This is a genomic window from Pseudomonas thivervalensis, assembly GCF_001269655.1.
GTDB classification, from domain to species: domain Bacteria; phylum Pseudomonadota; class Gammaproteobacteria; order Pseudomonadales; family Pseudomonadaceae; genus Aquipseudomonas; species Aquipseudomonas thivervalensis.
Genome location: NZ_LHVE01000002.1, coordinates 173015 through 288357, shown reverse-complemented (window position 1 = coordinate 288357; position 115343 = coordinate 173015). Strand labels below are relative to the sequence as shown.

94 protein-coding genes, 1 pseudogene and 1 riboswitch (2 of these 96 running past the window's edge) are annotated in these 115343 nt (G+C 61.3%); of the genes and pseudogenes, 43 read left to right on the top strand and 52 right to left on the bottom strand.

All coding sequences use genetic code 11. The features are described from left to right. The 4 genes from AD659_RS03915 to AD659_RS03900 all read right to left on the bottom strand — a co-directional run. Nucleotides 1-739, bottom strand: the 5' portion of a protein-coding gene (locus AD659_RS03915) for an ABC transporter substrate-binding protein (RefSeq protein WP_053118541.1). The gene continues 884 nt to the left of window position 1, outside the view; only the first 739 of its 1623 coding nucleotides appear in the window; its start codon is at nucleotides 737-739; the stop codon falls past the left edge of the window. 71 nt (nucleotides 740-810) lie between these two features. Then, nucleotides 811-1965, bottom strand: a complete 1155-nt coding sequence (locus tag AD659_RS03910) for a mandelate racemase family protein (RefSeq protein ID WP_053118539.1) — start codon at nucleotides 1963-1965, stop codon at nucleotides 811-813. A 594-nt stretch (nucleotides 1966-2559) separates the two neighbouring features. Further along, nucleotides 2560-2787 carry a hypothetical protein gene (locus AD659_RS03905; RefSeq protein WP_053118537.1) on the bottom strand — a complete coding sequence of 76 codons (228 nt, stop codon included), beginning with the start codon at nucleotides 2785-2787 and terminating at the stop codon, nucleotides 2560-2562. Next, nucleotides 2784-3296: a type VI secretion system amidase effector protein Tae4 gene (locus AD659_RS03900; protein WP_053118535.1), complete on the bottom strand. Its 513-nt coding sequence runs from the start codon at nucleotides 3294-3296 to the stop codon at nucleotides 2784-2786. Before AD659_RS03900 ends, AD659_RS03905 begins: the two co-directional genes overlap by 4 nt. Before the next feature lie 358 nt (nucleotides 3297-3654). Here AD659_RS03900 and dctP point away from each other — a divergent pair, with 358 nt between their 5' ends. From dctP to AD659_RS03875, 5 genes are all read left to right on the top strand, one after another. Beyond that, a complete protein-coding gene (dctP, locus tag AD659_RS03895) occupies nucleotides 3655-4650 on the top strand; it encodes a C4-dicarboxylate TRAP substrate-binding protein DctP (protein ID WP_053118533.1) in 996 nt (331 codons plus the stop codon). A 66-nt stretch (nucleotides 4651-4716) separates the two neighbouring features. Next, complete coding sequence (locus AD659_RS03890; RefSeq protein WP_053118531.1) at nucleotides 4717-5349, top strand: TRAP transporter small permease; 633 nt, start codon at nucleotides 4717-4719, stop codon at nucleotides 5347-5349. Further along, a complete protein-coding gene (gene dctM, locus AD659_RS03885) occupies nucleotides 5346-6629 on the top strand; it encodes a C4-dicarboxylate TRAP transporter large permease protein DctM (RefSeq protein ID WP_053118529.1) in 1284 nt (427 codons plus the stop codon). Before AD659_RS03890 ends, dctM begins: the two co-directional genes overlap by 4 nt. Before the next feature lie 108 nt (nucleotides 6630-6737). Beyond that, nucleotides 6738-7733, top strand: a complete 996-nt coding sequence (locus AD659_RS03880; protein ID WP_053118527.1) for a TRAP transporter substrate-binding protein — start codon at nucleotides 6738-6740, stop codon at nucleotides 7731-7733. Between the two features lie 261 nt (nucleotides 7734-7994). Further along, nucleotides 7995-9902 (top strand): alkaline phosphatase D family protein, encoded by a 1908-nt coding sequence (locus AD659_RS03875; protein WP_053118525.1) that lies wholly within the window; start codon nucleotides 7995-7997, stop codon nucleotides 9900-9902. Nucleotides 9903-10068: 166 nt separating this feature from the next. On the opposite strand, the gene AD659_RS03870 is transcribed toward AD659_RS03875, so the two are convergent. The 6 genes from AD659_RS03870 to AD659_RS03845 all read right to left on the bottom strand — a co-directional run bounded on the left by AD659_RS03870 (nucleotide 10069) and on the right by AD659_RS03845 (nucleotide 20091). Further along, complete coding sequence (locus tag AD659_RS03870) at nucleotides 10069-10569, bottom strand: methylated-DNA--[protein]-cysteine S-methyltransferase (protein ID WP_053118522.1); 501 nt, start codon at nucleotides 10567-10569, stop codon at nucleotides 10069-10071. A 219-nt stretch (nucleotides 10570-10788) separates the two neighbouring features. After that, nucleotides 10789-13524, bottom strand: coding sequence for a winged helix-turn-helix domain-containing protein (locus tag AD659_RS03865; protein ID WP_053118521.1), 2736 nt, complete (start codon nucleotides 13522-13524; stop codon nucleotides 10789-10791). A 393-nt stretch (nucleotides 13525-13917) separates the two neighbouring features. Beyond that, a complete protein-coding gene (locus AD659_RS03860) occupies nucleotides 13918-15282 on the bottom strand; it encodes a DUF1329 domain-containing protein (RefSeq protein ID WP_053118519.1) in 1365 nt (454 codons plus the stop codon). 25 nt (nucleotides 15283-15307) lie between these two features. Further along, nucleotides 15308-17173, bottom strand: a complete 1866-nt coding sequence (locus AD659_RS03855; protein ID WP_053118516.1) for a DUF1302 domain-containing protein — start codon at nucleotides 17171-17173, stop codon at nucleotides 15308-15310. 331 nt (nucleotides 17174-17504) lie between these two features. Then, nucleotides 17505-19187, bottom strand: a complete 1683-nt coding sequence (locus AD659_RS03850) for a fatty acid--CoA ligase (RefSeq protein WP_053118515.1) — start codon at nucleotides 19185-19187, stop codon at nucleotides 17505-17507. Nucleotides 19188-19461: 274 nt separating this feature from the next. Continuing rightward, a complete protein-coding gene (locus AD659_RS03845; RefSeq protein ID WP_053118513.1) occupies nucleotides 19462-20091 on the bottom strand; it encodes a LysE family translocator in 630 nt (209 codons plus the stop codon). A gap of 317 nt (nucleotides 20092-20408) precedes the next feature. Between AD659_RS03845 and AD659_RS03840 the strand changes: the two genes are divergently transcribed. The 3 genes from AD659_RS03840 (at nucleotide 20409) to AD659_RS03830 (ending at nucleotide 23252) form a co-directional block, all read left to right on the top strand. Then, a complete protein-coding gene (locus AD659_RS03840; protein WP_053118512.1) occupies nucleotides 20409-21374 on the top strand; it encodes a 2-hydroxyacid dehydrogenase in 966 nt (321 codons plus the stop codon). 33 nt (nucleotides 21375-21407) lie between these two features. Beyond that, nucleotides 21408-22406, top strand: coding sequence for a methyltransferase (locus AD659_RS03835; RefSeq protein ID WP_053118511.1), 999 nt, complete (start codon nucleotides 21408-21410; stop codon nucleotides 22404-22406). A 49-nt stretch (nucleotides 22407-22455) separates the two neighbouring features. Further along, nucleotides 22456-22578, top strand: a riboswitch (yybP-ykoY riboswitch). Nucleotides 22579-22667: 89 nt separating this feature from the next. Next, nucleotides 22668-23252: a TMEM165/GDT1 family protein gene (locus tag AD659_RS03830; RefSeq protein WP_053118510.1), complete on the top strand. Its 585-nt coding sequence runs from the start codon at nucleotides 22668-22670 to the stop codon at nucleotides 23250-23252. Nucleotides 23253-23379: 127 nt separating this feature from the next. Here AD659_RS03830 and AD659_RS03825 read toward each other — a convergent pair whose 3' ends face one another. Further along, entirely contained in the window at nucleotides 23380-24195 is an 816-nt protein-coding gene (locus AD659_RS03825) for a M48 family metallopeptidase (protein WP_053118508.1), read from the bottom strand. Nucleotides 24196-24414: 219 nt separating this feature from the next. Here AD659_RS03825 and AD659_RS30455 point away from each other — a divergent pair. Together AD659_RS30455 and AD659_RS30450 are read left to right on the top strand one after the other, a co-directional pair. Beyond that, nucleotides 24415-25695: pseudogene (locus tag AD659_RS30455) on the top strand (methyl-accepting chemotaxis protein); the annotation flags it as partial. 15 nt (nucleotides 25696-25710) lie between these two features. Further along, nucleotides 25711-26553, top strand: a complete 843-nt coding sequence (locus tag AD659_RS30450) for a methyl-accepting chemotaxis protein (protein WP_370873798.1) — start codon at nucleotides 25711-25713, stop codon at nucleotides 26551-26553. A 198-nt stretch (nucleotides 26554-26751) separates the two neighbouring features. Here the strand turns inward: AD659_RS30450 and hisC are convergent, their stop codons facing one another. From hisC to AD659_RS03770, 10 genes are all read right to left on the bottom strand, one after another. Continuing rightward, on the bottom strand, nucleotides 26752-27804 hold the full coding sequence (gene hisC / locus AD659_RS03815) for a histidinol-phosphate transaminase (protein ID WP_053118504.1): 1053 nt from the start codon (nucleotides 27802-27804) through the stop codon (nucleotides 26752-26754). A 1-nt stretch (nucleotide 27805) separates the two neighbouring features. Then, nucleotides 27806-29143, bottom strand: a complete 1338-nt coding sequence (gene hisD, locus AD659_RS03810; RefSeq protein WP_053118503.1) for a histidinol dehydrogenase — start codon at nucleotides 29141-29143, stop codon at nucleotides 27806-27808. Nucleotides 29144-29265: 122 nt separating this feature from the next. Further along, entirely contained in the window at nucleotides 29266-29901 is a 636-nt protein-coding gene (gene hisG / locus AD659_RS03805; protein ID WP_053118502.1) for an ATP phosphoribosyltransferase, read from the bottom strand. Nucleotides 29902-30031: 130 nt separating this feature from the next. Beyond that, nucleotides 30032-31297 carry a UDP-N-acetylglucosamine 1-carboxyvinyltransferase gene (gene murA / locus AD659_RS03800; RefSeq protein ID WP_003197868.1) on the bottom strand — a complete coding sequence of 422 codons (1266 nt, stop codon included), beginning with the start codon at nucleotides 31295-31297 and terminating at the stop codon, nucleotides 30032-30034. A gap of 22 nt (nucleotides 31298-31319) precedes the next feature. After that, entirely contained in the window at nucleotides 31320-31559 is a 240-nt protein-coding gene (locus AD659_RS03795) for a BolA family protein (protein WP_053118501.1), read from the bottom strand. A gap of 114 nt (nucleotides 31560-31673) precedes the next feature. Continuing rightward, nucleotides 31674-31979: an STAS domain-containing protein gene (locus AD659_RS03790; protein WP_053118765.1), complete on the bottom strand. Its 306-nt coding sequence runs from the start codon at nucleotides 31977-31979 to the stop codon at nucleotides 31674-31676. An 8-nt stretch (nucleotides 31980-31987) separates the two neighbouring features. Then, a complete protein-coding gene (locus tag AD659_RS03785; RefSeq protein WP_053118500.1) occupies nucleotides 31988-32641 on the bottom strand; it encodes an MlaC/ttg2D family ABC transporter substrate-binding protein in 654 nt (217 codons plus the stop codon). 11 nt (nucleotides 32642-32652) lie between these two features. Beyond that, the gene (gene mlaD, locus AD659_RS03780) at nucleotides 32653-33120 is read right to left on the bottom strand and encodes an outer membrane lipid asymmetry maintenance protein MlaD (RefSeq protein WP_053118499.1); all 468 of its coding nucleotides are present in this window, start codon (nucleotides 33118-33120) and stop codon (nucleotides 32653-32655) included. Further along, nucleotides 33120-33917 carry a lipid asymmetry maintenance ABC transporter permease subunit MlaE gene (gene mlaE / locus AD659_RS03775; RefSeq protein WP_053118497.1) on the bottom strand — a complete coding sequence of 266 codons (798 nt, stop codon included), beginning with the start codon at nucleotides 33915-33917 and terminating at the stop codon, nucleotides 33120-33122. Before mlaE ends, mlaD begins: the two co-directional genes overlap by 1 nt. Further along, nucleotides 33917-34726 (bottom strand): ATP-binding cassette domain-containing protein, encoded by an 810-nt coding sequence (locus AD659_RS03770; RefSeq protein WP_053118495.1) that lies wholly within the window; start codon nucleotides 34724-34726, stop codon nucleotides 33917-33919. The genes mlaE and AD659_RS03770 overlap by 1 nt, the downstream gene beginning before the upstream one ends. 273 nt (nucleotides 34727-34999) lie before the next feature. On the opposite strand from AD659_RS03770, the gene AD659_RS03765 reads away from it, so the two are divergent. From AD659_RS03765 to AD659_RS03720, 10 genes are all read left to right on the top strand, one after another. Further along, nucleotides 35000-35974, top strand: coding sequence for a KpsF/GutQ family sugar-phosphate isomerase (locus AD659_RS03765; RefSeq protein WP_053118493.1), 975 nt, complete (start codon nucleotides 35000-35002; stop codon nucleotides 35972-35974). Further along, complete coding sequence (locus tag AD659_RS03760; RefSeq protein ID WP_053118491.1) at nucleotides 35975-36499, top strand: KdsC family phosphatase; 525 nt, start codon at nucleotides 35975-35977, stop codon at nucleotides 36497-36499. A gap of 7 nt (nucleotides 36500-36506) precedes the next feature. Further along, nucleotides 36507-37076 carry an LPS export ABC transporter periplasmic protein LptC gene (gene lptC, locus AD659_RS03755; protein ID WP_053118489.1) on the top strand — a complete coding sequence of 190 codons (570 nt, stop codon included), beginning with the start codon at nucleotides 36507-36509 and terminating at the stop codon, nucleotides 37074-37076. Next, entirely contained in the window at nucleotides 37063-37611 is a 549-nt protein-coding gene (gene lptA / locus AD659_RS03750) for a lipopolysaccharide transport periplasmic protein LptA (protein WP_053118488.1), read from the top strand. The genes lptC and lptA overlap by 14 nt, the downstream gene beginning before the upstream one ends. Further along, nucleotides 37611-38336, top strand: coding sequence for an LPS export ABC transporter ATP-binding protein (lptB, locus tag AD659_RS03745; RefSeq protein ID WP_053118485.1), 726 nt, complete (start codon nucleotides 37611-37613; stop codon nucleotides 38334-38336). The genes lptA and lptB overlap by 1 nt, the downstream gene beginning before the upstream one ends. Nucleotides 38337-38500: 164 nt before the next feature. Beyond that, nucleotides 38501-39994 (top strand): RNA polymerase factor sigma-54, encoded by a 1494-nt coding sequence (locus tag AD659_RS03740; RefSeq protein WP_053118484.1) that lies wholly within the window; start codon nucleotides 38501-38503, stop codon nucleotides 39992-39994. 76 nt (nucleotides 39995-40070) lie between these two features. Beyond that, the gene (gene hpf / locus AD659_RS03735; RefSeq protein ID WP_053118482.1) at nucleotides 40071-40379 is read left to right on the top strand and encodes a ribosome hibernation-promoting factor, HPF/YfiA family; all 309 of its coding nucleotides are present in this window, start codon (nucleotides 40071-40073) and stop codon (nucleotides 40377-40379) included. 12 nt (nucleotides 40380-40391) lie between these two features. After that, a complete protein-coding gene (gene ptsN / locus AD659_RS03730; protein WP_053118480.1) occupies nucleotides 40392-40856 on the top strand; it encodes a PTS IIA-like nitrogen regulatory protein PtsN in 465 nt (154 codons plus the stop codon). A gap of 3 nt (nucleotides 40857-40859) precedes the next feature. Next, the gene (gene rapZ, locus AD659_RS03725; RefSeq protein WP_003197845.1) at nucleotides 40860-41717 is read left to right on the top strand and encodes an RNase adapter RapZ; all 858 of its coding nucleotides are present in this window, start codon (nucleotides 40860-40862) and stop codon (nucleotides 41715-41717) included. Between the two features lie 15 nt (nucleotides 41718-41732). Then, the gene (locus AD659_RS03720; RefSeq protein ID WP_053118478.1) at nucleotides 41733-42008 is read left to right on the top strand and encodes an HPr family phosphocarrier protein; all 276 of its coding nucleotides are present in this window, start codon (nucleotides 41733-41735) and stop codon (nucleotides 42006-42008) included. A 229-nt stretch (nucleotides 42009-42237) separates the two neighbouring features. On the opposite strand, the gene AD659_RS03715 is transcribed toward AD659_RS03720, so the two are convergent. The 6 genes from AD659_RS03715 to pmbA form a co-directional block, all read right to left on the bottom strand. Then, entirely contained in the window at nucleotides 42238-43128 is an 891-nt protein-coding gene (locus AD659_RS03715; protein WP_053118476.1) for a ZIP family metal transporter, read from the bottom strand. Between the two features lie 19 nt (nucleotides 43129-43147). Further along, on the bottom strand, nucleotides 43148-43771 hold the full coding sequence (locus AD659_RS03710) for a superoxide dismutase (RefSeq protein WP_053118474.1): 624 nt from the start codon (nucleotides 43769-43771) through the stop codon (nucleotides 43148-43150). Nucleotides 43772-43773: 2 nt separating this feature from the next. Further along, nucleotides 43774-44214: a DUF2753 family protein gene (locus AD659_RS03705; protein WP_053118472.1), complete on the bottom strand. Its 441-nt coding sequence runs from the start codon at nucleotides 44212-44214 to the stop codon at nucleotides 43774-43776. 29 nt (nucleotides 44215-44243) lie between these two features. Next, nucleotides 44244-45620, bottom strand: coding sequence for a class II fumarate hydratase (locus AD659_RS03700; RefSeq protein ID WP_053118470.1), 1377 nt, complete (start codon nucleotides 45618-45620; stop codon nucleotides 44244-44246). Next, the gene (locus tag AD659_RS03695; RefSeq protein WP_053118468.1) at nucleotides 45613-46008 is read right to left on the bottom strand and encodes a hypothetical protein; all 396 of its coding nucleotides are present in this window, start codon (nucleotides 46006-46008) and stop codon (nucleotides 45613-45615) included. The genes AD659_RS03700 and AD659_RS03695 overlap by 8 nt, the downstream gene beginning before the upstream one ends. A gap of 334 nt (nucleotides 46009-46342) precedes the next feature. Next, nucleotides 46343-47689, bottom strand: coding sequence for a metalloprotease PmbA (gene pmbA, locus AD659_RS03690; protein ID WP_053118467.1), 1347 nt, complete (start codon nucleotides 47687-47689; stop codon nucleotides 46343-46345). 108 nt (nucleotides 47690-47797) lie between these two features. Here pmbA and yjgA point away from each other — a divergent pair, with 108 nt between their 5' ends. Next, nucleotides 47798-48322, top strand: a complete 525-nt coding sequence (gene yjgA / locus AD659_RS03685; protein ID WP_014336624.1) for a ribosome biogenesis factor YjgA — start codon at nucleotides 47798-47800, stop codon at nucleotides 48320-48322. Between the two features lie 153 nt (nucleotides 48323-48475). Here the strand turns inward: yjgA and tldD are convergent, their stop codons facing one another. The 8 genes from tldD to mreB form a co-directional block, all read right to left on the bottom strand. Beyond that, entirely contained in the window at nucleotides 48476-49918 is a 1443-nt protein-coding gene (gene tldD / locus AD659_RS03680; RefSeq protein ID WP_053118465.1) for a metalloprotease TldD, read from the bottom strand. A 5-nt stretch (nucleotides 49919-49923) separates the two neighbouring features. Next, nucleotides 49924-50787, bottom strand: coding sequence for a carbon-nitrogen hydrolase family protein (locus AD659_RS03675; protein ID WP_053118464.1), 864 nt, complete (start codon nucleotides 50785-50787; stop codon nucleotides 49924-49926). Between the two features lie 134 nt (nucleotides 50788-50921). After that, nucleotides 50922-54725, bottom strand: a complete 3804-nt coding sequence (locus AD659_RS03670; protein WP_053118463.1) for a YhdP family protein — start codon at nucleotides 54723-54725, stop codon at nucleotides 50922-50924. Between the two features lie 60 nt (nucleotides 54726-54785). Next, on the bottom strand, nucleotides 54786-56243 hold the full coding sequence (gene rng / locus AD659_RS03665) for a ribonuclease G (RefSeq protein WP_053118461.1): 1458 nt from the start codon (nucleotides 56241-56243) through the stop codon (nucleotides 54786-54788). A 56-nt stretch (nucleotides 56244-56299) separates the two neighbouring features. After that, nucleotides 56300-56896: a Maf family protein gene (locus tag AD659_RS03660; RefSeq protein WP_053118460.1), complete on the bottom strand. Its 597-nt coding sequence runs from the start codon at nucleotides 56894-56896 to the stop codon at nucleotides 56300-56302. Between the two features lie 237 nt (nucleotides 56897-57133). Beyond that, the gene (gene mreD / locus AD659_RS03655) at nucleotides 57134-57622 is read right to left on the bottom strand and encodes a rod shape-determining protein MreD (protein ID WP_003197820.1); all 489 of its coding nucleotides are present in this window, start codon (nucleotides 57620-57622) and stop codon (nucleotides 57134-57136) included. After that, nucleotides 57619-58755, bottom strand: a complete 1137-nt coding sequence (gene mreC, locus AD659_RS03650; RefSeq protein WP_082343509.1) for a rod shape-determining protein MreC — start codon at nucleotides 58753-58755, stop codon at nucleotides 57619-57621. The genes mreD and mreC overlap by 4 nt, the downstream gene beginning before the upstream one ends. A 141-nt stretch (nucleotides 58756-58896) precedes the next feature. After that, entirely contained in the window at nucleotides 58897-59934 is a 1038-nt protein-coding gene (gene mreB, locus AD659_RS03645) for a rod shape-determining protein MreB (RefSeq protein WP_002555108.1), read from the bottom strand. Nucleotides 59935-60148: 214 nt separating this feature from the next. On the opposite strand from mreB, the gene gatC reads away from it, so the two are divergent. The 6 genes from gatC to AD659_RS03615 all read left to right on the top strand — a co-directional run bounded on the left by gatC (nucleotide 60149) and on the right by AD659_RS03615 (nucleotide 65411). Next, the gene (gatC, locus tag AD659_RS03640; RefSeq protein ID WP_020297123.1) at nucleotides 60149-60436 is read left to right on the top strand and encodes an Asp-tRNA(Asn)/Glu-tRNA(Gln) amidotransferase subunit GatC; all 288 of its coding nucleotides are present in this window, start codon (nucleotides 60149-60151) and stop codon (nucleotides 60434-60436) included. A 16-nt stretch (nucleotides 60437-60452) separates the two neighbouring features. Beyond that, nucleotides 60453-61904 (top strand): Asp-tRNA(Asn)/Glu-tRNA(Gln) amidotransferase subunit GatA, encoded by a 1452-nt coding sequence (gene gatA, locus AD659_RS03635; RefSeq protein ID WP_053118458.1) that lies wholly within the window; start codon nucleotides 60453-60455, stop codon nucleotides 61902-61904. Between the two features lie 10 nt (nucleotides 61905-61914). Then, on the top strand, nucleotides 61915-63360 hold the full coding sequence (gatB, locus tag AD659_RS03630) for an Asp-tRNA(Asn)/Glu-tRNA(Gln) amidotransferase subunit GatB (protein ID WP_053118456.1): 1446 nt from the start codon (nucleotides 61915-61917) through the stop codon (nucleotides 63358-63360). 185 nt (nucleotides 63361-63545) lie between these two features. Then, nucleotides 63546-63923, top strand: a complete 378-nt coding sequence (locus AD659_RS03625) for a septal ring lytic transglycosylase RlpA family protein (protein WP_039592255.1) — start codon at nucleotides 63546-63548, stop codon at nucleotides 63921-63923. A 49-nt stretch (nucleotides 63924-63972) separates the two neighbouring features. Further along, the gene (locus AD659_RS03620) at nucleotides 63973-65034 is read left to right on the top strand and encodes a calcium/sodium antiporter (RefSeq protein ID WP_053118454.1); all 1062 of its coding nucleotides are present in this window, start codon (nucleotides 63973-63975) and stop codon (nucleotides 65032-65034) included. Beyond that, nucleotides 65031-65411: a carboxymuconolactone decarboxylase family protein gene (locus tag AD659_RS03615; RefSeq protein WP_053118452.1), complete on the top strand. Its 381-nt coding sequence runs from the start codon at nucleotides 65031-65033 to the stop codon at nucleotides 65409-65411. Before AD659_RS03620 ends, AD659_RS03615 begins: the two co-directional genes overlap by 4 nt. Before the next feature lie 134 nt (nucleotides 65412-65545). Here the strand turns inward: AD659_RS03615 and AD659_RS03610 are convergent, their stop codons facing one another. The 5 genes from AD659_RS03610 to kdgD all read right to left on the bottom strand — a co-directional run bounded on the left by AD659_RS03610 (nucleotide 65546) and on the right by kdgD (nucleotide 72301). After that, nucleotides 65546-66487, bottom strand: coding sequence for an AEC family transporter (locus tag AD659_RS03610; protein ID WP_053118450.1), 942 nt, complete (start codon nucleotides 66485-66487; stop codon nucleotides 65546-65548). A 313-nt stretch (nucleotides 66488-66800) separates the two neighbouring features. After that, on the bottom strand, nucleotides 66801-68354 hold the full coding sequence (gene garD / locus AD659_RS03605; protein ID WP_053118448.1) for a galactarate dehydratase: 1554 nt from the start codon (nucleotides 68352-68354) through the stop codon (nucleotides 66801-66803). Between the two features lie 12 nt (nucleotides 68355-68366). After that, nucleotides 68367-69731: an MFS transporter gene (locus tag AD659_RS03600; protein WP_053118446.1), complete on the bottom strand. Its 1365-nt coding sequence runs from the start codon at nucleotides 69729-69731 to the stop codon at nucleotides 68367-68369. Nucleotides 69732-69815: 84 nt separating this feature from the next. Continuing rightward, complete coding sequence (locus AD659_RS03595) at nucleotides 69816-71261, bottom strand: aldehyde dehydrogenase family protein (protein WP_053118444.1); 1446 nt, start codon at nucleotides 71259-71261, stop codon at nucleotides 69816-69818. A gap of 128 nt (nucleotides 71262-71389) precedes the next feature. Further along, nucleotides 71390-72301, bottom strand: a complete 912-nt coding sequence (gene kdgD / locus AD659_RS03590; protein ID WP_053118441.1) for a 5-dehydro-4-deoxyglucarate dehydratase — start codon at nucleotides 72299-72301, stop codon at nucleotides 71390-71392. A gap of 380 nt (nucleotides 72302-72681) precedes the next feature. Here kdgD and AD659_RS03585 point away from each other — a divergent pair, with 380 nt between their 5' ends. Then, nucleotides 72682-73074: a hypothetical protein gene (locus AD659_RS03585; RefSeq protein WP_053118439.1), complete on the top strand. Its 393-nt coding sequence runs from the start codon at nucleotides 72682-72684 to the stop codon at nucleotides 73072-73074. A gap of 207 nt (nucleotides 73075-73281) precedes the next feature. Here AD659_RS03585 and AD659_RS03580 read toward each other — a convergent pair whose 3' ends face one another. The 4 genes from AD659_RS03580 to AD659_RS03565 all read right to left on the bottom strand — a co-directional run bounded on the left by AD659_RS03580 (nucleotide 73282) and on the right by AD659_RS03565 (nucleotide 77922). Continuing rightward, entirely contained in the window at nucleotides 73282-74028 is a 747-nt protein-coding gene (locus AD659_RS03580; RefSeq protein WP_053118437.1) for a FadR/GntR family transcriptional regulator, read from the bottom strand. A gap of 259 nt (nucleotides 74029-74287) precedes the next feature. Further along, nucleotides 74288-76015 carry an ABC transporter ATP-binding protein/permease gene (locus AD659_RS03575; RefSeq protein ID WP_053118436.1) on the bottom strand — a complete coding sequence of 576 codons (1728 nt, stop codon included), beginning with the start codon at nucleotides 76013-76015 and terminating at the stop codon, nucleotides 74288-74290. Between the two features lie 91 nt (nucleotides 76016-76106). Then, nucleotides 76107-76667 (bottom strand): response regulator transcription factor, encoded by a 561-nt coding sequence (locus tag AD659_RS03570; protein WP_003177957.1) that lies wholly within the window; start codon nucleotides 76665-76667, stop codon nucleotides 76107-76109. Then, entirely contained in the window at nucleotides 76660-77922 is a 1263-nt protein-coding gene (locus AD659_RS03565; RefSeq protein WP_053118434.1) for an ATP-binding protein, read from the bottom strand. The genes AD659_RS03570 and AD659_RS03565 overlap by 8 nt, the downstream gene beginning before the upstream one ends. A 399-nt stretch (nucleotides 77923-78321) precedes the next feature. Here AD659_RS03565 and AD659_RS03560 point away from each other — a divergent pair, with 399 nt between their 5' ends. Next, nucleotides 78322-79038 (top strand): SIMPL domain-containing protein, encoded by a 717-nt coding sequence (locus AD659_RS03560; protein WP_053118432.1) that lies wholly within the window; start codon nucleotides 78322-78324, stop codon nucleotides 79036-79038. A 189-nt stretch (nucleotides 79039-79227) separates the two neighbouring features. On the opposite strand, the gene AD659_RS03555 is transcribed toward AD659_RS03560, so the two are convergent. From AD659_RS03555 to AD659_RS03540, 4 genes are all read right to left on the bottom strand, one after another. Beyond that, on the bottom strand, nucleotides 79228-79611 hold the full coding sequence (locus AD659_RS03555) for a DUF6124 family protein (protein WP_053118430.1): 384 nt from the start codon (nucleotides 79609-79611) through the stop codon (nucleotides 79228-79230). 474 nt (nucleotides 79612-80085) lie between these two features. Further along, nucleotides 80086-80640, bottom strand: a complete 555-nt coding sequence (locus AD659_RS03550) for a hypothetical protein (RefSeq protein ID WP_053118428.1) — start codon at nucleotides 80638-80640, stop codon at nucleotides 80086-80088. A 219-nt stretch (nucleotides 80641-80859) separates the two neighbouring features. Further along, nucleotides 80860-81240, bottom strand: a complete 381-nt coding sequence (locus tag AD659_RS03545; RefSeq protein WP_152668450.1) for a hypothetical protein — start codon at nucleotides 81238-81240, stop codon at nucleotides 80860-80862. 11 nt (nucleotides 81241-81251) lie between these two features. After that, nucleotides 81252-91841: a two-partner secretion domain-containing protein gene (locus AD659_RS03540; protein WP_053118426.1), complete on the bottom strand. Its 10590-nt coding sequence runs from the start codon at nucleotides 91839-91841 to the stop codon at nucleotides 81252-81254. A gap of 297 nt (nucleotides 91842-92138) precedes the next feature. On the opposite strand from AD659_RS03540, the gene AD659_RS03535 reads away from it, so the two are divergent. The 9 genes from AD659_RS03535 to AD659_RS03495 all read left to right on the top strand — a co-directional run bounded on the left by AD659_RS03535 (nucleotide 92139) and on the right by AD659_RS03495 (nucleotide 104745). Beyond that, nucleotides 92139-93740, top strand: coding sequence for an ABC transporter substrate-binding protein (locus AD659_RS03535; protein WP_053118424.1), 1602 nt, complete (start codon nucleotides 92139-92141; stop codon nucleotides 93738-93740). 255 nt (nucleotides 93741-93995) lie between these two features. Beyond that, nucleotides 93996-95621 carry an ABC transporter substrate-binding protein gene (locus AD659_RS03530; protein WP_053118422.1) on the top strand — a complete coding sequence of 542 codons (1626 nt, stop codon included), beginning with the start codon at nucleotides 93996-93998 and terminating at the stop codon, nucleotides 95619-95621. Nucleotides 95622-95919: 298 nt separating this feature from the next. Next, nucleotides 95920-97521 (top strand): ABC transporter substrate-binding protein, encoded by a 1602-nt coding sequence (locus tag AD659_RS03525; protein WP_053118420.1) that lies wholly within the window; start codon nucleotides 95920-95922, stop codon nucleotides 97519-97521. Nucleotides 97522-97689: 168 nt separating this feature from the next. Then, complete coding sequence (locus AD659_RS03520; protein ID WP_038856860.1) at nucleotides 97690-99108, top strand: OprD family porin; 1419 nt, start codon at nucleotides 97690-97692, stop codon at nucleotides 99106-99108. A gap of 75 nt (nucleotides 99109-99183) precedes the next feature. Continuing rightward, a complete protein-coding gene (locus tag AD659_RS03515) occupies nucleotides 99184-100779 on the top strand; it encodes an ABC transporter substrate-binding protein (protein ID WP_053118418.1) in 1596 nt (531 codons plus the stop codon). Between the two features lie 74 nt (nucleotides 100780-100853). Further along, entirely contained in the window at nucleotides 100854-101864 is a 1011-nt protein-coding gene (locus AD659_RS03510) for an ABC transporter permease subunit (protein ID WP_053118417.1), read from the top strand. A gap of 10 nt (nucleotides 101865-101874) precedes the next feature. Continuing rightward, nucleotides 101875-102786 (top strand): ABC transporter permease subunit, encoded by a 912-nt coding sequence (locus AD659_RS03505; RefSeq protein ID WP_053118415.1) that lies wholly within the window; start codon nucleotides 101875-101877, stop codon nucleotides 102784-102786. 10 nt (nucleotides 102787-102796) lie between these two features. After that, complete coding sequence (locus AD659_RS03500; RefSeq protein WP_053118412.1) at nucleotides 102797-103765, top strand: ABC transporter ATP-binding protein; 969 nt, start codon at nucleotides 102797-102799, stop codon at nucleotides 103763-103765. Beyond that, on the top strand, nucleotides 103765-104745 hold the full coding sequence (locus AD659_RS03495; protein WP_053118410.1) for a peptide ABC transporter ATP-binding protein: 981 nt from the start codon (nucleotides 103765-103767) through the stop codon (nucleotides 104743-104745). The genes AD659_RS03500 and AD659_RS03495 overlap by 1 nt, the downstream gene beginning before the upstream one ends. 231 nt (nucleotides 104746-104976) lie before the next feature. On the opposite strand, the gene AD659_RS03490 is transcribed toward AD659_RS03495, so the two are convergent. Together AD659_RS03490 and AD659_RS03485 are read right to left on the bottom strand one after the other, a co-directional pair. Next, on the bottom strand, nucleotides 104977-105228 hold the full coding sequence (locus AD659_RS03490) for a hypothetical protein (protein WP_053118408.1): 252 nt from the start codon (nucleotides 105226-105228) through the stop codon (nucleotides 104977-104979). Nucleotides 105229-105511: 283 nt separating this feature from the next. Next, nucleotides 105512-107095: a peptide chain release factor 3 gene (locus tag AD659_RS03485; protein WP_053118406.1), complete on the bottom strand. Its 1584-nt coding sequence runs from the start codon at nucleotides 107093-107095 to the stop codon at nucleotides 105512-105514. A gap of 448 nt (nucleotides 107096-107543) precedes the next feature. Here AD659_RS03485 and AD659_RS03480 point away from each other — a divergent pair, with 448 nt between their 5' ends. From AD659_RS03480 to AD659_RS03460, 5 genes are all read left to right on the top strand, one after another. Next, entirely contained in the window at nucleotides 107544-108233 is a 690-nt protein-coding gene (locus tag AD659_RS03480; protein WP_173667207.1) for an ABC transporter permease, read from the top strand. A gap of 24 nt (nucleotides 108234-108257) precedes the next feature. Beyond that, the gene (locus tag AD659_RS03475; RefSeq protein ID WP_053118402.1) at nucleotides 108258-109160 is read left to right on the top strand and encodes a glycine betaine ABC transporter substrate-binding protein; all 903 of its coding nucleotides are present in this window, start codon (nucleotides 108258-108260) and stop codon (nucleotides 109158-109160) included. A gap of 15 nt (nucleotides 109161-109175) precedes the next feature. Then, a complete protein-coding gene (locus tag AD659_RS03470) occupies nucleotides 109176-109829 on the top strand; it encodes an ABC transporter permease (protein WP_030139812.1) in 654 nt (217 codons plus the stop codon). Further along, complete coding sequence (locus tag AD659_RS03465; protein ID WP_053118400.1) at nucleotides 109826-110983, top strand: osmoprotectant ABC transporter ATP-binding protein OsmV; 1158 nt, start codon at nucleotides 109826-109828, stop codon at nucleotides 110981-110983. The genes AD659_RS03470 and AD659_RS03465 overlap by 4 nt, the downstream gene beginning before the upstream one ends. Before the next feature lie 498 nt (nucleotides 110984-111481). Beyond that, complete coding sequence (locus AD659_RS03460; RefSeq protein WP_053118399.1) at nucleotides 111482-112645, top strand: type III PLP-dependent enzyme; 1164 nt, start codon at nucleotides 111482-111484, stop codon at nucleotides 112643-112645. Between the two features lie 48 nt (nucleotides 112646-112693). On the opposite strand, the gene AD659_RS03455 is transcribed toward AD659_RS03460, so the two are convergent. Together AD659_RS03455 and AD659_RS03450 are read right to left on the bottom strand one after the other, a co-directional pair. Continuing rightward, the gene (locus AD659_RS03455; RefSeq protein WP_053118397.1) at nucleotides 112694-113602 is read right to left on the bottom strand and encodes a hypothetical protein; all 909 of its coding nucleotides are present in this window, start codon (nucleotides 113600-113602) and stop codon (nucleotides 112694-112696) included. Nucleotides 113603-113713: 111 nt separating this feature from the next. Further along, nucleotides 113714-115343 carry the 3' portion of an alpha-xenorhabdolysin family binary toxin subunit A gene (locus AD659_RS03450; RefSeq protein WP_053118394.1) on the bottom strand. 632 nt of this gene lie beyond the right edge of the window, so 1630 of the gene's 2262 nt are visible here — the last part of the coding sequence; its start codon lies off the right edge, out of view — the gene reads right to left on this strand; its stop codon occupies nucleotides 113714-113716.

Here is a 115343-nt window from a genome sequence, read left to right as displayed (position 1 = left end):
TGCGCATGATTACCCGGCGCAACTTCGCCGCGCCGCGCCAATAGTCGTCATTGCGACTCATCAGGATCACGTCATTGGCGCGCCAGATGTCGAGCTTGAACGCGCCGGACCCAGCCGTATGCGTCGCCAGCCACGCCGCGCCCTGATCGTCACTGACCTGATGCTGCAAGGCGACGCTGCGATCGATGATGAAGGCACTGGGTGAAGTCGCCAGCGTGTTGAGCACCAGCATCGGGTCAGTGACGCGTGGCAACTCCATGACAAAGGTGTGCGGCCCTTCGGCGCGCATCAGTTTGACGACGTTGTCGGCGGTGAAACCGTAGGCTTTCCAGGTGGAGGCCAGGGCGCGGTTGAGGGTGACCACACGCTGCAACGACCAGGCGACGTCTTGGGCGGTCAGTGGCGCACCGGAGTGAAAACGTACGTCGTCGCGCAGCTGGAAGGTCAGGCGCATGCGGTCGGGGCTGACGTCCCAGGTTTTCGCCAGAGCCGGAATCAGCGTGTCCGGCTGCGCCGCATCTTGCTCCAGGAGCATGTCGTAGACGTTGGCGTTGACCTCGGCGACCTCCAGCCCCGTCGCCGCGGCGGGGTCCAGGGACAGCAGGTTGATCATGCTCATACCCACCACCAATTGGTCGGGGGGCGTTTCGCCTTGGGCCAGGCTGACGGGCACCTGCACTGTACACAGGGCCACGGTGACACACAGCAGCCTGGTCAGGCGCTTGGGCCAGAGATTCATGGTTCAGTCCTTTCTTATATTTATTAAGACTTGTCGCCCGGGCAGCCATCAGCCTCAGGCGTGGAACAGGATCAATGTCGGGACAAGGTATTGGCCTCGATATACGCGAAGTTGATGTCTTCGCCCAACCCCGGCCGGTCGGACAGGTGCACAAAACCGTCGGCGTCCATGGGGTCGACGATGCTGTTGAGGTGCGCCGGGACCTCTTCATAGTCGAGGAACGGGTGCAGCAGGCCGCGTTCGTACCAACGGCAATTGCTGATGGCCCCGACCACCGCCAGGTTCGCCGCGCCGTTGCCGTGGACCTCGCAATCCATGCCGAACGACTCGGCCAGGTGCGCCACCTTCAGGCACGGCCCGATCCCCCCGACCCCGGCCACGCCGGCGCGCAGGATGTCACAGGACTTCTGGGTCACCCAACTGGCGCGGCTATGGAACTTGCCGGCGATGCTTTCCGGGCCCAGCACCGGGATGTCCAGGTTGGCCGCCAGCCAGGCATAGGACTCTGCGGAGTCTTCCATCATCGGTTCTTCGAACCAGGCGAAATTCAGCTTTTGCAGCGCCTTGCCAATGGTCAGCGCGTCCATGCGGCTGTACCAGTGATAACCATCGAGCATCAGCGCGATGTCCGGCCCCACCGCCTCACGCACGGCGGCGCAGGCCTGGATGTCCATGTGCGGATTCGGCGCGAAGGAAATCGGCGGCATCCAGGTGTGCAACTTGATGGCCTTGTAGCCGCGCTGCACCAGCTTCTCGGCGAACTGACCGTACTCGTCCGGCGTCGACAGACCACCCGGCAGGTCATCGCCGCACATCGTCGAGCCGTACGCCGGGACCTTGTCGCGATAACCCCCAATCAACTTGTGCACCGGCAACTTGAGCGTGCGCCCGGCCAGGTCCCACAACGCTTGCTCCACCAGCGCCAGCGCCCGGTCGGTGAACTGCCCGGCGCTGCCGCGCTGCCAGTGCGCCAGGTCTTGCCAGATGCTTTCACGGTCCATCGGGTTGCGACCGATCAGCACTTTGCGCACGAAGGATTCGATGATGTGCGGACGAATCAACTCAGGCGGGCCAAAGGCATAACCCTCGGAGCCATCGTCGCAGCCGATTCGCAGCAAGGCCATCTTGATCATGACCTCATCGCCCGGGTGGGCGTGACCGGCGCTGTCCTGGGCACGGCGCGAAGGTGTGGAAAAGACTTCGACGTGAACGCCTGTGATTCTCATAGAAGGGAGCACCCTGTTGTTATTGTTTATTTGTATGTCGTCATACAACGTATCGGATTATTCTGACGTTTCGCGTGGACTGTCAACCCACAAAATCAATAAAAATTGGGATGCCCTGGGGTTAGCTAGAGAAAAGAGGCTATTTTTCCTGAGAGGAACTCAGAATGTCGTCATACCACAAAGCAAAAACGATACGACTTGCCGCGGGAGGGCCCCGATGACGGAGGACTGGAAATCGAAGCGGAAGAGTAAAACCTGTGGGAGCGAGCTAGCTCGCGAAAGCAGTCTGCCTGAGGCGGTGATGTTGACTGTGCCGCCGCCATCGCGAGCAAGCTCGCTCCCACAGGGGATCTCTGGCAGACGCCGAATTTGTGAACAGCCGCAATCAAAAACTGTGGGAGCGAGCCTGCTCGCGAATGCGGTTTATCTGAGGCGGTGATGTTGGATGTGCCGCCGTCTTCGCGAGCAGGCTCGCTCCCACAGGGGATCTCTGGCGGACGCCGAATTTGTGAACAGCCGCAATCAAAAACTGTGGGAGGCGGTGGCTGCTGAGGGTGAACTCCCTGTCACAGGTTTTGTGCAGACTTTGGCTGGCTAGATCCGAGGTTTGCGCCGTCGACTCCAGACAATGCCCACCGCCGCAGCCACAACCACCACCCCGACATTGCCAAACAACCAGATCGCAAAGTTGCGGCTCTGGTCTGCTTCGCTCTCGTAGAACGGCCCGAAATAACTGCCAACGGCCATGAACGCCAAATTGAATGTGCCGACCGCCAACACGATGATCAGGAGGACGAACAAGGTTCCCTTGATGACGTTCATATGACTTTCCAGAACCAGATGTCCTTGGAATCGTGAAAGTCCGAGAACGTGCCTTCAATCGAAAAACCCATTTGTATACGTGGGTAGCTCAGCCAATCCGTCAGGCGACGGCCATCCCACAGATCGATGTGATCGCCGCTGCGGTTGGCCGTGGTTTCGTTTGCCCGACGCCAGAAGTCCTTGAAGAAAATAACGCCCTGCTGTCCGCTCAGGGTCTCTTCGAATTCCTCGCTTTTAATGGTTTTCATGGCTTGCAAGCCAGGAATCCTGGCGCGGCTCAAGGCCTTGGCGAGTTCTTCGGCGGCCAATATGTGCCCGTCGCTGTTGGGGTGTTGCCAGCAATGTCGCACGCTTTTGAGCTGACTCATGTCTGCACCAGCGCGACGCAGGGCCACGCCGAGGTTGATCGCGCATTGGTCACTGAAGTTCTTGGCGCCATTGGTTCTGCAAGGCGCGGCATCACCAAATATCTGCGGATGGCTGTTCCACAACGTGTCGAATGTAAACATTCTGCCCTCTCCATGAGTTTTTTATCCTGGACGAATAGCCTAGCAGACCCACTCGCCCCCTGGATTCGATAAGCGCTGGCGTGAGATTGAAAGCCAGTAGCTATCACCGCCCCTTTATGGATTCCTGCCCCAGGCACGGGTATCGACTGAAACCTTTCGAAATGACCCGTTTGTGATGTTTCAGCCCGACGCAAGGAGGGTTCGAGGCAACCTGTCGAGACGTACAGCCAAAGGACGGTTTTTCCCGTTAACCGTCCCCCGCAAGTTGTTTTTCTGCCTAGACTCATCATTGTTCCGCCGTGCGCTGTGTTTTGAATGAGCCCGCACGAAAATACTAAAAACAAGAGGAAAGCCCCTAATGTTCAAACCTCTCTGGAAGGCGCTCGCTTGCACATTGGCCCTCGGTGCGATGAGCACGGCCATGGCGGCAGATCCGGTGGTCATCAAGTTCTCCCATGTGGTCGCCGAACAAACACCAAAAGGCCAAGGCGCACTGCTGTTCAAGAAGTTGGTGGAAGAACGGCTGCCCGGCAAAGTGAAGGTCGAGGTCTACCCCAACTCTTCGTTGTTCGGCGACGGCAAGGAGATGGAAGCCTTGTTGTTGGGCGACGTGCAGATGATTGCGCCATCGCTGGCCAAGTTCGAGCAGTACACCAAGACGGTGCAGTTGTTCGACTTGCCGTTTCTGTTCGATGACATTTCCGCTGTGGATCGCTTCCAGTTGAGCCCTGAGGGCCAGAAACTGCTCAAGTCCATGGAAAGCAAGAACATTACCGGCCTGGCCTATTGGCACAACGGTATGAAGCAGTTGTCGGCAAACAAGCCGTTGCGTGAACCCAAGGATGCCCGGGGCCTGAAGTTCCGGGTACAGGCATCGGCAGTGCTGGAAGAACAATTCAAGGCGGTGAACGCCAACCCGCGAAAGATGAGTTTCGCCGAGGTGTACCAAGGCTTGCAGACCGGTGTGGTCAACGGTGCGGAAAACCCCTACTCGAACATCTACAGCCAGAAAATGCATGAAGTGCAAAAGTACATCACCGAGTCCAACCACGGTTTGCTCGACTACATGCTGATTACCAATACCAAGTTCTGGAATGGCCTGCCGCCGGACATCCGCACGGAACTGGACAAGATCCTGGTGGACGTCACGGCCCATGTGAACAAAGAGGCGGCGCAACTCAACGAGCACGACAAACAACGCATCCTCGACGCCAAGACCACCGAGATCATCACCCTGACGCCAGAAGAACGCGGCGAGTGGCGCGACAAGATGAAACCGGTGTGGAAGAAGTTCGAGGGCGATATCGGCGCTGACCTGATCAAAGCCGCCGAAGCCTCCAACAAGGCCCAGTGATTGGTTGGCCGATGCCGTCACCCTGGCGGTATCAGCCTGTCGTCCCCCCTACAGGAGATGTCATCCATGAACGCCCTCCGGCGCATCTGGGAACACTTCGAGGAAGGTTTCATTGCCTTTCTCCTGGCCGCCATGACGCTCGTCACGTTCGTCTACGTGGTACTCAACAACCTCTACGCGGTTTTCTACAGCCTCGGCGACCATTGGCCCGCCGCCAGCGAGCCGATGTTCGCCATCGGCGACAACATCATGGGCATGGCCCAGGCAATGACCTGGAGTAGTTCGCTGACCAAGGCGCTGTTTGGCTGGCTGATTTTCTTTGGCCTGTCGTACGGCGTGCGCACGGCCGGGCATATCGGCGTCGATGCGCTGGTGAAGCTGGCGAGCAAACCGGTGCAGCGCTTGATCGGTGTCATCGCCTGCCTGTGCTGCCTCGCCTACGCCGGGCTGCTGGCGGTGGCGAGTTTCGAATGGATCAACACCTTGATGATTGCCGAGATCGGCGCCGAGGACCTTGGCCATTTCGGCATCATGCAATGGCATATCGGGCTGATCGTGCCGGTGGGGTTCGCACTGGTGTTCATTCGTTTCGCGGAAATTCTCGTGCGCATCCTGATGAATCGCCAGACCGGCCTGGGCCTGGCCGATGAAGCGGCCGAAGCCATCAAATTGACCGAACACGAGGAAGACAAGCCATGACCATTGCCTTCCTGTTCATCGCACTGTTCGTACTGATGTTCATCGGCGTGCCCATTGCCATTTCGTTGGGGCTGGCTGGATCACTGACCATCATTTTCTTCAGTCCCGACTCGGTCCGTTCCCTGGCGATCAAGCTGTTCGAAACCTCCGAGCACTACACGCTGCTGGCGATTCCGTTCTTCCTGCTGGCCGGTGCGTTCATGACCACCGGCGGCGTGGCGCGACGGTTGATCGATTTTGCCAATGCCTGCGTCGGGCATATCCGTGGCGGCCTGGCGATTGCGGCGGTGCTGGCCTGTATGCTGTTTGCGGCGTTGTCGGGTTCAAGTCCCGCGACAGTGGCGGCGGTCGGCTCCATTGCCATTGCCGGGATGGTGCGTTCGGGTTATCCACAGGCGTTTGGCGCCGGCATCGTCTGCAACGCCGGGACCCTGGGCATCCTGATTCCGCCCTCGATCGTGATGGTGGTGTATGCCGCGGCGACCGAAACCTCGGTGGGCAAGTTGTTCATGGCCGGTGTGATTCCCGGTTTGCTGTTGGGTTTTTTCCTGATGGTGGCGATCTACATCGTCGCCGTGAAGAAAAACCTGCCGGCAATGCCACGGGCGACGCTGCGGGAATGGTTGAGCACGGCACGCCAGGCGATCTGGGGCCTGTTGCTGATGTTCATCATCCTCGGCGGGATTTATTCCGGGATGTTCACCCCCACCGAAGCGGCCGCGGTGGCAGCGGTGTATTCGGCGTTCATTGCCTTGTTCGTCTACAAGGACCTCACGTTCCGTGAAACGCCCAAGGTGCTGCTGGAGTCGGCCAAGCTGAGCATCATGCTGATGTTCATCATCGCCAACGCCATGCTCTTCGCCCATGTGCTGACCACCGAACAACTGCCGCAGCAAATCACCGCATGGGTGATCGATGCCGGGTTGACGCCGGTGACCTTCCTGCTGGTGGTGAACATCGTGCTGCTGATTGCCGGCGCGTTCATGGAGCCTTCGGCGATCATCCTGATCCTGGCACCGATCCTGTTCCCCATCGCCATGAAGCTGGGCATCGACCCGATTCACTTGGGCATCATCATGGTGGTCAACCTGGAGATTGGCCTGATCACGCCACCGGTGGGGCTGAACCTGTTCGTCACCTCGGCGGTGACCGGCATGTCCCTGCCCGCCACGATTCGTGCGGCGATGCCGTGGTTGATGATCCTGTTGGCGTTCCTGGTGCTGATTACCTATGTGCCATGGATTTCGCTGGTGCTGCCTAACTGGTTGGGGATGAGTTAAACCCTACAAACACACACCGTGGCGGGCGCAGGACAACTTGCCCGTCACAGAGGTATGGGGCCGACCTGTCGGCCCTGTGCCCTCGGACACTAAAAGGGACACCTTGCAATGCTAAAACCTGTATGCAAAGCACTCGCCTGCACCCTGGCTTTCGGCGCGTGGGGCATGGTCATGGCGGCTGAGCCGATCGTCATCAAGTTCTCCCACGTGGTAGGCGAACAAACGCCCAAGGGCCAGGGTGCGTTGATGTTCAAGAAGCTCGCGGAGGAGCGGTTGCCGGGCAAAGTGAAGGTCGAGGTATACCCCAACTCCACGCTGTACGGCGATGACAAGGAGATGGAAGCGTTGCTCCTGGGGGAGGTGCAGATCATTGCGCGATCACTGGCCAAGTTCGATCAGTACACCAAGACCGTGCAGCTGTTCGATTTACCCTTTCTATTCGACGACATCGCCGCAGTGGACCGTTTTCAGCAAAGCCCCGAGGGCCAGAAGCTGCTCAAGTCCATGGAAAGCAAGAACGTCACCGGCCTGGCCTATTGGCACAACGGCATGAAACAGCTGTCGGCCGACAGGCCATTGCGCACCCCTGAGGATGCCCGTGGCCTGACGTTCCGGATACAGACCTCTGCGGTACTGGAGGAGCAGTTCAAGGCGGTGGATGCCAAAGCCAAACCGATGATTTTCTCGGTGGTGTACCAGGGGCTGCGCACCGGCCTGGTCCACGGCACGGAAAACACCTATTCGAACTTCTACAACCAGAAGCTCAATGAGGTGCAGAAATACGTCACCGAGTCCAACCACGGCATACTCGACTACATGTTGATCACCACGTCGGACTTCTGGAACGGCCTGCCGCCGGATATCCGCAGCGAACTGGACAAGATCGTGGTCGAATCCTCCGCCCATGCCAACCGGGAAGCGGAACGATTCAACCAGCTGGACAAGCAGCACGTGCTGGACGCCAAGACCACCGAGATCATTGCCCTCACGCCGCAAGAACGCAGCGCTTGGCGTGACAAGATGAGACCGGTGTGGGCCAAGTTCGAAAAGGACATTGGAGCGGATCTGATCAAGGCAGCCCAGGCTTCCAACAAGGCCCAATGATGTAACAAGGCTGGGGATCACTTGATGCCCCTGGCTGAACACGCTCTGTGGCGAGGGAGCTTGCTCCCGCTGGGCTGCGCAGCAGCCCCCAGATATTTGCCTGACACACCGCGGTATCAGGTCTTGGGGGCGCTGCGCGCCCCAGCGGGAGCAAGCTCCCTCGCCACAAAAGCAGGCTTGGCACAATGCCTCCCCATCCCCAGCAACCCGGCACATTGCGCTATGATCCCCGCCTCTCCCTGAACAGAGTTTTTTTCGCTAATGCTGTCGTCCACCCCAGACATCACCCCTACCCTGCCCCCTGTTCTGGTCGGCCCGCTGTTACGGCGGCTGGAGCCTGCGCGCCTGGTTATGTGGCTGGTAGGCACGCGGGCGTTGGCGTTGACGCTGCGCATTGACGGTGTCGGCGATCTCGCGCTGGATGCGTCGCGCTGCACCGTGGTGCCGGTGGGGCAGCGGGCGTTTGTACACCTGATCGATGTGCGGCTCGACAAGCCCCTGCCCCAGGACGTGGCGATTGACTACGACCTACTGGTGGACGACGCGCCCATCGCCGAATGGGCGCCGCACCTGTTGTATGACGGGGCCCAGTGCCCGAACTTCATGCTGCATTCGCGCATCGAGCAATTGGTCCACGGTTCCTGCCGAAAACCCCACTACCCGACCAACGACGGCCTGCTCTGTGTCGACCGATTGTTGGCGCAAGACCCGGCGCAACGCCCGGCGCTGTTGATGATGAGCGGCGACCAGGTCTATGCCGACGACGTCGCCGGCCCCATGCTGCGGGCGATTCATGCACTGATCGAGCGCTTGGGGCTGTTCGAGGAATGCCTGGACGGCGCCGTGGTGGAAGACAGCGCCAAGCTCTACCAACACCCGGCCAGCTATTACCATCGCGCCGATTTGCTACCGGCGCTGGAGAGCAACGAAACCCTGCGCGAACGCTTTTTCGGCGGGGCGCGCAAGCCGATCTTCACCAGCAGCAGCGCCGATAATCACCTGGTGACCTTCGCCGAGGTCATGGCGATGTACTTGCTGGTGTGGTCGCCGGTGCCTTGGACACTGATCATTGTGCAGCCGCCCGAACTGACCGTCGAACGGCGCCAGCGCTACGACCTGGAACAGCAACGCATCGATGCGTTCAAGACTGGGCTGGGCGGCGTGGCACGGGTGTTTGCGCACTTGTCGTGCCTGATGATTTTCGACGACCACGACATTACCGATGACTGGAACCTGTCCGCGCAGTGGGAGGAAACGGCCTACGGTCACCCGTTCTCCAAGCGCATCATCGGCAACGCCTTGATCGCCTACATGCTTTGCCAGGGCTGGGGCAACAACCCGGATGCCTTTGCTGATGTGCTCCCGCAAACCCTGGCATTGAGCGACACCGCCCGGGACCGTTACCTCGACAGCGCGCCCCAGGACCAACTGATCGATACCCTGCTGGGTTTCCAACGCTGGCATTACGTGCTGCCAAGTACCCCGGCCTTGGTGGTGCTCGACACCCGCACCCGCCGCTGGCGCAGCGAGAACAACCTCAAGCAGCCTTCCGGCCTGCTGGATTGGGAAGCCCTGAGCGAGTTGCAGCAGGAGCTGTTGGATCACCCCTCGGCGATCATCGTCTCACCGGCGCCAATCTTTGGCGTGAAGCTGATCGAGACCGTGCAGCGGGTGTTCAGTTGGTGCGGTTTTCCGCTGCTGGTGGATGCGGAAAACTGGATGGCCCATCGCGGCGCGGCCCAAGTGATCCTGAACATTTTCCGACACTCGCGTACACCCGGTAATTACGTGGTGCTGTCGGGGGATGTGCATTATTCCTTCGTCTACGAGGTGCTGATCCCACACCGAAAGGGTGGCCCGCGCATTTGGCAGATCACCAGCAGCGGCATCAAGAATGAATTTCCACCGGTGTTGCTGGAATGGTTCGATCGTCTGAACCGCTGGCTCTACTCGCCGCGCTCGCCCCTGAACTGGTTCACCAAGCGCCGCAGCATGCGCATCGTCCCCCACACCCCGGAACACGCCGAAGCCGGAGAACGGTTGTGGAACAGCGCCGGCATTGGCCAGGTGTTCTTCAATGAGCAGGGCCAGCCCGCGCAGATCTACCAGCACAACGCCAACGGTCAACCACCGACACGCATGCGGCCGCCAAAATCGTCACCGGCCTGAAAACAGTGTGGGAGTGGGGATGGATGCAAAATTTACAGTCACAACAAAACAATTGTGGGAGCGCGCTTGCTCGCGATGACGGCGCCACAGCCTGCACCATCGGCAACTGACCCACCGCTATCGCGAGCAAGCTCGCTCCCACAGGGTTCCTTCGGTGTCAGGCAGGTCAGAACGCCAATTGCAGGCTCTGCTGACCTTCGAGGCTGAGCAGGAATTGTTTGGCTGCCAGGCCGCCAGCGAAGCCGGTGAGGCTGCCGGAGCTGCCGATGACGCGGTGGCACGGGGCGATGATCGAAATCGGGTTGCGGCCATTGGCGGCACCGACGGCCCGGACCGCCGTGGGTTGGCCGATCTGGAGGGCGATGTCGCGGTAGCTACGGGTTTCACCGAAGGGGATGGTCAGCAGTGCGTGCCAGACCCGGACCTGGAAATCAGTACCCGCAAAGTCCAGCTCCAGCTCGAAATGGCGGCGCTGACCGGCGAAGTATTCCAGTAACTGACGTTCGGTTTCCTTGAGGAGCGGATGTTGGGTGTCCTCTTCCAAAGACCCCAGGCGCACCCGATTGAGCCGCTCGTTTTCCCACAGGATAGCGGCCAGCCTTGTCTCTCGGGCGACGAGGATCAGTTGGCCGACGGGGGATGGGATGGTTTTGTACAGGGGCAACATCGAGGATTCCTTGTCAAAGCCTTTGTGGCGAGGGAGCTTGCTCCCGCTGGGTTGCGCCGTAGGAGCTGCCGAGTGCAACGAGGCTGCGATCTTGCCACAGACAATTGAGTCGTAAGCGAAAGAACAAGATCAAAAGATCGCAGGCTTCGCCAGCTCCTACAGAGCCCAGCGGGAGCAAGCTCCCTCGCCACAGGGCCCTCACCCGCTTCCGAGTTTCGCTCAACCCAACAACCCCAACGCCTTCGCCCGCGCCACCGCCTGGGTGCGGCGCTCCACGCCGAGCTTGCTGTTGATGTGGCTGGCGTGGGTCTTGACGGTGTGCAGCGAGATAAACAATTGCTCGCTGATCTCCTGGTTCGAACAGCCTTGGGCAATCAACTGTAATACCGCCCGCTCACGACCGCTGAGGGTTTCGACAGGTGCGGCGGGGTCGACCGGCTGGGCCACCGTCGAGGGCAGGCGTTCGAGCAGATGCTCGCGAAAAGTACTGGGTGGCGCGTGCAGCAACTGTTCGCGCAACCACTCACAATGTTTGCCCAGCAACCACTCGAACGGCTGCAACACTCCGCCGCTGGCGGCTTCGAAAGCCTGGGCCAAGGTGCGGCGGGCTTCGGGCTCGCGTCCGACACTCAACAGCAAGGCGACTTTCTGGTTGAGCGCCATCACGCTGAGCATTTGCCGGCCGGTCTGCTGGCCGTGTTCCAGCAAAGCATCGAGCCGCCCTTGCGCAAGCATCGGTTGACCTCGAATGGATTCCAGCACCGCCTGTTGCAGTTCGACATGCAGCGGCAGTTGCGGGTGGAACTCCGGCGGCGCGGCGGCCCGTTCGCCGGTGTAGGTCTGGCCCAGGCGGGCCAGCCAGGCCTCGGCCAGGTCGGTCCGGCCCTGGGCCAGCCAGAGTTCGCATTTGACCAGGGTAATCATCGCCAGGTAGTAGATCGGCGGAACGTCCCAGATGTGCATCAGGCGCTCGGCTTCAGCCAGTTCGGCAAAGGCCCGGGCGAACTCGCCGTTGTGGCCTTCGATACGCGCGATCACGCAGTGACCGATCAGCACGCTGATGTCGCGGCAGGCGCGGGCTTCGGTGAGGCCCGCCTGCAACCGCGCCAGGCCGGCCTGGGGCTGCATGCGCAAGGTCAGCAGGAAACCTTCGTACATGATCAACCGCGCCCGCACCGCATAAAGCCGCTGGGGCGACAGCTTGTGCAAACGTTGCAGGCCCTGGTGCACTTCATCCAGCGCCCGGAGGATCTCTCCCCGCGCTTGCAAGACCCGGGCACGGTCGTAATGGGCCAGGGCCTCGAACAGTGGGTTGCCGACCCGCTGCGCCAGCTCCAGGGAGTCGCGGTTCAGGTTCCGAGCGCGCCACAGGTCGCCGTCGGCAATCGCCAGGTTCGACAACGTGGACAGGCACATCAGTCGCTGGCCGTAGCGTTTCTGCGGCAGACTCTCCAAGGCTTCGCTGCAATAACGCACGGTGGCCTCGCGGTCGCCGCGGCCACGGGCGACGATCCCGCTCAGGGCCAGCCATTGGGCGAGCATGGATTTTTGCGCGGTGGCCGAGGGCGCCGGCAGGAAACGACTCAAGTGTGCAGCCAGCTCTTCAGCGGCGTCCAACTGGCAGGCCAGCCCCAACGCCCAGCTGTAGAGCACGATCAGCCGCGGGGTGCTGATGAGCAGGCTGTCGGGCAGGTCCATTTTCCAGCGCAGCAACATGCCGACGTTCTGCTCGGCCAGTAGTTGTTCCTCCGAGAGGTTCTGCACCAGGTTCGCCGCCACATCCAGGTGGCCGGCCCGCAGCGCCTGTTCCACGGCTTCGTCGATCAGGCCCTGGGCGTTGAACCAGCGGCAGGCCCGCAGGTGCAGGGTCGCGGCCGGGACCATGGCCGGCGCGCTGGGACGACTGCGCAGCAAATCGGAAAACAGATGGTGGTAACGGTACCAATGGCCGTGCTCGTCCAATGGCACCAGGAATACTTGGTGGGACGCCAGGTAACGCAGGATCTCGGCGCTGTCATGGGCTTCGCGCACGGCGTCGCACAGCGCGCTGCAGAAGCGTTCCTGAGGGGCCGTGTCATAGAGGAACGCCTGCACCTCGGCGGGCAGGCAATCGATGACTTCTTCGAGCAGGTAATCGCGAATCAACCCTTCGCCGCCATTCAAGGCCTGGGGCAGCAGGCCTTCAGTGCCGGCTTCAGACGCCGCCAGCAACCAGAACCGCAGTCCCGCCACCCAACCTTCGCTGCGCTGGATCAGGTTTTCCAACGCCTCACCGCGCAACGAGCTGCTGTGATGCTGAAGCAGGGTCAATGCTTCGTCATGGGTCAGGCGCAGGTCTTGTTCATTGAGTTCAAGCAATTGCCGCGACAGGCGCAGGCGCGCCAGGTGCCAGTCCGGACGCTGGCGGCTGGTGACAAGGACCAGCAGACCGTCGGGCAGGTGATTGAGGAAAAATTGCAGGCAGCGATCCAGCACCGGGCTTTGGGCCAGGTGGTAATCGTCCAGGACCAGCAACAAGGGATTGCGCGGCGACAAGTGCGTGGACAGTTCGTCCAGCAAGCCATCGAGCCATTCTTCGAAGGCAAAGGGCTGGTGGCGCTGGCGCATTTTCAGCAGCCCGAGTGCGCGGCCGCCCAGTTGCGGGAAAAAGGCCTGCAGCCCTTCGAGCAAGCGCTCCAGAAAACGCCCCGGATCGTTGTCCCGGGCACTGAGCCCCAGCCAGAGGCTTTGCCAATAACCCGGCAGGCTCTGGCAGAACTCCACCGCCAGGGAGCTTTTACCGAACCCCGCCGGGGCACTGACCAACAGCAACCGGCCGCCGAGCCCAGCGGCCAGACGCTCGCACAACCGCGGCCGCACGACATGGCCGTCGGGCAAGGGCGGGCGGTAGAAACGCCCGTCCTGTACCGCGATGGCTGCGCGGGCAGAATCCGGAAGTGAAGACAAATCAGTCATGGCCGGCTCTTGTTGGAATGCGGGTGGCGGCGTTGCAGATGTCCGCAGACTAGCGGTAAACGAGGAGGTATTGAAGGGAGTGCTACAAATGGCTACAAAAAGACTACATGCCGCCCGACGTGAAAGATTCAGGCAGCACCGCTCTTGTGGCGAGGGAGCTTGCTCCCGCTGGGTTGCGCCGTAGGAGCTGTCGAGTGCAACGAGGCTGCGATCTTGCCACAGACAATTGAGTCGTAAGCGAAAGAACAAGATCAAAAGATCGCAGGCTTCGCCAGCTCCTACAGAGTCCAGCGGGAGCAAGCTCCCTCGCCACAGGGGTTTTGGGTTGGGAAAAAAAAACGCCCCGAACCAGTCGGGGCGTTGTTTCGAGGATGCGGCCTCGGGTGGAGCGGTTTAGCGGATGCCGTCCTGACGCAGTGCGTTCGGGGTGAAGTCGGCGGTGGTGGCGGTGAAGCCGAAGTCGTAGGCCGATTTCTCTTCGTTCTTCATGCCCAGCGCCAGGTAGCGGCCGGACTGCAGGTCGTAGAGGGTTTCCAGGGCGTACCACGGCACTTGCTTGTCGTAGTAGTTCTCGGCATGGGCCTCGGCCACGCGCCACAGTTGGCCACGACCGTCGTAGTGGTCGATCACCGCGGCTTGCCAGGTGTCTTCGTCGATGTAGAAGTCACGCTTGGCGTAGATGTGACGCTGGCCTTCCTTCAGGGTCGCGGTCACATGCCAGACACGACGCAGCTCGTAGCGAGTCAGGTCCTGGTTGATATGGCCGGCCTTGATGATGTCGGCGTACTTGAGTTGTGGCGAATCGATCTTGTAGCTGTTGGCGGCGATGTACAGCTCTTTCTTGCCTTCCAGCTTCCAGTCGTAGCGATCCGGGGCGCCGTTGTACATGTCCAGGTTGTCGGAAGTACGCAGGCCGTCGGCGGCGGTACCCGGGCCGTCATAGGACACTTGCGGGGCACGACGCACACGGCGCTGGCCAGCGTTGTAGACCCATGCCGAACGCGGCTCCTTCACTTGGTCGAGGGTTTCGTGCACCAGCAGCACGCCACCGGCCAGGCGCGCCGGCGCGGTCACTTGTTGCTTGAAGTAGAACAGGATGTTGCCTGGGTTGGCCGGATCGAAATCCTTCATCTTGTCGCGGAACACGAACTGGTCGCGGAAATACACCAGGCTGTAGGAGCCGTTGGGCTGCGGGGTGGCCTGGGTGACCAGGCGCGTCACGCTGCCGCCGCGATAGCGGGTGATGTGGTTCCAGATCACTTCCACGCCGCTCTGGGGAATCGGGAACGGCACGGCCGTCTCGAAGTTCTCCAGGCCGTTGCCGCCAGACACCAGCTTGGTGTTGACCGCATTCTTCTTGATGGAGGCGAACACCTCGTCCGGCACGGTGGCGCCGCGATGGGTCGGGTAGACCGGCATCTTGAAGGTTTCCGGGTAGCGCTTGAACATCGCGTACTGGCCCGGGGCGAGTTTGGCCTTGTACTGCTCGACGTTCTGCGCGGTGATGGTGAACAGCGGTTTCTCAGTCGGGAACGGGTCGGCAAGGAAGCCCTTGCTGTCCACGGCACCGGCGTTCTTGGCCATGGGCTTCCAGGCCGAGATCGAGCCATCGGCATTGCCGGCCATCTCGGCGCCCATCGGCGTCAGGCTCTTGCCCAGTTTGTCGGCCTCGGCCGCGGGTACCGCCGCCATGACGCTGGCGGCCAGCAGGGATAGCCCCAAAACACCGGCCTGCATCAGATTCTTTGTTATTTTCATAGTGTGTCGTCCTGAAATTCGGTGCTTAGAAGGTCACGCCGACGCTGAGCGCCAGGAAGTCACGATCGTCCACGGTACTGAAGTCGCCACCAAAGAAGTTGGTGTAGGCCAGGCTGGCGTTGTAGGTGTTCTGGTACTCGGCATCCAGCCCGAGGCTGACGGCTTTGCGACCTTCTTCGAAGTTGGCGCCTGGGCCTGGCGAGTAACCCTTGACGTCATGGGACCAGGCCACGTTGGGCTTGAGGTTCACGCCAGCGAATACGTCCGGGTATTCCCAGATGGCGCGAGCGCGGTAGCCCCAGGAGGTGGCGGTGGTGAAACCGTCGTTGTTGCAGTTGCTGTTGACGTCGTTGATGGTCTGGCCGCCACCAGCCGCAGTCGAGGTGTTGAGCAAGCCGCAGAACCCGTTTGGCAATTGGCCCGGGCCGAACACCGGGTCACGGCCGTAGCGCGCGTCGGACTTGCTTTCCAGTCCGCCGACGTGGGTGATGCCGACTTCGCCTACCAGGGTCAGACGACTGGCACCCATGACCTGATCCAAAAAGTGGGTGAATGTGGTCTGGAATTGAGTGATCTCTTTACGGTTATAGCCATGCAGGTCCTGGCCCGGCGAGCCTGGGAGCAACGATGCATTGCCCAGCCCTGGAAGCGGCGTCACACCGGCGAAAAGGATATCCGTGGTGCTCAGTTGCACCGGGGCATTCGGGCGATAGCTCAACTCACCGCTCCACGCCGTACCGGTAGGCAGCGTGGTGGAGAAACTCAAGCCGTAGAGACGGATGTCTTCAGGATATTCGACGAAGTAATTCGAGTTGCCCGCAACCAGCAAAGGTGCCAACCGGGCGAACGCAGGCGGCAAGCCTGCCGCAAGATCATAAATGGACTGTGGCGCGCCGGTGGCACTGAAAATCGGCGCACGGCTGTGGTAGTTCATGAAGTAGGCACCGAACTCGGTGTCCAGCGGCTCGAACATGTACTTGAAGGACACACCCCACTGGCCACTGTCGCGAGCATCGCGATCCGGACCGCGACGCACCAGCACGCCTTCTTCGTTGACGTCGACACCAAGCGCCTCCGCTGGGCCCAATGCAGCGGCCGGGAGCGTCGAACGCTTGTTCAGCACCCGCAGGTTATCGCTACACCCATCGGCAATCACGTCCGGCTGGGAGAAGAACGTGCCGCAGTTATCCACCACGGTCTGGTCCCACTCCAACTGGTAGAACGCTTCGGCCGACAGGTTGTCGGTCAGGCTCTGGGAGACGTAGAACATATTCACCGGGATCAAGCCTTCCTTGACCTCGGCACCTGGGCGACGGAACGCGGACACGTCGACCGGGTTGATGGAGTTGATGCCGCCCTGGATGAAGGTACTTTCACCCCAGCTGACCACTTGTTTGCCCAAGCGGACCGAACCCGGCTGATCGGCAATGGCGTAGTTGTGGTAGACGAATGCATCGAGGATCTGCCCGCCGGAGGACTGGGCGCCTTCCTTGCGGTTGTTGTCGCTGATGTCCTTGTACAGGCGATGTTCGTCCTTGAGCTCGAAGTCGTACCAGTACTTGCCGCGCACGAATACGCCGGTATCGCCGTACTTCAGTTCCAGGTCATGGATGCCCTTGAAGATCTTCGAGAAGGTTTCCCCTCGCTTGAAATTCAGGTGGCCGTCGTCGGAGGTCTGCGACAAACCCTTGCCGCCATTGTTGACGCCGATCAGGTCCTTGTTGGCTTTGGCCGTGGACCAGCTCGCACCGACCGACAGGGACGAGTCGAACTGGCCTTCGATTTCACCGATGTTGAAACTGACGCCGAATGCTGGCCCGGCGAGCGAAGAGGCGAGACTGACCGCCAGAGGCAGTTTTGCCCGGCGCCAGAACGTGGTTGCTGAGGTCATCGACGCTACTCCATGTGCATTATTGTTATGGCAATGGACATTTCAAGAACACCTCGGCGGCAGGGAGCGGCAGCGTCCCGACATCCGTCGAAGTCGCATCGCCCTTTCGTGAGTGCGCCCCGTTCTTGAGAATCCGTGAGCGGACTATAGCCAGCAGGTAGTACGGCTTGATCCCTCTAAAGTGTGATTTGCAGCCCTCAACCACTCTGGAACAGTCCTTTCGCCAGGCCGACAGATGCCGGCACGGCAAGGATGGCTGAAATTTTCGGTTTGACAAGGCAAGCGCTTGCTTGGTGGGGCTGCCGTGCCCTTTTGGGCACGGCAAAAAGGCCTAAAGCGTGGAGAGGAAAGTGCTGTTGTTGCTCTGCCATTCGGTGATGTCGACGCGGATGCGCTTTTTGTCGAGCTTGCCGACGCTGGTCTTGGGAATTTCCGTAACAAGGGCGATCTGACTCGGGATCGCCCACTTGCTCAAGTGCCCCAGCTCGACGAACGGCTTGAGGTGTTCCTTGAGTTCGCGAGCCCCAATCTCATGCCCTTCGCGAACCACCAGCAAGGCAAACGGCCGCTCGCCCCACTGCGGATCGGGAATGCCCACCACTGCTACTTCGCGTACCGCCGCGTGACGACTGATGAGGTCTTCCAGGTCCAGGGAGGAGATCCATTCGCCACCGGTCTTGATCACGTCCTTGATGCGATCGCGGATGTCGATAAAGCCCATGTTGTCGAGCGTGGCGACGTCGCCGGTGTGCAGCCAGCCGCCGGCCCAGAGCTCGGCGCCCTTCTGCGGCTCGTTGAAATAGCCTTCGGTGAGCCACGGCGCCCGTAGCACCAGTTCACCCTGGGTCTCGCCATCGGCCGGCAGGAAGTTGCCCTCGGCGTCGACGATCGCCGCTTCCACCAATGGCCCCGGCACGCCGGCCTTGATCCGGTACGTGGTGCGCTCGTCTTCGCTGCCGGCCATCAGCTCAGCATTGAGGTGGGCGCAGGACACCAGCGGGCCGGTTTCCGACATGCCGTAGGCGGCGGTGAGCTGGATGCCCCGGGACTTGGCCGCTTCGTACAGGCTGCGGTTCAGGGCGCTGCCGCCGATGACGATTTTCCAGCCGCCGAAGTCGGTGTCCTGGGCGCCCTTGGCATTGAGGACCATTTGCAGGATGGTCGGCACGCAATGGGAAAAGGTGACCTTTTCCTTGCGCCACAGCTGGACCAGGAACTCCGGATCGTAGCGCCCCGGGTAGACCTGCTTGAGCCCGAGCATGGTCGCCACGTAGGGCAGGCCCCAGGCGTGGACATGGAACATTGGCGTGATCGGCATGTACACGTCGTTGGTGCCCAGCAGCCGCACGCTGTCGATAGCCCCCATGATGGTCGCCACGCCCATGGTGTGCAGCACCAGTTGCCGATGGGTGAAGTACACACCCTTGGGGTTGCCCGTGGTGCCGGTGGTATAGAACGTGGTGGCGACGGAGTTTTCGTCGAAATCCTGGAAGTCGTAGGTGGGGGCGGCGGCGGCCAGCAGTTGCTCGTATTCACCCACCAGGTTCGGCAGGTCGGCGGTTTTTTCCGGCAGGTCTGTCAAAAGCAGGGTCTTGTCCACCGTGGTCAGGTGCCCGGCAATCGCCTGGTACAAGCCGACGAATTCGCTGTTGACCAGCACGAAGCGGTCCTCGGCGTGATTCATGGTGTAGACGATCTGCTCCGGTGACAGGCGCACGTTGATGGTGTGGATCACCGCGCCGATCATCGGGATCGCGAACATGCATTCCAGGTAACGATGGCTGTCCCAGTCCATCACCGCCACGGTATCGCCGGCCTTGACCCCCGCCTCGGTCAACACGTTGGCCAGCCGCGCGACCCGTTCGATCAGCGTCGGATAGCTGTAGCGCAACTGGTCGCGGTAGATGATCTCGCGGGTTTTCTCGTAACGCGTGCCGGACATCAGCAGCCGCTTGATCAGCAGCGGGTATTGATAGGCGCCTTCGGCGGGAGGAATAACGCGAGTCTGCAACATAAGAGTCCCTTTTCTGACTGCACGGTCTTGGCTGGAAGCAAGCACTCTAGAGCGCTTACGCACGGATCAAATCAGCCAAAGGAATGATTTGATCCGCGCGAAAATACTAGCCATGAGCCATGTCCAGGACTGTAGGAGCTGCGTAGGAGCTGTCGAGTGCAACGAGGCTGCGATCTTTCCCCTGCCAATTGAATCCAGAGCAAAAAAACAAAAGATCAAAAGATCAAAAGATCGCAGCCTTCGGCAGCTCCTACACAAAGCGAGAGTGCGTGGATCAGTGCGACTCGGTAAACGCCAGCTTCACCCCGATGGCAACGAGCACCGCGCCCATGGTCCGGTCGAACCAGTGGCCCATGCGCGCGAAACCGGCGCGCACCCGCTGCTGGCTGAACAACAGCGCCACCAGGCAGAACCAGACGGCCGTCGCCAGCGCCAGGTACACGCCGTAACCGGCCTGGATCGCCAGTGGCGTATGCGGGTTGATCACCACGGTGAACAGCGACAGGAAAAACAGCGTCGCCTTGGGGTTCAGCCCATTGGTGACAAAGCCCGAAATGAACGCGCCACGGGCGGTACGCTCACCGACCTCCTGGTGCAGGTTTTCCTCGGCCGGCTTGGCCGGTTGCGCCCGCAGTGCCTTGAAGCCGATGTACAACAGGTACGCGGCAGCGGCCCACTTCAGCGCATTGAACAACACGATCGATTGCGACACGATCAGGCCAATGCCCAGCAACGAATAGCCTACGTGCAGGAAAATCGCCGTGCCGACACCCAACGCCGTCCACGTCCCGGCGCGCCGGCCATGGGTCACGCTTTCGCGCACCACCACGGCAAAATCCGGCCCGGGACTGGCGACGGCCAGAAGATGGATCAGGGCGACGGTGAGGAATTCGGTGAGGTACATGGTGGGGTTCCTTACGACAATCTTTTGTTGGATGACATCCCGTGGCGAGGGAGCTTGCTCCCGCTCGACTGCGCGTAGGAGCTGTGTAGGAGCTGTGTAGGAGCTGTCGAGTGCAACGAGGCTGCGATCTTTCCCCAGACACTTGAATCTCAAGCGAAAGATCAAAAGATCAAAAGATCAAAAGATCGCAGGCTTCGCCAGCTCCTACAGAGCCCAGCGCTTGCTCCCTCGCCACAGGTATACGCCGCCATGGCAGCATTCCATCTGATAGGCTCGCCACATTACGCCTTCGGTTCTTGACATAAAAGGTACAGCTGATGACGAACACCGCCCGCGCCGTTTTCCTCGACCACCCTTCCCTGGACCTCGGCGACCTGGACCTGGGCCCGTTGCGCAGCTGCTTCGGCGAACTGCAACTGTTCGCCCGGACCACGCCGGACCAAGTGACCGAGCGGCTCAAGGGCGCCACTGTGGCAATCACCAACAAGGCCGTGATCGATGCCCAGGCCATGGCCGCCAGCCCCGACCTGAAGCTGATCCTGATCAGCGCCACCGGCACCAATAACGTCGACCTCGCGGCCGCCCGCAGCCATGGCATCACCGTGTGCAATTGCCAGGGCTACGGGACACCATCGGTGGCCCAACACACCATCATGCTGTTGCTGAACCTGGCGACGCGCCTGGCCGATTATCAAAAAGCGGTGGGCGAAGGCCGCTGGCAGCAGGCTTCGCAGTTCTGCCTGCTGGATTATCCGATTGTCGAACTGGAAGGCAAGGCCCTGGGCCTGCTCGGCCATGGCGAGTTGGGCGGCGCCGTCGGGCGGCTGGCCGAGGCCTTTGGCATGCGCGTGCTGCTGGGGCAGATTCCCGGGCGCCCGGCCCGCCCCGACCGCTTGCCGCTGGAACAACTGTTGCCGCAAATCGACGCCCTGACCCTGCACTGCCCGCTCAACGAGCACACCCGCAACTTCATCGGCGCCCGGGAACTGGCACTGCTCAAGCCCGGTGCGTTTGTGGTCAACACCGCCCGCGGCGGCCTGATCGACGAACAGGCCTTGGCCGAGGCACTGCGCAGCGGTCACTTGGGTGGCGCCGCCACCGACGTGCTCAGTGTGGAGCCGCCGACCCAAGGCAACCCGCTGCTGGCCGGCGACATTCCACGGTTGATCGTCACCCCCCACAACGCTTGGGGCAGCCGCGAGGCACGGCAACGGATCGTCGGCCAAATGCGCGAAAACGCCCAGGGCTTTTTCAGCGGTACAGCGCGGCGTGTCGTCAGTTGATAAACTGCCGCACTTTTTTTCAAGGAGCAGACCATGGATCCGCGCAGTGAAGTACTGCTTCGTCAGGCCGAGTTATTCCAGGGTTCGGTGTTGTTGGCCGGCCTGCCCGCCGACGATCTGCTCGGTCGTTTGCCCGAGGCCCATGGCTGGTGCTGGCACGCTGGAGATCAGGCCGCGCTGGACGCTCGTTTTCCCGAGCGCAGCCACTTTGGCGTGAACGTACCCGAGCAGGGGTTCGACACCGCCGTGGTGTTCCTGCCCAAGGCCAAGGACCTGACCGACTACATCCTCAATGCCGTGGCGGCGCGCCTGGCCGGTCGCGAGGTGTACCTGGTGGGAGAAAAACGCAGCGGCATCGAAGGCGCGTCCAAGCAGCTCAACCCGTTCGGCAAGCCACGCAAGCTCGACAGCGCGCGGCATTGCCAACTGTGGCAGGTCACCGTCGCCAACGCGCCCGAGGCCACGCCTCTGGAAAGCCTGGCCCAGACCTACGTATTGCCCCTGGCCGAAGGCCCGTTGAAGGTCATCAGCCTGCCAGGGGTGTTCAGCCATGGGCGCCTGGACCGCGGCAGTGCGCTGCTGTTGGAACACCTGGATAAACTGCCCAGCGGGCATTTGCTGGACTTCGGCTGCGGTGCCGGGGTGCTGGGGGCGGCAGTCAAGCGGCGCTATCCGCACAACACCGTCACCCTGTTGGACGTGGACGCATTCGCCACCGCCAGCAGTCGCCTGACCCTGGCCGCCAACGGCCTGGAGGCCGAGGTGCTGACCGGTGACGGCATCGACGCCGCGCCGATGGGCTTGAGCGCGATCCTGAGCAACCCACCGTTCCATGTCGGCGTGCACACCGATTACCACGCCACGGAAAACCTGCTGCGAAAAGCAGCCATACATCTGAAAAACGGTGGCGAACTGCGGCTTGTCGCCAATAGCTTCCTCAAGTACCAACCGCTGATCGAGGAGCATTTGGGCGTCTGCGCCATCAAGGCCGAAGGCCAGGGCTTTCGCATCTACCGGGCCAAGCGTGGCTGAAATCTTTTAGGCAACAGCACTTGCTCAATCGGATTTGCCTAGGCAGAATCCGCTCCGTCCTAGGGGAGTAGTCTCCCGCGAGCGCCATGCTCGCCCGGCATACGTCAACATACTTGGTCAGCAGACCATGGCGTATGCGGCCCAAGCGTCCACGCAGATGGTCGCTGGGTTTGACAAGACCTATGACACGCACACCTTACCCGGGGCGGGAAGGCTGTACGTGTCATAGCCGTGTCGACCCGCCCCTTTAGGAAATCCCTGATGCTGGACTCACTCCTGGTACCCACCGCGATCGTTGCGCTGGCCGAAATCGGCGACAAGACGCAATTGCTCGCACTCATCCTGGCCGCTCGCTTTCGCAAACCCTGGCCGATCATCGCCGGCATCGTCGCCGCGACCCTGGCCAACCATGCGGCGGCCGGCGCGGTCGGTGCCTGGGTCAGCGGTTTTTTCTCCGACGCGGTTTTGCACTGGATACTGGCGGCCAGCTTCACGGCTACGGCGTTGTGGACCCTGGTCCCGGACAAACTGGACGATGAAGAAGCCAACACGGCCCGCAAGTTCGGACCGTTCCTGACCACACTGATTGCGTTTTTCCTGGCGGAAATCGGCGACAAGACCCAGATCGCCACGGTGATGCTCGCCGCGCAGTACCCGGAGTTGTGGCTGGTGATCATCGGCACCACCGTGGGCATGTTGATTGCCAACGTGCCGGTGGTCCTGGCGGGCAATTTCGCCGCCGAGAGGCTGCCCCTGACCCTGATCCGCCGCCTGGCCGCTTCGGCGTTCTTCGTCCTGGCGATCGTGGCGGTGTACAAGGCGATGCAGAGCAGTGGGTGGGTTTGAGGCTGTTGTGGCGAGGGAGCTTGCTCCCGCTCGGTTGCGCAGCGACCGCAAGATCTTGGGGCCGCTTCGCAGCCCAGCGGGAGCAAGCTCCCTCGCCACAAAAAACAGTTTCACCGCATGATGAAGCTTACTTCTTGGCCTGCTGATAAAGCGGCATCACCTTCGGAATCGCCGCCTGCAACGAAGCGATACGGCTGCCCGACGACGGGTGGGTGCTCATGAACTCCGGTGGCGCGCCTTCCGAGGCCTTGGCCATCTTGTTCCACAAGGTGATCGCCGCGTTCGGGTCATAACCGGCGCGGGCGGCCAGTTCGAGGCCGATCAGGTCGGCTTCGTTCTCGTTGCCACGGCTGTTGGGCAAGGTCATGCCGTAGTTGGCGACGGTGTCGGCCAACGCCAGGCTGTCCTGGCCGAGGCCGAACAAGGCACCGGCGCCCTGCTTGGCCATCTCGATACCATAGGCCTTGGACATCGCTTCGCGCCCGTGCTCGCGTAGGGCGTGGGCGATTTCGTGGCCCATGATCGCGGCGATTTCAGCGTCGGTCAGCTTCAACTGGTCGATCAGGCCGGTGTAGAACATGATCTTGCCGCCAGGGCCGCAATTGGCGTTCAGTTCATCGCTCTTGATCAGGTTCACTTCCCAGTTCCACTGTGCCGAATCCGGGCGGAACACCGGCGCCTGGGCAATCAAGCGGTCGGCAATGACCTGGATGCGCTTGGCATCGTTGCTGGTCTTGTCCAGCGCACCCTGGGCACTCGCCTCACCCATCGTCTTCTGGTAGGACTGGGCGTACATCTGGTTGACCTGGTCGGTCGACAGCATGCTGAACATGTACTGCTTGCGTTCCACGCCCACGGCTCCGCCGCTGGTGGTGTTGACCGATTGGCAACCGGCGAGCAGCAGAGCCGCGCTCAGAGCGCTCACCATCAATGTCTTGTTCATGTAAAAGAAGCTCCCTGGAAACGTGGACGTATCCTAGGCCTTGATTTGTATCGGCGCCAGATACACATCGGGGGATTACAGATTTTTCGGACAGATCCCACTGCGTCCATTTGCGACACCCACGCAGCTAATACAGTCACCCGACGAACAGCGCCTCATGCCGCGCCACCGAAACGCCGATAAAGATCCCAGACGTCACGTCCGCGTCCGGAGCTTTTTATGAAATTCAGATCGATTCAGTTTTCCGTGGCCGCCCTGGCCGGTGCCATCGTGCTCAGCGTGGTCGGTGCCCTTGTGCTGTACGCACTGTTTGCCGGCGCCCGCACCCAGGAAATGGTGCAGCAGCGAACCAAAACGCAGTTCGAACAACTCATCGAACAACGTCTCAGCGCCCTGGCGCGCACCCAGGCCAGCCTGATCCAGCGGGAACTGGAAGCCCCGCTGTTGCTCGCCCGCGGCCTGGCCACCCCGAATGCCTTGATGGGCATGAACGGCACGGACGGTCATCCGCAACTGAAGGTATCCCGCGAGCAGATGATCAGCCTGTTGCGCGAAACCGTAGTGCGCAACCCGAAGATCCTCGGCGCCTACATCGCCTGGGAGCCGAACGCCATCGACCATGACGACGCCAATTATGTGAACAGTCCGGTATTGGGCATGGAAACCAACGGGCGCTTCCTGCCGTGGTGGTTTCGCAACCAGGACGGCTCCCTGGGCCTGGAAAAACTCGCCGACGTGACCGACCAGAAACTGCTCTCCACTGGCATTCGCGCCAGTGAGTACTACCTGTGCTCCCAGGACAGCAAGAAAGCCTGCGTGATCGACCCGGCGCCCTATCGCGTCGGCAGCACCATGACCATGCTCGCCTCGTTCATCGAACCGATCATGATCGATGGCAAGTTCCAGGGCATCGTCGGTGCCGACCTGTCGGTGAACTTCATCCAGGACATGCTCGTGGCCGCCGACGGCAAGCTGTACGACGGCGCCGGGGAAATGGCGTTGCTCTCGAGCAACAACCGACTGGTGGCCTTCACCAAGGATCCGAGCAAACTCGGGGAAAAGGCCAGCGACTTCCTGGACGCCAAAAAGCTGGATAACTTGAGCAAACTGGGCGTCGGCGAAGTGCGCTACGACATCGACGAAACCCACGGGCATATCGAGGTGTACATGCCGTTCGGCATCGGCGAGACCAACGCCCGCTGGACGCTGATGCTGCAACTGCCGCTGAACGCGGTCATGGCCGACCTGCAAGCGTTGCAGCAAGACCTCGACCATCGGCGCCAGGCCGACATCTTCGGCATGGCGATGGTCGGCCTGGTGATTGCCGGGATCGGTCTACTGGTGATCTGGCTGGTGGGTCACGGCATTGCCCGGCCACTCAAACAAATGGTGGCGATGCTCGATGACATCGCCCAGGGCGAAGGCGACTTGACCCGCCGCCTGGTGAGCGACCGCGCCGATGAACTGGGGGCAATCGCCCGGGGCTTCAATACTTTCCTGAGCAAGTTGCAAGGCATGATCACCCAGGTGGTGACCTCGGTGCAGAGCGTCAGCGATTCATCGGAGCACACCGCCGATATCGCGATCCGCACCAACCAGGGCGTGCACAAACAGATGTCGGAGATCGATCAGGTCGCCACGGCCGTGCACGAAATGACCGCCACCGCCCAGGACGTGGCCCGCAACGCGACCCAGGCAGCCCAGGCGGCCAGTCATGCGGACCAGGCTGCCAGCCAGGGCATGCAGATCGTTCGGGATACCTCCACCTCCATCGGTGCCCTGGCCGTGGAAATCGGCAAGGCGGTGGGTGTGGTACAGACCCTGGCCAAGGACAGCGAGAACATCAACGCCATCCTCACTGCCATCCGTGGCATCGCCGAGCAGACCAACCTGCTGGCCCTCAACGCCGCCATCGAAGCGGCCCGGGCCGGTGAACAAGGTCGTGGCTTCGCGGTGGTCGCCGATGAGGTGCGCAACCTGGCGCAGAAGACGCAACAGGCGACTGAAGAAATCCAGGCGATGATCCAGCAGTTGCAACAAGGCACCCGGGATGTGGTGCGCGTGATGGAAGACAGCCAGCACCGCACCGACGAAAGCGTGCAGCATGCGGCGAAAGCGGCCCAGGCCTTGGAAACGATTACCCAGGCGGTGTCGGTGATCAACGACATGAACACCCAGATTGCCAGCGCTGCCGAGGAACAGAGCGCCGTGGCCGATGACATCAACCGCAACGTGATCAACATCGGGCAAGTGGCGAACGAAGTGGCCAGCGGCGCCGACGAATCCAGCGCAGCCAGCGCCGGGTTGACCAAACTGGCGGAGCAGCAGCGGCGGTTGATCAACCAGTTCAGGGTCTGATCCAACGGCCCCATCGCGAGCAAGCTCGCTCCCACAGGGGATTTGCGGGGGAATGCCGATTTTGTGAACACCACAAAACAACTGTGGGAGCGAGCCTGCTCGCGATGGCGTCCGTCCAGCCAACATTGAAGTGACTGACTCTACGCCTTCGCGAGCAAGCTTTGCTCCCACAGACTTTCACAGATCCAACGCAGGGCTCTAGAGTTCGCCGAGGGCTTCGATCAGGGCCTGGTTCTGCTCCGGTGTGCCGATGCTGATCCGCAGGAACTGGGCAATCCGCTCCTGCTTGAAGTGCCGCACGATCACACCCTGTTCCCGCAGTTTCGCCGCCAACCCTGCCGCATCGTGCCGGGGGTGACGGGCGAAGATGAAGTTGGCCGCCGACGGCAGCACGTCAAAGCCCTTGGCCTCCAATTGGGCCACGACCCATTCACGGTGCTCGATGACCAACCGGCAGGTCCGATCGAAATGCTCGCGATCATCGAACGCCGCCGCGCCGCCGACGTTCGCCAGGCGATCCAGCGGATAGGAGTTGAAGCTGTTCTTGATCCGCTCCAGTGCTTCGATCAGGTCTGGATGCCCCACCGCCAGGCCCACGCGAAGCCCCGCCAGCGAGCGGGACTTGGACAGGGTCTGGGTCACCAGCAGGTTCGGATAACGATCCACCAGGCTGATGGCCGTCTCGCCGCCGAAGTCGATGTAGGCCTCGTCGACCACCACCACCGAATCCGGGCTGGCCTTGAGGATCTGCTCGACCGCTTCCAGCGCCAGCAGGCAGCCGGTCGGCGCGTTCGGGTTGGGGAAAATGATCCCGCCGTTGGGCTTGGCATAGTCCGCCGGGTCGATCCGGAATTGTTCATCCAGCGGCACCGCCTCGAACTGAATGCGGTACAGGCCGCAATACACCGGATAGAAGCTGTAGCTGATGTCCGGGAACAACAGCGGCTGGTCGTGCTGCAACAGGCCGTGAAAAATGTGCGCCAGCACTTCATCCGAGCCGTTCCCCAGGAACACCTGGTTGCTCTGCACGCCGTAATAGCGGGCCACGGCGCCTTTCAACAGGTCGCTATTGGGGTCCGGATAAAGGCGCAGGTTGTCGTTCAGCTCGGTCTGCATCGCCGCGAGGGCCTTGGGCGATGGGCCGTAGGGGTTTTCGTTGGTGTTGAGCTTGACCAACCGGGTCAGCTTCGGCTGTTCGCCCGGCACGTAGGGCACCAGGTTCTTGACGAACGGGCTCCAGAATTTACTCATTTCAGTTCCCCTGATCTTCAATGGAGTTTTCGTCAAGAATGCGGTACTCGGCGCTGCGGGCGTGGGCGCTCAGCGATTCGCCACGGGCCAGCACCGACGCGGTCTTGCCCAGTTCGGAGGCACCCTGCTCGGAGCAGAAGATGATCGACGAACGCTTCTGGAAGTCATACACCCCCAGCGGCGACGAAAAGCGCGCGGTGCCGGATGTCGGCAGCACGTGGTTGGGGCCCGCGCAATAATCGCCCAGGGCCTCACTGGTGTGCCGTCCCATGAAAATCGCACCGGCGTGGCGGATCTGCGGCAACCAGGCCTGGGGGTCGGCGACCGACAACTCCAAGTGTTCCGGCGCGATGCGGTTGGCGACCTCGATGGCCTGCTGCATGTCGTCGACCTTGATCAGCGCCCCACGGCCGTTGATCGAGGTGTTGATGATCTCGGCGCGGTCCATGGTCGGCAGCAGCTTGTCGATGCTGGCGGCAACCTTGTCGAGGAATTCGGCGTCCGGGCTGACCAGGATCGCCTGGGCATCTTCGTCATGCTCGGCCTGGGAAAACAGGTCCATGGCGATCCAGTCCGGATCGGTCTGGCCGTCGCACACCACGAGGATTTCCGAAGGGCCGGCGATCATGTCGATGCCAACCTGGCCAAAAACATGGCGCTTAGCGGTGGCGACATAGATATTGCCCGGCCCGACCACCTTGTCTACCCGTGGCACGCTTTCGGTGCCATAGGCCAGCGCCGCCACGGCCTGGGCACCGCCGATGGTAAACACCCGGTCCACCCCAGCGATGCAGGCGGCGGCCAGCACCAGTTCGTTGATTTCACCCCGCGGCGTCGGGACGACCATGACCACTTCGGTCACGCCGGCAACCTTGGCCGGAATGGCGTTCATCAGCACCGAGGACGGATAGGACGCCTTGCCGCCCGGCACGTACAGGCCGGCGCGGTCCAGCGGCGTGACCTTCTGGCCCAGCACCGTGCCGTCGGCTTCGGTGTAGCTCCAGGAGTCCTGTTTCTGCCTTTCGTGATAGTCGCGTACCCGGGCCGCGGCTTTTTCCAAGGCTTCGCGCTGAGGCACGGTGATCCGGGTCAGGGCCAGTTCCAGGCGTTCGCGGGGCAGGATCAGGTCGGCCATGGACGCCACCTGCAGGCCGTCGAATTTCTGGGTGAATTCCACCAGGGCGGCATCGCCACGCTCGCGCACGGCCTTGATGATGTCCAGCACCCGCTGATTGACCGAGTCGTCAGACACGCTTTCCCAGCTCAGCAGATGATCCAGATGATGTGCGAAATCCGGGTCGGCAGCGTTGAGTCGGCGAATCGAAGTGGGAGCGGTCATAGCGAGGGCCTCATTAATGGCAAATGCTCAGGCGCCCTAAGCTACCAGTCCATTCGCGTGGGCACCTGAGAAATTGGCTATGACACGGATAGACGGGCGCGACTCAAGGTCGCGCAGGTGAATCAGCCGCGGTGTCGCGATTCCACTGCCTTGCGCAGGGTATCGATCAGAGCCTGGATACGGGCGTGCTGCATTTTCATCGACGCCTTGTTGACGACCAGCCGGGAGGTGATGTCAGCGATGAAGTCCTGGGGTTCCAGGCCGTTGGCCCGCAACGTATTACCGGTGTCGACCACGTCGATGATCTTGTCCGCCAGGCCGATCAGCGGCGCCAGCTCCATCGAACCGTACAGCTTGATGATGTCGACCTGACGGCCCTGCTCGGCGTAATAACGCTTGGCAATGTTGACGAACTTGGTCGCCACCCGCAGACGCCCCTTGGGCTCCGGCGCGCCGACTTTGCCGGCGGTCATCAGCTTGCAACGGGCGATCCGCAGGTCCAGGGGCTCGTACAGGCCCTGGCCGCCGTATTCCATCAACACGTCCTTGCCGGCGACGCCCAGGTCGGCGGCGCCATGTTCCACGTAGGTCGGCACGTCGGTGGCACGCACGATCAGCAAGCGCACGTCGGCCTGGGTCGTGGGGATGATCAGCTTGCGGCTCTTGTCCGGATTCTCGGTCGGCACGATGCCCGCTTCAGCCAGAAGCGGCAGGGTGTCGTCAAGGATGCGGCCCTTGGACAGTGCGATGGTCAACATGGGAAACGTCAGTCCTTATCAAGGTACTCATGCCCGGTCGCAAGCGGCGCCGGACACACATCGAGGGTGGCAACCACCCTCGACCTGAAACGAATTCAACGGGCACATCCCTATGCCCATGCAGCCGGAACTAGCCCGGTACGCGGCGGATCTTGGCGCCGAGCATCTGCAGTTTTTCTTCGATGCACTCGTAGCCACGGTCGATGTGGTAGATGCGGTCGATCAGTGTATCGCCTTCGGCAACCAAGGCCGAGATGACCAGGCTGGCCGAGGCCCGCAGGTCGGTGGCCATGACTGGCGCGCCCTTGAGCTTCTCGGTGCCGGTGACGATGGCCGTGTTGCCTTCGACCTGGATCTTGGCGCCCATGCGGTGCAGTTCGTAGACGTGCATGAAACGGTTTTCGAAGATCGTCTCGATCACCGCGCCGGTGCCTTCGGCAATGGCGTTGAGGGAGATGAACTGCGCCTGCATGTCGGTCGGGAACGCTGGGTACGGCGCGGTCCGCACGTTGACGGCCTTGGGCCGCTTGCCGTGCATGTTCACTTCGATCCAGTCTTCGCCGCAGGTGACTTCGGCACCGGCTTCCTTGAGTTTCTCCAGGACGGCTTCGAGGATGGTCGGATCGGTGTCCTTGACCTTGACGCGGCCACCGGTGACGGCGGCGGCCACCAGGTAGGTGCCGGTTTCGATCCGGTCCGGCATCACCTTGTAGGTGGCCGAGTGCAGGCGCTCGACGCCATCGATGGTGATGGTGTCGGTGCCGGCGCCGCTGATCTTCGCGCCCATGGCGATCAGGAAGTTCGCCAGGTCGACCACTTCAGGCTCGCGCGCAGCGTTTTGCAGCACGCTGCGGCCCTTGGCCAGTGCGGCGGCCATCATGATGTTCTCGGTACCGGTCACGCTGACGGTATCGAAGAAGAAGTGCGCACCGCGCAAGCCGCCTTCCGGCGCCTTGGCCTTGATGTAGCCGCCTTCGACGTCGATCACCGCGCCCATGGCTTCCAGGCCGCGGATGTGCAGGTCCACCGGACGCGAGCCGATGGCGCAACCGCCAGGCAAGGCCACTTCGGCTTCACCGAAGCGGGCGACCATCGGGCCCAGTACCAGGATCGACGCACGCATGGTTTTCACCAGCTCGTACGGGGCGACCAGGGTCTTGATGGTGCGCGGGTCGATCTCGACGCTGAGCTTCTCGTCGATCACCGGCTCGATGCCCATGCGGCCGAACAGCTCGATCATCGTGGTGATGTCGTGCAGGTGCGGCAGGTTGGCCACGGTCACGGGACCGTCGCACAGCAGGGTCGCGGCCAGGATTGGCAGGGCGGAGTTCTTTGCCCCGGAAATACGGATTTCGCCATCAAGACGAACGCCGCCGGTAATAATCAGTTTATCCATAAGAATCTCGAGGCCCTTGGGCTCAGGTGCGCTCGGCCCAGGCCGCGCTGCTGAAAAATTTCATCGTGACCGCGTGGATGCTGCCATCGGCGATCCATGGGTTCAAATGGGCATAGATGCTCTGCTGACGCTTCACTGGACTCATCGTCGCCAGTTCATCGCTGATCACATTCAGCTGGAAGTTGCAGCCTTCGCCTTCAACCTCCACCTGCGTACCAGGCAGCTTTCCTTCAAGGAAGCTCTTCACTTCTACAGCCTGCATGCTCAACCTCAATCGGCGCCCTGTGCGCGCGGGTCGCACATCATACAAAAAAGCCCCGCGCCTGCGAACCCCGCTAAGCAGGACTCTGACGGGGGGCTTTTCCAAGGATGTGGGTCAGGGGTGCGCCAACAACTCGGTCAGTTCGCTGACCTGGGCTATTTCGCGCATGTCTTCGGGCATCCCACGGATGCTCCACGTTTTGCCGGCCGCCTTGGCGTCCCGCATGAAACACAGCAGCAGCGACAAGCCGACACTGCTGGACTTCTGCACCGCCGAGCAATCAATGACCACCTCGGCGGCGCCGACGGACTTGATCAGCGCCTGGCCCTGCTTGCGCAAGGCCGGGCCGGTGCGATAGTCCAGCACGCCGCTGAGCAGCAGCTCACCGGCTCCGCCCAGACGAACGGCCGACTCACTCACCGACTCGATCATTGTTCCTGCTTCTCTTTGGCTTCTTCGGTCACTTCCTTGGCCTTGGCGACTTCGCCGGCCCAGCCGTCGATGGTCTTGTCCAGGTCGCTGCCATTGCGCTGCATGGCGTCGGCGAACTGATCACGGAACAGCTTGCCGATGTTGATGCCATTGATGATCACGTTGCGCACCTTCCACTCGCCGTTGATTTTTTCCAGCGTGTAGGACACAGGATAGACCGCGCCGTTGTTGCCCTTGACCTGCATGTCGACGCTGGTGCGGTTGCCACTTTCGTCCTTGGCCGGCGAAACGGTGATGCCCTGGTTGTTGTATTCCAGCAAGGCGTTGCCATAGAACTGCATCAGGCTGCGCTTGAAGTTCTCCTGGAAGCGGGTCATCTGCGCCGGGGTTGCCTTGCGCGAGTACTTGACCGTCATGATGCTCTTGGAGATGCCATCGGCGTCCACCACGGGGCCGACGATACCGTTCAACGCGTCATAGAACGCACTGGGGTCCTGCTTGTACTTTTCTTTATTGGCGGCAAGGTCCGCCAGCAACCGGGTGGTCGTGTCCTGGATAATGTCATGGGCCGAAGGCGCGGCCACGGCGTTGGCCATCAACGGCAGCGCCGCGAGCAGCACCAGCAGGCTACGTCGCAAGATAGAGATCATTCAAAAGCTCCTCATTTGGCGTCTTTGCTAACGGTATTGAGCAGGAATTTACCGATCAGGTCCTCGAGCACCAGGGACGACTGCGTGTCGTGGATGACGCCACCGTCCTTGAGCACGGCGTCTTCACCACCCACGCTGATGCCAATGTACTTCTCGCCCAGCAGCCCAGCCGTGAGGATAGATGCAGTGGAATCAGTCGGCAGGTTGTCCACGCGCTTTTCCAGCTGCAGCGTTACCCGACCGGTGAAATCCTCGCGGTTCAGATCGATTGCCGTGACCTTGCCGATCGTGACACCGGCCATGGTCACCTTGGCTCTGACCGTCAAACCGGCGATATTGTCGAAGTTGGCATAAAGTTTATAGGTATCGGTGCTTGCCGTCGGCGCCAGTCCACTGACCCGCAGGGCCAGCAGCAGCAAAGCCAGGATGCCAGCCAGCAAGAAAAGGCCGACACCGATTTCCAGGGTGCGGTTTTGCATCAGAAATCTCCAAACATCAAGGCGGTCAGAATAAAGTCGAGGCCCAGGACCGCCAGCGAGGCGTACACCACGGTCTTGGTTGTGGCACGGCTGATCCCCTCTGAAGTGGGCTCACAGTCATAGCCTTGAAACACGGCGATCCAGGTCACGACGAACGCGAACACGGCACTTTTGACCACGCCATTGAGGACATCGTCGAGGAAATCGACGCTGTTCTGCATGTTCGACCAGTAGGAACCTTCATAGACCCCCAGCCAGTCGACGGCCACCCACGAGCCGCCCCAGATCCCCACGACACTGAAGATCATCGCCAGCACCGGCAGGGAAATGAAGCCGGCCCACAGGCGCGGGGCAATGATGTACTTGAGCGGGTCGACGCCGATCATTTCCAGGCTGGACAACTGCTCGGTGGACTTCATGTTGCCGATTTCAGCCGTCAGCGCCGAACCGGCCCGCCCGGCGAACAGCAGCGCGGTCACCACGGGGCCGAGCTCGCGCAGCAGCGTCAGGGCCACCATCTGCCCGACCGCCTGCTCCGAACCGTAGCTGGACAAAATGCTGAAGCCTTGCAGGGCCAGCACCATGCCGATGAAGATCCCGGAGACGACGATGATCACCAGGGACATCACGCCCACCGAGTGCAACTGCTTGACCAGCAAGCCAAAGCCGCCACCGGTCGAGTTGCGACCGAGCAAGGCGTGCATCAGGAACAACGAGGAACGCCCCAGCACGGCCAACACGTCGATGCCGGAGCGACCGAACAGGCGAATTCTTTCCAACAGTGTTTTCTTGCGCATCAGCGCTTCCCCAGCAGATCGGTACGGTAATCCGTGGCCGGGAAATGGAACGCCACCGGCCCGTCCGGATCACCTTTCATGAATTGGCGGATGCGCGGGTTATCCGAATCCGCCAGTTCCTGCGGCGTGCCCTGCCCCAGCACCTGGCTATCGCCGACCACATAGATGTAGTCGGCGATGCTCGCGGTTTCGGCCAGGTCGTGGGAAACCACGATACTGGTGATGCCCAGCGCATCGTTGAGCAGGCGGATCAGGCGCACGAGCACGCCCATGGCGATCGGGTCCTGGCCGACGAAGGGTTCGTCGTACATGAGGATCTTCGGATCGAGGGCAATCGCCCGCGCCAGCGCGACACGACGCTTCATGCCGCCGGACAGCTCGTCCGGCATCAGGTCGATGGCGCCGCGCAGCCCGACGGCCTGCAATTTGAGCAGGACGATGTCGCGGATCATCTCTTCCGGCAGGTCGGTGTGGACCCGCAACGGGAACGCCACGTTCTCGAATACATCGAGGTCGGTAAACAATGCGCCGCTCTGGAACAATACGCCCATGTGCTTGCGCGCATCGAACAGGTCGCTACGAGACAATTCGGGAAGATTCTGGCCATTGACCCAGACTTCGCCGGCGCTGGGACGCAACTGTGCCCCCATCAACCGCAGCAACGTGGTCTTGCCACACCCGGAAGGCCCCATGATGCCGGTGACCTTGCCCCGTGGTATGCGAATATCGATGTCATTGAAAATGCTGCGCGTCCCTCGCTTGAAGGACAGCCCCTTCAGCTCGACCGCGTAGGCGTTGTCGGCACTCATCTAAACTCCTTGCGATGCAGCCTCACATTCCAATGCCCTGGGCAGCCGACAAGCGCCGGTACCGCCGGGCATGCGAACCGGCGGCGAACTATATCACTGCAACAGCCAAGCGCCCAAGGCCAACGCCCCGCCCGTTAAGCCTGGCTTAAGGTAAAAAGCCACATTTTATGTCGAACCTTGCGATCCCTTGAACAAAGCATGACGAACTTACGTGAGGGAATTGTTCATTGTCGCTATAATCGCCGCCTTTTCATCGGGCTATACGATTTCGACATGAACCAATCCAGCGACCTGATTCAATCGGCACAACGTACCATCCGCCTCGAGCTTGAAGCCGTGCAAGGCTTGCTGGCCCATATCGACGCTGATTTCGTACGCGCCTGCGAGATGATTCTGGCCAGCAAGGGCCGCGTGGTCGTAGTCGGCATGGGCAAGTCCGGGCACATCGGCAACAAGATCGCCGCCACCCTCGCCAGCACCGGCACCACGGCCTTTTTTGTCCACCCGGCCGAGGCCAGCCACGGTGACATGGGCATGATCACCCGGGACGACGTCATCCTGGCCTTGTCCAACTCCGGTTCCACCAATGAAATCATCACGTTGCTGCCGTTGATCAAACGCCTGGGCATCCAGTTGATCAGCATGACCGGCAACCCGGACTCGCCGCTGGCCAAGGCCGCCGAAGTGAACCTCAATGTCCATGTCGAACACGAAGCCTGCCCATTGAACCTGGCACCGACCTCTTCAACCACCGCAGCCCTGGTCATGGGCGACGCCCTGGCCGTGGCGCTGCTGGAAGCCCGGGGCTTCACCGCGGAAGACTTCGCCTTCTCCCATCCCGGTGGCGCCCTCGGCCGTCGCCTGCTGCTGAAAGTCGAGAACGTGATGCACGCCGGCCAGGAATTGCCACAGGTTGTGCGTGGCACGTTGCTCAAGGACGCGCTCATGGAGATGACCCGCAAGGGACTGGGCATGACCGTAGTGCTGGAGACTGACGGCACGCTCGCCGGGATCTTCACCGACGGCGACCTGCGCCGCACCCTGGACCGCACCATCGATATCCACAGCGCGACCATCGAACAAGTCATGACGCCCCACGGCAAGACCGCCCGCGCCGAGATGCTCGCTGCCGAAGCCTTGAAAATCATGGAAGACCACAAGATCAGCGCCCTGGTGGTCGTCGATGACAACGACCGTCCGGTAGGCGCCTTGAACATGCACGATCTGCTACGTGCGGGAGTCATGTAAATGAACACAGACCTGTTGCAACGGGGCAAAGCCATCAAGCTGGCCGTATTCGATGTGGATGGGGTGCTGACCGACGGTCGCCTGTACTTCCTCGAAGACGGCAGCGAGTTCAAGACCTTCAACACCCTCGACGGCCAGGGCATCAAGATGTTGATGGCCGCCGGCGTGCAGACCGCTATCATCAGTGGCCGCAAGACCCCGGTGGTCGAGCGGCGCGCGAAGAACCTCGGCATCCCGCACCTTTACCAGGGGCGCGAAGACAAACTGGTAGTGCTGGACGAGCTTCTGGGCCAACTCAACCTAAGCTATGAACAGGTGGCCTACCTCGGTGATGACCTGCCGGACCTGCCGGTCATTCGCCGGGTCGGCCTGGGCATGGCGGTCGCCAACGCGGCCAGTTTCGTGCGCGAGCACGCCCACGGCATCACCACGGCGCGAGGCGGCGAAGGCGCCGCCCGCGAATTCTGCGAACTGATCCTGCGCGCCCAGGGCCACCTCGAAGCGGCCAACGCCGCGTACCTGTGAGCCATTTATGCTGAGCAAAAAGATTCGCACCATCGTGGTGTTTGCCTGTATCGCGGCGATTTTCGCCGCGGTGGGCTATTGGAACATCAGCCCCGAACGGTTTCTCGACCAGCCAGCGGCCCAGGTCGAGGATCGGATCGACTGGTACGCGACCAACACCCACACGCTGCAGTACCTGCCTGACGGCAAGGTGCAATATGAGATGACATCCGACAAGGTCGACCACGTAAAGGCCACTGACATTACGCTGGTCACCAAGCCGGACCTGAACATGTTCCGCGGCACCGAGTTCCCGTGGCATGTGCAGAGCGAGCACGCCGAAGTCAATTCCGGCGGCACCGAAGTGGAACTGATCGACTCGGTACGCATCGCCCGAACCGACGAGAAAAACCGCACGACCATCATCACCAGTACACGCATGACCGTGTTCCCACAGCAAGAATATGCGCAGACCGAGCAACCCGTTAGAATCGACGGCGCCGGGGGCGTGTCGACCGGCACGGGAATGAAAGCGTATTTGAAGGAAAGCAGGATACACCTGCTATCGAACGTAAGAGGACAGTATGAAGCTCGCTAAAACCCTCCCTTTTTTGCTCAGTCTGGGCGCAGCACTGGGAAGCGCGAGCGCCTGGGCTCTTCCCACCGACCGCGACCAGCCTATCCGCATCCAGGCCGATGACGCCCAACTCGACGACAAGAATGGCGTCGCCACCTATAAGGGCGATGTGATCATCACCCAGGGTTCGATGAAGGTCACCGGCAACACCGTGACCATCACCCGCACGCCGACCGGCGATATCGACGTGGTGACCTCGGTGGGCAGCCTGGCCTATTTCGAGCAGATGCAAACCGCGGGCGATACCAAGCCGGTACAAGGCTACGGAGTCACCATCCAGTACCACGCCTCCAAGGATCGCGTGGTCCTGATCGACCGTGCCAAGGTCGTCGACAAGGACAACAACGTGACCCAGGGCGAGAAAATCGTCTACGACACGGTCAAGAAACTGGCCAGCGCCGGTCGCGCCACCGGCAGCAAGGTGACCGAGTCGCGTCCGCGCATCGACATGGTGATCCAGCCGAAAAAGAAAACCGACGAGCAGAAGGCCCAGTAATGGCAACTCTGAAAGCTCAGCACCTGGCCAAGAGCTACAAGAGCCGTCAAGTCGTACGTGATGTCAGCCTGTCCATCGACAGCGGCCAGATCGTCGGCCTGCTCGGCCCCAACGGCGCGGGCAAGACCACCTGCTTCTACATGATCGTCGGCCTGGTCCAGGCCGATCAGGGGCGCGTACTGATCGACGACCTGGATGTCAGCCACCAGCCGATGCACGGTCGGGCAAAGGCCGGTATCGGCTATTTGCCGCAAGAAGCATCGATCTTCCGCAAACTATCGGTCGCCGACAACATCATGGCAATCCTCGAGACCCGCAAGGAACTCGACAAGGCCGGCCGTCGCCAGGAGCTGGAAAGCCTGTTGCAGGAATTCCACATCAGCCACATTCGCGACAACCTAGGCATGAGCCTGTCCGGTGGTGAACGGCGCCGCGTGGAAATCGCCCGCGCCCTGGCCACCGCACCGAAGTTCATCCTGCTTGACGAACCGTTCGCCGGCGTGGACCCGATCTCCGTGGGCGACATCAAGCAGATCATCCATCATCTCAAGGCCAAGGGCATCGGTGTGCTGATCACCGACCACAACGTGCGCGAGACCCTGGATATCTGCGAAACCGCCTACATTGTCAATGACGGCCAGTTGATTGCCGAAGGTGACTCCGCAGCGATCCTGGCCAACGAGCTGGTCAAGGAAGTGTATCTGGGCCACGAGTTCCGCCTGTAAGCCAACGTATCTGGCGAATCGCCCGAGCGTCGTTTAATTTTATTATGGCGACGCTCTAGGCAAACACTCCAGTTTCAGGCATATAATTTGCTTAAGTTTGGCGCCTCGGCGCCCTGTAGTGGATGGCGCATGTGCGCCGGCTAATAAGGTGTTAAGCCCCTGCCATGAAACCATCGCTAGTCTTGAGAATGGGCCAGCAGCTGACGATGACACCGCAGCTGCAACAGGCCATCCGCCTGCTCCAATTGTCGACCCTGGACCTGCAACAGGAAATCCAGGAGGCGCTGGAGTCCAATCCGATGCTCGAACGCCAGGAAGAAGGCGACGACTTCGATAACACCGATCCGCTGGCCGACAACGTCGAGCAGAAGACCAACACCGAGATCCCCGAACCGTCCTACCAGGAAGCCGCCCCGACGGTGGATAACCTCGAGGATGGCGAATGGAACGAACGCATTCCCAACGAGCTGCCCGTGGACACGGCCTGGGAAGATGTCTACCAGACCAGCGCCAGCAACCTGCCCAGCAGCGATGACGACGAGTGGGACTTCACCACCCGCACCTCGGCCGGCGAGAGCCTGCAAAGCCACTTGCTGTGGCAACTGAACCTGGCGCCGATGTCCGACACCGATCGCCTGATCGCCGTGACCCTGATCGATTGCATCAACAACCAGGGCTACCTGGACGAGACCCTCGAAGAAATCCTCGAAGCCTTCGACCCCGAGCTCGACATCGAGCTGGACGAGATCGAAGCCGTCCTCCATCGCATCCAGCAGTTCGAACCGGCCGGCATCGGCGCCCGCAACCTGGGCGAGTGCCTGTTGCTGCAACTGCGCCAATTGTCGCCCAAGACGCCTTGGCTGGCCGAAGCCAAGCGATTGGTCACCGATTACATCGACTTGTTGGGCGGCCGCGACTACAGCCAACTGATGCGTCGCATGAAGCTCAAGGAAGATGAGCTGCGCCAGGTCATCGAGCTGGTGCAAAGCCTCAATCCGCGCCCAGGCTCGCAGATCGAATCCACCGAACCCGAATACGTAGTCCCGGACGTGATCGTGCGCAAGCACAATGATCGCTGGCTGGTGGAACTCAACCAGGAGTCGGTACCCAAGCTGCGGGTAAACGCCCAGTACGCCGGTTTCGTCAAGCGCGCCGACACCAGTGCCGACAACACCTTCATGCGCAACCAGTTGCAGGAAGCGCGCTGGTTCATCAAGAGCCTGCAGAGCCGCAACGAAACCCTGATGAAGGTTGCCACCCAGATCGTCGAGCATCAGCGCGGCTTCCTGGAGTACGGCGATGAAGCGATGAAACCGTTGGTCCTGCATGACATTGCCGAGGCGGTGGGCATGCACGAGTCGACGATTTCCCGGGTGACCACTCAGAAATTCATGCATACCCCCCGGGGCATCTATGAATTGAAATACTTTTTCTCCAGTCACGTCAGCACCTCCGAAGGCGGCGAATGCTCGTCCACGGCCATCCGCGCGATCATCAAAAAACTGGTGGCCGCGGAAAATCAGAAAAAGCCGTTGAGTGACAGCAAGATCGCTGGTTTACTGGAGGCACAAGGCATTCAGGTGGCCCGCCGTACCGTCGCCAAATACCGTGAATCCCTCGGGATCGCGCCTTCGAGCGAACGCAAGCGGTTGATGTAACAGGCCACGCCACAGCGTTCCAGTGGCAGGCATTTCTGCCTGCCGCTTTATGCACTGGCAACGAAGGAGAAGCTGTATGCAAGTCAACATCAGTGGACACCAACTGGAAGTGACCGAACCCCTGCGCAACTACATCGGCGAAAAACTCGCCCGATTGGAAAGGCATTTCGACAAGATCACCAACGTGCAGGTCATCCTGAACGTCGAGAAGCTGCTGCAGAAAATCGAAGCCACGCTGCATATCCCCGGCGGAGAAGTGGTTGCCAACGCGGAGCACACAGACATGTATGCCGCGATTGACCTGCTGACCGACAAGCTGGATCGCCAACTCAAAAAGCATAAGGAAAAGACCCAGAGCGTGCTCCAAGGCGCAACCGGTCGTTAACCCCCCCAATCCATGATCCGACTAGAAACCATCCTGACCCCCGGCCGTTCCCAGGTGAACGCGCCGGGTGGCAGTAAAAAGAAAGCCCTCGAACAAATCGCCAACCTGATCCACCGCGAAGTGCCGGATCTGGAAATGCAGGACGTCTTCGAGGCCCTGGTTGCCCGTGAAAAACTGGGTTCCACCGGTTTTGGCAACGGCATCGCCATTCCTCATTGCCGTCTCAAGGGCTGTACCGCGCCGATCAGCGCGCTGCTGCACCTTGAAACCGCTATAGATTTCGACGCCATCGACGGCGCCCCGGTCGACCTGCTGTTTGTATTGCTGGTACCGGAAGCGGCGACCGATGCGCACCTCGAGCTGCTGCGCCAGATCGCCAGCATGCTGGACCGCAAGGAAGTGCGCGAAAAACTGCGCAGCGCACCGAATAACGAAGCGTTGTACCAGGTCGTCCTGGACGAGCAGAACGGTCATTAAAACATGCGCATGATTATCGTCAGTGGCCGCTCCGGCTCCGGTAAAAGCACGGCCCTCAACGTGCTTGAGGACAGCGGCTACTATTGCATCGATAACTTGCCCGCCGGCCTGCTACCGGAACTGGCCGAGCGCGCCCTGATCCACACCGAGCTGGCGCAGCCGCTGGTGGCGGTGTCCATCGACGCGCGTAACCTGCCGAGCCACCTGTCGCGCTTTCCTGAACTGCTCGAGGAAGTGCGCAGCCGCCATATCCAATGCGACGTGCTGTACCTGGATGCCGATGAAGAGACGCTGCTCAAGCGTTTTTCCGAAACCCGTCGGCGTCACCCGCTAAGCAACGCCAACCGCTCCCTGGCCGAAGCCATCGAGGATGAAAGCCAGTTGCTCGGGCCGATTGCCGACTTGGCCGACCTGAAGGTCAACACCACGCACCTGAACCTGTATCAGTTGCGCGACACGATCAAGCTGCGCCTGCTGAACCAGCCGGAACCGGGCACGGCGTTCCTGGTGGAGTCGTTCGGTTTCAAACGTGGCATGCCAGTAGACGCCGACCTGGTGTTCGACGTGCGCTGCCTGCCCAACCCGTATTGGAAGCCGGAATTGCGCGCGCAGTCCGGGCTCGACCAACCGGTGATCGATTACCTGGCCGCACAGCCCGATGTCGAGGAAATGTACCAGGACATCTCCAGCTACCTGCTCAAATGGCTACCCCGCTTTGCCGCGAGTAATCGCGCCTACGTCACGATTGCCATAGGTTGTACCGGCGGCCATCACCGCTCCGTCTACCTGACCGAACGCCTGGGTCAGCTCCTGCAACAATCCCTGAAGAACGTCCAGGTTCGCCACCGCGACCTCAGCTAAAGGATTCACATCGCGATGCCTGCTCGGGAAATTGAAATCATCAACAAGCTGGGTTTGCATGCCCGTGCGTCGGCAAAATTTGTAGGTGTGGCGGGGAAGTTTCCAGATACCACGATCAGGGTCGGGCGTACGCCAGAGTCCACGGTCGATGGTAAAAGCATCATGGCGATGATGATGCTCGCCGCCGGCAAGGGCACCAGGATTCACCTGAGCACTGAAGGGGAGCAGGCGCAAGAAGCGATGGATGCGCTGGTGGCGCTGATTAACAACTACTTCGACGAAGGCGAGTAACTGCCCCAGGACTCAAACCGAGCTCGTTGTGGCGAGGGAGCTTGCTCCCGCTCGGCTGCGTGTAGGAGCTGCCGAAGGCTGCGATCTTTTGATCTTGATCCTTCGCTTTAGATTCAAGTGTCTGGGGAAAGATCGCAGCCTCGTTGCACTCGACAGCTCCTACAGCCGCAGGCCAGCGGGAGCAAGCTCCCCCGCCACAACGGCACAAACGCATAGTCCTTGGATTGCATCAGGCCAACGCCGTATCCAACACCATCATCAGACAAAACCCCACCAACAACCCCAGGCTCGCCAGTTTCTCGTGACCATTGCGGCGGGATTCGGGAATGACCTCGTGGGTCACCACCAGTAGCATCGCCCCCGCCGCCAACGCCAGGCCCAGGGGCAAGAGCATTTCAGCCAGGCTCACCAACCAGGCGCACAGCAGCGCGAACACGGGCTCGACCAACCCTGATGCGGCGCCGATCAGGAACGCCTTGACCCGCGACATGCCCGCTGTCGCCAGCACCAGCGCGATCACCAGCCCTTCGGGAACATCCTGCAAGGCGATGCCCATCGCCAGGCTGTCGGCATCCGGCATGCCGCCGCCCGCCGACACGCCTACCGCCATGCCTTCCGGAATGTTGTGGGCGATGATGGCAAACACGAACAACCAGATCCGCGGCGCAATGATCGGACGTCCTGGCACCACGACCAGCCTTTCGGGGCTGGCCGAGACCTTGCGGTCCACCAGGTACAGCCCGAACGCGCCTGACATAATGCCAAAACAGATAACGCCACTGGCCGCCCAAGGCGTGAGTCCCAGTTGCTCGGCCGCGGCAATGCCCGGCACGATCAGCGAAAACGCCGTGGCGGCAAGCATCACCCCGGCACCGAAGCCCAGCAGCGAATCGCTCACGGCCTGGGGCATGCGCCGGATCACCAGCACCGGCACGGCCCCCAACGCGGTGCCCAAGGCACACAGCCCGCCTCCTTGAAGCGCCCGCAACAACCTGGGCTCCAGGTCCAGCCACGCCAGGCCCTGGGCTGCCAACAACGTCATTCCTGCCAACAGCAACAGCGACCCCAAGGCATAGCGGAACATGCGTCCGCTTCCAATCGCCAGTGTTTGAGTATCCATAGTCAGCCTTGGATTGCGTTCATGAAGGACTCGAAGCCAGCGCCGCCTGATAACGTCGGGCGACTTCAGGCCAATTGATCACGTTGTAGAACGCATTGATGTATTCCGGACGACGGTTCTGGTAGCGCAGGTAATAGGCGTGCTCCCAGACGTCCAGGCCAAGAATCGGCGTATTGCCATTCATCAACGGGCTGTCCTGGTTGCCGCTGCTTTCCACCACCAAGGTCTTTTGCGGGGTCACGCTCAACCAGGCCCAGCCACTGCCGAAACGGGTCAGTGCCGCTTTGGTGAACGCTTCCTTGAAGCGCTCGATACCGCCCAGTTGCGCATCGATCGCCGCCGCCAGGGCGCCCTCGGGCTGGCCGCCGCCTTGGGGCGTCATCACCTCCCAGAACAACGAATGGTTGGCGTGGCCACCGCCCTGGTTGATCACCGCGGCCTTCAGGCTTTGTGGCAACTGCTCCACGCGGGACACCAGTTGTTCGACGGGCCACTCGGCGTATTCGGTGCCGTCCACCGCCGCGTTGAGGTTATTGATGTAGGTCTGGTGGTGCTTGGTGTAGTGGATCTCCATGGTTTGCGCATCGATGTGCGGTTCCAGGGCGTCGTAGGCGTAAGGCAATGCAGGCAAGGTAAAAGCCATGTTCAATGAACTCCATGATGAAGAGGGGCATTGCGCTGCCGGGGCGTGGCGGCATTGCAGTGCAGCAGGCGCTGGGTGCGGGGGTACTCACCGTGCTCGCTGATGAAATTCAGCAGTTCGACATAGGTCTTGTGGCTCTGGCGTTGCGCGGCGGCGCGCAGGGCCGGCGCCAGGCGTTCGTCCTGCATCGTCTGCAATAACCGCTGGTGGATCGCACACAAGTATTCGGCGCTCTCCTCCGGCTGGTTCAGGCGCAGGTGCAGGTCCGCCAGGTTGTGATGGGAGACGACGCAGGCGGCCACGGCTTCGTCGGCATCCGCCCAGCGCTCGAACAACACTTGGGCCAGCGCCAGGGCTTGCAGGTAGGCTTCGCGGGCATCCACCAGCTCGCCTTGCATGAAACAGCGATTGGCCCGTTCGATCGTACGTTTCCAGTGTTCCATGATGAGTCCTCCACACAGGTGTCGGGGGGTTACACGCCGCCGGCGGTGAGCTTCTCCGGGTCCAGCAGGACTTCGAGTTCGCTGCGGGTCAGGTCGGTGTGTTCCAAGGCGACATCGATGACCGGCCGGCCCTGCTGATACGCCTTCTTGGCGATTTCAGCGGCCTTCTGGTAACCGATGATCGGATTCAACGCGGTCACCAGGATCGGGTTGCGCGACAACGCTTCCTTGAGCCTGGCTTCGTTGACCTTGAACGTGGCGATGGCCTTGTCCGCGAGCAAGCGGCTGGCGGTGGACATCAGGGTGATGCTGCTCAGCAGGTTCTGGGCGATGATGGGCAGCATCACGTTCAATTCGAAGTTGCCCGATTGACCGGCGATGGTGATCACCGTGTCGTTGCCGATCACCTGGGCCGCGACCATCGCGGTGGCTTCGGGAATGACCGGGTTGACCTTGCCCGGCATGATCGAGGAACCCGGTTGCAAGCCCTCGAGTTCAATCTCGCCCAGGCCCGCCAACGGCCCGGAATTCATCCAGCGCAGGTCATTGGCGATTTTCATCAGCGACACGGCCGTGGTCTTGAGCTGCCCGGAAACCGCCACGGCGGTGTCCTGGGAGCCGATCAGCGCGAACAGGTTCTTGCCCGGGGTGAATTGCACCTGGGTCAATTGCGTCAGTTGCTGGCTGAACAACTCGGCGAAGCGCGGATGGGCGTTGACTCCGGTCCCCACTGCCGTACCACCCTGGGCCAGGGATTGCAGACTCGGCAGCAGGTCCTGCAAGTGGCCGATATTGGCCTTGAGCTGCTGCGCCCAACCGTCGAGCACCTGACTCAGGCGCACCGGCATGGCGTCCATCAGGTGGGTGCGGCCAGTCTTGATGAACGGGTGGACTTCTTCGCCCTTGCGCTCGATCACCTGCACCAGGTGCAGCAGCGCCGGCAGCAGTTGCTCATGCAAGGCCAACGCGGCGCTGACATGAATGCTGGTGGGGATAATGTCGTTGCTGCTCTGGCCGCAGTTGACGTGGTCGTTCGGGTTGACCGCCTCTCCCAGCAGACCGCTGGCGAGGGTAGCGATCACTTCGTTGGCGTTCATGTTGGAGCTGGTGCCGGAGCCGGTCTGGAAAATATCCACCGGGAAATGATCCATGTAACGGCCTTCGAGCAGCCCCAGGGACGCGTCGACGATGGCCTTGCCCTGGGCCACGCTGATTTGCTCCAGCTCTACGTTGGCCCGGGCGGCTGCGGCCTTGGCCAGGATCAGGGCACGGATGAACGGCGCCGGCATGCGCTGGCCGCTGACCGGGAAGTTATCCACGGCTCGCTGGGTCTGGGCGCCATAGAGGGCGTCCACCGGGACGTGCAACTCGCCCATGCTGTCGCGTTCGATACGGGTATTACTCATCGGGAGATCCTTGCACCAGTTCAATAAGAGGAATCGACGGCGCCAGGGCGCAGGTCGCCAACGCCCAGGCATGGCTCTGCCAGCGCTTGAGGCGGCAGCGGCACAGTGATTGTCGTTCGAGGTCACGCAGGGGACGCCAGGCCTGGTCGAGGCAGAGGCTGCGCCAATGCCAGGGCAGCGCGACATCCGAGGCGGTGTCGAGCAGCAGGCGGAAGGCGGTTTCGGAAATCATCCACGGCGACGTGGCGGTGCAACAGGCCAGGTAGCGGCCCTCGGCCAGGTAGTGCTCGATCAGCCGCGGCTCGTCCGGGTTCATCGCGCAACGGATCTGGCGACTCATCCAGCGCCAGCTTTCAAGGTAGGGTTGTTCGTGCAGGGCAGAACTCATGACCGGGGCTCACTCGGCGAATGAGATTCATTATTAGATGATAATAAGAACCAACACAACCGTGCAGCCGCACAAAATTCACTGTGGCGAGGGAGCTTGCTCCCGCTCGGTTGCGTGTAGGAGCTGCCGAAGGCTGCGATCTTTTGATCTTGATCTTTCGCTTTAGATTCAAGTGTATGGGGAAAGATCGCAGCCTCGTTGCACTCGACAGCTCCTACAGCCGCAGTCCAGCGGGAGCAAGCTCCCTCGCCACAAAAGCGTCCCCGCCGCAGGATTAGCGGGTACAAAAAAGGCGCGTCCCCTAGGGATGACGCGCCTTTTTACTGAACGGGCGTTAGCTACCCGCCACCGTCATCCGCTCGATCAGCACCGAGCCGGTGCGGATGTTGCTGCGCAATTCCAAGTCATTGCCCACAGCCACGATCTGCTTGAACATGTCGCGCATGTTGCCTGCAATGGTCACTTCCTGAACCGGGAACTGAATCTCGCCATTTTCGACCCAGAAACCCGCCGCGCCACGGGAATAATCGCCCGTGACCATGTTCAGGCCATGGCCCATCAGTTCCGTCACCAGCAGGCCCCGGCCCATGCGCCGCAACAAGGCGGCCTGGTCTTCTTCGCCATGGGTGACGAACAGGTTATGCACACCACCGGCATTGGCGGTGCTCGGCATGCCGAGTTTGCGGCCCGAATAAGTGCCAAGGATGTAGGACACCAGCTCGCCCTTTTCCACGAACGGCTTGGCATAGGTGGCCAGGCCGTCGCCGTCGAACGCCGAGCTGCCCATGGCCTGCATCAGGTGCGGGCGTTCGTCGATGGTCATCCATTCCGGGAACAGTTTCTGGCCCAGCGCGCCCTCGAGAAACGACGACTTGCGGTACAGGTTGCCGCCGGACACCGCCGACAGGAAGCTGCCGAACAGACCTCCGGCCAGCTCGGCGGAAAACAGCACCGGCACTTCGCAGGTCGGCACCGGTCGCGCGCCCAGGCGGCTGGCCGCCCGTTGTGCGGCTTTCTGGCCGATGCTTACCGGGTCCGCCAGCAAGGTGCCCTGGCGGCTCACGTCATACCAGTAATCGCGCTGCATCTGGCCGTTGGCTTCGGCGATCATCACGCAACTGAGGCTGTGGCGGGTCGATGCATAACCGCCGATGAAACCGTGGCTGTTGCCGTAGACCCGGCAGCCCTGGTGGGTATTGAGCGTCGTGCCGTCGGCGTTCTTGATCCGGCTGTCGGCCTCGAATGCCGCCGCTTCGCAACGCAGTGCCTGCTCGATGGCCTGCTCGGGGGTGATGTCCCAAGCATGGAACAAGTCAAAGTCCCGCAGTTCCTTGCACATCAGCGCGGCATCGGCCAGGCCCGAGGCTTCGTCTTCGGAGGTGTGCTGGGCAATCGCCAGTGCTGCGGCAACGGTTTCGCGAATGGCGTCCGGGCCGCTGGCCGAGGTGCTGGCCGAACCCTTGCGCTGGCCCACGTACAAGGTGATGCCAAACCCCTGGTCGCGATTGAATTCGACGGTTTCCACCTCGCGCTGGCGCACCGACGTCGACAGGCCCTGCTCCAGCGATACAGCCACTTCACAGGCACTGGCGCCCTGGCGCTTGGCCTCGGCCAGGATCTGCTCGACTTGCTCCTGCAGTGCCGGCAATGCTTGCGGGCCGACGCTTTGAACTGCACTCATGGTGTTCTCCACTCAAATTCTGTTTTCGGTGACGCCCATCGAGCGACCGGGCCGGACAAGCGGCCCCCGACTGGTTATCATGGCGGCGTTTCTTTGCGGACTGCCACCATGGTTGATTCTTACGACGACTCCCTCTACGAGGGTGAAAAAAGCAAATCCCAGGTCAAACGCGAGCTGCATGCTCTGGTTGACCTCGGCGAGCGCCTGACAACACTCAAGCCTGACTTGCTGGCCAAATTGCCCTTGACCGACGCCTTGCGCCGGGCCCTGGCCGATGCGCCCAAGCACACCGCGAATATCGCGCGTAAACGGCACCTGCAATTCATCGGCAAACTGATGCGCGATCAGGACACTGACGCCATCCTGGTGCTGCTCGATCAACTCGATGCCTCCACCCGGCAGTACAACGAACGCTTCCACAACCTGGAACGCTGGCGCGATCGCTTGATCGCAGGCGACGACGGCACCCTGGAAAAATTCGTCATCGACTACCCGGAGGCCGATCGCCAGCAATTGCGCTCCCTGATCCGTCAGGCCCAGCACGAACTGGCGCAGAACAAGCCACCGGCCTCGAGCCGTAAAATCTTCAAGTACATCCGTGAGCTGGACGAGACTCAACGCGGCCTGCGCTGAGTGTCACCCGCTTCACGCCCCTCCAAGGGGCGGCTGTTACCGTGGCGAGGGAGCTTGCTCCCGCTGGGCTACGCAGTAGCCCAGATGCGGTTGCTACGCAACCGAGCGGGAGCAAGCTCCCTCGCCACGGTTCACGCAAGCCCCTCAATATTTTCATGCGCCCGTGCCACCCACGGTAATCGCATCGATCTTCAGGGTCGGCTGGCCGACGCCCACCGGCACCGATTGCCCGTCCTTGCCGCACGTGCCCACTCCACTGTCCAGCGCCAGGTCGTTACCGACCATCGACACCTTGCTCATCGCCTCCGGCCCGTTGCCGATCAGGGTCGCGCCCTTGACCGGTGCGGTGATCTTGCCGTCTTCGATCAGGTAGGCCTCGCTGGTGGAAAACACGAACTTGCCGCTGGTGATGTCCACCTGGCCGCCGCCGAGGTTGGCGCAATAGATGCCTTTTTTCACCGAGGCAATGATTTCCGCCGGATCGCTTTGGCCACCGAGCATGTAGGTGTTGGTCATGCGTGGCATCGGCAGGTGCGCGTAGGATTCACGGCGACCGTTGCCGGTACGGGCCACGCCCATCAATCGGGCGTTGAGCTTGTCCTGCATGTAGCCCTTGAGTACACCGTTTTCGATCAGCGTGGTGCACTCGGTCGGCGTGCCTTCATCGTCAACGCTCAGGGAGCCGCGACGTCCGGCCAGGGTGCCGTCATCGACAATGGTGCAGAGTTTCGAGGCGACCATCTCCCCCATGCGCCCGCTGTAGGCCGAACTGCCCTTGCGGTTGAAATCGCCTTCCAGGCCGTGACCCACTGCTTCGTGCAGCAGCACGCCGGACCAGCCGGACCCAAGCACCACTGGCAATGTGCCCGCAGGCGCCGGGATGGCTTCGAGGTTGACCAATGCCTGGCGCAGCGCTTCACGGGCGTAGCCCATGGCGCGGTCTTCGCTGAGGAAATAACGGTAGTCGGTGCGCCCGCCACCGCCATGGCCGCCGCGCTCACGGCGACCGTTCTGCTCGACGATCACGCTGACGTTGAAGCGCACCAGCGGCCGCACGTCCGCCGCCAGGCCACCGTCGGTGGAAGCCACCAGGATCCGCTCCCAGACCCCGGCCATGCTGACCGACACCTGCTGGATGCGCGGGTCGAGGGCACGGGTGGCGACGTCGATGCGCTTGAGCAGCTCGACTTTTTCGGCGCGGCTCATGACTTCCAGCGGGTTGTCCGGGGCGTAGAGTTGCGCCACGTCCTGGCTGCTGAACGCCTGGACCGTGCCGTTCTGCCCGGCGCGTGAGATCGAGCGGGCCGCACGGGCCGCCGCACCAAGGGCTTCGAGGGTGATGGCGTTGCTGTAGGCAAAACCGGTCTTTTCGCCGGACTGGGCACGCACGCCCACGCCCTGGTCGAGGTTGAAGCTGCCTTCCTTGACGATGCCGTCTTCCAGCGACCAGGACTCGGAAATCTGGCCCTGGAAATACAGGTCGGCGGCATCGATGCCCGGGCCGGCCAGGTCGCCCAGCACGCCTTGCAGGCTGTCGAGGGTCACGCCGCCGGGGGCTAAAAGGTGTTCACTGACTGAGGACAACAACCCGCTCATATGTTTTACGCCTTGAATTCGTCGTCTTGGACAGGCCGCTGTCGAGCGCCCTGCGAGAAAAAGCGCCGATGGCTGGCCACCGGCATGCGCGCCCGGATGGACGCTTGTTCGCTGCTGTCGCGCTCGGCCAACAGCACGGCCTCGCCTTGATCCTGTTGTGCCAGCACGCGGCCCCACGGGTCGACAATGGCCGCATGGCCAAAGGTTTCCCGAGGCCCCGGATGCACGCCGCCCTGGGCGGCCGCCAGCACGTAGCACTGGGTCTCGATGGCCCGGGCGCGGATCAGTACGTCCCAATGGGCCGCGCCGGTCACCGCGGTAAACGCCGACGGCGCCGTGATCAGCTCGGCCCCGGCCGCCCGCAGCTCGCTGTAGAGCTCCGGGAACCGCAAGTCATAACAGACCGTCAGCCCCACCCGGCCGACGGGTGTATCGGCCACCACCACGTTGGCACCGTAAGCATAGTCATCCGACTCGCGATAGCGCCCGCGATTGTCCGCCACGTCCACATCGAACAGGTGCAGCTTGTCGTAGCGCGCCACGATCTGGCCCTGATCGTCGACCAGCAACGAACAGGCGTGGGACCTGGCCTCGGGCTGGTCCACCGGTGGCAACGGCAGCGTGCCGGCCACAATCCATAACTTGAGGTCGCGGGCGGCCTGTTTCAACCAGGGCAGGATCGGTCCCTGACCAAAGGCTTCGGCACGCCCGATATCGGCCACGTCCCGCCGCCCCATCGCCGCGAAATTCTCCGGCAGTACCGCCAGCCTCGCGCCGCCGGCTGCAGCCTGCTCCAGCAGCACCCGGGCGCGGGCCAGGTTGGCGAGCACATCGCTTTGGCTGACCATTTGAATCACGGCGACTGGCATGGTTTCTCCCTAGTGTCGAACCTCCCCTGTGGGAGCGAGCCTGCTCGCGATGGCGGTGGGTCAGTTCACATCTCTTGTACTGATCCTATGCCATCGCGAGCAGGCTCGCTCCCACAGGGACTAGCGTTAACTCGTCAAAACGGTTTGTCGAAGGTGATCTTCGGCTCTTTCCACGGCCCCTTGACGTCGTATCTTACGCTGGCAAAGCGCGCCACGCGGTCACCGATCAGCTTGTCGATCAGAAACAGTGCCCCACCCACCGCCGGCGCGCCAACGATCAGCGCGGCAATCGGCAGGTTGTTGGTCACCGGAAGCGTCACCAGCAGCTTGGCGTCGACCCGGTCGGCCACCATGTCCAGCGTGCCGTTGAGTTCCAGGTTGCTCGACGGCCCGGTCAGGGTAATGGGTTCGCGGGTCACGTACACCCCGTCGCTCGCCACCAGCAGGCCCTTGACCCGGTCGTAGCTCAGGCCCTTGCCGAACAGGTCGGAGAAGTCCAGGCGCAAGCGTCGGCCGATGGAGTTGAAGTTCAGCAAGCCAAATACCCGCAACGCCTGGGCACTGCCTTCGACTTCGACGAACTGGCCCTTGGTCAACGAGGCGTCGAGGCTGCCGGAGAAGCGCTTGGTGGCGACCCACGCCGGCGAACCGGGCCAGCGACCATCGACATCCAGGCGGAATGCCTGGCTGGTCACGCTCGGGGCAAAGCCCCAGCCCTTGAGTACATCGCCCAGGTTTTTGCCGCTGATCCGGCCCTTATACCAACTGCCGGTGGAACCGGGCACGCCTTCCCAGCCGCCGCTGCCGTTCAACACCATGCCCTTGAGGCCCATGTCCAGGTTGTTCAGCGCGATGCCCTTGGCGGTCGGTCGCACTTTCAACGACCACGCGCCGATGAGATCGGGGCCCTGGAACAATTGGTCGATGACGATATCCATGGCCGGGATCTTGCCAGGATCAACCGACGCCAGTGGATCCGGTGCGTTTTCATCCGCCTGGACCGTCGGGTCGGTGGCCGGCAGGCGGACATAATCCAGCCTGATACCAATCGGTGCGGCTTTGGCGTCGGGCAGGCTGACATTGCCCTTGGCCTGCTGACTGTCGAGCCGCAAGGCCCAGGCGTCCGGTTTGCGGTCCAGTTGCACCGACGCCTGGTCCAGGGTCGTACCCATGGCCGTGAGTTTGCCAACGGTCAGATCCACGCTGCTGAGCAGTTGCTTGGCACTGCCGCCCGGGTCCTGGCCGGCGTATTTGCTCACCAAGTCCTGCCAGGGGCTCACGTCCAGTTCCGACAACGTACCCCGCAGTCGCAGCCCCTTGGCGCCGGGCAGTACCGCATCGCCGGCGCCCAGCAACAACTCGCCGCGACCGTCGGCAACTTTCCCGCTCGGCGCGGCGTACGTGAAGCTGGCCAGGTCGCCGTAATCGACCCAATAACGCCGCTCCGGCCCTTGCAGGGTCATGCGAAACACCGTGTCGCGCCCGACATCGGCGGCCATGCCAAAGGGGGCCGGCAGGTCGACGGCCACGCCCTTGAGGCTGGAGCTGACCGACAACTGGCTATCAGCGCCGTCGAGGATCACTTGCAACTGATAGGGCACGACACCGGACACCGGCAGCGGCTGGGTGACATTCAACCAACTGGTGAGCTTCTTGATCTCCACCTGCCCGGACGCCGCGACCCGCGTGTTGAGTGCACCGGCACGGCCCTCGGCGAAAATCTGCGCGGTCACGGGCCGGTCGAATGCCCGGGCACTGATGCCCTTGCCGCTCAGCCCCTTGTTGCTGTCGAAGCGGAAATCGCCCTTGAGCTGGGTCAGTTCCAGCGCCGGTTCGCTGAGTTTGAGCCGGGCCTTGTCGGTGGCGAAATCCACCAGTATTTTTGGTTGCTCGCCCTTGACCAGCGGGATATCGAGCTTCACGCTGCCGTTCAGGTCGCCCTCGCCTTCCCAGCCGGCGAACGTCTCGGCCGTCCCGATCGGCGCGGTCTGGAGAATTTTCAGACCGTCGCCCAGCCCGCCGGCGAACCCGCCGTCCAGCAGCAGATGAGAACTCTGCCCGGTCGGTACGTGGGGAATGGTCACCGAAACATCCTTGACCTGGGTATCGAGCAATTGCCCTTGGCTGGCGAAGATGCGCACGCCGCTGTCTTCGACGAAGACGTCGCCGCTGACCTTGCTGACCGAAGGCCAACCCGGCTGGAACGCCAGTTCGGCGTCATGCACCTTGAAAAACAGGCTGATGCTGCGCGCCGCGTCCCCGGCACCGTGATTGAGCGAGCCTTGATACTGGAAAAAACCCTGGTCCACCGCGCCCTTGACGATTGCCGTGCGCAGCCACTCATCCAGCGCCGGACTGAGGACCGCCGGCAGGTATTTGGCGGTGTAACGTCCATCGCCGTCCACCAGACCGACCCGCAGGTCCATGTAATCTTCCTGGCTGTGGTCCAAATGCAGGCGGATCAGGAAATCGCCGGCAATCCGCCCCTCCTCGCCCAGCACCTTCAGGTACGGCGCGATCAGGGTGAAACTTTGCTTGTCGAGCTTCCAGGTCAGCCGGGCGTTGGCCTGCAGGTACTGCCAGGGCTTGGCGAAGATCGGGTCCAGGTGCAGGGAAAAGTCCTTGCTGTCCATGCGCAGCTCGCCGCCGCCCAGGTCACCGCTCAAACTCCCGGAGACGTTGCGCGCCGCCGGGGCGCCGCGATAGGCATCGAAGCCCACGGTATCGAGGTTGGTGGCGAAGCTGACTTTCTGGTCACCGGTGTTTTGCGGCCGGTAGTCCAGCAGCACGTTGCGCAGGGCACCGGTCACCTTGAGTCGGTCAATGGTCGTGGCCAGGCCTTCGGGCAATGGCGCCAAGGCATTGAGCAACGGTGTGAGCGGGGTCAGGTCGAGGCGGTCGGCCTGCAGATGCCAACGCTCTTCGGCCTGCTCGGTGGCGGCAGTCTGTTGCAGTTGCAGGTGCGATTCCCAGCGGGTCTCGCCCAGGTTCATCGCCAGGGAATCGAAGGTCGCGGTGAACCCTTGGCTGCCGCGCTGGAAATAAGCGTTGAGGGCCAGGTTGTGGATCTGCACCGGCTTGCGTTCGCCATAGGCGCCGTCGAGCTGCGGCGCGTTCAGGCGCATGACCGCACTTTGCACCGTGCCTTCGCCCCAACTGAGCCAGAACTCACCGCCGGCCTGGATCCGGGAGAAATTCCATTGCCGGGTCAGGCGTTTCGGCAGCCATTTGGACCAGTCGCTTTGCGGCAGGCTCAAATAGGCATCGGCCTGGCCATTCTTCCAGTCGCTGGCGCGCAGGCGGGTGCGCAGATTGATTGCCACCGGTTGGCCGTCGGGCAGGGTCAGGCGCGCGTCCAGGCGCTGGCGGGTGGCACCGGTGCGCAGGCTCAAGCCGACGTAGGTCAGGGTCAGTGGCGGTTGCTCGATGGGTTGCAAGGTCACCTGGCTATCGAGCACCGAGAGCTTGGAAACCACCTGCATGTGTTCGAGCAGTTGCTGCGGGTCGAGGGGCTGATCGTCCTTCACCGGCAGGCCTTCCAGGGCCCACTTGCCGTCGGCGCCCTCCTTGAGGCTGATCTTCAGGCCACTGACTTCCAGGTGGGCAATGCGCATTTGTCGTGCCAGCAGGCTGTCCCACAGGTCGGGCACGGCCCGCACCTGATCCAGGTGCAAGGCGTTGGGCCCCTCGCCAACCACCACGTCGCGCGCCGCCAGGATCGGCGCCAGGGCGGCCCAACTGCCGTCGAGGCTGCCGATGTGCACGGGCATGCCCAAGGCGGCACCGGCGCGGGTCTCGACCTCGGCGCGGTATTCGGCCACCAGCGGGACCAACTCGCGGCCGAGGCTGACGTACAACGCCACCAACACCAGCAGCAAGGCGCAAAGCCCCAGCCCCCAACGGGTCAGCGTCGCGATCATGCGTGTCAGACGCTCCATGTCAGTGGGCTCCCCAGGCAAAGACAATCAGATCCGCGGGCCCGCCGCTTCCCAAGCTCTTCAGAGCAACACCACGTCGTATTGTTCCTGGGAGTACATGGTTTCGACCTGGAAGCGAATCGTGCGTCCGATAAACGCTTCCAGCTCCGCGACATTGCCTGACTCCTCGTCAAGCAGGCGGTCCACCACTTTCTGGTTCGCCAACACTCTATAGCCGGTCGCCTGGTAGGCGCGCGCCTCTCGGAGAATTTCCCTGAAGATTTCGTAACACACGGTTTCCGGGGTCTTGAGCTTGCCGCGCCCCTGGCAACTGCTGCACGGCTCGCACAGCACCTGCTCGAGGCTCTCGCGGGTACGCTTGCGGGTCATCTGCACCAGGCCCAACTCGGTGATACCGATGATGTTGGTCTTGGCATGATCGCGTTCGAGTTGTTTTTCCAGGGTCCGCAGCACCTGGCGCTGGTGCTCTTCATCTTCCATGTCGATGAAGTCGATGATGATGATCCCGCCCAGGTTGCGCAGGCGCAGCTGTCGGGCAATCGCCGTGGCGGCTTCCAGGTTGGTCTTGAAGATGGTTTCTTCCAGGTTGCGATGGCCGACGAATGCCCCGGTGTTGACGTCGATGGTGCTCATGGCCTCGGCCGGATCGACCACCAGGTAACCGCCGGACTTGAGCGGCACCTTGCGTTCAAGGGCCTTCTGGATTTCGTCTTCGACGCCATAGAGGTCGAAAATCGGCCGCTCGCCCGGGTAGTGTTCGAGACGGTCAGCAATTTCCGGCATCAGTTCGGCGACGAACTGGGTGGTTTTCTGGAAGGTTTCCCGGGAGTCGATGCGGATCTTCTCGATCTTGGGGCTGACCAGGTCACGCAAGGTCCGCAGCGCCAGGCCCAGGTCTTCGTAGATGACGCTGGGGGTGGCGATGGTCTTGATCTGCGCGGCGATCTGGTCCCAGAGCCTGCGCAGGTAGCGGATGTCCATGAGGATCTCATCGGCCCCGGCCCCTTCGGCGGCGGTGCGCAGGATGAAGCCACCGGTTTCCTTGATGCCCTCTTTTTCCACGCAGTCGCTGACCACCTGCTTTAGGCGCTCGCGCTCGGCTTCGTCTTCGATCTTCAGGGAAATGCCGACGTGGGCGGTACGCGGCATGTACACCAGGTAGCGCGACGGAATCGACAGTTGCGTGGTCAGGCGCGCGCCCTTCGAGCCGATTGGGTCCTTGGTGACCTGCACCACCAGGCTCTGGCCTTCATGCACCAACGCGCTGATGCTCTCCACGGCCGGCCCTTCGCGCATGGAAATTTCCGAGGCGTGGATGAACGCCGCGCGGTCCAGGCCGATGTCGACGAAGGCCGCCTGCATGCCCGGCAGCACCCTTACCACTTTGCCCTTGTAGATATTGCCGACGATGCCACGCTTTTGCGTGCGCTCGACGTGGACCTCTTGCAACACACCGTTTTCAACCACCGCCACGCGCGATTCCATCGGCGTGATGTTGATCAGGATCTCTTCACTCATGGCAGGGTCTCGTTCAGGCATGTTCACGATAATGGCCGCATCAAGTCAGACGGCGCTCAGCGCGCGTTCAAGGTTTGCCAACAGGGTATGCCGAAATGGCCGAGTAGTTCTGCGGTTTCGCACAGCGGCAGGCCGACCACGGCGGAATAACTGCCTTCCAGCCCGGCGACGAACACCGCGCCCAACCCTTGGATACCATAGCTGCCCGCTTTGTCCCGGGGTTCGCCGCTGGCCCAGTAGGCCATCGCTTCCTGTTCCGTGATCGAACGAAAGCGCACCAGGCTGCGCACAACGAGGGATTCACAACGCTGCCCATCCAGTATGGCAATGGCGGTCAATACTTCATGCTCGCGACCGGACAGGCTCAAGAGCATCGTCATGGAATCGGCCTGGTCCAGCGGTTTGCCTAGAATTCGCCCGTCCAGTACCACAGCCGTATCGGCGCCCAACACGCAGCCATCCATGCCGACGTCCAGGGCTCGCCGACCCGCCTCGGCCTTGCCGCACGCCAGGCGCTCGACATAGGCCGATGGGGTTTCGTGGTCCAGGGGCGTTTCATCGATGTCCGCGCCGACGGCGGTAAAGGGCACGCCGATCTGCGTGAGCAGCTCACGCCGACGCGGCGAGCCTGAGGCGAGGTAAAGCGGTTTCATCAAGACATCTCCCTAACGCGACCGGCTTTTGTGGCCAAAGATTGCTCCCGCCGGGCTGCGCCGTAGGAGCTGACGAGCGAAGCGAGGCTGCGATCTTGCCCCAGACAATTGAGTTGCAAGCGAAAGATCAAGATCAAAAGATCGCAGGCTTCGCCAGCTCCTACAAAGCCCAGCGGGATTCAATCTTTCGCCACAGGGATGTAAGTCATCAAAAAAAGTGTAGATATCCCGAGCGAATCAGTTGATTTTGAAACGCAGGCGCAGGCCACGCAAACCGAAGCTGACCCACGGCCAGAGCAAGGCGCTGACCAGGGCCGGCAAGACCAGCGCCAGGGTCGGCTGGCGATTGCCGGTCAGCGCGCTGAGCCACAATTGCACCAGTTGCGCCAGGCCGAAGATCACCAGGATCACCAGGCACTGTTGCCACATGGGGAACATCCGCAGGCGTTGTTGCAGCGACAGCACCAGGAAAGTGATCAGCGTCAGGATCAATGCGTTCTGCCCCAGCAGCGTGCCGTAAAGCACGTCCTCGGCCAGGCCCAGGCACCAGGCGGTGACCATGCCGACCTTGTGAGGCAGGGCCAGCGCCCAGAAGGCCAGCAGCAGGGCCAGCCACAGGGGACGCAGGATTTCCATGAACTGCGGCAGCGGCGAAACGCTGAGCAACAGGCCGATGGCGAAGGTCAGCCAGACCATCCAGCCGTTACCGGATTGGGTACTGCTCATTCTTCTCGTGCTCCCCTGGGCGCCGGTGCAGTGGCGGGTGTCGAGGCCGGTGGTCGGGCCGCGGGCCTCGCAGGCTGGGACGCCGGCGCGTGGGTGGCCGGCCTGGCGGGTGTCGCGGCAGGCGTGGCGGGTGCGGTCGACGGCGTGGTGGCCGGGGCGGTTGCGGCGGGTGTTGTCGCTTGGGGCTTGGGCACCGTGGCCGGTACTGCGGGCGCTGCGGGTGCAGGTGCAGCCGGAGCGGCCGACTCGCCGCCCTGGCGGTCCTGGGCTTCCTGGGCCACGGCGGCGTCGTTGGCACGCTCTTCGGGCGTGCGGTTGTCACTGAAGACCAGCAGCAGGTAGCGGCTGCGATTCAGCGCCGCCGTCGGCACAGCGCGGACAATCGCGAACGGCTGGCCGGAGTCATGGATGACTTCCTTGACCGTCGCCACCGGGTACCCGGCCGGGAAACGCTGGCCGAGGCCGGAGCTGACCAGCAGGTCGCCTTCCTTGATGTCGGCGGTGTCGGCCACGTGCCGCAGTTCCAGGCGCTCCGGGTTGCCGGTGCCGCTGGCGATCGCCCGCAGGCCGTTGCGGTTGACCTGCACCGGAATGCTGTGGGTGGTATCGGTCAGCAACAGTACGCGCGATGTGTAGGGCATCAACTCCACCACCTGGCCCATCAGGCCCCGGGCGTCGAGCACCGGTTGGCCGAGGACCACGCCGTCGCGCTCGCCCTTGTTGATCAGGATGCGGTGGGTGAAGGGGTTGGGGTCCATGCCGATCAACTCGGCCACTTCGACCTTCTCGTTGACCAGTGCGGAGGAGTTGAGCAACTCGCGCAGCCGCACGTTCTGCTCGGTGAGGGCTGCCAGCTTCTGCATGCGCCCCTGCAACAGCAGGTTTTCGGTCTTGAGTTTTTCGTTTTCGGCGACCAGTTCGGTCCGACTGCCAAACTGACTGGCGACACCTTGCCACAAGCGCTGCGGCAAGTCGGTGATCCAATAGGATTCCATCAACACCAGCGACATCTGGCTGCGTACAGGCTTGAGCAGCGTGAAGCGGGCATCGACCACCATCAGCGCGACCGACAGCACGGTCAGCACCAGCAGGCGCACGCCCAATGAGGGGCCTTTGGCGAAAAGCGGTTTAATAGGCCGCTCCTCCCAGGCAAATGTTTTCTTTATTCATACGGCATCAAACCGGCCTGGATACGAATGACAGAAGATAAACGCCAACGGGCAGCACTGCAAAGTGCTGCCCGGGCGCAAACAACATAGACCACTCAGCCAGACTTATTCGCTGGAGAGCAGGTCCATGGTGTGCTTGTCCATCATTTCCAGCGCACGGCCACCGCCGCGGGCAACGCAGGTCAACGGGTCTTCGGCAACGATCACCGGCAGGCCGGTTTCCTGGGCCAGCAGCTTGTCGAGGTCACGCAACAGCGCGCCACCACCGGTCAGCACCAGGCCGCGCTCGGCGATGTCCGAGGCCAGTTCCGGCGGCGACTGCTCCAGGGCGCTCTTGACGGCCTGGACGATGGTCGCCAGCGACTCTTGCAGCGCTTCGAGCACTTCGTTGGAATTGAGGGTGAACGCCCGTGGAACGCCTTCGGCCAGGTTGCGACCGCGTACGTCGACTTCACGCACTTCGCCGCCCGGGTAGGCCGTGCCGATTTCCTGCTTGATGCGCTCGGCGGTGGATTCGCCGATCAGGCTGCCGTAGTTGCGACGCACGTAGGTGATGATCGCTTCGTCGAAACGGTCGCCGCCCACACGTACGGATTCGGCGTAGACCACACCGTTGAGGGAGATCAGCGCGATTTCAGTGGTACCGCCACCGATGTCGACGACCATGGAGCCGCGGGCTTCTTCCACCGGCAGGCCGGCACCGATGGCAGCGGCCATCGGCTCTTCGATCAGGAACACCTCACGGGCACCGGCACCGAGGGCCGATTCACGGATAGCGCGACGCTCTACCTGGGTGGACTTGCATGGCACGCAGATCAGCACACGAGGGCTGGGCTGCAGGAAACTGTTTTCGTGAACCTTGTTGATGAAGTACTGCAGCATCTTTTCGCAGACGCTGAAGTCGGCGATCACGCCGTCCTTCATGGGGCGAATGGCTGCGATGTTGCCCGGTGTACGGCCCAGCATGCGCTTGGCTTCGGTACCGACAGCCACGACACTTTTCTGGTTACCGTGGGTGCGGATGGCCACGACCGAGGGTTCATTCAGGACGATACCGCGCTCGCGCACGTAAATAAGGGTGTTGGCAGTGCCCAGGTCGATGGAAAGATCGCTGGAAAACATGCCACGCAGTTTCTTGAACATGGGAAAGGGACCCTAGGCAACGCGTGGGTAAAAAAGTGCGGCAAACTCTAACAACGACAGGGATTTTGGGCAAGGCGCCAATATGTTAAATTGGCCGCTTTTCTGTGCACCAAACCCCGAAATCGCGGCCGTAGGGCCGTAGAAATGCGGTAGTGTTCCGACAATCTAACACACGGACAGACTGCGTCCGTTTTGTTTTCCACTGGAGAATCCCATGGCGCTTGAACGCTCCGACGTGGAAAAAATCGCTCATCTGGCCTGTCTGGGCCTCAATGAAGCCGATCTTCCACACATCACTTCTGCCCTGAACAGCATTCTGGGGCTGGTCGACGAGATGCAGGCGGTCGATACCGACGGTATCGAACCGCTGGCCCACCCACTGGAAGCCAGCCAGCGCCTGCGCGCCGACGTCGTGACCGAGTCCAATCACCGCGAGGCCTACCAGTCCATCGCACCAGCGGTCGAAAACGGCCTGTACCTGGTTCCGAAAGTCATCGACTAAAGGGAAAGAGCCTCTCATGCATCACATGACCCTGGCCGAGATCGCCCGCGGACTCGCCGATAAAAAGTTTTCCTCCGAAGAGCTGACCCAGGTCCTGCTGGCGCGTATCGCCCAGCTCGACCCACAGCTCAACAGTTTCATCAGCCTCACCCAGGAGCTGGCCCTGAGCCAGGCCAAGGCCGCCGACGCCCGCCGCGCCAACGGTGAGACCGGCGCCCTGCTCGGTGCGCCAATCGCCCACAAGGACTTGTTCTGCACCCAGGGCATCCGCACCAGCTGCGGCTCGAAGATGCTCGACAACTTCAAGGCCCCGTACGATGCCACCGTGGTCGCCAAGCTGGCCGCCGCTGGCACGGTGACCCTGGGCAAGACCAACATGGACGAATTCGCCATGGGCTCGGCCAACGAGTCGAGCTACTACGGCGCGGTGAAGAACCCGTGGAACCTGGAACACGTACCGGGCGGCTCGTCCGGCGGTTCCGCCGCCGCCGTGGCCGCGCGCCTGTTGCCGGCCGCCACCGCCACCGACACCGGCGGCTCGATTCGCCAGCCGGCGGCGTTCACCAACCTCACCGGCCTCAAGCCGACCTACGGTCGCGTTTCGCGCTGGGGCATGATCGCCTACGCCTCCAGCCTCGACCAGGGCGGCCCGCTGGCGCGCACCGCCGAAGACTGCGCGATCCTGCTGCAAGGCATGGCGGGCTTCGACCCGAACGACTCCACCAGCATCGATGAGCCCGTGCCGGACTACAGCGCCAGCCTCAACGGCTCGCTGCAAGGCCTGCGCATCGGCGTGCCAAAGGAGTACTTCAGCGCCGGCCTCGACCCACGCATCGCCGAACTGGTTCATAACAGCGTCAAGGAGCTGGAGAAGCTCGGCGCGGTCATCAAGGAAATCAGCCTGCCGAACATGCAGCACGCCATTCCGGCGTACTACGTGATCGCCCCGGCGGAAGCGTCCTCGAACCTGTCGCGTTTCGACGGCGTGCGCTTCGGCCATCGCTGCGAGAACCCGGAAAACCTGGTCGACCTGTACAAGCGCTCCCGTGGCGAAGGCTTCGGCGCCGAAGTGCAGCGCCGGATCATGGTCGGCGCCTATGCGCTGTCCGCCGGCTACTACGATGCCTACTACCTCAAGGCGCAGAAAATCCGCCGCCTGGTGAAGAACGACTTCATGGCCGCCTTCAACGAGGTCGACATCATCCTCGGCCCGACCACGCCGAACCCGGCCTGGAAGCTCGGCGCCAAGAACAGCGACCCGATCGCCGAGTATCTGGAAGACGTCTACACCATCACCGCCAACCTCGCCGGCTTGCCGGGCCTGTCCATGCCGGCCGGTTTCGTCGATGGCCTGCCGGTGGGCGTGCAGCTGCTCGCGCCGTATTTCCAGGAAGGCCGCCTGCTCAACGTGGCGCACCAGTACCAGCTCAATACTGACTGGCACACCCGCACCCCAACCGGCTTCTGAGGAGAAACACATGCAATGGGAAGTCGTGATCGGGCTGGAGATTCATACCCAGCTCACCACCCGGTCGAAAATCTTTTCCGGTAGCTCGACCACATTCGGTTCCGAGCCCAACACCCAGGCCAGCCTGGTGGACCTGGGCATGCCCGGCGTGCTGCCAGTGCTCAACGCCGAAGCGGTGCGCATGGCGGTGATGTTCGGCCTGGCGATTGACGCCGAGATCGGCCAGCACAACGTGTTCGCCCGCAAGAACTACTTCTACCCGGACCTGCCCAAGGGCTACCAGATCAGCCAGATGGAACTGCCGATCGTCGGCAAGGGCTACTTGGACATCGCCCTGGAAGACGGCACGGTCAAGCGCGTCGGCATCACCCGGGCGCACCTGGAAGAAGATGCCGGCAAGAGCCTGCACGAAGAATTCAACGGCGCCACCGGCATCGACCTGAACCGTGCCGGCACACCGCTGCTGGAAATCGTCTCCGAGCCGGACATGCGCAGCGCCAAGGAAGCCGTGGCCTACGTCAAGGCGATCCACGCGCTGGTGCGCTACCTGGGTATCTGCGACGGCAACATGGCCGAAGGTTCGCTGCGCTGCGACTGCAACGTGTCGATCCGGCCCAAGGGCCAGGTCGAGTTCGGCACCCGCTGCGAGATCAAGAACGTCAACTCGTTCCGTTTCATCGAGAAGGCGATCAACAGCGAGATCCAGCGCCAGATCGAACTGATCGAGGACGGCGGCAAGGTCATCCAGCAGACCCGCCTGTACGACCCGAACAAGGACGAGACCCGTCCGATGCGCAGCAAGGAAGAAGCCAACGACTACCGTTACTTCCCCGACCCGGACCTGCTGCCAGTGGTCATCGAGAATTCGTTCCTCGATGACGTACGTGCCACTCTGCCGGAACTCCCGCCACAGAAGCGCGAGCGTTTCCAGGCGCAGTTCGGCCTGTCGAGCTATGACGCAAACGTCCTGGCCACCAGCCGCGAACAGGCCGATTACTTCGAAAAAGTCGTGAGCATCGGCGGCGACGCCAAGCTGGCGGCCAACTGGGTGATGGTCGAGTTGGGCAGCCTGTTGAACAAGCAGGGCCTGGAAATCGATGAGTCGCCGGTCTCCGCCGAGCAATTGGGCGGCATGCTGGTGCGGATCAAGGACAACACCATTTCCGGCAAGATCGCCAAGATGGTGTTCGAAGCCATGGCCAATGGTGAGGGCAGCGCCGATGAGATCATCGAGAAGCGCGGCTTGAAGCAGGTCACCGACACCGGCGCGATTTCCGCCGTGCTCGATGAAATGCTCGCGGCCAACGCCGAACAGGTCGAACAGTACCGTGCGGCAGACGAAGCCAAGCGCGGCAAGATGTTCGGCTTCTTCGTCGGCCAGGCCATGAAAGCCTCCAAGGGCAAGGCCAACCCGCAACAGGTCAACGAACTGCTCAAAAGCAAGCTCGAAGGCTGATTGCCATGGAGCCAGTCTTCCAATCTGGCTCAACCCCCTGTGGCGAGGGAGCTTGCTCTCGCTGGGTCGCGAAGCGGCCCCCAACAATCTGCTACCAGATTCAGGGGGCTGCTGCGCAGCCCAGCGGGAGCAAGCTCCCTCGCCACATTAATTTTCACAACCACACTGATGTGGGAAACTCCTTGATGAAGCGTCTCCTCGGCGCCTGCGCCCTGCTGTCCCTGCTGGCCGGTTGCGCCAGCCAGAGCGGGACGGTCGATCCACACGGCTACGACCAGACCGGCGTCGCCTCTTATTACGGTGCCAGGCACCATGGCAAGCGCACCGCCAGCGGCGAGCGCTTCGACCAGCATGGCCTGACTGCCGCCCATCGCCAGTTGCCGTTCGGCACCCGGGTGAAAGTCACCAACCTGAAAAACAACGACAGCGTCGTGGTCCGCATCAATGATCGCGGCCCGTATACTCGTGGCCGCTTGATCGACGTGTCCCGCGAAGCCGCCGAGCAACTGGGCATGTTGCGCAGCGGCACCGCCCGGGTACGCGTGCAAGCCCTCGACGATTGATAGACGGAGCCCGGCCATTTCCCTACTCACCGCCCTACCGCTGCTCAGTCTGATCGAATTGTTCGGCGCCCTGCTGTTGCTGATCGGTGGCGCCGAACTGCTGGTGCGCGCCGCCGTGGGCCTGGCGGCACGCTTGCAGGTCAGGCCGCTGATCATCGGCCTGACCGTCGTCGCGTTCGGCAGCAGCGCGCCGCAAATGGCCGTCAGCCTGCAGGCGACCCTGGCGCAGAACGCCGACATCGCCGTGGGCAGCGTGATCGGCAGCAGCATCTTCAATATCCTGGTCACCCTCGGGCTGTCGGCGCTGATCATTCCGTTGCGCGTCTCGCGCCAACTGGTGCGCCTGGACATCCCGTTGATGATTGGCGCCAGCCTGCTGGTGTTCGTGCTGGCATTGAATGAGGAACTGACCCGGTTGGACGGCGTCTGGCTGCTGCTGGCCCTGGCGGTGTACCTCGGGCTGTTGCTGCGTCAGTCGCGGCATTCGGCGCGGCCGCATCCGGTGGGGGGCGACGTGGCCCACCTGTCCTGGTTCAAGAGTGTGTTGATGATTGTATCGGGCCTGGCGATGCTGGTGTTCGCCGGGCACCTGCTGCTGGGTGCGGCGGTGGAAGTGGCGACGGACCTCGGGCTCTCGGAACGCATCATCGGCCTGACCATCGTCGCCGTCAGCACCTCGCTGCCGGAACTCGCCACCTCGTTGATCGCGGCGTTGCGCGGCCAACGGGACATTGCGGTGGGCAACGTGATCGGCAGCAACCTGTTCAACCTGCTGGGCGTGCTCGGGGTGACCGCCCTGGCCGCGCCCACGCCACTGTCGGTCTCGCCGAACGCCCTGGATTTCGACCTGCCGGTGATGCTCGGCGTGGCGGTGCTGTGCCTGCCGGTGTTCTATTCCGGTTATCGCGTCACCCGCGCCGAAGGCTTGCTGTTCCTGGGCTTGTACCTGGCCTACGGGCTGCACGTGGTGTCATTCACCACCGGCATGCCCCTGGCCGGCCAACTGGAACGGCTGATGCTGTTCTATGTACTGCCGGCCCTGCTCGCGTTTTTGCTGTTCACCTCCCTGCGCGCCTGGCGCCGCCAACACCACAAGAGGGATTTGCCATGACCGACACTCCAAAGACCGGCCTGGACATGCGTCGCCAGGTCATGGGCGACGCGTTCGTCGACCGCGCCCTGGGCAACGCCACCGACTTCACCCAGCCGTTGCAGGACTTCGTCAACGAACACGCCTGGGGCAGCGTCTGGAGCCGCGAAGGCCTGCCGCTGAAGACCCGCAGCCTGATCACCCTCGCCGCCCTCACCGCGCTCAAGTGTCCGCAGGAACTCAAGGGCCATGTGCGCGGCGCGCTGAACAATGGCTGCACGGTGGAAGAGATTCGCGAGGCGTTGCTGCATTGCGCGGTGTATGCCGGCGTGCCGGCGGCAATCGATGCGTTTCGGGCGGCGCAGGAAGTGATCGACGCTTACCAGAAACCTGAGTGACTGGGAGATCGCAATCGCGAGCAGGCTCGCTCCCACAGTGGATCTTCGGTGTACATAAAACTCCGGTACACCTGTGATTACCTGTGGGAGCGAGCCTGCTCGCGATCGGGCCTAAGGAACACCACGCTTCGAACCTAGATCCACCCACCCCACTGCAGCACAAAGATCCCCAGGTTGGTGGTGATCGCCGCCATCAACGTGGTAATGACGATGATCGCCGCCGCCAGTTCATGGTTGCCATCGGCCGCCCGGGCCATGACGAAGCTGGCCGCGGCGGTGGGGCTGCCGAAGTACAGGAACAGAATCCCCAGCTCCGCCCCGCGAAAGCCCCAGAGCCATGCCCCGAGGGTGGTCAGCAGCGGCAGGCCGACCATTTTCACCAGGCTCGAACTCAGGGCCATCTTGCCGCTCTTGCGCAGGGCCGCCAATGACAACGTGCCGCCGATGCAGATCAGCGCCAGGGGCAAGGTCATTTGCGACAGGTATTTGGCCGAAGTCTCGAACCAGTTCGGCACGCCGATCTGCCAATAGGCGAACGGCGCGGCGACGATCACGCTGATGATCAGCGGGTTGCTGATCACGCTTTTGCAGATGCTCCACGGATCAGACTTGATCACCGGGCTGTAGACCGCCAGCACGATGGTCGACAAGGTGTTGTAGAACAGGATCACCAGCGCCGCGAGAATCGCCCCCAGGGAAATCCCGTAGTCGCCATACATGCTCGCGGCCAGTGCCAGGCCGATCACACCGTTGTTGCCGCGAAACGCACCCTGGGTGTAGATGCCGCGATCTTCCCGCGGGCAACGCCAGATCGCCCAGCCCCAGGCCAGGACGAAACTTGCCAGGGTGGCGATGGAGAAATAGATCAGCAGGTCGGGCTGCAAGGCCGCGTGCAGGTCGGCGTGCAGGATGCCGAGGAACAACAGCGCCGGCATGGTGACGTTGAACACCAGGGACGAGGCGATGTGGATGAAGTTGTCGTTGATCCAGTCGAGGCGCTTGAGCAGCGTCCCCAGAAACAGCATGGCAAACACCGGCGCGGTGACGTTCAGGGTTTCGAGGAAAATTGCCAGCATGCCGGGGACCTTGAGAGGAGTGTCGTTAGGTGGCTAATGATAAGCCACTCACGGCGTTGGCGTCTGGTGAAGCGCTTTCGCGAGCAGGCTCGCTCCCACATTTATCCTGCGCCGAACACAGAATCCACACTCAACAAATATCCCCTGTGGGAGCGAGCTTGCTCGCGATAACGCCGGGTCAGCTTGCATCGATGCTGAATGTACCGCCGTCTTCGCGAGCAAGTCCGCTCCCACACTGGATATCCAGCGATCAAAAAATCAACATTCACCCCACATCCCTGTGGGAGCGAGCCTGCTCGCGATCAGCGCCGGATCAGGTAATCGGCGCTGGGTTGAACAAGGTGATGTCGTTGTATAGCTTGTGCCGCTCGGCCCAGGTCTGCTTCTTGCCGCTGGCCACGTCCAGGTAGTAGTGAAACAGCTCCCAACCCAACTCTTCGATGGTCGCCCGCCCGGTGGCGATGCGGCCGGCGTCGATGTCGATCAAGTCCGGCCAGCGCTGGGCCAGTTCGGTGCGGGTCGAGACCTTCACCACGGGTGCCATCGCCAGGCCGTACGGCGTGCCGCGGCCGGTGGTAAACACGTGCAGGTTCATCCCCGCCGCCAGTTGCAGCGTGCCGCAGACAAAATCGCTGGCCGGTGTGGCGCAGAAAATCAGGCCCTTTTGCTTGAAGCGCTCGCCCGGGCCAAGCACGCCGTTGATCGCGCTGCTGCCGGACTTGACGATCGAGCCCAGGGATTTCTCGACAATGTTCGACAACCCGCCCTTCTTGTTGCCTGGCGTAGTGTTGGCACTGCGATCAGCCTCGCCCTTGGCCAGGTAACGGTCGTACCAGTCCATTTCCCGCACCAGTTCCTGGGCGACTTCCTGGGTTTGCGCCCGGGAGGTCAACAGGTAGATCGCATCGCGCACTTCGGTGACTTCGGAAAACATCACCGTCGCACCGGCCCGCAGCAACAGGTCCGAGGCATAGCCCAGGGCCGGGTTGGCGGTAATGCCGGAAAACGCATCGCTGCCGCCGCACTGCATGCCCAGGATCAACTCCGAGGCGGGCACGGTTTCGCGACGGCGCTGGTCGAGTTTCTTCAGGCGGGTCTCGGCCAGCTCCATGATCTGCTCGATCATTTCGGTGAAACCGTGACTGGAATCCTGCAAGCGATACAACCATGGCTCGCTGAGGTCCACCGAACTGTCGCCTTCATGCATCACCTGCCCGGCCTGCAATTTCTCGCAGCCCAGGCTGATCACCAGTGCCTCGCCGCCCAGGTTCGGGTTGCGTGCCAGGTTGCGCACGGTGCGGATCGGGATGTAGGCGTCGGTGGCGGTGATCGCCACGCCACAGCCATAGCTGTGGGTCAGCGCCACCACGTCATCGATGTTCGGGTACTTGGGCAGCAGTTCGTCCTTGATGCGCTTGACCGCATGGTCCAGCACGCCGGTGACACACTGCACCGTGGTGGTGATGCCCAGGATATTACGCGTGCCGACGGTCCCGTCGGCGTTGCGATAACCCTCGAAGGTGTAGCCCTCCAGCGGCGCATCGGCCACCGGCACGTCGGTGGACAGCGGCAAGCTGTCCAGCGGTGGCGCAGTGGGCATGCGCAACTGGTCTTCCTTGACCCAACTGCCACAAGGGATCGGTTGCAGCGCATAGCCGATGACCTGGCCATAGCGAATCACCTCGCCGCCCTCGGGAATATCCACCAGGGTGACCTTGTGGCTCTGCGGTACGAAATCGACGGTGACCAGGCCGTCCGGGAACTCGGTCCCGGCCGGTACGCCCTGGTCGTTGACGACGATCACCACGTTGTCCCGCTCATGCAGGCGGATGTAACGGGGCGAATCGGCATGTTCAATCAGATTCATGGACGCCATTCCTCAGGATTTGGCTTCAGACAGACTGGAGAGGTCGGCATCCTTGGCCGTTGGTTCCTTGAGCACCACACGCTTGATCGGGCCCACAATGACCAGGTAGCTGAACACCGCCATCAGCGCGTTGCAACCGACGAACACCAGCGCCCATTTGAACGAGCCGGTGGAGCTGATGATGTAGCCGATAACGATTGGCGTGGTGATCGACGCCAGGTTGCCGAAGGTGTTGAACAGACCGCCACTCAGACCAGCGATCTGTTTTGGCGACGTATCGGACACCACGGCCCAGCCCAGTGCGCCGACGCCTTTGCCGAAGAAGGCCAGGGCCATGAAGCCCACCACCATCCATTCGATGTCGACGTAGTTACACGCCACGATGCTACTGGACACCAGCAGGCCGGCGATGATCGGCGCCTTGCGGGCGAAGGTCAGCGAGTGGCCCTTGCGCAGCAGGTAATCGGAAATCACCCCACCCAGCACGCCACCGATAAACCCGCAGATCGCCGGCAAGGACGCGATGAAACCGGCCTTGAGGATGGTCATGCCGCGTTCCTGCACCAGGTACACCGGGAACCAGGTCAGGAAGAAGTAGGTGATGCCGTTGATGCAGTATTGGCCCAGGTACACGCCGAGCATCATGCGGTTGGTCAGCAGTTGACGGATGTAGTCCCACTTCGGACCGTCGCTTTTCTTGTCTTTGCCCTTGTCCTGGTCCATGTCGACCATCGCGCCGTTGGAAGCGATGTGATTGAACTCGGCCTCGTTGATCATCGGGTGCTGGCGCGGACTGTAGATCACTTTCAGCCAGATCAGCGAAAACACGATGCCGATCACGCCCATCACGATGAACACGTGCTGCCAGCCGAAACGGTAGACGATCCAGCCCATCAGCGGTGCGAACAACACGGTGGCGAAATACTGCGCCGAGTTGAAGATCGCCGAGGCGGTGCCGCGTTCTGCGGTGGGGAACCAGGCGGCGACGATTCGTGCGTTGCCCGGGAACGAAGGCGCTTCGGCCAACCCCACCAGGAAGCGCAGCATGAACAGCGCAACCACGGCCGTGGACATGCCGAATTCACCGACATAGCCCTGCAGTACGGTGAACAGCGACCAGGTGAAAATGCTCAAGGCATAGATTTTTTTCGAGCCGAAACGGTCGAGCAGCCAGCCGCCGGGAATCTGCCCGGCCACGTAGGCCCAGCCGAAGGCGGAGAAGATATAACCGAGGGTGACGGCATCGATGCCGAGGTCTTTTTGCAGGCTGGAGCCTGCGATGGCGATAGTCGCGCGGTCGGCATAGTTGATCGTCGTCACCAGGAACAGCATGAGCAGGATCAAATAGCGGACGCGGGTCGGCTTGGTCTCTTGCATGTAATTTACTTCCACTATTTATTTTTATACGGGAAATCAATTTGTGCGGTTGGCGCCGGTGCCCGGCGCCAACCGGTATTGCGATTACGATCCGATGTAGGAAGTCTTCACCACGGTGTAGAACTCTTGCGCGTAGCGACCTTGCTCACGCGAACCATAGGACGAACCTTTGCGCCCACCGAACGGCACGTGGTAATCCACGCCGGCGGTCGGCAGGTTGACCATCACCATGCCCGCCTGGGAATGACGCTTGAAGTGGTTGGCATACTTCAACGAGGTGGTGGCGATACCGGCGGACAGACCGAACTCGGTGTCGTTGGCCATCGCCAGCGCCGCCTCGTAGTCGGCCACGCGCACGACGTTGGCCACCGGGCCGAAGATCTCTTCGCGGCTGATGCGCATCGAGGCTTCGCTGTCGGCGAACAGGGTCGGCGCCAGGAAGTAACCTTCGGTGTCGCAGGTAACCACGCCGCCACCGCTGACCAGCCGCGCACCTTCGCTCTGGCCGATGTCGATGTACTTCAAGTCCTGGCTGAGCTGGGCTTCGGAAACCACCGGGCCGATGTCAGTGCCAGCTTTCAACGCGTGGCCTACCTTGATCGACTGCATGCGCTCGGCCATGGCCGCGACGAACTTGTCGTGGATGCCGGCGGTGACGATCAGCCGGCTCGACGCCGTGCAACGCTGGCCGGTGGAGTAGAACGCGCTCTGCACCGCCAGTTCGACGGCCTGCTTGAGGTCGGCGTCGTCGAGAATGATCTGCGGGTTCTTGCCACCCATTTCCAACTGCACCTTGGCCTGGCGCGACACGCAGTTGACCGCGATCTGCCGGCCCACGCCCACCGAACCGGTGAAGCTGATGCCGTCGACTTTCGGGCTGTTGACCAGGATGTCACCGACCACACGGCCGCTGCCCATCACCAGGTTGAACGCACCGGCCGGGAAACCGGCGCGGGAAATGATCTCGGCCAGGGCCCAAGCGCAGCCCGGCACCAGCTCAGCGGGCTTGATCACCACGCAGTTGCCGTAGGCCAGGGCCGGGGCGATTTTCCACGCGGGAATGGCGATCGGGAAGTTCCATGGGGTGATCAGGCCGACCACACCGAGGGCTTCACGGGTCACTTCGACGTTGACGCCCGGGCGCACCGACGGCACGTAGTCGCCTGACAGGCGCAGGCATTCACCGGCGAAGAACTTGAAGATGTTGCCGGCGCGGGTCACTTCGCCGATGGCTTCGGGCAGGGTCTTGCCCTCTTCCCGGGCCAGCAGTTGGCCAAGTTCTTCGCGACGGGCGAGAATTTCGGTGCCGACTTTGTCCAGCGCATCGTGACGGGCCTGGATGCCCGAGGTCGACCAGGCCGGGAACGCGGCGCGGGCGGCTTCGATGGCGGCGTTGACTTGCGCTGCGTCAGCCTTGGCGTATTCACCGATGACATCGGACAAGTCAGACGGGTTGATGTTGGTGCAATAGTCGGCACCGGCCACCCACTGACCGTTGATGTAGTTATCGAAACGCTTTGCATCTGCCACGGAGCTACTCCTTCTACAAAAGCTGTCTAGGAACGCGGTGCGTCCCTGGCTGCGTTCCCACGCAGGCGTGGGAACGATCAAGCCTTACGCAAAAAGCCGCTGATTACTCAGCGGCCTCGTCGGGTCTGTTACTGCTTGCCTTGCTTGTCGATCAGCGCAGCCAGGGCTTCGTATTCTTCTGGCAGCAGGTCGGTCAGCGGGGTGCGCACAGGGCCGGCGTCATAACCAACGATCTTCGCGCCGGCCTTGACGATGCTCACCGCGTAACCGGCCTTGCGGTTGCGGATGTCCAGGTAAGGCAGGAAGAAGTCATCGATGATCTTGCCGACAGTTTCGTGATCGTCGCGGGCAATGGCGTGGTAGAAGTCCATCGCGGTTTTCGGGATGAAGTTGAACACCGCCGAGGAGTAGACCGGCACGCCCAGGGCCTTGTAGGCCGCGGCGTAGACTTCAGCGGTCGGCAGGCCGCCCAGGTAGCTGAAACGATCGCCGAGGCGACGACGGATCGACACCATCAGTTCGATATCGCCCAGGCCATCCTTGTAGCCGATCAGGTTCGGGCAGCGCTCGGCCAGTTGCTCCAGCTGAGCGGCGTTCAGACGGCAGACGTTGCGGTTGTACACCACCACGCCGATTTTTACCGATTTGCACACGGCTTCAACGTGGGCGGCAACGCCGTCCTGGCTGGCTTCGGTCAGGTAGTGCGGCAGCAGCAACAGGCCCTTGGCGCCCAGGCGCTCGGCTTCTTGAGCGTACTCGATGGCCTGGCGGGTGGCACCGCCGACGCCGGCGAGGATTGGCACGCTGGTGGCGCAGGTGTCGACAGCGGTCTTGATGACTTGGGAATACTCGCTGGCGGCCAGGGAGAAGAATTCACCGGTGCCGCCCGCTGCGAACAATGCAGAGGCGCCATACGGGGCCAGCCACTCGAGGCGCTTGATGTAGCTGTCGCGATTGAAATCGCCTTGGGCAGTGAAATCGGTGACCGGGAACGACAGCAGGCCAGACGAGAGGATGGACTTCAGTTCTTGTGGATTCATTATTCGAACACCCTGGACGCAAATGATGTGTGTTGTAGGAAACGGTTCAGCTTCATGCTTACGTGAAGTTGTAGGTCATCGTACAACTTAAAATGTGAACGTCAACTGCATTTCGTCTTTTGTCGGGGAGTCGGGACTGAGGGGTTTGGCGCGAAGCCTTGTAAATCGGGGCTTCGGGCGGGATTGAAAGATGGATGAAACTTGCCGGCCGGGCACCAGGGCCGCTCGTCGCCACTGTCAACTCTGCCAGTAGGCACCGTTACGGCATGGGGGCATAACCCAGGCATGGCTGTGCTGTGCACGGCCGAAGTCCTTTTCTCAATCTTTTAAGTGAGTCGCCCGTACGCGCCGATCAGGGCTGCCTCACAGGGAGTGACATTATGGAAATATATGCGAAGCCAACCGTTCAGAACTATCCAGAAGCCCCCTCCACAGGGACAGTCAACATAAGCCTGTCAGCGACGCAAGAAAGTGAACTGACCATTGTAGTTCCGGGAAATCAAAAGACCCCTTTATATGACTATGTCTATTTGGTACTGGGTCCCGATGAGGAAAAACCTGGGAAGGAAATGCCGGGGGTGGAACGTGGATCATTGGTAGATGAGACGGACCCTGAAAATCCTCAGCCAAAGACCGAGAACACATTGATGACTTTGCCCAAGGAGGTAATGAAAAAGTACTTAGGCAAAGAGGTCCGACTACGCTATGAGACATATGGTGAGTCAGAAGTACACAGGTACTCCACACCGATAACGCTGAAGATCCTGCCGTAAGCGCTTGTCTACATACCTGCACGTCAGGTCGACGCACGGCTCCAAAATCAAACAAAGCACCTTTGTGGCGAGGGAGCTTGCTCCCACTCGGTTGCGCAGCAACCGCCATCAACCTGGGGCCGCTTCGCAGCCCAGCGGGAGCAAGCTCCCTCGCCACAACAGCATCCTTGCCCCAACAGCATCTCTGCCAGCAGAGCAGTGAGCGACTCAGCCCTGCGCCTGCGCCTCTTCGTGGGCCTGGCGCAGCCGTTCGCGGCTGTTGGTCAGGTGCAAGCGCATGGCCGCACGGGCCGCGTCGGAGTCCTGGCGGGCGATGGCTTCGTAGATTTCCTCGTGCTCACGGCTCAGGCGATCCATGTAGTGTTGGTGGTCGTCGTGAGCCAGGCGTGCCGAGTTCAGCCGGGTACGCGGGATGATGCTGGTGCCCAGGTGGGTCATGATGTCGGTGAAGTAGCGGTTGCCGGTGGACAGGGCGATTTCCAGGTGGAAGGCGAAGTCCGAGGCCACCGCGTCGCTGGCGTGGGCGGCGCTTTCCTTCAAGGCGTCGAGGGCGGCGTGCATCGTCGCCAGTTGCTCGTCGCTGCGGCGCTGCGCTGCCAGCCCGGCGGATTCCACCTCCAGGCTGATGCGCAATTCCAGGATCGCCAGCACGTCCCGCAAGGTCACCACCGTGGCCGGATCGATGCGAAAACCGCTCGGGCTGGGCGTGTCCAGCACGAAGGTGCCGATGCCATGGCGGGTTTCCACCTGGCCGGCGGCCTGCAAGCGGGAAATCGCCTCGCGCACCACGGTGCGGCTGACGCCATGGGCTTCCATGATCGCCGACTCGGTGGGCAATTTATCGCCACGCTTGAGCAGACCGTCGCGAATCTGCTCGGTCAGCACCGTCACCAGCTCCTGCGCCAGGCTGCGGCGCTTGCGGGGAAGGCGTGGGACGTTGAGCGGGTTTTCCATGGTGTGTCTCTATATTTGGCAAGCGGCTAAGTGTGCATCATAGCGCAACGTGGTTGTACGATCACCGTGCTCACCGGTGGGCCTTGTCAAAGGTTACCGCCATGCATCGTTGTGGCGAGGGGATTTATCCCCGCTGGGCTGCGTAGCAGCCCCCTTGATCTATTGGCAGACTCAATATCGAGGACCGTTGATTTGAAAGGGGCGCTTCGCGCCCAGCGGGGATAAATCCCCTCGCCACAACAGCGTTCGACAATGACAATCAAGCAGTCACCGCCTGCTCCACCAGTTGGCCATTTTCGATACGCACATGTCGCGGATGGAAACGTTTCAAACTGCTTCGGTGACCGACGCTGACAATGCTCAGGCCCGGCAACTGGTCGATCAACGCCTGGTACAGCGTCGCCTCGTCCTCTTCATCCATCGCCGACGTGGCTTCGTCCATGTACAACCATTGCGGTGCATAAAGCAAGGCGCGGGCAAAGGCCAGGCGTTGTTGCTCGCCAGGCGAGAGCATGCGCTGCCAATGGTTGCTCTCATCCAGCCGCGAGATCAGGTGCGGCAGGCGGCAGGTTTCCAGCACCTGTGCATAACGTTCGTTGGGGTAGACGTCGCCGGCCTGTGGATAACTCAACACTTCCCGCAGACTGCCGATGGGTAGATAGGGCTTCTGCGGCAGGAACAAGTAACGCGCCGCCGGAAGCCGGATCGTCCCGTGGCCCGCTGGCCATAAATGGCCCATCGCGCGGAACAGGGTGGATTTGCCGCTGCCGGAACGACCGCTGAGCATGACCCGCTCGCCGGGTTCCACATTCATGTCGGCGTTGTCGAGCAGATGACGCCCGTCAGCCAGGTCCAACCCGAGGTTGTGAACTGCCAACGCGCTGCCCTGGTTCTGCACATCGATGGCCGGCACACGGTCTTCGTTATCGCTCATGGCCTGGCGGAAGCTCAGCAGACGATCACAGGTGGCGCGCCATGCGGCAAGGTCGGCATAGGCGCTGATGAACCAGCTGAAATTCTCCTGCACATTGCCGAAGGCCGAGTTGATCTGCATGAGCTCGCCGAGCTGGATCTTGCCGGCGAAGTAGCGCGGCGCGGCGACGATGAACGGGAAGATGATCGCGATCTGGCCGTAGCCGGAGGTGAAGAACGTCAAGCGCTTGGACACCCGCATGATGTCCCAGAAGTTATGCCAGACCAGCCCGAAACGCCCGCTCAGGCGGCGGTTCTCGTTCGGTTCGCCGTTGTACAGCGCAATGCTCTCAGCGTTTTCGCGCACCCGGACCATGGAGAAACGCAGGTCGGCTTCGAAACGTTGCTGGTTGTTGTTCAGCCCGATCAGGCGTCGGCCGATCAGGTGCGTCAGCCAACTGCCCACCGCTGCATACACCAGCGCAGCCCAGAACATATAGCCAGGGATGGTGTAGCCGAACACTTCGATGCTGCCGGACACGCCCCAAAGGATGATCGAGAACGATACCAGGCTGACCACGGTGCGCAGCAATCCAAGGCCCAGGCCCAGAGTGTTGGTGGTGAAACTGTTGAGGTCTTCGGAAATCCGCTGGTCCGGGTTATCGGTGTAGCCGCCCTGCTCCAGTCGGTAGTAGTTTTTGTCACCCAGCCAGCGGGCGAAGTGCTGTTCGGTGAGCCAGGCCCGCCAACGAATGGTGAGCATCTGCGTAAGGTACAAGCGGTACACCGCGCCGAGGATCGCCACCGCCGCGATGCCGCAGAAATACAGGATCAACCGCCAGAACGCCACGCTGTCCTTCTCTTGCAGGGCATTGTAGAAATCCTTGTACCAACTGTTGATCCACACCGAGATCGCCACGCTGAACAGCGACAGCGCGATCACGGCGATCAACAGCGTCCAGGCCTTGCCCTTCTCCTCACTGCGCCAGTATGGCGTGGTCATCTGCCAGACACGGCGGAAAAACTGGCCGCGCACCGCGTCATTGACCGCGGAATATTCAGCGTTCTGATTCATGGTTAAGGCTCGATAGGAGGAAAACTCGGGCCGATCATAAAGCAACGGCCCGATGTGTCGCGAGGGTGGACAGCATTTGTTCAGCGCAGGTTCAGCGACGCACCGGGCGCTTCTGCAATTTGCGCTGCAAGGTCCGCCGGTGCATGCCCAAGGCGCGGGCCGTTGCGGAGATATTGCCTTCGTGCTCGGTCAGCACTCGCTGGATGTGCTCCCATTGCAGGCGATCCACCGACATGGGGTTTTCCGGCACCAGGGTGTCGAGGTCGGCGTGCTCGGACAACAGCGCCGCCAGCACATCGTCGGCATCGGCCGGTTTGCACAGGTAGTTGCAGGCGCCACGCTTGATGGCCTCGACTGCGGTGGCGATGCTCGAATAACCGGTGAGAATCACCACGCGCATTTCCGGGTCCAGCTCCAGCAGCTTGGGCAACAGCACCAGGCCGGAGTCGCCGTCCATTTTCAGGTCGAGGGCGGCATAGTCCGGCAGGTCGGCCTGGGCGATGGTCAGGCCCTCTTCGGCGGAACCTGCGGTGCTGACGCGAAAACCGCGACGGGACATGGCCCGGGCCATGACGCGGGTAAACGTGGCGTCGTCATCCACCAGCAACAGGTGCGGCAGTTCTTCGCCGTCGACTTGGATCTCGTCACTCATATTCGTCTCCTCGGTCGGCATGGGGCAGGCGCAGCTCGGTGAGCGTGCCGCCTTCCTCATGGGGGTAGAGTTTCACCGAGCCGCCGGCGCGTGTCACGCTGGCTTTGCTCAAGAACAGGCCCAGGCCGAAACCTTTGCCCTTGGTGGTGAAAAACGGTTTGCCGATCTGCTCGGCAATCGCCAGCGGCACACCGGCGCCGTGGTCGCGGATGCAAATCGTCAATTCATAGGCGTCCCAGTCCAGCACCACTTCCAAACCTTCGGGGCAGGCGTCTGCGGCGTTGTTCAACAGATTCAGCAAGGCCTGGGTCAAATCAGGCGGCGGCGCCATGCGCGGCACCGTGCCCTTGCCCAGGCACTGGAAGCGGTAACTGGCCTCCGGGCGCATCAGGTGCCAACGGTTCAGGGCATCGTCGAGCCAGAACGTGACCGCCTGCATATCGATGTCCAGCCGACGGTTAGCCTCGGCCGCGCGCACCAGGTATTGCAGGGTCTCCTTGCAGAGCTTGACCTGGTCCTGCAGCACACTGAGGTCTTCCTGCAACGCCGGGTCTTTATGGTCCTGGCGCATTTCCTTGAGCAGCACGCTCATGGTTGCGAGCGGCGTGCCCAACTCATGGGCGGCGCCAGCGGCCTGGGTCGCCACGGCCAGCAGTTGCTCGTCCCGCAGGCCTTCTTCGCGGCGAATGGCGCGCAGCTCTTCCTGGCGGCGCAACTCTTCAGCCATGCGCGCGGCAAAAAAGGTGATGACCGCCGCGGCCAGGGCGAAACTCAGCCACATGCCGTAGATCTGCAGGTTTTCCCGGGCGATGGGGAAGGTTTCCAGCGGATAGAACCGCGCCAGCAACAAGGTGTACAGCGCCAGGGCGATGCCGGACAGGATCAGCGAAAAACGCCACGGCAGGGTCACGGCGGCGATGGTCAGCGGCACCAGGTAATAGGAGACAAAAGGATTGGTGGAGCCGCCGGAGAAATACAGTAGCGCACTGTGGATAAACAGGTCGCAGGCCAGTTGCACGGCGTATTCAAGCTCGGTCACCGGCCACGAGGTGCGCAGGCGAATCGCCGTCAGCGCGCAGAGCACGCTGGAGCAGACCAGGGTGATCGCCAGTTGCAGCCAGGGCAGCGGCAGCAGGTCGAACCAATAGGCGAGCCCCACGGAACCGGCCTGGGCCGCGAGGACCAGGATGCGGATGAATGTCAGGCGCCAGAGGTTCTGGCGAGAGGCGGAAGTCATTTGCAAAGGGGCGAGCATGAGCTCTCCTGATGAGCGCTCCAGGCGAATCGCACGGAGTATAACCAAGGCGCGGCGTGCAGCGGCAGATATGCGGCAAAGCGCCACAGCCCTGAGCTACCTATACCCCCTGTGGCGAGGGAGCTTGCTCCCGCTGGACTGCGCTGTAGGAGCTGTCGAGTGTAACGAGGCTGCGATCTTGTCCCGGTAAATTGAGTCGTGAGCAAAAGATCAAAAGATCGCAGCCTTCGGCAGCTCCTACAGCGCAGCCGAGCGGGAGCAAGCTCCCTCGCCACAAAAGCCTCTCACCCGCAATCTGTATAGAAGTTGTAACTGTGCGAACCGCACCATAAACGCTAGAGTCTTATCGTTCACGCAGGCCCGGAACCTACCCCTGCGCATCATCCTCAAGGAGCTTTCATGCACACGTTCTGTCGCCCCGCCGCCCTGCTCGCCCTCAGCCTCGGCACCGTCGCCAGCCTGCCGGCCCTGGCCGCCGACGAGCTTCACTACAACCAGGTCTCCCTGCGCGCTGAAGCCAGCCAGGAAGTGGCCCGCGACCTGATGATCGTCACCCTCTACACCGAGGAGCAGAACACCGACCCGGCCAAACTCGCCGCCGCCGTCAGCACCACGCTGAACAAAGCCATCGGCCAGGCCAAGCAGGTCAAGGACATCAATCTGCGCCAAGGCAGCCGCAACAGCTACCCGATCTACGACAACAAGGGCGGGAAAATCACCGGCTGGCGCGAACGCGCCGAACTGCGCCTGGAAAGCGCCGACTTCGCCGCCCTGTCCAAACTCACCGGCGAACTGCTGGGCGACCTGAAAATGGGTGGCATGGACTTCGCCATCGCCACCGCCACCCGCAAGACCAGCGAAGACGCCCTGCTCAAGGACGCCGTCAACGCCTTCAAGGCCCGCGCCCAACTCGCCACCGAAGCCCTGGGCGGCAAGGGTTATAAAATCGTCAACCTGAACTTCAACACCAACGGCTACCCACAACCGTACATGCGCCCGCAAATGATGATGAAAGCGGCGTCCATGGATGCTGAATCGGTGACGCCTGAAGTGGAGCCGGGCACCAGCCAAGTGACGATGACGGCGGATGGGGTGGTTGAGGTGTTGATGCAATAAAATTGGCGGGGGTTTCAGCCAGTTCGTTTACTGGCTGAAACCCGAGGGCCTCTGTGGCGAGGGAGCTTGCTCCCGCTGGGCTGCGAAGCAGACCCAAACCTGACACCTCGGTGGATCAGATGGATGGAGTCGCCGCTGTTAGGGCCGCTTCGCGCCCCAGCGGGAGCAAGCTCCCTCGCCACACGCTGTTCAAGGTGCTGGGCTGGCCGGCGCTTCAAGCTGATCCAACGCCTTGTCCACCAGCAACTGGCACAACTCCACCAACTGATGAATCCCCAGCGCCACGCTGCGCCGCGTGCCCTCCACTTCAAACGCCAGGTCCTCGGCCATGGTTCTGATCGAGGCCAGGGTTTCGGAAGTGCTGGTCAGCAGCGTATCGGTATCTGCCTTGGCGGTAACGGAGAACAGGCTATCGATGCGTGGATCGGAACTGGGCTTTGAAGGCTTCGGATTGAGGTAATGATCGAGGGCCCGTTCGGCGGCGGCTCGGTCTTTTAGCAGGTCTTCGATGGCGTCGAATTCTGCTAGGGGGTTTGTTCTGTTGAAGGGGGGATCGGGGACTGACTTATCCATTGATTTGTACCTATTGAGTGATGTGAGCCATCACCTGCCGTTTCTCACTCGGCAAAGTGGTGGCAGCTGTGTGCAGGGGTGAGAAATCCGAGAATAGGTACTCGGCCAGACCGAAGCCTGCCCGCACACAGCCGCCATAACGCATCTACTACAGGCAGCGGATAAGCTGGCGGCAATTATGCAGGTACAGAGGCTGGATGCCTATTATTCGGGTTTCTCACGCCCGGCCGCTGAATGGCAGCGACAGACAAGAGGTTAGAGACCGCACTTCCGACCGACAACCTTAAAAACATGTCGGATCTTTCGTTTCCCAAGCCAGAACGTTCCTACTCTCTTGAAGGACAACCACACCTTGACGGTCCACACATCCCCCGTGGCGAGGGAGCTTGCTCCCGCTGGGTTGCGCAGCAGCCCCAAACCAGGCACCTCAGTACGACATGACACCATCAAGCCACCCACCCCACTCGCTCCAAGCTAAGGCAAGCTCGCAACCGGAACACGCTCGCGTGGCTGCGTGACATCAAATACATGCTGCTCGCAACGGCTACCCACAAACTGAAACTCCACCAGATAAACCTTGCCCCGCTCCGGCGTAAAAGTGCTTCGGACCGGACCACAGCGGTAACCATTACCGATGCTTTCACCACTGGCGGAACCGGAAACCTCGAACGGTTGATCAACATCAGCCTGCACTTCCAACTGCGGGAAATGCTTCAAGGTTGCGCTGTGCACCGTCTCGTTGACCTTGGCAATCCAGCCGAACACCTTGCCCCGACCGGTATCCACCACGGTTCCTTGTACATCCAAGCGCTGATCAGGATCCGCCGCGCGCCTGATGGAAAACTCCACCGGATAAGTGGCCCCCGACGCTTTCATGACGACCTTGGCGTGCTGTGCATCGACGGCCACTTTGTTTTGCTGGAACTGGATACCGTCGTTGAGCACGGTGGGGGAGGAATCTCTGACGTTGGATTTGCAGCCGGGCAAGGTCAGGATCAGGGTTAAGATCATCAGGGGGAACTTATACATAAACACTCCATGCGCATGATTAGGTGACTCATCGGTGCTTGACGCGCTATTCCAGTTTTTTGAATTTTTACACCACTGAATCGTACAGCTAATGCCTTAGCAGAAAAAACACATCGATCATCCTGGGCTGAGATCACGGAAAATCGACACTGGGAGAGGGTTAAATAAGTGCCATTCAGATCAGTACCCTTTTCTGTGGTTTTCTACCCCCATTTTTTCTTAGATCACCATATTGTTTTTGTACACAACACCATCCCCCTCATTAAACGCATATACACGATCAAACTGAAAAGAAAGGACGAAGCGCGACGAAGAGCATTTGGAAACCTCTTCCATCAGATGCTTGATTTCGCTCCAGTTTTGCTCCAGCTGCTGCATAGGACAATGAAATGCACCCAATACACCCACCTGCCACTCAACGTTCCATCCTTCCGCTGCGACGGCACTCGGAGGCTCAACCTCCTCAAAATAAAAGAAACCGTTCGATGCAGAAAAATACCCCTCAAAGGACCTCTCCTCCATTTCAATATCGTTAGCGATTTCTGCCACGGCCCCCTTAATTATTTCCAATGACACGCCAACCTCTACTTCCATAAACATTGTTATTGTCATTAGTCAATCTCGATAACACGCTTGTTATCACCCTTCATCAGAAACAAGCGCTTCAGATTTTTAATAGGACTTAATTTCAATGCACTCTCTATCGCCTCGATACTTAGGGGCGAGTCAGCGAGGTTTATCACGATATTGTCAGCTTGCTTCTGCACCTTGTAGCCTACCGTTTTCAATACTGAAATAGGGCTCGTTGAGGTCGGGGAATACACATCGGCCAGTTCTCCATTTATCCGAAGATCTGGACGCGATTCGCCTTTTTTCCCTTGGTTCGGCAATTGTTCAACGTCATATCCTGCTTTTGCAAACTCTTTCGCAGCCTCGTTCTGTCGTTGAATGGAACGCACCATATCTGGTGGAGCGTTCGGTGGCGGTATTTCTGCTTCACCTTTCAACGAACCAATCTTAGGCAAGCCACTTACTGCGGCCTCTGAGTCAGTGACCGCGCTGGAAGGGTTGCTGTTCTTGCCCGTAGAAGCTCCCGTACGTACCGCCTTGGCTTCCGTAAATTTATCCAGAGCAGCCTGAACTCTAGGCGAAAGCCCGCCTTCGCCAGCACCACGCGCACCGCCGGAGCCGGGTATGACCAGTGCAGCCAAGCTCGTTGCGTTTTCCCACTGGTCAGTGACCTTCGCCAGGTTCGTCAGGTCGTTTAGTGCACGCTCTGTCAGGGTGTCCTTGTATTGCGTGCAGAGCGTCGTCGTACAGTTAAGATCCTTCAGAGCGGTCAGCCCGCCCTGGATCGAAGTCAGCAAGGATTTGGCAAACGCGCCACTGACAGCCTTCTCCGACCAATCGGTAATTTCGTTACTGATCTTTTCGTACTGCCCCCCTATCCACGTGTTTTTCTGACAAGTCTCATTGTTACCACAGGCATTCATGTCTCCGACAAAGTCACTCATGTCATGGTGGTTGAGGTTGTTGTACTGAGTCGCATTGCCGGCAACAAACGAGCCTGTCTGCAGACTGTTCGCATCACCACCAGCCACGGCGGCAGCGGCTACCACGCCCAGCAGTTGCGAGGACATGAGCATCAGGTGGTCGCGGTATTCCGGATTCATCTGGGCCGAAAGTCTGCGCAACTGGTTGGCAAACGTCTCGTTCACACCCGCCGCCATCGCACCCACAGCGAAATCGCTTCCCGATGCTTCGGCAATCATGCCGCCTACCAATGCATGGAGAGCGATCTTCTCTGGACTGCCCGTCTTAAGCTGGAGGTTTCCCACTTGATCAAAGGAATACGCCGCCAAGGTGCTGTAGATCGTCGATTGGAGGATACCGGCCAACGTAACGTCTCGACCGAAAGCCTTGGCGATCGCAGCGGCGGATGCGTTGTTGATCAGTTGCTGACCGGCGAAATGACTCACGGCTTCGATCGATCCCAAATCGATCACCGTCTTGCCATTGACCTGCTTGGTCATGGTCATGTCGCCAAGATAATTCTCTGCTACCCCGGCAGTAATGGCAGCGATTGCAGCGTTGGTAAGACCGTCTTTGCTGGCTACCGCTTTCAAGCCGGCGCCCAGGTCGCCCTTGTTGTTGATGGTTGCAACCGCTCCAGTGGTAGCCAGGCTGGCCGCGCCTGCAAGCGTTGCACCGCTCAGGCCGGCGCCAGCCGGGCCGAGCAGGACCGTCATCAATATGGCGACGATCATTTGGGCGGCCGGGCCCATGCCCGAGTTCGCGTACTTGAAGCTGGTATGGACCTCCTGCACCTGCCGCCAGTCGATCCCGCCTTGCTCATCCAGCTCCTTGAGCCACGCCAGTTTTGGATCGGCCTTGGCCATTGCGTCGATGGATTCACTTACCGTCTGCTTGTTGATTTGCAGTACGTCTGCATGAATCTTGCCCACCGCGGTGATCACCAGATCGCCCTGGGCAGTCAGTTCGCTCTGGCGAAGGGTTTCGTCAGTGCGGCCTTTACCCTTCATGCTGAACCAGGCTGCGCTGGACTTGCTCTTCTCGTGACTCTCCTGGTGCAGGTCCTTCACGCCCTCAAAAGTGATGTCACCACCGCTGTCCACGATCAGGTCATTACCGCTGGCAAGCTTCGCCACCTGATACCGCTGATCCCCACCGCTGACCAACGTCAAATCGCCGCCTGTAGTGATCGCACTACCGACATGACGCACGTCGGTCACTTCGTCACGCTTGGTCTTCTTTTTCCCCCAACTTCCCTTGCTCTTCTTCTCGTAAAGCGAATAGTCGCTGTCGGTCTCGGCTGTTAATTCGAGCTGGTCGCCGGCATAGAGATACGCCTCGTCACCCGCACTGACGCGACTGGAGATCAATCGAAGATCCTCACCCGCGCTCATGGAAACATCGCCGCCAGCATTCAACTGGGTGCCGACCTGGCGGACATGATCCTCCTGGCGAGTCACTTTCTTGCTCTTGGAGTACGAGTGTTCCTCATTGGCAGCCGAAGCCAGGGTCACATCGCCGACTGCGTCAACGACAATGTTTCGCTTGGCCTCGAAGTTGCTGCCGATCGCGGCGAAATCGCGGCCGGCGCCCATGTCCAGGTCACGACCGGCGGTGATCTGCGAGCCGGACTGTTTGATGGACTCGCTGCGGTTGCGCTTGCCGTTCTGATAGCTGTAGGTCTGTTCGGCAGAACCTATCAGCAGGTCACGCCCAGTGCGGATCTCCACATCACGGCCGGCCTGCATCACCCCGCCAATATTGAGCAGGTCGCGCCCGACCCCGGCGATCAGGTCGTTGGACGCTTCGATGCGAGCGGCGCTGTCCAGTTTGCCTTCAACGACGTAACGGCCTTGCTGCACGGTCTGGGTGCGTTCATTTACAACATCCCCCAGCAGACTGTTCAGGCTGACATCACGTCCGTTGATGATGCCCCCGGCACCGTTGGACAAGGTATTGCCTGCCAGCAAATCGACGCGGCCGCCGGCTTGGATCAAACCACTATTGGCCAGGTCCTGGCCGGCACTGGCCGACAGATTGTTCTTGGCCCGTAGCGTCCCGCTGTTCTCTAGGTTCTGGCCGGCTATCAGTGTCAAATCCTGGCCTTCGATCAGTGCGCCAGTCGGCGCCAGGCGATCATTGGCGTGGGCCAGGTAGAGCACCGGCACGAGTACCTTCTCGCCCATGACCTCCTGCTCTTCAAGCCAGACGATGTCGTGGGTCAAGGCCGCCACTTGAGAGCCGGTCAGGGTAACGCCCACCGACAGGCCCAACTGCTGCTTGCTGGCGATGGCGTTGTCCATCAGATAACGGTAAAGCGCATCGTCAGATGTCTGGCCATCAATGAAGCGCTTGCCGGTACGAGCCGTCACCGCCTGCTGGATCATCTGCTGCTCGAAGTATCCGTCGCCCAAGCGTTTCCAGCTGGCATCCGAGTCATACCCCAACTTGTCCAGAAGATAATCCGAACTCATGAATTGCTTGAGGTCAGCCAGTGCAGGATCGGTCTCGACCAGATATTTATGCGGCTGCGGTCCGCGGTTGTTGGCCGGTAGCCCCTGGACTCGAGCGATGCTCTGCGGATTGACCACGGTGGCGGTGCTGGAGACGCCCTGCGCCGCTGCGGGAAGCACCTGCGGCAGTACCGCTGAAGCGCCAGGCTGGAAGATCGGTCCATTGCCGCCGCTCAGTTGGCTTGGGCCGGTCTGCTCCAAAGGTTGCTGGCGTTGAGCGAGGCCGATGCTGGCGCCTCCCAGGGTCCAATGGGCTGGCGACGGTGCGACGCCAGAGGCATTGGCCTGGCTTGCGGCTAGAGCGCTCAAACGGAACAAACCGCTACCGCCCGTTGGCAGAACGAAGCCTGGCAGATCCAGAGGGTTGACCTGACGCTGGGCCAGATCCGGCGGTAATTGTGCATTGATGCGCGCGGTGTTGGGGTTGACCCGACTGCTGGCCTGCGTGTTTGCCGTGCTCAGGGCTTGGCTGGAATAGCCTATGTTCTGGCGCGTAACGCCGTTGCCCAGCGTCTGGCTGGCCGTGATGTTAACCGCGCCGCCAGCCTGAATGACGGCATTGGCGGCCACGCCTGTGTTGGTTTGCGTCTCGCGTGTATCGATCAGCGTATAGCCCAGGATTTTGCTGGGTACTGCATAGCCCGAGTTAGGCCGGTAGTTCGGGTTGGCTATGCCGGTGTCCTGCCTTCCTCGGTCCACCGGTGTGATGTAACTGCCGTCGGGGTCATACCATTCTTCCTGGTAGACGAACTGGGTCTTTGAGTTGTATTTGGCGTATTCCGCGATCGCCCCGCCCTCACGCGTCAGGCTGTCCCAGACGGAGCTTCGCTCGCTGTCGTTGGGATTGCGGAACTGTCGGGTGCGCAGCACGCTCTCGGTGGACGCCCCTTCGTTGTTGAAGTTATCCGCACTGATGTCGATGGACGACGCGGCGCTGACGGTACTGTGCTTGTTCTCAAAAAGGGATGACTGCACTTTCAGCGCAGCGCCGGCATTGATTGATGCCGCTGCGGAGTCTGCCTGCACGGAACGGACGATCTCTTCAGTCAGGTAGTAGAAGAAGTCGTAGTGCCGTCCCTTACAGTTGAGGCATTGATAGGTGATGGTGCCGGAAACCAACTCTTCACTGACTGAGAACGCATCCTTGCGGTTGCTGACCGTACCGGCGTAGAGCCCCATCGCCCCACCGCTCTGCAAAGTGGCCGATACGTTGTCGATGCGGTTGGCGCGATTGAGCGCTGCATCGCCTGCTACGAGGAGGCCTCCCAGGCTGTACACCGTAGCGAAGCGATTGGTGAAGTCGCCGACCAGCAGGCGCATATCGCCGCCACTGGAAATCAAACTCTGATTACCTGCGTCCGCGCCTTCGTTGCGCAGTACCTGGCTGACCAGGTCAAGCTTGCCGGCACTGCCGATCGTGCCGCTGTTACTCAGATTGGCGGCGCTGAGGGTCAGGTCCCGGGCCGAGGTGATGCGCCCCTGATTGACCAACGTACCACCGGCCCTGACCTGCACATCGCTCGCACCGGCGATGCGTCCAGCACTCGATAGCTGTACACCCACGGCGCTCAGGCCGAAATTGCCGATGCTCGTGGCTTGGCCGCTGCCCGCGTATAGCCCGGTCAGGGCAACATCCAGTGTGCCGTTACTGGCGATCAGACCGTTATTGGTCCAGTTGCCCCCACGCCCCACTAAACTGTCGTTCGCCAGCAGTTGGCCGCTGCCAGTGAGCATCAGTTGACCGACGTCGATGTTCAGCCGCGCGGCCTGGATCACGCTGCTGTTGGTCCAGTTGGCGGCGCTCAGGGTCAGGCCGCCGAGGGTCACGATGTCACCGCCGGCACTGCCCAGGTTGGCCAAGCCGATCTGGAATTCTCCCGTACCGCCATGTAGTAGGCGGCCGCCGGCGTTGAGAAAGCTGCCGGCCTGCAAGGTCAAGTCCTGGTTGGCGACTTCCATCACGCCATTGCGGTTATCCAGCACGCCCGACAGTTGAAGGCGAGTGCTGCCGCTGCTGGCCAAAGTACGCAACTGGCCGCCCTGGTTGTTGAAGCTGGCCGCGCTCAAGCCGATGCGGCTGTCACTTTCGAGGACGCCACCGACGTTGCTCAGGGCCCCTCCCAGGGTAAAATCCAGGGTCCCGCCCGCCAACTGTCCACCCGCACCGTTATCCAGGTCGGCAGCGCTGATGTTGATCAACCCAGTGGCATAGAGCCCACCGCTGCGGTTGTTCAGGTCAGCCGTGTTGATGATGACATCGCCCGCCTGAGCCGCGATCCGCCCGCCGTTGTTGTTCAGCCCGGCCAAGGCGCGGAGGTTGAGGCGCTGGGCCTGGATCACGCCGCCCTTGTTGTTCACATCGAAGCCGTTACGCAACACGCCCACGGTACGCGCTTCCAGGGCGCCCTTGATTGCGGCGAGGGTGCCGCCGCGGTTGTCGATGTTGGCCGCCGTGACGCTGACGTCGCCGGTCTGGGCGATGAGTTTGCCGCCCTGGTTATCGAGATCTCCGCTTAACTGAAGATCGAGACCGGTCTGCCCCTGCATCTCGCCCTTACCATTGGCCAGGCTCGCGGCATCGAGTTCGATACCCGCCGTCTGGCTGTAGATCAGGCCGTTTGTATGGTTTTGCACGGCGCCGGTGGCGGTGATCGCCAGGGCTTTTTTTGCCGCGATGGTCCCGGTGTTGCTGTTGTCCAGGGAGCCGGTGGTCAGGGTCATTTGATCCTGGCTGGCGATCTGGCCGCCCTGGTTGTTGATCGCCGTCGCGCCTTTGATGGTCAGCGGGCCGGCGCTGGCGAGCTTGGCGGCGCTGTTGTCGAGTGTGCCATTGAGGTTCAGGTTGACTTCGGCGTTACCCACCAGCGTGCCCTGGCGGTTGTTTACATCGTTAGCATCGAGGGTCAGCGTTTGCTGCGCGTTGACCGCGCCGCTGACGTTCGACACGGAGGTGGCCTTGATGGTCAGGCCGGCGCCGCTGTCGATCAGGCCGCCCTGGCCGTTATCGAGCGCGCCGCTGAGGTTGAGGTTCTGCGCGCCGCCGCTGCTGAGGATGCCTTTGGTGTTATCCACCGAAACGGCTGTCACACCGAGGCTGCCCTGACTGACCAGCGCACCGCCGTTGCCGTTGAGCAGGTTGCCCAGCAGGTTGAGGTTCACGTTGCCGTTGCGGCTGGACAGCGTGCCGTTGTTTCGGTTGTCCAGGCTCGTGCCTTTGACGAGCAGTCCTTGCCACCCGGAGATCAAACCGTTCTGGTTGACCAACGCTTGGCCGTCGAGGCCCAGGTTCTGGCTGCTGATCAGCTTGCCGCCGCTGTTGTCCAGCGTGCGGCCTTTGAGGTCGAAACTCTGGCTGCTGGAGATTTCGCCGCCCTGGTTGTTCAGGTCGCGCAAGGCGTTGAACGTCAGCGGACCTTTGGCGGTGATCAAACCGTTGCGATTGTTCAGGTCGCCATTGCCCAGGTTCAGGGTGACGGCTTTTTCGCCGAGCAGGCGGCCGCCGTCTTGCGTCAGCGATGCCAAGGTCAGGTTGATGTCGCCCTTGGCCGAGACTTCGCCGCCAACGCTGGAGTCCAGGGAGTCGGCGTCGACGGTGAGGTCGCCTTGGGCGTTGATCAGGCCGTTGGCGCTGTTGTTCAGGGCCATGGCGTTGAGGACCAACGCGCCGCCGGCCAATACGCTGCCGCCCTGGTTGTTCAGGTTGCCGCTGTTAAGGGTGAGCAGTTGCGCGGCGCTGATCAGGCCTTGGTCCTGGTTATCGAGCTGTTGATCGATGGTCAGGACGAGGTTGCCGCGACTGGTGACGGTGCCGCCGTTGTTGTTCAAGCTTTGTGCGTGGGTATCGACGGTGGCCGCACCGATCATGCCTTTGACGTTGTTCAACGCTTGGGCGATGCGCAGGGTCATGCCTTGGCTGCTCAGCAGTTTGCCGTTGTCGTTGGTGAGGTTTTGCGCCGCCAGGGTAAAGGCTTCAGCGCTGGAGATTTCGCCGCCCTGGTTGTTCACGCCGTTGAGGTTTTTCAGCAGCAGCGTGCCCGGGGCGTTGATCAGACCGCTCTGGTTGTTGAGCTGGCCGTTGTTCATGTCCAGGCTCAGCGAGGCATTGCTGAACAGCTTGCCGCCCTGCTGATCCAGTCTGGTAACCGACGCCGTCAGCGCACCTTGGCTGCCGATGCTTCCGCCATCCTGGTTGGTGACCTGGCCCGCGACGAGGTTCAGCGTGCTGGCGCTGTTGAGGCGGCCATTCTGGCTGTTATCGAAAGCACCGGTGGTGACGTCCACCGCGCCCTTGGCGCTGATGTGGCCCTGCTCGCGGTTGTCCAGCGCGGCGCTGGTCAGCAGCAACGCGCCATCGGTGACCAGTTCGCCGCCCTGGTTGTCGAGCCGTCCCAGGCTGTGCACGGTCAGGTCCTTGGCGCTGGACAGGCTGCCGCCGGTGTTGGTCAGGTTGGCGGCGGTGACATCCAGCGAACCTTCGCTGCTGAGCTGGCCTTGGCTGTTGAGCAGGTCGCGGCTCAGGTCGATACGCTGGTTCTGCTGGCTGATCAGGTAACCGCCGCTGTTGTCGAGGGAGCCGCCATCCAGCTCGAGTCCAGCCTTGGCACTGAGCAGGCCTTTGGTGCGGTTGAGCAGTTTATCGACCGTCAGCTTCAGCGCCTGGCCGGCGAACACCTGGCCGCCATCGCTGTTGTCGAGGTTCTGGCTGACCAGCGTGACGTCTGCGTTGCTCGACAGCTCACCGCCACGGTTGTCGAGGTCGTCGACATCGAGATCCAGCGCTTTTGTCGCGCCGATCAAACCGGCTTGGCGGTTGTCGAGGCTGGTCGCCTTCAGCGTCAGGGCATCGGTGCTGATCAGGGTGCCTTGACGGTTATCCACGGTGTTGACGGTGGCGTTGAGCCCGGTCTTGCCGACGATCTCCCCGACACGGTTGTCCAGGCCCTCGGCAGCCAATAGCAGCGCGCCGTCGGCGATCACTGAGCCGCGTTGGTTGTCGAGCAGCGTGTCGACCGTCAGATCGAGTCGGCCGCGACTGCTGATCAGGCCATCGCTGTTGTCCAGGCGGTTGCTGCGACTGTCCAGCGATGCCGCCGAGATGGCGCCGCGGGCGTTGTTCAGTACTTGGGCAATGCTGAGCATCAGGCCTTGATTGCTCAGCAACTTACCGCCGCTGTTATCCAGATTCTGTGCGGCCAGGGTGAACGCTTGTTTGCTTGAGATTTCGCCGTTCTGGTTGTTCGCGCCCTTGAGGTTGTTCAGCAGCAATGCACCCGAGGCGTTGATCAGGCCGCCCTGGTTGTTCAACTGGCCCTGGTTCATGTCCAGGCTGAGGCTGGTGTTGCTGAACAGTTCGCCGTCCTGTTGGTCCAGGCCAGTGACACTGGCGTCCAGGGCCTTGGCACTGGCAATGCGGCCGGCAGCGTTATTCACCTGGCCGGCCTTCAGTTGCAGCGTGTCGCTGCTGATCACGCTGCCCTGCGCGTTGAGCAGTTGCCCGGCCAGGTTCAGGTTCAGCCCTTGGGCCGAAAGCGAGCCCTGGCGGTTATCCAGCGACCCGGCAATCAACTGAGCGTTTTTGCTCGCCGTAAGCCGCCCGCCCTGGTTGTTTATCTGGCCGCTGGCGGTGATGTTGAGCATCTGCCCTGCCGCCACCAGACCCGCGACGTTATCCAGCGAGGCAACACGCAACGTGAGGTTGCTCAGGCTGCTGAGTTCGCCGGCGCTGTTGATCAACTGCCCGACATCGGCCGTCAGGTTGCCATTGCTGCTGACAATGCCTTGGGTGTTGAGCAGCTTGTCGGCGCTGACGTTCAATGCGCCGCTGCTCAGCACCCGGCCCTTGTTCTGGTTGTCCAGCGTCCCGGCTTTTATCGTGGCGGTTTGCCCGGCGCTGAGCGTTCCGCCCTGGTTGTTCAATGTCTGCGCGACGTTCGCCGTAAGATTACGGCTGGCAACGATGCTCTTGCCGTGGTTATCGAGCGTATTTGCAGTAACGCTCACATCCCCCGAAGCATTACGCGTGTTATCCGCATTCACCCCCGCTTCAATAATCCCGTTGTTGCTCAACTGCCCACCGGCACTGAGGCTGATGCCATCGCGCGCCGCCAACGTCTGTCGGTTGACCAGATCACCCTGAACCTGCGCATTCAGCGTCGTCCCGGCATAAACCGGTCCCTTCACATCAACGCTCGCAGCCTTGACGTTAACCGCCCCACTGGCCGAGGTATCAACCATGCTCAAATGCCCATTGGCATCAAGCTGAATGTCACCGCCGCTGGCAATCAACTTGCCGTCCAGCTTCACCCCAACCCCAGCCTCAGTGCCGACCAACTTGATCGCCCCGGCGTACATCCCGCCCAACGCCGACGAGTCGATCGCCAGTTCCGGCTTGGCGCTGCCGTCATCAGCACGAGCGGTTGCGCTCAAAGTGTCGGCGTTGACGTCGTTACGACCCGCGACAATCGTCAGGTTCTTGGCCTGGATCTCGGCGTTGATCTTCGCGCTGCGGGTGATGATTTCAAAGTGGTCGACGTTGCTGGCATTGAGGCCCGCGCCTTCGATGGCGACGCTGCCCTGGTCGACCTGGTAGCGATCCAATCGACCGTTTTCCACCACCGGTTTGCCGGTGCTCAAGGTCACTTTCGGGCTGTTGATGAAGCCGCAGCCGTTGCAGCTGATGCCATACGGGTTGGCAACGATGACGTGGGCCGACTGCCCCGCCACTTCGGTGTAGCCGCGCAACTGGCTGGGGTTGCCGCCGTTGACTTCGTTGAGGATGGTTTGCGCAGCGGCGCCCTGCAGGTTCGGGTTGCCGAGGATGATCCCGCCCAGTTGCGTGGACTGCGTACGGGATGTGGCGTTGTTGAGGATCACGCCGTTGCTGTCGACGTTGTAGTCCTTGAACTGGTTGTGCGACAGGCCGTTGGCGTTGGGCTTGGCGATGTTGACGATGGGCACGCCATTGCCCGCGCGGTCCAGGCCGGTGCCGGGCGCGCTGACCACGATGCCCTCGGCCTGGGCCCACATCGGTTGCCAGAACATGACGTTGACCAGCAAAAACGCCAGGCCGCGCTTGGGCATGCCGAGGAACCGCTCGCGGTTTTTCAGGGCAGCAGAAGGTTGGCGGGCCAGGAAGGCGTATTGGCGGTCGTCCATGATCGGGTCTCGTTGCAGCGCAATTTTAAAGGAGGTCATCCGTGCGAGGCCGGTGGCCGAAAAGCCAGACACGACCTCGTTCACAAGGCAAGGAAGACGTTCGTCATCCTCTGCCCAGAAAGCAATATCAAAATAGTGGCGCGATACTAGATAGCCATTATTCCGGCGTCAATTAAATATTGCTGAGAAATTCGGTATGCCCAAACCCAGGGGTGCCCCTTACTTTTGGATATTTCCTACATCCCAGTCCCAACCGCTAGTCTTCGGAAAAACCTTCGTCACGCCCCAAGGGATTTCATGGACAGAACCACTTTAAAGCCCCTCTTGCTCGCGTTCGCGTTGATCAGCGCAGCGCCATTGGCCCAAGCCGCCACCACCCTGGTCTACTGCTCCGAAGCCAGCCCAGCCGGGTTCGACCCCAGCCAATACACCAGCGGCACCGACTTCGATGCCTCGGCCGAAACCGTCTTCAACCGCCTCACCCAGTTCAAGCGCGGCGGCACCGAGGTCGAGCCCGGCTTGGCGACCCGCTGGGACGTGTCCACCGATGGCCTGGCCTACACCTTCCACCTACGCGAGGGTGTGAAATTTCATACAACCGAGTTCTTTACCCCAAGCCGCGACTTCAACGCCGACGACGTGCTGTTCACGTTCCAACGCCTGCTCGACCCACAACACCCGTTCCGCCAGGCCTACCCCACCGAATCGCCGTATTTCACCGACATGGGCCTGAACACCACGATCAAGAGTGTCGAGAAGGTCGACGAGCACACCGTGCGTTTCAGCCTGAACAACGTCGATGCGGCATTCGTGCAGAACCTGGCGATGAGTTTTGCCTCGGTGCAATCCGCCGAACACGCGGCGCAGCTGTTGAAGGAAGGCAAGGCCGGCGACCTGAACCAGAAACCCGTCGGCACCGGGCCGTTCGTGTTCAAGCGCTACCAGAAGGATTCGCAGATCCGCTACGTCGCCAACACCGCGTACTGGAAACCCGAGGACGTGAAGCTCGACAATCTGATTTTTTCCATCACCCCGGACGCCGCCGTGCGCCTGCAAAAGCTCAAGCGCGGCGAATGCCAGGTCAGCGGCTATCCACGCCCGGCCGACATCGAGGTGATCGAACAGGATCCCAACCTGCAAGTGCTCAAGCAGCCCGGTTTCAACCTGGGTTTCCTGGCCTACAACGTCACGCACCCGCCTTTGGACCAGCTCAAGGTCCGCCAGGCGCTGGACATGGCCATCGACAAGCCGGCGATCATCAAGGCCGTGTACCAGAGCGCCGGGCAACTGGCGCAGAACGCCTTGCCGCCGCCCCAATGGTCGTTCGACCCGGCCATCCAGGACGCGCCCCACGACGTGACCAAGGCCAAGGCGCTACTCAAGGAGGCCGGGGTTGCGCCGGGTACTACCATCGATTTATGGGCAATGACGGTGCAACGCGCGTCCAACCCCAATGCACGCATGTCGGCACAGATGATCCAGCAGGATTGGGCCAAGATCGGGATAAAGGCCAACATCGTCAGCTATGAATGGGGCGAGTACATCAAGCGTGCGAAAAATGGTGAGCATGACGCAATGATCTACGGCTGGACCGGCGACAACGGCGACCCTGACAACTGGCTAGGGGTGCTGTACAGCTGCTCGGCGGTCAAGGGCAGCAACTACGCCAAGTGGTGCGACCCAGCGTATGACCGCCTGATCCAGCAGGCCAAGGTCTCGACGGACCGCCAGCAACGGATCGATTTGTACCAACAAGCGCAGAAAATCCTCAAGCAACAGGTGCCGATCACCCCGATCGCCAACTCCACGGTATTCCAGCCGATAAACAGGCAAGTGGTGGATTTCAAACTCAGCCCATTCGGCCTCACACCCTTCTACGGCGTGGGTTTGAAGAAGTAACACCCGCCCATTTCCGGTGCGTTACAGCCAGGCAGCGCACCGGGAAAGGGCGTGATTTGCCCCGAAAAAACACGCGCAAACGATCAAATGCGTCAGAAGTTACACAGATGCGACATTAAGGTACGTTCGTGCCACTGTTTCAGACTTGTAACCGCTCTGGATCTTGCATTGGGTATGGGGCCTGCATAAGTATCCGCAGGACGACTCACGAGGTCGCCCTCAAATCCAAAAATGACAACAAATCATGAGGCCAACATGCTTAAACACGCGGTCATTCCGTTTTTAGTCGGCGCAGGCTTGTTAGCCAGCGCTCCCTTCGCTTCCGCCGCGACTAACCTGGTGTTCTGCTCCGAAGGCAGCCCGGCCGGTTTCGACCCTGGTCAGTACACCACCGGAACCGACTTCGACGCCTCTGCAGAAACCATGTTCAACCGCCTGACCCAGTTTGAGCGCGGCGGCACCGCCGTGATTCCTGGCCTGGCGACCAAGTGGGATATTTCCGAAGACGGCTTGACCTATACCTTCCACCTGCGTGAAGGCGTCAAGTTCCACACCACCCCGTATTTCAAGCCGACTCGTGAATTCAATGCCGACGACGTGCTGTTCACGTTCAATCGCATGATCAGCAAGGACGACCCTTTCCGTAAGGCGTATCCAACCGAATTCCCGTACTTCACCGACATGGGGATGGACACCAACATCACCAAGGTCGATAAAGTCGACGACCACACCGTCAAGTTCACCCTGAAAGATGTCGACGCTGCGTTCATCCAGAACCTGGCCATGAGCTTCGCCTCGATCCAGTCCGCCGAATACGCCGCCCAGTTGCTCAAGGACGGCAAAGCCTCCGACATCAACCAGAAGCCGGTCGGCACTGGCCCGTTCGTGTTCAAGAGCTACCAGAAAGACTCCAACATCCGCTACACCGGGAACAAGGACTACTGGAAGCCTGACGACGTGAAGATCGACAACCTGATCTTCGCCATCACCACCGACCCATCGGTGCGCATGCAGAAACTCAAGAAGAACGAATGCCAGATCACCCTCTTCCCACGCCCGGCCGACCTCAAGGCCCTGAAGGAAGACAAGGCACTGAAGATGCCTGACCAGGCGGGTTTCAACCTGGGCTACATCGCCTACAACGTGATGGACAAGATCAAGGGCAGCAACGAGCCGAACGTGCTGGCTGACCTGAAAGTCCGCCAGGCGCTGGACATGGCGGTCAACAAGCCGCAGATCATCGACTCGGTCTACCAGGGCGCCGGCCAACTGGCCGTCAACGCCATGCCACCGACCCAATGGTCCTACGACACCACCATCAAAGACGCCAAGTACGACCCTGAGAAAGCCAAGGCGCTGCTCAAGGAAGCCGGCGTCAAGGAAGGCACCAACATCACCCTGTGGGCGATGCCGGTGCAGCGTCCATACAACCCGAACGCCAAGCTGATGGCCGAGATGCTGCAGTCCGACTGGAAGAAGATCGGCCTGAACGTCAACATCGTCAGCTACGAATGGGGCGAGTACATCAAGCGTTCCAAAGGCGGTGAGAACCAGGCGATGATCATCGGCTGGAGCGGCGACAACGGTGACCCGGACAACTGGCTCAACGTGCTGTTCGGCTGCGACTCGCTGGCCGGCAACAACTTCTCCAAATGGTGCGACAAGAAATTCGACGGCCTCGTGAAAGAAGCCAAGCGCACCACCGACCAGGCCAAGCGCACCGAACTCTACAAACAGGCACAACACGTCCTCAAGAACGCCGTGCCAATGACACCTATCGCTCACTCGACGGTGTATCAACCCATGCGCGCCAACGTGCAGGATTTCAAGATCAGCCCCTTTGGCTTGAACTCCTTCTACGGCGTCAGCGTCAGCAAATAATGATCAGCAATGGCGGCGTCCTTGACGTCGCCGTTGCTTTTTCTGCCGAGCCCCAAGGAAACCGCCGCCTCCAAAAGCACCGCCCACCGCGGTTGGCTTAGGACGCATCGCCTTTTCCCACAGGTCTTCCAGGCGTTACGCATTTACTGCCTTGCCCGCGACTCATAACGTCGGGACGGCCGGTTTGCTGACCCTGTGGCAACGCTGTTTACGCAATGGAATGAGCCCAGTGCACCGGACCTGCCCCCGCAAGGACACCGGTTCACTGTCAAACACCCCGAACGAGAGAGGGAGCGTCATGCGCCATACCTTGGTTTTATCCGCATTGCTGGGCACCGGCCTGCTGGCCGCGACATCCGCCACCCAAGCCGCCGGCGGCAGCCTGGTGTTCTGTTCCGAAGGCAGCCCTGCCGGTTTCGACACCGCGCAATACACCACGGCCACCGACAACGATGCCGCCGAACCGCTGTACAACCGCCTGGCCGAGTTTGAAAAAGGCGCGACCAATGTCGTCCCGGGCCTGGCGACGAGCTGGGACATTTCCGAAGACGGTTTGAAATACACGTTCCACCTACGCGAAGGAGTGAAGTTTCATACGACTGATTACTTCACGCCGACCCGGGATTTCAACGCCGAAGACGTGCTGTTCACCTTCAACCGCATGCTTGATCCGCAGCATCCGTTTCGCAAGGCCTACCCCACCGAGTTCCCCTACTTCAACGGCATGAGCCTGAACAAGAACATCGCCAAGGTGGAAGCGACCGGGCCGTTGACCGTGGTCATGACCCTCAACAGCGTGGACGCCGCGTTCATCCAGAACATCGCCATGAGCTTCGCCGCGATCCTGTCGGCCGAATACGCCGACCAGTTGCTCAAGAGCGGCAAGCCGAGCGACATCAACCAGAAGCCGATCGGCACCGGGCCGTTCGAGTTCAAGAGCTACCAGAAAGACTCCAACATCCGCTACGTCGCCAACAAACAGTACTGGGCGCCAGAACGGGTGAAACTGAACAACCTGATCTTCTCCATCAACACCGATGCCTCGGTACGGGTGCAGAAGCTCAAGGCCAATGAATGCCAGGTTACCCTGCATCCACGTCCGGCCGACGTGCCAGCCTTGAAGAATGACCCCAAGCTGCAACTGATCGAGAAGCCCGGCTTCAACCTCGGTTACATCGCCTATAACACCCGCCATAAGCCATTCGACCAGGTCGAAGTGCGTCGGGCCCTGGACATGGCGGTGAACAAACAGGGCATTCTCAATGCCGTGTACCAGGGCGCGGGACAACTGGCGCAGAACGCCATGCCGCCGACCCAATGGTCCTACGACGACACCATCAAGGACACGCCCTACAACCCGGAAAAAGCCAAGGAGTTGCTCAAGGCCGCCGGGGTCAAGGAAGGCACCGAAATCACCCTCTGGGCCATGCCCGTGCAGCGCCCGTACAACCCCAACGCCAAGTTGATGGCCGAGATGCTCCAGGCGGATTGGGCGAAGATTGGCTTGAAAGTGAAGATCGTCAGCTACGAATGGGGCGAGTACATCAAGCGCACCAAGAATGGCGAGCACGACATCAGCCTGATCGGCTGGACCGGTGACAACGGGGACCCGGACAACTGGCTCGGCACGCTGTACAGCTGCGATGCCATTGGCGGCAACAACTACTCCATGTGGTGCGACCAGGATTACGACAAGCTGATCAAGCAGGCCAAGGTCGTCACCGACCGCGACCAGCGCACCGTGCTCTACAAACAGGCCCAGCAGTTGCTCAAGCAGCAAGTGCCGATCACCCCTGTTGCCCACTCGACGGTCAACCAGCCGCTGAGTGCCAAAGTCGAAGGGTTCAAAGTCAGCCCCTTCGGTCGCAATGTCTTTTCGGGCGTCAGCCTGAACCCATAACCGTTAGCCACACAGCGCGGGCTTCCTTTGGAAGCCCCACGTCGACGTCTTGCCGTAATTCGCCAATCAGGCACCCAGCAAACGTTTGCCAGCTGTGAATGAGTTGTAAACCGATAGCCGAATCACCCAAAAAGATCGGCATAAAAAAGAAAGAAAGGAGCGTTACCGATGAAACTGAGCAGCACCGCGATACTGGCCTTGGCCATCAGCAGCATTAGCGCAACGGCGTTTGCAGAATCCCAAAGCCAGGCGGTCACCCCGGTGACCCTCAAGACCACTAGCGAGCAAAGCGAAGCCAAAGGTTTCATCGAAGGCCAATCGGTGACGGGGTCCACCCGTAACTGGTACGCCAATGAGCAATTCAAGCGTGGTGCCAAACTGTCCTACCGTCAAAACGGTGAAACGCGTCAAACCGACCGCCGTATCAACTGGCTGCAGGGCACTATCATCAAGTACAACTCGGGTTTCACTGAGGGCACGGTAGGCTTCAGCACCGAGGTAGCCGCCTACAATGCCATCGCCCTGGAGCGAGACCGAAAGAACCTCGCATCCGGGAATGGCGGAGCTCCAATTCCAGGTGTTGGCGGCCGAGGCAACAACCGCACCCTGACTGAGAATGGCGGCGACGCTCAGGACCAATGGAGCAAATTGGGTCTGGCAAACGTTAAGGCCCGTATTTCTAACACCACCCTCACCGCGGGACGGCAGAATTTCAGCAGCCCAATGGTCGATGTGATCGGCAACCGTGCTCTGCCCTCCAGCTTCCAAGGTGTGAGCCTGCATAGCGAAGAGCTGGAAAATCTGTCATTCGACCTGGCCACGTTCGATAGAAACTCCCCACGTACAGAGGAAAGCCAGCGTAAGTTCCGTGCAGAATATGCTGATCACCTTGTTGAAATCGATCACGTATACACCGCCGGCATCAGTTACCAGCCTCTCGCCAGCCTGACCACCAGTCTGTGGGCAACTCAGGCCGAGGACATGTGGAACCAATACTACTTCGGCGCTAGCCATGTTTTGGGTGACAGCTCCGTGCTAAGCCTGACCACGGGTCTGAACTACTACAAAACCGTGGACGAAGGCAAAGCCGTCCTGGGTGACATTGACAACGACACCTACTCCCTATCGTTTGGCCTGACGCACCAAGCTCACAGCCTGACCTTCTCGTACCAGGAAGTGAACGGTAACGAGTACTTCGACTACCTGCACGAAACCAACGGCATCTACCTGGCCAACTCCCTGCTGTCGGACTTCAACGGCCCGAACGAAAAATCCTTCCAGATCGCCTACGGCCTGAACATGGCCGAATATGGTGTGCCGGGGCTGAAGTTCAACATCTACCAGGCGCGCGGCTGGGGCATCGACGGTACTCATTACAAAGGTGGCGAATATGCCAGCGTGCAGTCGATGGACGGTGAACACCATTACGAATACGGCATCGGCGCATCCTATGCCGTACAGAGCGGCCCACTGAAAGCCACCGCGATCCGTGCGACCTACACCGCACACCGCGCCAGCGAAAACCAGGCCGACGGCAGCCTCAACGAGTTCCGCCTGGTCACCACCATCCCGTTCAACATTCTCTAAACTGCCACCGGGCGGTCGACTCACAAGGTCGCCCGCCCGGTCTTTTGCCATTGACCCGATTGCAGAGGATTGACGATGAACATGATTCCCCTACGCGCCGCCATCGCCGCCGCATTGCTGAGCGTCGCCGTTGGCGCCACGGCCAAACCCTTGGTGGTTTGCACAGAAGCCAGTCCGGAAGGCTTCGACATGGTCCAGTACACGACTGCAGTCACCGCCGACGCCGTGGCGGAAACCATTTTCAATCGCCTGGCCGACTTCAAGCCTGGCACCACCGAAGTGATTCCGGCCCTGGCCGAATCCTGGGACATCAGTGACGATGGCCTGACGTACACCTTCCACCTGCGCAAAGGCGTCAAGTTCCACACCACCGACTACTTCAAGCCGACCCGCGACATGAACGCCGACGACGTGGTCTGGAGCTTCCAGCGCCAGTTGGACCCGAATCACCCGTGGCACAAACTGTCGAGCGTGGGCTTCCCCTACTTTGAAAGCATGGGCTTCAAGGAGCTGCTCAAGAACGTCGAGAAAGTCGACGAGCACACGGTCAAGTTCACCCTGACCCGCCGCGAAGCGCCGTTCCTGGCCGACATCGCCATGGCCTTCTCGTCGATCTACCCGGCCGAATACGCCGACCAGTTGCTCAAGGCCAACAAGACCGGCGACCTCAACAGCAAGCCGATCGGCACCGGGCCATTCGTGTTCCAGCGCTACAACAAGGACGCCCAGGTGCGCTTCAAGGCCAACCCGGACTACTTCCGTGGCAAGCCGCCGGCCGATGCGCTGGTACTGGCCATCGCCACCGACAACAATGTGCGCATGCAGAAACTCAAGACCAACGAGTGCCAGATCGCGCTGTACCCTAAACCCGATGACATCCCCAGCATCAAGAAAGACCCGAACCTGAAGGTCACCGAGCTGGACGCGATGACCGTTTCCTACACCGCAATGAACACCAGCCACAAATACATGAGCGACGTGCGGGTGCGCAAAGCCATTGACCTGGCCTTCGACAAGGAAGCCTACGTCAACGCGCTGTTCGGCAAGGGCAACGCCACCGTGGCGGTCAACCCGTACCCGCCGACCCTGCTGGGCTTCAACCACGATCTGAAGAACCCGACCCGCGACCTGGACAAGGCCCGCCAGTTGCTCAAGGAAGCCGGCGTGCCGGAAGGCACCGTGTTCACCCTGTTCACCCGCAACGGCGGCGGCCCGACCAACCCCAACCCGATGCTCGGCGCGCAGATGATGCAGGCGGACCTGGCGAAGGTCGGGATCAAGGTCGACATCCGCGTGATGGAATGGGGCGAAATGCTCAAGCGCGCGAAAAACGGCGAACACGACATGGTCTCCGCCGGATGGGCGGGCGACAACGGCGACCCGGATAACTTCCTGACGCCTATGCTCAGTTGCGAGGCCGCCAAGAACGGCGAAAACTACGCGCGCTGGTGCAACGAGAAATTCCAGGCGCTGCTCGACCAGGCACGCGCCACAGTGAACCCCGAGGAGCGCGCCAAGCTCTATGAACAGGCCCAGGTGCTTTTCAACCAGGACCAGCCATGGATCAGCATGGCCCACACCCGCATGTTCACGGCAATGCGCAACAACGTAGAGGGCTATGTGATTAGCCCGCTCACCACCAACAACTTCGCCACCACCCAGGTGAAGTAGATAAGAAAACGCCCGGCAACCTTCACCCAAGGATTGCCGGGCACGCCTAACCGGCTGATGAGGTACACCTGAAGATGTTTAGTTTTATTGCCCGCCGACTGGGATTATTGATCCCCACGTTCTTCGGCATCACCTTGCTGACCTTCGCGTTGATTCGCATGATCCCCGGCGACCCCGTGGAAGTGATGATGGGCGAACGTCGGGTCGATCCCGAAATGCATGCACAGGCAATGGAACGCCTTGGCCTCAACAAACCGCTGTATGCCCAATACCTGGACTACATCGGCAAACTGGCCCAGGGCGATCTCGGCGAATCGCTGCGTACCCGTGAAAGCGTATGGACCGAGTTCAGCTCCCTGTTTCCCGCGACCCTGGAACTGTCCATGGCCGCCCTGTTGTTCGCCGGTATCCTGGGCCTGCTGGCCGGGGTGATCGCGGCACTCAAGCGAGGATCCCTGTTCGACCATGGGGTGATGGGCATCTCCCTGGCGGGGTATTCAATGCCGATCTTCTGGTGGGGCCTGATCCTGATCATGTTCTTCTCGGTGTCCCTGGGCTGGACACCGGTGTCGGGGCGGATCGACTTGCTCTACGACATCGAGCCGAAAACCGGCTTCATGCTGATCGACACGCTGCTGGCCGACGAGCCGGGCGCGTTCCTCGATGCCCTGCATCACCTGATCCTGCCGGCCATCGTGCTGGGCACCATTCCGCTGGCGGTGATCGCCCGCATGACCCGCTCTTCGATGCTCGAAGTGCTGCGCGAAGACTACATCCGTACCGCCAAGGCCAAGGGCCTGTCGCCGTCGCGCGTGGTGTTCGTGCATGGCCTGCGCAACGCGCTGATCCCTGTGCTGACCGTGGTCGGCCTGCAGGTCGGCACGCTGCTGGCCGGTGCGGTCCTGACCGAAACGATCTTCTCCTGGCCGGGCATCGGCAAGTGGCTGATCGAAGCCATCGGCGCCCGGGACTATCCCGTGGTGCAGAACGGCATCCTGTTAATCGCCTGCCTGGTGATTCTGGTCAACTTCGTCGTGGACATCCTCTACGGCTTTGCCAACCCACGCATCCGTCACCAGCGCTGAGATCAAAACCATGAGTACTCCAACTACCGCGGTAGCAGTCGATCAAAGCCTGCTGTACCCATCCCCGTACAAAGAATTCTGGCAAGCGTTTTCCCGCAACAAGGGCGCCGTCGCCGGGCTGCTGTTCATGATCCTGATCGTGTTCTGCGCGATCTTCGCCCCGTGGGTCGCGCCTCACGACCCGAGCGAGCAATACCGTGACTTCCTGCTGACGCCGCCGGCGTGGCTTGAGGGCGGGCAGATCCAGTTCCTGCTGGGCACCGACGAGCTGGGCCGCGATCTGCTGTCGCGCCTGATCCAGGGTTCGCGCCTGTCGCTGCTGATCGGCTTGTCGTCGGTGGTGATGTCGCTGATCCCGGGCATCCTGCTGGGCCTGTTCGCCGGGTTCTTCCCGCGCCTCCTCGGCCCGACCATCATGCGCCTGATGGACATCATGCTCGCCCTGCCGTCCTTGTTGCTGGCCGTGGCGATCGTCGCCATCCTCGGCCCAGGCCTGATCAACACCGTGATCGCCATCGCCATCGTCTCGCTGCCGTCCTACGTGCGCCTGACCCGCGCCGCCGTGATGGGCGAACTGAACCGCGACTACGTGACTGCCGCCCGCCTGGCCGGTGCCGGCCTGCCGCGCCTGATGTTCATCACCGTGCTGCCCAACTGCATGGCACCGCTGATCGTCCAGGCGACCTTGAGCTTTTCCTCGGCGATCCTCGACGCCGCCGCCCTGGGCTTCCTCGGCCTCGGCGTCCAGCCACCGACCCCGGAGTGGGGCACCATGCTGGCCTCGGCCCGCGACTACATCGAACGCGCCTGGTGGGTCGTGAGCCTGCCTGGATTGACCATTTTGCTCAGCGTGCTGGCAATCAACCTGATGGGCGACGGTCTGCGCGATGCGCTGGACCCGAAACTCAAGAATGCCGCCTGAGGAGATTCCCATGTCACTGCTAGAAATCAAGAATCTCAACGTCCGCTTCGGCGACGCCACCGCCGTGCCGGTGGTCGACGGCCTCGACTTGAGCGTGGAAAAAGGCGAAGTCCTGGCGATCGTCGGCGAATCGGGCTCGGGTAAATCCGTGACCATGATGGCGCTGATGGGCCTGATCGAGCACCCCGGCATCGTCACCGCCGATGCGCTGAACTTCGACGGCAAGAACATGCTCAAGCTGAGCAACCGCCAGCGCCGGCAGATCGTCGGCAAGGATCTGGCGATGGTGTTCCAGGACCCGATGACCGCGCTCAACCCCAGCTACACCGTGGGCTTCCAGATCGAAGAAGTGCTGCGCCTGCACCTGAAGATGTCCGGCAAGGCCGCGCGCAAGCGCGCCATCGAACTGCTGGAAAAAGTCGAGATCCCCGGCGCCGCCAGCCGCATGGACGCCTACCCGCATCAACTGTCCGGCGGCATGAGCCAACGTGTGGCGATTGCCATGGCGATTGCCGGCGAGCCGAAGCTGCTGATCGCCGACGAACCGACCACTGCCCTGGACGTGACCATCCAGGCGCAGATCATGGACCTGCTGCTGGCCCTGCAAAAAGAGCAGGACATGGGCCTGGTGCTGATCACCCACGACCTCGCCGTGGTGGCCGAAACCGCCCAGCGCGTCTGCGTGATGTACGCCGGCCAGGCCGTGGAAGTGGGCCAGGTGCCGGAGCTGTTCGACATTCCGGCCCACCCGTACAGCGAAGCACTGCTGGCGGCGATTCCGGAGCACAGCATGGGCGCCGAGCGCCTGGCGACCTTGCCCGGCATCGTCCCCGGTCGCTATGACCGTCCGCAAGGCTGCCTGCTCTCGCCGCGCTGCCCGTACGTGCAGGACAACTGCCGTCAACAACGCCCGGCCCTCGATCCGAAATCCAACAGCCTCGCCCGCTGCTTCTACCCGTTGAACCAGGAGGTGGCGTGATGGCCGTCGTACTTACCGCCCGTGACTTGACCCGTCATTACGAAGTGTCCCGTGGCATGTTCAAGGGCCATGCGACCGTGCGCGCCCTCAACGGTGTGTCGTTCGAACTGGAAGCCGGCAAGACCCTGGCCGTGGTGGGTGAATCCGGTTGCGGCAAATCCACCCTCGCCCGGGCCCTGACGCTGATCGAAGAGCCGTCCGCCGGCTCCTTGAAAATCGCCGGGCAGGAAGTGGCCGGCGCCAACAAGGCCGAACGCAAGCAGCTGCGCAAAGATGTGCAGATGGTCTTCCAGAGCCCGTACGCGTCCCTCAATCCACGGCAGAAAATCGGCGATCAACTGGCCGAGCCGTTGCTCATCAACACCAACCTGTCGGCCACCGAGCGGCGCGAGAAAGTCCAGGCGATGATGAAGCAGGTGGGCCTGCGCCCCGAGCATTACCAGCGCTACCCGCACATGTTCTCCGGCGGCCAGCGCCAGCGCATCGCCCTGGCCCGCGCCATGATGCTGCAACCCAAGGTGCTGGTGGCGGACGAACCGACCTCGGCGCTGGACGTGTCGATCCAGGCCCAGGTGCTGAACCTGTTCATGGACCTGCAGCAGGAATTCAACACCGCCTACGTGTTCATTTCCCACAACCTGGCGGTGGTGCAACACGTCGCCGATGAAGTGATGGTGATGTACCTCGGCCGCCCGGTGGAAATGGGCCCCAACGAGAACATCTACAGCCACCCGTTGCACCCGTACACCCAGGCGCTGCTGTCGGCCACCCCGACCATCCACCCAGACCCGAACAAGCCGAAGATCAAGATCGTCGGCGAACTGCCCAACCCGCTCAACCCACCGTCCGGCTGCGCTTTCCATAAGCGTTGCCCGTATGCGACCGAGCGTTGCAAGACTGAAGAACCGGCGTTGCGGCCGCTCGATAACCGGTTGGTGGCGTGTCACTACGCCGAGCGGTTTCTCGACGGCGCGGCGTAAGGCTAAAAGGCAGAAGCACTTAAGGCAGAAAAGCACTTGTGGCGAGGGAGCTTGCTCCCGCTGGGCAGCGCAGCGGCCCCTCTTCTTGGGCCTGCTGCGCAGGCCAGCGGGAGCAAGCTCCCTCGCCACAGGAGTCAGTCTTTGCCTTGGGTCATGCACCCGACATTAAAAACCCCTCCAGCCCCGACTGAGTATCAGTGGGGGCTGGAGGGGTTTTCTTCAGGCCAGAACCTACGTCTGGCTATCGCCCTCTTCATCCTCATCACCGTCCGGCGGATCGACCGGCGAACCATCGTCATCCTCGCCATCGTCCGGATCGCCTGCATCCGCGTCGGTCGCGGCAAGCATCAACTCACCTTGAACCACCGAGCCACTCGACGCGTGCTTCTCATGCTCATCGCACTCGGCCCACGCCGCCGTGGAACCGAGGGACAGCATCACCAACACCTTCAGCAAAAACATCATGCGTAGCAGCTTATTCATAACCCATTCCTTCTGTTCCGGATAAAGCCGGGGCCCGACGGCGCTCAAGAAAATCTAGTTCTGAACAGGCCGGTTCACCAGATAGGACGCCACCGAACCATCAGAAATGCCCCCGCCTGACAGATCGGTTTCGAATAAGCGTTATCTCCAATCCGACTAACACCCCAAAACCCAGTGTGGGAGCGAGCTTGCTCGCGAAGAGGCTGGCACATCCAACATCGATGCAAGCTGACCCACTGCCATCGCGAGCAAGCTCGCTCCCACAGTGGGTCACGCTTGATGCTTAGTGATGCTCCCGCGTCGCGCGGAATTTCACGTCCGGCCAGCGCTCTTCCATCAGCGCCAGGTTGACCCGGGTCGGGGCCAGGTAGGTCAGGTGACCGCCGCCATCCAGTGCGAGGTTTTCCACAGCCTTGTTGGAAAATTCCTCGAGCTTTTTCTTGTCGCCGCATTCGACCCAACGGGCGGAGTACACGGTGATCGGCTCGTAGGAGCACTCGACCTTGTATTCCTCTTTCAAGCGGCTGGCGACGACGTCGAACTGCAGCACACCGACGGCGCCGAGGATGATGTCGTTGCTGCGCTCCGGGAAGAACACCTGGGTGGCACCCTCTTCGGCCAGTTGTTGCAGGCCTTGGCGCAGTTGCTTGGACTTGAGCGGGTCCTTCAGGCGTACGCGGCGGAACAGTTCCGGGGCGAAGTGCGGGATGCCGGTGAAGCCCAGGGCTTCGCCTTCGGTGAAGGTGTCGCCGATCTGGATGGTGCCGTGGTTGTGCAGGCCGATGATGTCACCGGCGAAGGCTTCTTCCAGCTGCTCGCGTTCCGAGGAGAAGAAGGTCAAGGCGTCGCCGATGCGCACGTCCTTGCCGGTGCGCACGTGGCGCATCTTCATGCCTTTTTCGTATTTGCCGGAGCAGATGCGCATGAAGGCGATGCGGTCGCGGTGCTTGGGGTCCATGTTCGCCTGGATCTTGAACACGAAGCCGGCGAACTTCTCTTCCACCGGCTCCACGGTGCGCTCGTTGGCGACCCGTGCCAGAGGGCGCGGGGCCCAGTCGACCACGGCGTCGAGCACATGGTCCACGCCGAAGTTGCCCAGGGCGGTACCGAAGAACACCGGGGTCAGTTGGCCGTCGAGGAATTCTTGCTGGTTGAACTCATGGCAGGCGCCCTGCACCAGTTCCAGTTGCTCGACGAAACGGTCGTATTCGTCGCCCAGGTGGGCGCGGGCTTCGTCGGAATCGAGCTTCTCGATGATTTTGACTTCGGTGCGCTCGTGCCCGTGACCGGCGGTGTAGACGATGATGTAGTCGTCGGCCAGGTGGTACACGCCCTTGAAGTCGCGGTAGCAACCGATCGGCCAGGTGATCGGCGCCGCCTTGATCTTCAGGACCGCTTCGATCTCGTCGAGCAGTTCGATCGGGTCGCGGATGTCGCGGTCGAGTTTGTTGATGAAGCTGACAATCGGCGTGTCCCGCAGACGGCAGACGTCCATCAGCGCGATGGTCCGCGGCTCGACGCCCTTACCGCCGTCGAGGACCATCAGTGCCGAGTCCACCGCGGTCAGGGTGCGGTAGGTGTCTTCGGAGAAGTCTTCGTGGCCCGGGGTGTCGAGCAGGTTGATCATGTGATCGCGATACGGGAACTGCATGACCGACGTGGTAATGGAGATACCCCGTTGTTTTTCCATTTCCATCCAGTCGGAGGTGGCATGGCGGTCGGACTTGCGAGATTTCACCGTGCCGGCGACCGCAATCGCCTTGCCCATCAGCAAGAGCTTCTCGGTGATGGTGGTCTTACCGGCATCGGGGTGGGAAATAATGGCGAAAGTGCGGCGTTTCGCGACTTCGGCGGCCTGTTTGGTCATGGGAAATCGCCTGGCAGGTGATTCAAAAAAGGGCGGCGAGTATAGCCCAAAACGCCCCTCATGGACCACCGTACATAGGCGTTGGTGCACGGTAGGAGCTGGCGAAGCCTGCGATCTTTTGATCTTCGGCGTCCCTGAAAATGCCAAAGGATCGCAGGCTTCGCCAGCTCCTACAGAGGTTCGACGGTGCCTTGTGAGGGAACCTTTCAAGCCGCACAGACGTCCACTTCCCTGTTACGGCCATTCGTCAGGGTCTTGAAAATCAGCAAGTTAGCCTGACGAGGCTGCGCTCATGGCTCACTTCGACGGCCGTTCAAACGGCATCGAAAAGAGCTGCTTCTCGCGAACGTTTTCCTGGCGACCAGTGATGGTCCGCCGCCCGGGACAGCGTGCGCCGACTGAAAGAAAAAGGAGTCCGCCTGTGGCTATCCACTATGGCAAAGGGCTTATGGGGGGTGCGGTCGTCGTCGCCCTTCTTGCCCTGTTGGTCCACTGGATCGGCATCGATACGATCCAACATTACCGCGACGACCTGCTGTTCTACCTGCAAGCGCACCTGATGCTTGTATTGGCCTCCATGCTGGCGGCCCTGATTGTCGGCATCCCCTCCGGCATCGCCCTCAGCCGCCCCGGCATGGTCGGGCGTGCCGAACGCTTCATGCAAGTGTTCAACATCGGCAACACCGTTCCGCCCCTGGCCGTGCTGGCTATCGCCCTGGGCATCCTGGGCATCGGCAGCGGGCCCGCCATCTTCGCCCTGTTCCTCGCCTCGCTGTTGCCCATCGTGCGCAACACCTATGAAGGCCTGAAGAATGTCCAGGGCGCCCTCAAGGAAGCCGCCGTCGGCATCGGCATGACCCCGCGCCAGGTGCTGTGGAAAGTCGAGTTGCCGAACGCCGTGCCGATCATCGTCGGTGGCGTGCGCGTGGCCCTGGCAATCAACGTCGGCACCGCGCCCCTGGCGTTCCTGATCGGCGCCAATAGCCTCGGCAGCCTGATTTTCCCCGGTATCGCCTTGAACAACCAGCCGCAACTGCTGCTCGGCGCGGCCTGCACCGCCCTGCTGGCATTGCTGCTCGACGGCCTGGTGACGCTGGCCAGCCGCCTCTGGCTGGAACGCGGTCTGCGACCGTCCTGAGCCTGGCTGGATAAAGGAATCGTTATGAAGAAGTTGAGTTTGATCCTGGGCTGCCTGCTGCTGTTCGCCGGGTTTGCCCAAGCTGCAGAAAAACCGCTGATCCGCCTCGGCGCCCGGGTATTCACCGAGCAGACCTTGCTGGCGGAGATCACCGCGCAATACCTGCGCGACAAAGGCTACGACGCGCAAGTCACTGGCGGACTGGGCAGCAACCTGGCCCGTAGCGCCCATGAAACCGGGCAATTGGATTTACTTTGGGAATACACCGGCGTGTCATTGGTGGCCTACAACCATGTCACCGAGAAACTCGACAGCGCCCAGTCCTACGCCCGAGTGAAAGAACTCGACGCGAAAAAAGGCCTGGTCTGGCTCGCCCCATCGAAATTCAGCAACACCTACGCCTTGGCGCTGCCGGAGAAGGTTGCGAAGAAGTACCCGCAGATCAATTCCATCAGCCAGTTGAACACCGTGTTGCAGGCCGAGGCCGACGAGAACCATCTGGTGGCCCTGGACACCGAGTTCGCCAACCGCTCCGATGGGCTGAAGGGCATGGTCGAGCAGTACGGCATGAACCTGACCCGCAAGAACATCCGCCAGATGGACGCGGGACTGGTCTACACCGCCCTGCGCAACAGCCAGGTATTCGCCGGCTTGGTGTACACCACTGACGGGCGCCTGAATGCGTTCAAATTGAAGCTGCTGGAAGACGACAAGCATTACTTCCCCGACTACACCGCCGCGCCGGTGGTGCGCCAGGCGTTCCTCGACGCGCACCCGCAACTGGCCGCGCAGCTCAAGCCCCTGGCCGAGCTGTTCGACGACGAAACCATGCGCCAGCTCAACGCCCGCGTGGACGTCGACCACGAAAGCCCTTCCGCCGTTGCCGCCGATTTCCTGCGCCAGCATTCGCTGCTCTCAACCCAATGACCTGGAGGAAAAGCCATGGATTTTCTTGACGCCTTTTCCCATCTGGATTGGCCGCTGGTGCTGCACCTGACCTGGCAGCACATCACCCTGGTGGGCATCGCCGTGACCTTGGCAATCGTCATCGGTGTGCCGCTGGGCATTTTCATGACCCGCTTCCCGGCGCTCGCCGGCCCGTTGCAAGCCAGTGCCACGGTGCTGTTGACGATTCCATCGATTGCCCTGTTCGGCTTGCTGTTGCCGTTCTATTCCAAGTTCGGCCAGGGCCTGGGGCCGATGCCGGCGATCACCGCAGTGTTTCTCTATTCACTGTTGCCGATCATGCGCAACACCTACCTGGCCCTGACCGGCGTCGAACCGGGCATCCGTGAAGCCGCCCGCGGCATCGGCATGACCTTCGGCCAGCGCCTGCGCATGGTCGAACTGCCCATCGCCGTGCCGGTGATCCTCGCCGGCGTACGCACCGCCGTGGTCATGAACATCGGCGTCATGACCATTGCCGCCACCATCGGCGCCGGCGGCCTGGGCGTGCTCATCCTCGCTTCCATCAGCCGCAGCGACATGTCGATGCTGATCGTCGGCGCCGTGCTGGTCAGCCTCCTGGCCATCTTCGCCGACCTGCTTCTGCAATGGCTGCAACGCTCGCTGACCCCAAAAGGACTCCTCAAATGATCGAACTTCAAAATCTCAGCAAAACCTTCAAGAGCAACGGCAAGGACGTCAAAGCCGTGGACTCGGTGAACCTGACCGTCAACGAAGGCGAGATCTGCGTGTTCCTCGGGCCATCGGGCTGTGGCAAAAGCACCACGCTGAAAATGATCAACCGCCTGATCCCACCCACTTCGGGCAAGGTATTGATCAATGGCGAAGACACCACCGGCCTCGATGAAGTGACCCTGCGCCGCAACATCGGCTACGTGATCCAGCAGATCGGCTTGTTTCCGAACATGACCATCGAGGAAAACATCACCGTCGTCCCGCGTCTGCTGGGCTGGGACAAGCAGAAGTGTCACGACCGCGCCCGCGAATTGATGAGCATGATCAAGCTCGAGCCCAAGCAATACCTGCACCGCTACCCCCGCGAACTGTCCGGCGGCCAGCAGCAACGGATCGGCGTGATTCGTGCCCTGGCGGCCGATGCGCCGCTGTTGCTGATGGACGAACCGTTCGGCGCGGTCGACCCGATCAACCGCGAGATGATCCAGAACGAGTTCTTCGAGATGCAACGGGCGCTGAACAAGACCGTGATCATGGTCAGCCACGACATCGATGAAGCCATCAAGCTGGGGGACAAGATCGCGATCTTCCGCGCCGGCAAGCTGGTCCAGTGCGATCACCCGGACACGTTGCTGGCGCATCCGGCCGACGAGTTCGTCAGCAACTTCGTTGGCCAGGACAGCACGCTCAAGCGGCTGTTGCTGGTCAAGGCCGAAGACGCCGCCGACAACGCCCCGTCGGTCAGCCCCGAGACGCCGGTGGGCGAGGCGTTGGAGCTGATGGACGAACATGACCGTCGCTACGTGGTGGTCACCTGTGCCGAGAACAAGGCCCTGGGCTACGTACGCCGCCGCGACCTGCACCGCCAGACCGGCACCTGCGGACAATACCTGCGGGAATTCAACGCCACCGCCGCCTACGACGAACACCTGCGGATCCTGCTGTCGCGCATGTACGAGTTCAACCGTTCGTGGCTGCCGGTGATGGACGCCGAGCGGGTGTTCCTTGGCGAAGTGACCCAGGAATCGATTGCCGAGTACCTGAGTTCGGGGCGCTCGCGCGGGGGCAAGACCAGCATTGTCTCGCCGGCCGAGACAGCGTCCGTCTGATCGAGCACCGCAGCCTTTGTTGCTGGCTTTTGTGGCGAGGGAGCTTGCTCCCGCTTGAGTGCGAAGCGCTCATCGCTTTTTTAGGGCGGCTTCGCCACCCAGCGGGAGCAAGCTCCCTCGCCACAAAGGCAAAAGCCATATTGAGCAAGGTCAAAAACCGATCAAAGGGAACATCAATCTGTCACGCAGGTCGGTTACATCATGAGCTGTCGCGGGCCGCACGACGGATGTGTGCAAAAACGCGACATTTTTAGTTGATCTCAGGCCCCTCACGCCCTAAAGTTCGCGCCGAACGTCCATGCTGGAAACGATCCATCCGGCTCAAGTACTGACGACGAGACAGCAAGGCCAAGGGTATTACGCATCCCATGGCCTTTTTGCTTTCGGCGACATGCCTTGGGAAGTAGGCGAACCAAAGTGGGGATACGGAGGACGTTCACGAGGGCTGCTTGCCCTCACACCCATTGATCCTGATGTTTGCCAGTAGGAGTCCCAAGTATGTCGATCCAGGTCGAAGATTATTTCGCGCGCGAAACTTTCCAGAAAATGAAAGCGTTCGCCGACAAGCAGGAAACCCCGTTCGTGGTGATCGACACCGCGATGATCTCCCAGGCCTATGACGACCTGCGCGCCGGTTTCGAATTCGCCAAGGTCTACTACGCCGTCAAGGCCAACCCGGCGGTGGAAATCATCGACCTGCTCAAGGGGAAAGGCTCGAACTTCGACATCGCCTCGATCTATGAGCTGGACAAGGTCATGAGCCGTGGCGTCGGCCCGGATCAGATCAGCTATGGCAACACCATCAAGAAATCCCGCGACATTCGCTACTTCTACGAGAAGGGTGTGCGCCTGTACGCCACCGACTCCGAAGCCGACCTGCGCAACATCGCCAAGGCCGCGCCGGGTTCGAAGGTCTATGTGCGGATCCTCACCGAAGGCTCGACCACCGCTGACTGGCCGCTGTCGCGCAAGTTCGGCTGCCAGACCGACATGGCCATGGACCTGCTGATCCTGGCCCGCGACCTGGGCCTGGTGCCGTACGGCATTTCGTTCCACGTCGGCTCGCAACAGCGCGACATCAGCGTCTGGGACGCGGCCATCGCCAAGGTCAAGGTGATCTTCGAGCGCCTGAAAGAAGAAGACGGCATCGTCTTGAAGCTGATCAACATGGGTGGCGGCTTCCCGGCCAACTACATCACCCGCACCAACAGCCTGGAAACCTACGCCGAGGAAATCATCCGTTTCCTCAAGGAAGACTTCGGCGACGACCTGCCGGAAATCATCCTGGAGCCGGGCCGTTCGTTGATCGCCAACGCCGGTATCCTGGTCAGCGAAGTGGTGCTGGTGGCGCGCAAGTCCCGTACCGCCGTCGAGCGTTGGGTGTACACGGACGTGGGCAAATTCTCCGGCCTGATCGAAACCATGGACGAAGCCATCAAGTTCCCGATCTGGACCGAGAAGAAAGGCGAGATGGAAGAAGTGGTCATCGCCGGCCCGACCTGCGACAGCGCCGACATCATGTATGAGAACTACAAATACGGGTTGCCACTGAACCTGGCCATTGGCGATCGCCTGTACTGGCTGTCGACCGGTGCCTATACCACCAGCTATAGCGCGGTGGAATTCAATGGCTTCCCGCCACTGAAGTCGTTCTACGTTTAACCGCTAGCCGCTTGAGCTTGTGAGCCCGTGACCCTGTCACGGGCTTTTTTATGGACGGTATTTGGGCGAAAGACGCTCCAAGGCGCTCACCATGACGTCCAGTTCCTGCAACGGATAAGCGACTTGCGCCATCGAGCTTTTCGCTCGTCGCAGGCTGCGCTGCGGATCGTTGGATTGAAGCTCAACCTTAACGCAGCTCAGGAAATGGTTCAGGCGATGACAAAAATCGGCAAGATTGTTACCGGCTGAAATGGCCCGCACATAGATCTCACCCAGAATTTTCAAATGCTCCCTGGCTTTTTCCCGTCGTTGCTCTTGGGAATAATAACCGCCCGTGTCGTGCGGCATATTCGGCAAGCCTATCCGCCCGACGCTGTAGTAAGCCTCGATCTTTGAGACCGGCGCATCACAGATACATACCCTCAATGCCAATGAGTCGATGAAGCGCACGAAGATACTGTGGATCGTCTGGGAAACCTCAGCAATCAATGTCTTGAAATGCGCCACGACCTTCGCGCATTGATCCAGGCGCAAGCAGAGATTGTTGATCAGATACAAGATGTCGGGCGGACGGTTGGTGCCCTGTTGCCCCGCGTTGATGGGGGTGAAGCGCAGGGGGTCGATATTTTGCATCGGCACGCGACCCGCGGCACCGGCAGTGTGCTGAGCCACCTGTGCAAATTCTTGCGCGAACGTATCGGTCGCGGCGACCAGATGACGCCCCATCGTCGCCAGTGAAGGGACAACCATGAGAATCGCTCGCCAACGACTTTCATTGGCAACGGCTGCCCGAGTCAGTGCCTGCGCATCAGGCGGGGTCATCATTATATGGCCCGAACGTTGGAAGGCATCCGAAAAACGCTTGATCTCTTCCAAGGCGACGGGCAGGTCGCTCAAAAAACTGATGTACTCTTTCAACGAAGAAACATTCTTCTCGTCCAACAAGAAATCAAACATGATCCGTTACTCAAACTAAAAGACTGTCGGTAGAGGCCGCGAGGCGGCAGATCTCCGACAGTCGGTTGTCAATGTTTCAAAGCCCAGACAGTTCTAATTGCGTGTCGAGGCTCAACGTGCAGTCAAAGGCAATGCCAGCGGAGCCAAGAAGGCGCTGAACCGTTGTGCATAATTGATGAATTCGCGATTGCGCTGCGCGTCATCAGCTTGCTTGCTCGCATCGATCTGCGAGGCGAACGCTTGGAAAGCCTTCACTGCCCGTTGGTATTCATCCACGTAGCGTTGGCGCTGATCGTCAAGGGTGTGAATGTTCTGGAGAAATTCGACCTTCCCCTTGAGCGCGGCCAGCTCTCGGGTTTTCGTCTCGATATCTCGTGCCAGCACCTCGATTGTCTCTACCAGTTTGTCCCGCTCGCGCACCATGTCGAGAAACCGGAGGCCATCGCCGACGTGTCCGAGGGTCTTTTTAAGTTGCTCGATGGCGAACATGACCAATTGCACCTGAGGGGGTGCGACACCGAGCTTCATGACCTCTTCCAGCGTCAGGAGCAAATCGTTGCCAATCGCCTCGACCCCGCCCTTCTTCAGCGCCTCGATGGCTTCGTTGATGACACTGCGTTCGTTCTGGCGCTCGGTACGTTCATCATTCATTCGATCGAGGGTTGCCTGGACAGCTTGTTGGTCCTTGCCAAGGTCGTCTATGAAACCCAACGTCAAGCGCCGATCGAAACGGTCGTCGATGGCTGACAATTGACCGGTGAGTTGCTGGACGGGCCGAATCACCAGAGAAGTGATCCTGAGCAACTCCTGCGCGCGGTCAGCCTCGATTTCTTCTATCTCCTGTTGATCCGACGCATCCGCCAGTTCTTTTTCCAGACGCTCCAGGCGCCGCATGCTGCCGTCGAGCCCCACCTTCATGTTCAGGGCAGACGTACTCAGAACGCCGCTGCTCTCACTCACATTGGCCACCAGATCACGGAACCGATCATGCAGTTGCGGCAGGTAGTTCCATGTGATGAAGAGCGCCTTGGATCTGACCGCTGCGTCTCTCATCAATGAGTGGCTGTCAGCCAGGGTCTGGCGGTCCACGGCCGGATAACCGATGGGCAGTGCACGATAAGAGGCGAGTCGAGGCTGGACGCGATAATTGCGCTCGTACTCCGCGTCGGCCTCCTTGAATACCGCAATCAACGCATCGGCATCCTGCTCGATCTGACTCCACGGGTAGACCACTTCCCGGAATTTCGACATGAAGCGCCCCAGGCTCAAAGCGTCAGTAATCTGGGCAACCGTATCCTGGGACTCCTTCACGTATAGGTGCATGACGTTCCAGACATGCATCAGGTTCTGCGTGGCGATATCCGCATCGACAGCGACCAGTTCCAGTCCTTGCAGGTCGTGCTTGACGCGCGTCAAGGAGCCCAGTGTCTGGTTCTTGCCCTTCAGCGTTTCAATCGCCTCTTCCTGTTCCCTGTAGAGGCGATTTCTTTCTGCCCGGATGTTCTCGGCCTCTACGCCCAGGTAAATAGCCAGCGCCAGGCCGACCAGGTTCATTCCTGCAGCAGCCCCGATGGACTTTTCCACAGCACTCTTGTAGTCGGCGTTTTTCTCGTTGATCTGCTGGGAGCGCTCATCGATTTGCTGCTTGAGCAGCTCAATGTCGGCTGGCAGCGAATTGCCGCCAATTAAACTGATGCGTAACTTGATGTCAGGAAGAATATACTCGCGCAAATCATAACCA

What these genes read in the sequence shown, in the direction of transcription:
- AD659_RS03580 (WP_053118437.1), bottom strand. Translation starts at nt 74,028, where the DNA reads ATGGAAAACCCGCTCAACGTCCCACGCCTTCCCCGCAAGCGCCGCAGC.
- ptsN (WP_053118480.1), top strand. Translation starts at nt 40,392, where the DNA reads ATGATCCGACTAGAAACCATCCTGACCCCCGGCCGTTCCCAGGTGAAC.
- mreD (WP_003197820.1), bottom strand. Translation starts at nt 57,622, where the DNA reads ATGAGCAGTACCCAATCCGGTAACGGCTGGATGGTCTGGCTGACCTTC.
- AD659_RS03525 (WP_053118420.1), top strand. Translation starts at nt 95,920, where the DNA reads ATGCGCCATACCTTGGTTTTATCCGCATTGCTGGGCACCGGCCTGCTG.
- hpf (WP_053118482.1), top strand. Translation starts at nt 40,071, where the DNA reads ATGCAAGTCAACATCAGTGGACACCAACTGGAAGTGACCGAACCCCTG.
- AD659_RS03610 (WP_053118450.1), bottom strand. Translation starts at nt 66,487, where the DNA reads ATGCTGGCAATTTTCCTCGAAACCCTGAACGTCACCGCGCCGGTGTTT.
- AD659_RS03875 (WP_053118525.1), top strand. Translation starts at nt 7,995, where the DNA reads ATGCTGTCGTCCACCCCAGACATCACCCCTACCCTGCCCCCTGTTCTG.
- hisD (WP_053118503.1), bottom strand. Translation starts at nt 29,143, where the DNA reads ATGACCGCTCCCACTTCGATTCGCCGACTCAACGCTGCCGACCCGGAT.
- AD659_RS03695 (WP_053118468.1), bottom strand. Translation starts at nt 46,008, where the DNA reads ATGAGTTCTGCCCTGCACGAACAACCCTACCTTGAAAGCTGGCGCTGG.
- AD659_RS03560 (WP_053118432.1), top strand. Translation starts at nt 78,322, where the DNA reads ATGCACACGTTCTGTCGCCCCGCCGCCCTGCTCGCCCTCAGCCTCGGC.
- AD659_RS03830 (WP_053118510.1), top strand. Translation starts at nt 22,668, where the DNA reads ATGCTGGACTCACTCCTGGTACCCACCGCGATCGTTGCGCTGGCCGAA.
- AD659_RS03490 (WP_053118408.1), bottom strand. Translation starts at nt 105,228, where the DNA reads ATGAATAAGCTGCTACGCATGATGTTTTTGCTGAAGGTGTTGGTGATG.
- garD (WP_053118448.1), bottom strand. Translation starts at nt 68,354, where the DNA reads ATGAATCTGATTGAACATGCCGATTCGCCCCGTTACATCCGCCTGCAT.
- AD659_RS03910 (WP_053118539.1), bottom strand. Translation starts at nt 1,965, where the DNA reads ATGAGAATCACAGGCGTTCACGTCGAAGTCTTTTCCACACCTTCGCGC.
- AD659_RS03545 (WP_152668450.1), bottom strand. Translation starts at nt 81,240, where the DNA reads ATGTTTATGGAAGTAGAGGTTGGCGTGTCATTGGAAATAATTAAGGGG.
- AD659_RS03585 (WP_053118439.1), top strand. Translation starts at nt 72,682, where the DNA reads ATGGAAATATATGCGAAGCCAACCGTTCAGAACTATCCAGAAGCCCCC.
- gatA (WP_053118458.1), top strand. Translation starts at nt 60,453, where the DNA reads ATGCATCACATGACCCTGGCCGAGATCGCCCGCGGACTCGCCGATAAA.
- hisC (WP_053118504.1), bottom strand. Translation starts at nt 27,804, where the DNA reads ATGAGTAAATTCTGGAGCCCGTTCGTCAAGAACCTGGTGCCCTACGTG.
- AD659_RS03765 (WP_053118493.1), top strand. Translation starts at nt 35,000, where the DNA reads ATGAACCAATCCAGCGACCTGATTCAATCGGCACAACGTACCATCCGC.
- AD659_RS03540 (WP_053118426.1), bottom strand. Translation starts at nt 91,841, where the DNA reads ATGGACGACCGCCAATACGCCTTCCTGGCCCGCCAACCTTCTGCTGCC.
- tldD (WP_053118465.1), bottom strand. Translation starts at nt 49,918, where the DNA reads ATGAGCGGGTTGTTGTCCTCAGTCAGTGAACACCTTTTAGCCCCCGGC.
- pmbA (WP_053118467.1), bottom strand. Translation starts at nt 47,689, where the DNA reads ATGAGTGCAGTTCAAAGCGTCGGCCCGCAAGCATTGCCGGCACTGCAG.
- AD659_RS03660 (WP_053118460.1), bottom strand. Translation starts at nt 56,896, where the DNA reads ATGAAACCGCTTTACCTCGCCTCAGGCTCGCCGCGTCGGCGTGAGCTG.
- AD659_RS03495 (WP_053118410.1), top strand. Translation starts at nt 103,765, where the DNA reads ATGGCCGTCGTACTTACCGCCCGTGACTTGACCCGTCATTACGAAGTG.
- murA (WP_003197868.1), bottom strand. Translation starts at nt 31,297, where the DNA reads ATGGATAAACTGATTATTACCGGCGGCGTTCGTCTTGATGGCGAAATC.
- gatC (WP_020297123.1), top strand. Translation starts at nt 60,149, where the DNA reads ATGGCGCTTGAACGCTCCGACGTGGAAAAAATCGCTCATCTGGCCTGT.
- AD659_RS03575 (WP_053118436.1), bottom strand. Translation starts at nt 76,015, where the DNA reads ATGAATCAGAACGCTGAATATTCCGCGGTCAATGACGCGGTGCGCGGC.
- AD659_RS03515 (WP_053118418.1), top strand. Translation starts at nt 99,184, where the DNA reads ATGAACATGATTCCCCTACGCGCCGCCATCGCCGCCGCATTGCTGAGC.
- AD659_RS03905 (WP_053118537.1), bottom strand. Translation starts at nt 2,787, where the DNA reads ATGAACGTCATCAAGGGAACCTTGTTCGTCCTCCTGATCATCGTGTTG.
- AD659_RS03850 (WP_053118515.1), bottom strand. Translation starts at nt 19,187, where the DNA reads ATGTTGCAGACTCGCGTTATTCCTCCCGCCGAAGGCGCCTATCAATAC.
- AD659_RS03865 (WP_053118521.1), bottom strand. Translation starts at nt 13,524, where the DNA reads ATGACTGATTTGTCTTCACTTCCGGATTCTGCCCGCGCAGCCATCGCG.
- AD659_RS03555 (WP_053118430.1), bottom strand. Translation starts at nt 79,611, where the DNA reads ATGGATAAGTCAGTCCCCGATCCCCCCTTCAACAGAACAAACCCCCTA.
- AD659_RS03550 (WP_053118428.1), bottom strand. Translation starts at nt 80,640, where the DNA reads ATGTATAAGTTCCCCCTGATGATCTTAACCCTGATCCTGACCTTGCCC.
- AD659_RS03670 (WP_053118463.1), bottom strand. Translation starts at nt 54,725, where the DNA reads ATGGAGCGTCTGACACGCATGATCGCGACGCTGACCCGTTGGGGGCTG.
- AD659_RS03625 (WP_039592255.1), top strand. Translation starts at nt 63,546, where the DNA reads ATGAAGCGTCTCCTCGGCGCCTGCGCCCTGCTGTCCCTGCTGGCCGGT.
- AD659_RS03475 (WP_053118402.1), top strand. Translation starts at nt 108,258, where the DNA reads ATGAAGAAGTTGAGTTTGATCCTGGGCTGCCTGCTGCTGTTCGCCGGG.
- AD659_RS03600 (WP_053118446.1), bottom strand. Translation starts at nt 69,731, where the DNA reads ATGCAAGAGACCAAGCCGACCCGCGTCCGCTATTTGATCCTGCTCATG.
- hisG (WP_053118502.1), bottom strand. Translation starts at nt 29,901, where the DNA reads ATGTTGACCATCGCACTGTCCAAGGGCCGCATCCTTGACGACACCCTG.
- AD659_RS03795 (WP_053118501.1), bottom strand. Translation starts at nt 31,559, where the DNA reads ATGCAGGCTGTAGAAGTGAAGAGCTTCCTTGAAGGAAAGCTGCCTGGT.
- AD659_RS03880 (WP_053118527.1), top strand. Translation starts at nt 6,738, where the DNA reads ATGCTAAAACCTGTATGCAAAGCACTCGCCTGCACCCTGGCTTTCGGC.
- AD659_RS03455 (WP_053118397.1), bottom strand. Translation starts at nt 113,602, where the DNA reads ATGTTTGATTTCTTGTTGGACGAGAAGAATGTTTCTTCGTTGAAAGAG.
- rapZ (WP_003197845.1), top strand. Translation starts at nt 40,860, where the DNA reads ATGCGCATGATTATCGTCAGTGGCCGCTCCGGCTCCGGTAAAAGCACG.
- AD659_RS03675 (WP_053118464.1), bottom strand. Translation starts at nt 50,787, where the DNA reads ATGCCAGTCGCCGTGATTCAAATGGTCAGCCAAAGCGATGTGCTCGCC.
- AD659_RS03535 (WP_053118424.1), top strand. Translation starts at nt 92,139, where the DNA reads ATGGACAGAACCACTTTAAAGCCCCTCTTGCTCGCGTTCGCGTTGATC.
- AD659_RS03840 (WP_053118512.1), top strand. Translation starts at nt 20,409, where the DNA reads ATGACGAACACCGCCCGCGCCGTTTTCCTCGACCACCCTTCCCTGGAC.
- AD659_RS03500 (WP_053118412.1), top strand. Translation starts at nt 102,797, where the DNA reads ATGTCACTGCTAGAAATCAAGAATCTCAACGTCCGCTTCGGCGACGCC.
- AD659_RS03715 (WP_053118476.1), bottom strand. Translation starts at nt 43,128, where the DNA reads ATGGATACTCAAACACTGGCGATTGGAAGCGGACGCATGTTCCGCTAT.
- AD659_RS03565 (WP_053118434.1), bottom strand. Translation starts at nt 77,922, where the DNA reads ATGCTCGCCCCTTTGCAAATGACTTCCGCCTCTCGCCAGAACCTCTGG.
- mlaD (WP_053118499.1), bottom strand. Translation starts at nt 33,120, where the DNA reads ATGCAAAACCGCACCCTGGAAATCGGTGTCGGCCTTTTCTTGCTGGCT.
- lptB (WP_053118485.1), top strand. Translation starts at nt 37,611, where the DNA reads ATGGCAACTCTGAAAGCTCAGCACCTGGCCAAGAGCTACAAGAGCCGT.
- AD659_RS03870 (WP_053118522.1), bottom strand. Translation starts at nt 10,569, where the DNA reads ATGTTGCCCCTGTACAAAACCATCCCATCCCCCGTCGGCCAACTGATC.
- AD659_RS03520 (WP_038856860.1), top strand. Translation starts at nt 97,690, where the DNA reads ATGAAACTGAGCAGCACCGCGATACTGGCCTTGGCCATCAGCAGCATT.
- AD659_RS03530 (WP_053118422.1), top strand. Translation starts at nt 93,996, where the DNA reads ATGCTTAAACACGCGGTCATTCCGTTTTTAGTCGGCGCAGGCTTGTTA.
- AD659_RS30450 (WP_370873798.1), top strand. Translation starts at nt 25,711, where the DNA reads ATGATCACCCAGGTGGTGACCTCGGTGCAGAGCGTCAGCGATTCATCG.
- AD659_RS03720 (WP_053118478.1), top strand. Translation starts at nt 41,733, where the DNA reads ATGCCTGCTCGGGAAATTGAAATCATCAACAAGCTGGGTTTGCATGCC.
- kdgD (WP_053118441.1), bottom strand. Translation starts at nt 72,301, where the DNA reads ATGAATCCACAAGAACTGAAGTCCATCCTCTCGTCTGGCCTGCTGTCG.
- yjgA (WP_014336624.1), top strand. Translation starts at nt 47,798, where the DNA reads ATGGTTGATTCTTACGACGACTCCCTCTACGAGGGTGAAAAAAGCAAA.
- rng (WP_053118461.1), bottom strand. Translation starts at nt 56,243, where the DNA reads ATGAGTGAAGAGATCCTGATCAACATCACGCCGATGGAATCGCGCGTG.
- gatB (WP_053118456.1), top strand. Translation starts at nt 61,915, where the DNA reads ATGCAATGGGAAGTCGTGATCGGGCTGGAGATTCATACCCAGCTCACC.
- mlaE (WP_053118497.1), bottom strand. Translation starts at nt 33,917, where the DNA reads ATGCGCAAGAAAACACTGTTGGAAAGAATTCGCCTGTTCGGTCGCTCC.
- AD659_RS03825 (WP_053118508.1), bottom strand. Translation starts at nt 24,195, where the DNA reads ATGAACAAGACATTGATGGTGAGCGCTCTGAGCGCGGCTCTGCTGCTC.
- AD659_RS03770 (WP_053118495.1), bottom strand. Translation starts at nt 34,726, where the DNA reads ATGAGTGCCGACAACGCCTACGCGGTCGAGCTGAAGGGGCTGTCCTTC.
- AD659_RS03845 (WP_053118513.1), bottom strand. Translation starts at nt 20,091, where the DNA reads ATGTACCTCACCGAATTCCTCACCGTCGCCCTGATCCATCTTCTGGCC.
- mreB (WP_002555108.1), bottom strand. Translation starts at nt 59,934, where the DNA reads ATGTTCAAGAAACTGCGTGGCATGTTTTCCAGCGATCTTTCCATCGAC.
- AD659_RS03480 (WP_173667207.1), top strand. Translation starts at nt 107,544, where the DNA reads ATGGGGGGTGCGGTCGTCGTCGCCCTTCTTGCCCTGTTGGTCCACTGG.
- AD659_RS03740 (WP_053118484.1), top strand. Translation starts at nt 38,501, where the DNA reads ATGAAACCATCGCTAGTCTTGAGAATGGGCCAGCAGCTGACGATGACA.
- AD659_RS03485 (WP_053118406.1), bottom strand. Translation starts at nt 107,095, where the DNA reads ATGACCAAACAGGCCGCCGAAGTCGCGAAACGCCGCACTTTCGCCATT.
- AD659_RS03570 (WP_003177957.1), bottom strand. Translation starts at nt 76,667, where the DNA reads ATGAGTGACGAGATCCAAGTCGACGGCGAAGAACTGCCGCACCTGTTG.
- AD659_RS03470 (WP_030139812.1), top strand. Translation starts at nt 109,176, where the DNA reads ATGGATTTTCTTGACGCCTTTTCCCATCTGGATTGGCCGCTGGTGCTG.
- AD659_RS03615 (WP_053118452.1), top strand. Translation starts at nt 65,031, where the DNA reads ATGACCGACACTCCAAAGACCGGCCTGGACATGCGTCGCCAGGTCATG.
- AD659_RS03710 (WP_053118474.1), bottom strand. Translation starts at nt 43,771, where the DNA reads ATGGCTTTTACCTTGCCTGCATTGCCTTACGCCTACGACGCCCTGGAA.
- AD659_RS03900 (WP_053118535.1), bottom strand. Translation starts at nt 3,296, where the DNA reads ATGTTTACATTCGACACGTTGTGGAACAGCCATCCGCAGATATTTGGT.
- AD659_RS03855 (WP_053118516.1), bottom strand. Translation starts at nt 17,173, where the DNA reads ATGACCTCAGCAACCACGTTCTGGCGCCGGGCAAAACTGCCTCTGGCG.
- AD659_RS03705 (WP_053118472.1), bottom strand. Translation starts at nt 44,214, where the DNA reads ATGGAACACTGGAAACGTACGATCGAACGGGCCAATCGCTGTTTCATG.
- AD659_RS03890 (WP_053118531.1), top strand. Translation starts at nt 4,717, where the DNA reads ATGAACGCCCTCCGGCGCATCTGGGAACACTTCGAGGAAGGTTTCATT.
- AD659_RS03510 (WP_053118417.1), top strand. Translation starts at nt 100,854, where the DNA reads ATGTTTAGTTTTATTGCCCGCCGACTGGGATTATTGATCCCCACGTTC.
- AD659_RS03505 (WP_053118415.1), top strand. Translation starts at nt 101,875, where the DNA reads ATGAGTACTCCAACTACCGCGGTAGCAGTCGATCAAAGCCTGCTGTAC.
- lptA (WP_053118488.1), top strand. Translation starts at nt 37,063, where the DNA reads ATGAAGCTCGCTAAAACCCTCCCTTTTTTGCTCAGTCTGGGCGCAGCA.
- dctM (WP_053118529.1), top strand. Translation starts at nt 5,346, where the DNA reads ATGACCATTGCCTTCCTGTTCATCGCACTGTTCGTACTGATGTTCATC.
- AD659_RS03760 (WP_053118491.1), top strand. Translation starts at nt 35,975, where the DNA reads ATGAACACAGACCTGTTGCAACGGGGCAAAGCCATCAAGCTGGCCGTA.
- AD659_RS03835 (WP_053118511.1), top strand. Translation starts at nt 21,408, where the DNA reads ATGGATCCGCGCAGTGAAGTACTGCTTCGTCAGGCCGAGTTATTCCAG.
- AD659_RS03860 (WP_053118519.1), bottom strand. Translation starts at nt 15,282, where the DNA reads ATGAAAATAACAAAGAATCTGATGCAGGCCGGTGTTTTGGGGCTATCC.
- AD659_RS03785 (WP_053118500.1), bottom strand. Translation starts at nt 32,641, where the DNA reads ATGATCTCTATCTTGCGACGTAGCCTGCTGGTGCTGCTCGCGGCGCTG.
- AD659_RS03700 (WP_053118470.1), bottom strand. Translation starts at nt 45,620, where the DNA reads ATGAGTAATACCCGTATCGAACGCGACAGCATGGGCGAGTTGCACGTC.
- AD659_RS03465 (WP_053118400.1), top strand. Translation starts at nt 109,826, where the DNA reads ATGATCGAACTTCAAAATCTCAGCAAAACCTTCAAGAGCAACGGCAAG.
- dctP (WP_053118533.1), top strand. Translation starts at nt 3,655, where the DNA reads ATGTTCAAACCTCTCTGGAAGGCGCTCGCTTGCACATTGGCCCTCGGT.
- AD659_RS03460 (WP_053118399.1), top strand. Translation starts at nt 111,482, where the DNA reads ATGTCGATCCAGGTCGAAGATTATTTCGCGCGCGAAACTTTCCAGAAA.
- lptC (WP_053118489.1), top strand. Translation starts at nt 36,507, where the DNA reads ATGCTGAGCAAAAAGATTCGCACCATCGTGGTGTTTGCCTGTATCGCG.